Source organism: Penaeicola halotolerans, assembly GCF_016464625.1.
Classification (GTDB): Bacteria; Bacteroidota; Bacteroidia; order Cytophagales; family Cyclobacteriaceae; genus Penaeicola; species Penaeicola halotolerans.
Genome location: NZ_JAEAGO010000002.1, coordinates 115,343 through 230,685 on the forward strand (window position 1 = coordinate 115,343; position 115,343 = coordinate 230,685).

Below are 115,343 nucleotides of genomic sequence, written 5' to 3' on the forward strand. Positions count from 1 at the left end.
TCTACGCTAATAGTGCCATGAATGAATTGCTCATCTATGATGTGGTAAAAGACACTGCATATTATAAAACTTATACCAGCCAGCTAAGTCCAAATGCCAAAGAGGTAAACTTTAGTACTAAGATCACATCTCAAGAACAATTCTCTGATGAAATGAAAAAGAAAAATCAGCAGATCACTTTTCAAAAACCCATCTATAATCCAGCAGAAGAAGTGTACTACAGATTTGCCAAAACTACCACGCAGGTAAATGATGATTTAACAAAGGATACTTATTACCTCACAGTCTTTGATAGGGATCTCAACATGATAGGAGAAACAGCAGAACTGCCGGAAAACTTAAATCTCAGTACCTTATTCATCAAAGATGGCAAGCTACTCAGCTTTATCAATATTGACGATGAGATGGGATTTGTGGTGATGAATATCCAAGAAAAGTAAAAAATTAGCTCATAAAAAGCCTCAGAATTGATTTTCTGAGGCTTTTGCTTTTAAGGCTTGATCGGCAGTTTGATGATAAAGGTAGCGCCCTCACCCTCCGTAGAGTCGATGGACATATTACCTCCGATATCTTCTACTAAGTGCTTTACAAGTGTCAAACCAAAGCCATAGCCACTCTCCCCGCTTGTCCCTGCTGTAGATTTTCCTTGACCTGCCAAGATCTCCTCTATTTTATCTTTAGAGAGACCCACACCCGTATCAGTTACTTTGATCACAAGCACATTGAGTCTAAAGCTTAAGTCTACCAAGACTTTCCCCTTGCTCTCGGTGAACTTGATAGCATTGGAGATCAAGTTACCGATGATTTGAAGTAATTTATTTTTAGAAAAAGGCGTATGCTCTTCTGGCGTAGAGATCGCTACTTGGAAATCAATCTGCTTGGTCTTAGCCTGAGGAACAAAAAGTTGTAAGAGCTTTTCTTGCAAGGTCGCCAAGTTAAATTGATCAGACTTTGGCTCTCCTGAGTCTACTTTTGGTTTATCACTGCTCAGGATTTCATTGGCTAGCTCAAGGATCGAGCGACCGCTTTTTTGGATCAAACTGATGAACTGCAAGACCTCCTCCATTTTATTTTCATTGCCTTGCTCGCTGATCATCTCTGCCAGACCTACGATGCCTCCTAGCGGCCCGCGGATATCGTGAGCTACTTTCTTCTGCGTGAGATTGGCTTGGTTGACCTTATTTCTCAACTCTTGCATCGCATGGATCACCTTGATACGATTGACTACCTCATCAGCTATGATTTTAAGCATCTCCACCTTCTCAGGAGAAAGCTCCTCTCGCTCTTGCCTATCTAGAACACATAGTGCGCCTATCTGTAGATTGCCTACTTTTAGCGGTACGCCAAAGTAGTATCTATAACCATTTTCTTCCGTTACATAGCTTTTATCCTTAAACCGAATGTCCTGGGCAAGATTCCTTACCTCAAACTTCTCTGACTCTGTGATTGTATATTGACAGACTGATTCTTCCCTAGGCAGTTGGCCTACCAACTCACCTACTCCAGATACACTCCACTGAGTGAACGCATCTATCAGGTTGACTAAGGAGACCTCTACCCCCGCCACTTTAGCTGCTAGACGGTTGAGATCCTTGAAATTACTCTCAATATTGGTATAGTCAAGATCAAACTCAGAGAGTTTGATAATCCTATCAAATTCATTGGATGGAATGGGAGCTTGATGAGCCATTTTTGATTTTTTTGAGGTTATAAGCTATCGCTTGAGATCAAAATCTACCTGAGCATAAAGTCTGCCATTACTATGCAGCATGTAAGTCAAAACTTGATTTTCTTTATCTAAAGACAAAGTCCAAATCTGACCAGTAGATCTTGGTAATAATTCCTTAGTAAAACTATCGGCTGGGAAGACTTGTTTGTTCTCATCCTGTTCAGTTGAAGTCCCTCCATAATTGGTGATACGATCAGGGGTGCCATCCTCATGTCGGTGGTCATGCTTGAGCTGTATCCCATCAGCAGTCATAGTGAGTATCCATGTGCGCGATTTATTTTCTCCTACGACAAAGGGTATCTTTATTTCAGTTTCATCACATACTTCAAAGGTGATAGACATGTCCGTCACTCCAGGAAATGGATTACCATGAACCACTTTACCTGGAAAAGTCTCTCCACAATAGGCTTTGAGATTATCAAAAAAACGTACTTGCTCGACCTGCTGGGCCGTAGATACCCATCCAGTTAGCATGATCAAAAATGTCAATAAAAGCTGCTTCATCTTTTTTCTTTCAATATAAGTTTTTTAGGCAAGACCACATGTCAAGCTTTCGTTAATTATACCATTGAGTACACTTTATCACAGCAATTATTCGGATATTTACATTTTGAAACTAAAATTCCTGCGCCTAGTATTATAGAGAGCAGTTAGTCTACACTTTTTATGGCAAAGCATAAACTTAAAATCATCAGCATCGCACTTTTGATCCCTGTGTTCTTAATCAGCGGATTGATCGCACTAGTATACTTTAACCAAAAATCACTGGTTCAAAAGGCCCTTCTAACAATCAATGAGCAGTTTGTAGGCGTTTTGGAAATAGATGATAGCCACATCGCTCCTTTTGCTAACTTCCCCTACATCTCCATCGATCTAGAGGGGGTTCGCTTTTATGAAAACAAAGAAAAAAACACGAAGCCACTCTATGAAGCAAACGATCTGTATTTAGGCTTTGATGTCATCGACCTGCTAAAGGGTCAATATCATATCCGAAAAATCAGCATCGAAAATGGTCATCTAGATGTAATCAAAGACCAAGAAGGGCAAATCAACTTACTCTTAGCCAAAGGACTCAATGAAACAGATAGCACCACTGAGGAATCTGAAGAGTTTTACTTTGACTTAAAAGAGTTTCAACTTAAAGATTTTGAATTCATCTATAAAGACCTAGGTACAGGAAAAGATATAGTAGCCCATATCGAGGAAACTACCCTTGCATTAAGAGTGGCAGAAGATCACATCTTCATGGATATCATGAACAAGATGATTTTTGACATAGACCAAGACGGCCAACACACCTTTTTTGCGGATAAACACGTGGAGTTGAATCTACAACTAGATTACAATAAAGCAGAACAAAAATTATTTGTATCGCCAAGCAAACTCAAACTAGAAGAGGCCTTTTTCACCCTAGAGGGAACAGTAGATATCGATGACGACTTAGATACAGATCTCAAGATCTATGGAGAAAAGCCAGACTTTAGTGTCTTTGCGGCATTTGCACCTAATGAAGTGGGTCAAGCACTTAAAGACTACCAAAATGAAGGAGAAATCTTCTTTCAAGGCAGTATAAAAGGGAAAGCCGCCAATGGAAATACACCCGCCATCAATGTGGAATTTGGCTGTGAAGACGCCTATTTCCTTAATACTGATGTAAATAAAAAAGTAGACCAATTGCGCTTCGCGGGCTTCTATACCAATGGGGAAGAACGCAGCCTTCAGTCCTCACAACTCATCCTCCAAAACTTCTATGCCAAGCCAGAAGAGGGTATCTTCCAAGGTACGCTAATGGTCAGAAATTTTGAGGATCCTTACATCAAAGTCAACCTCAATGCAGACTTAGATTTGGAGTTCTTAGGAGAGTTTTTTGAAATAGAAGGCTTACAAAGACTCAAAGGACAAATCATCATCGATATGGACTTTGATGAACTTGTAGACTTAGAGATGCCTTCTCAAAACCTCGCGCAACTCAAGGAGGGCATAGACAGTGAGCTCACGATCAAAAACCTGAGCTTTTTAGTCCCCGGCTATCCACATGCTATCACCAATGCGAATGGTCATGCAGAAATGGAAAATGGTCGTATCCGATTAGATTCTCTAAACTTCAGCATAGCAGGTTCAGACTTCAAGTTCGATGGTATGTTGAGTGATTTTCCTGCCGTCTTTCATGGGTTTGAAAAGCCCGTAAGAGCTAGTCTGAATGCCAGATCCAAACAAATAGACCTCAGAGAGCTGACTTCTTATGACACCACATCTGCTACAGATGAAGTGATCACTGACTTTAATATCAAGCTGGCATTCGAGACTACAGCAGATCAATTGACCAACTACAAGTACCTACCAAAGGGGGAATTCTTCATAGAGGACTTCTATGCCAAGTTGAAAAATTATGCGCATACCTTCCATGACTTTCATGCGGATGTGATCATCACGGAGACCGACTTTAGATTGATAGACTTTACAGGCGAGATCGATCAGACAGACTTTCACTTTACTGGTTCTCTAGCCAATTATCCTAAGTGGTTCCAAGATGTCAAAAAGGGAGATACTAAGCTTGAGTTTGACCTTGTGTCTAACTACATCCATCCAGCTGATCTACTCTCTTATGATGGAGTACAATATGTGCCTGCAAGCTATGCAGATGAAGAGATTCGTGACCTAAAAATCCACGGTAGACTAGACTTGCACTATGACAGCCTCTTCAAATCAGCCGATCTTTATTTGGATAATCTGGACGCTAGACTCAAGATTCACCCACTAAAGCTAGAGCAGTTTAAGGGCAGATTTCACTATGAAGATGAGCATGTACAAGTAGAAAACTTCTCTGGTAAAATGGGTCGCAGTGATTTCAAAATCAATCTGGCTTATTATACAGGCGATGATCCTACTATCAAGAAACGTGATAATTTCTTCACCCTGACTTCCAATGCCTTAGACCTCGATGCGCTGATGAACTACAATGCTAGCCCTGCAGAGCCAGTCAACCATGAGGAAGCATTTAATTTATTTGATATTCCTTTTACTGACATGCGCTTCTCTGCGGATATCGGCAAAATGAACTACCATACTTTTTGGCTTGAAGACTTCAAAGGAAATGGTCGCATCACTGAGAATCACTATCTCTACCTCGATACGCTCTCACTGAGAGCCGCTGACGGTTCACTAGGAGTTAGTGGCTACTTCAATGGCTCAGACCCTAAAAATATCTACTTCAGCAGTACCATGAAGGCAGACAAACTGGATATAGACAAGCTCTTGATCAAGTTTGAAAACTTCGGCCAAGACTACCTGATCAATGAAAACCTCCATGGAAAAGTCAGTGGTACGATAGAGAGCAAGTTTCTAGTGCATCCAGACTTCACTCCGATCATAGAGAAAAGTGAAGCTAATATGAAACTGGCCGTATATAATGGTAGTCTTGTCAACTTCGCCCCGATACAGGCCATGTCTAGCTACTTCCAAGACAAAAATCTCAGCCTTGTCCGCTTTGATACTTTGAGCAATGAGTTTGATCTAAGAGATGGCATCTTGTACATTCCAAGTATGAATATCAACTCTAGTATCGGCTTCATAGAGCTTTCAGGTAAACAAGGCCTAGATCTCAACATGGACTATTTCGTACGAGTCCCGCTGGGCCTCGTCACACAAGTGGGCTTCAAATCGCTCTTTGGGGGTAAAAACAAAGAAGAAGTAGATCCAGATCAGGAGGATGCTATCGTGTATAGAGATACAGACAAACGTGTACGTTTCCTCAATATCAACATCTCTGGAAATCTCGATGACTACAAGATCTCACTGGGCAAAGACAAAAATCTCAGTAAAAAATAAATCCATCAGCCGATTTGGCTGATGGATATTTACGGCTTTTAAAAGTCGAATTTATAAGCATATATACTTGGTTCTTTGTCAAAGGAAACACCATAAATGGTTTTATTGGCTTCATCTACTGAAAGATGGATGATAGGTCTATCCAGCAGCATTCGACAAAGTGGATTTCCTTCATAATCAAAGACCAATATCTCAGAAGTGTAATCATTTTCCTCCCTAATCACTTTGTCTGTTAATCCCCAATAATTGGCAAAGATATAGTTATCTGTGGGATAACCATCATAATAGTAAACCATGTCACCGCCATTAGACGCTGCCATAGGGTATCCTAATACGTCAATGATGCTAAAGTCATTTGCTTGATTGAGAGGGCCCGAAACAGTGATGATTTCCTTAGTTTTGAGGTCAAAAATCTCTAAAATATCAGCACTTGCTGTTGTGCTTATTACTTTTTGCCTATTATCATTAAAGTTAAAGTGTCCTTGAAAAAAACTATTGAGCGTAAACTCTTCCCAATCTCCTTCGATCATTCCTGCAAACTTACCATGAGCTGATAATTGATTGCCTGCACTGTCGAATAAGACAAATTTACCCCCACCAAACTCCGACCATCCAGCCAAACGATCATTAGCTATCCAAACTAACTCAGTTCCTGCCACCAAATCTTTTCTCTGTCTAAAGTCCATCAACGCTTTGGGTGACTCTTGATAAGCAGAGAATTTATGGTATTTCTTAGTCTGGATATCCAATGCCCAAATATGATCTTTTTCAGGAGCCGGTTCTATTTTCCACACGTGGGTAAACTCCCCAGGACCTACGCCATCCACTCCAAGCCTATTGATATAAGTTAGGCTGTCATCTAACGCCACAACATGGATTTTAAAACCTCCATGATCATCTGCTATATAAAGTAGCCCATTTTGATAGTGCACCTTGCGGGGATTTTGAAGCTCAGGGATATCCAGCCGCTCACCCTTGAGAGTAATGGTCTGAGGGATATCGTCATAAGTAAAAAACTTAGCCCCTATTGGGTAGCGCTCTTCACAGCCAAACAAAGTGACCAAAAGCAAAGAGAAAAACAGTAAGAATTTTTTCATCTGGAAAATTAGAAATTTAACTAATTTTTAAGTTAATTAATTTCTTTTAAAACCTAATTATCACCAGCCATAAAAAATCAATTTTCTTCTTCTTTTAAAAACATAAAATTGACCTAACGAAAAGCGCACACCCATGAAAAAGCTCCTCTATCTATTTGTTCTAAGCCTGATATGCCTCGCATGTGACAGTTCCTCAGATCAAACAGCCTCCACCAAAACACTTCAGATCAGCATGGACACTGTAGTGGTCGATGCCAAAGAAGAGTTCCTCTACCTCAATGCAGTCCTCTCTAAATCCAGCGTATCTCCTGATAAGCGCTACCTCTACAACTTCAACGACAAGCTGAGCTATATAGAGAAGATTGACTTAGCATCACTCGAACTCATATCTACCCATCCTTTTGAAAAAGAAGGCCCCAATGGCATCGGTAGCTATGTTTTCAGATTCAAGCAGATCGCAGAGGAGCAGTTTTTAATCCAGTCCTTTGAAGAAAGTGGCCTATTCAGTCTAGATGGAACGCTCCTCAAAAAGCTAGAAACACGCGCGGATAAAATCTCAGGACATAGCTTCAGGGCTGACGAATCCATGACAGCTGCCATGCTAAACCCAGAGCAGACTAAGCTTTATACCATCTTTCAGTCTTTTTTAAATAAAAGCTTCAGCTTTGGCATCATTGATTTGGAAACTAACACTTTTGAAGCCATTGAGCTGCCGGCCTACCAAAAAGACTTTGAAGCTTATCATCTCTCATGGGTACAAGATGGCAAGACGATGGTCGTGATTCCACCTCAGTTTAAAATCACCACGCAAGCTGACAGAGCCATCATCAGTAGCAATGTGACCACAGATATCTACACAATCGACTTGAAAACAGATAGCGTCACTCACTACAGCTATGAAAATCCACTTAGCAAAAATGCAAAATCAACTACTACTCAAAACGTAGCTAATGACGAAGCAGGCTTCAGGCAATTGGTCAGCGACTATGATTCTCAGATCACTTTCGAGCCACCTGTTTGGGATGAAACCAGTCAGCAGTTTTATAGGTTTTCATACGCACAATATGAAGAAGAAATCGCTGGTGAGACTGTCACTAAAGCAGAAGTCTTTCTCACTATACTAGATAAGGACTTTCAAGTCGTCCACTCAATAGCACTCCCCAACTATGAAAAAGCTGTTCCTTTTCACTTTGTGAAGGATGGACAGATCTGGATCTTCGAAAATGTCAATGACGAGCTCGGTTTTATCAGACTGACCATCAAATAAAAAAATACCCCCACTAAACGTATGCTTAGCGGGGGTAAATCTATCAATCAATTATTCTTAATCGGATTATTTAGCAGCTGCAAATCTCTTAGCTACTTCATCCCAGTTAACTAGGTTCCAGAAAGCACCAATATAGTCAGGTCTTCTGTTTTGATAGTTGAGATAGTATGCGTGCTCCCATACATCAAGCCCTAGGATAGGCGTACCCTTAGTCTCAGCCACATCCATCAGTGGATTGTCTTGGTTAGCCGTAGAGCATACGTGCACTTCGCCATTGGCATCTACACATAACCATGCCCAGCCAGATCCAAATCTCGTAGCCGCAGCGGTATTGAAAGCTTCTTTGAATTGATCAAAAGAACCAAACTTCTTGTCGATAGCAGCCGCTAGATCTCCACTAGGCTTGCCTCCACCCTTTGGTGATAGGATAGTCCAAAAAAGTGAGTGGTTGTAGTGACCTCCACCGTTGTTTCTGATCGCTGGGTTAGATCCTGCTATTTTCATCAAGTCCTCAAGTGACTTACCTTCATGGGCAGTACCTTCGATCGCTTTGTTCAAATTCGTCACATAGGCATTGTGGTGTTTACCATGGTGGATTTCCATTGTCTTTGCATCGATGTGTGGTTCCAATGCATTGAGTTCGTAGGGTAATTTTGGAAGTTCAAAAGCCATATTATTATTGGTTTATTTTTAGTAAAACATTTATTTAAAAGTATCGGACGTGCCGATGAATATTCAATTTCTTTATCCCCTAAGTTTTTTGAAAAAACTATCTAAAAGTGCCTTACTCTCTACTGCCATCAATCCTGCCTGCACTTTAGCTTTGGGATGGAGAATGGACTTACTTAGCCTAGAAAAGCCTCTCTTCGGATCATCCGCCCCATAATATAACAACCCGATCTGAGACCAAAAAGTTGCACCAGCACACATGATGCATGGTTCAAGCGTCACATAAAGCCGACAATCAATGAGATATTTCGCCCCCAAATAGTTGGCGGCTGCTGTCAGTGCGAGCATCTCAGCATGTGCCGTGACATCCTGTAGTTTCTCCGTTTGATTGTAAGCCCTCGCGATGATGCGATTGCCTGATACTACTACTGCGCCTACGGGTATTTCTCCTTCTTCATACGCCTGCTGTGCCTGCTTGAGCGCTTCATTCATATAATACGCATCACTGTAGAGTTCCATCCAAGCAATTTAAACAATCTTCCCTCAAAGAGTTTCAATGTTGGAAAGATATTCTTCTGCCTGTCGGAGGATCTTTTGCTTCTCTTCTGGCTGCATTTTCTCCCAAGTCCTGTACATCATACCGATACGAGGATTTTTGGCAAGCTTGTCTTCATTCCTATCATAAAAGTGCCAATACAAACTATTGAAAGGGCAGGCATCCTTTCCATATTTCTTTTTCTTATCATACTTGCAGCCTGAGCAGTAGTTACTCATCTTATCGATATAGTTGGCACTTGAGACATAAGGCTTCGTACCTACAATCCCCCCATCTGCAAACTGACTCATCCCACGTGTATTGGTGATCTCCACCCACTCGATCGCATCGATGTAAATCCCCAAATACCAAGCATCCACCTCTGCTGGATCTATCCCTGCTAGCAAGAGGAAATTACCCGTGACCATCAAGCGCTGAATATGATGCGCATAGGCATGCTGGAGCGACTGATCGACAGCATGCTTGATACAGTTCATTTGAGTATCTCCTGTCCAAAAATATGCGGGAAGCTTTCGCTCATGACCGAAGAAGTTGAGCGTAGCATAGTCAGGCATCTTAGCCCAATACACTCCACGCATATACTCTCTCCAACCCAAAATCTGACGGATAAACCCCTCCACTTGAGGCAAAGTATTCAGTGCTGGATTTTCATAATAGGCCTTCTCTACAGCTTGAATGACTTCAAGCGGGTGGAGCATTTTGGTGTTTAGCGCAAAGCTCAATCGCGCATGATAGAGGAATGGATCATCGGTGTGCATCGCATCTTGATACAAACCAAACTTAGGAAGCAATACCTGCACAAAATGCTGCAAAACTTGCCTAGCTTGTTTACGATTGATGGGCCAGATGTAATGCTTACCTTCTACTGACCCTATGGTTTGTATACCTTGCTCTTCAAGCATTTTAGCAAGTTCAGTGAGATCATTGACGAAAAGAGGCTGTTCTTGAAGCAGATCTTCTTTAGGGATGCTATTCCTATTTTCTTTATCATAGTTCCACTTACCTCCTTCCGGTTCTTTATCATTCATCAGGATATCATACTCCTTGCGCATAGCTCTGTAAAAAGACTCCATCAGGTATGTTTTCTTCCCATTGAAAAAATCTGCCAAGAAGCTTCGATGGGTTAGAAAATGCTCTGTGTCAATAGCAGACACATTTGGAAGGATTTCTCCTATCGACTTCAGCTGCTGATCAAGTCTGTACTCATCAGGCAACTGGTATTCAAAGTGTATGAAATCTCCTTCCTCAAAAACAGCTTGGATATTTTCTTCAAGCCCTTGTTTGTTTTTCTTATCGTCTAACTTAATATAAATGACTTGATGACCTGCGGCTCTTAGCGCCTCTGCAAAAGCCCGCATGGCAGCAAAAAAACCTAACACCTTTTGAATATGGTGTTGCACATAGTCTGTCTCCTGACGCATCTCCATAAGCAGATAAGTGACATCAGAAGATTTTTCTTTGTACCAAGAGTGGCTAGCATTGAGCTGATCGCCAAGTATAAGTCTGAGTGTTTTCATTGGATAAAATATACAAGCAAAACCCTGCTGGTACTAAAAAGTTATCAGCCAAACATCAATAAAAAAGCATCACTAATTAGCGATGCCTTTTTGGTATAACAATCCCAAATTATCTTAAAACCTGAAGCATGGCAGTATAGTCCTACGAAGGTTTCTATCCTTTTGATTGCCATATAAAAACTGATATCTCAATGAAAACTCATGCGCACCACCACTAGATGGCCCAAGCTTAGAGATCACAAAATCATAGCTGTAGCCGATGTCTATACCATTGGCAAAAGAAAAACCAGAAACCAAAACAATAGACTCATAGTTTGGTAACTCATTTTTCACAGGAATACCTCTATACCAAACACCAAAGGCAATAGGCTCTAGATATACTTGACCTCCGATATCTACTTGAGAAAAGGGTCCTTGTGACTTATAATTTCCCGCTAAAAATAAACTGCGTTCTTGGAAGGAGTAATTGAGTGAACGCTTACGATAGCCGCCCTGCAAGTCAATACGACCCCCTACGTGTGCAGAGATTTTCATGGGCAACTTACTTTCTGTCCCCATCTCATAAAATGACTGATTTGGCTCTGTAATGTGATGTACACTGACCCCTGCCCACACACTTGATGTATAAGCCAATGCTCCTAATGAAAAATCCACGAACCTTCTCTGTGACTCCGCACCTAAAGACTCTTCTGTAAAGCTCTCTGCTACTCCACTATTGACATTTAGCTGATCGCCAAAGACTAATTTGCCAAAATCTGCATTGCGGCTAGTATAGCCCGCCTGACCTCCAAAACGAAAGTTGAGGCCGTCACTCAACTGTAGGTTATACGAGTAGAGTGCACTGACCTCAACCGACTTTAAGTTAGCGTTAGATTCTTGGTTAGTATTGATTAAAAGGCCAAAGCCACTATTGAGATCATAACTGTAGTGATCTACATAAGCGGAGTATGAATTAAAGGCTTGATTCAAACCTGGCCATTGCATCCTGTAGTTGACACCAACTCTTGTAAGCTCAGTCGAACCAGCAAATGCAGGATTGAGAAAAAGTGGAGCAGAGTAAAACTGAGAATACTGTGTATCCTGAGCTTTGACGGTAAGTACTCCAGCTAGTAGGGCGAAAGCGAGTACAAGTTTTTTCATAGGCCTTTTACAAGATGAGTAAGAAGACGCCCTCTTTATTGATGGTGCGTCCATCTACTGTTTTGAATTTGGCCTTATATACGTAGTTACCGTTTATTCCAGATTTACCTTTGACTGTTCCATCCCAACCTTTTGTCTCCAAATCATTAGAATAGAATAATAATTCACCCCATTTATTAAATACCCAAAACTCTAACTCACTGACTCCCTTTACTTTAGGAAGGAAATAATCATTGATCCCATCTCCGTTTGGCGTAAAGGCATTAGGTACTAAAAATGTGTAAATATCTCCCACTGTCAGCTCTACTTGCTTCAAAGAGCGACAGCCATATTGATCTAATATCTCTAAAGTCACGGTGTAAGTCCCTACTTGCTCATACACATGACTTGGGTTTTGCTCAGGATCACCATTACCATCTCCAAATGTCCAACTCCAGCTCACGATCTCTCCTTCAGACAGATCGATGAAGTTGATAAGGTCTTGAACAGAAATTTTATTTTCTGGTCCACCAATACCCTCTATCTCATAAGTGAAGTCTGCCATAGCCAAATCTGGGAACCTGATCTCTCCTGATACTGTCACTTGACAGCCATTACTATCCGTGACGATCACCGTGATAGGACCTTCAGGAAGATTGCTCAACTCACTGACTGGGCCTGTTCTGCCGATGCTCCAGTCGAAGTGATACTCACCTGTACCACCTGTGACTTCTACTCTAGCTGCTGCTGTGAAAGCTCTCGTATCACAATTAACATCTATAATCGGGATGAAGTCTGCTCTCAATTCTTCTGGCTCGGTGATGTTAAATGTCTTCTCTGCAATACAGCCGTTACCATCAGTAACAATCACTTTGTAAACACCCGCTCCTAGGTTTTCTCTAGACAATTCACTAGAGCCATCTTCCCACTGAATGCTGTATGGCTGTGTACCACCACTTAGTCTGATACTGATCGCGCCATTCTGCTCTCCAAAGCATCGCATTGATTCAGTAGCTTCACTATCGATCGTCAAAGCTTTAGCTGGCTCTGTGATCGTGTAAGAAGCACCAGTAGAACATCCTCTTGCATCGGTGATCACTACACTGTAAGTCCCTGGAGCTAGATTCGCTTGGTTTCTTACTGTTGAGCCGTTACTCCACGCGTAGCTATATGGTGCATTTCCTCCTTGTACATTGAGGGTGATGCGGCCATCATTAGCATCTTTACAAGTGATGTTTTCTTGTTGTGCAGTGAAAGTCAAAATCTCAGGCTCAGTGATATTAAATACACTGACCGCTTGACAGCCATTGGCATCCACTACTCGAACTCTGTAAAGTCCAGGAGCCAAATTGCTGATCACAGGTTGATCTAATCTGATATCGTCATTCCAAGTGATTTGGAATGGTGCTCTACCACCATTGATATTGATAGCGATCTGTCCATCATTAGCTCCAAAACAGCTCACTTGAGAAAGCTCAGCCAAGCTCAAAGACAAGTTGCCTGGAGGTAAAATCTCAACGGTCTCCGTAGCGATACAGCCATTGGCATCTGTTACAGTCACCGAATACGTTCCTGCACCCAAATTATTCAAGTTTTGTGTGGTAGCACCATTGCTCCATGCAAACCTATAAGGTGCTGCACCTCCATTGACTGTTAAATTGATATTACCTCTTTCAGCCCCATTACAAAGTCCTAGCTTACCATCTATCTCTAGCGTCATAGCAGGACTTGGCTCAGGGATATCATAAGTTTGTGTCACTTCACAGCCATTAGCATCCGTTACGGTTACTGTATATTCGCCCGCTGGTACAGCGCTGATATTTTGTGATGTGCTACCATTTGACCATCTGTAGCTATACGGAGCAGTACCACCTTGTACGGTCAGCATGACGCCCATATCAGGGATTTCATTACACTGTTGACTGATCACATCACCCGTAACTTGGAGTGCTGCGCTTGGCTCTATGACTTCATATGTTGCTCTGAAAGAACAGCCATTTTCATCAAAAATCACCACACTATAGCTACCTCCTCTTAAATTAGAAAGGGTTGGAGTAGTAGCACCATTGCTCCATAGTATATCATAAGCACCTGTTCCACCAGTGATATCAAGACTGATGCTGCCTCTACCATCACCAAAGCATAGCACATTGGTGATGTCTGCATTGACCAAAAGTTCATCTGGCTGCGTGATCGCATAGGTCTCAGAGAATGTACAGCCATTCGCATCAGTGATCTGTACAGTGTAATTACCCGCAGGCTTGTTGCTGATGCTACGAGTAGTCTCTCCTGAGCTCCACTGATAAGTATAGCCACCAGCACCACCATTTACAATCAGGTCTATCCTTCCAGTTGTATTGCCAAAGCAAGTGATATTTGTAATTAGCTCCTCTACCTCCAAGCCCGCAGCCGGTTGATTGATCGTATACTCTCTAGCAGTAGAGCAGCCATCCCTATCTGTCACGACTACACGGTAGTTTCCAGCAGCTACATTTTCTAAATTTTGAGCTGTACTGATGACAGTAGGGCTTCCTACTCTAGTCCAGCTGTAAGTATAGCCACCATTTGAACCAGAGACGGTCAATTCGATTTTTCCTGTCTCAGCACCAAAGCAAAGTACATCTGTAATTTGTCTATCGATAGTCAACTGGGTCGGTTGTGTGATCTCTACGATATCAGTATAAGTACAGCCATTGGTATCTGTTACAGTCACTTCATAAGTTCCCGGAGCCATTCCTGATCTGTTCTGATCTGTATTTCTATCTGACCATCTCACCGCATAAGGAGCTGTACCACCTCTGATGACGAGGTTAGCACTGCCATTATTGGCTCCAAAGCAAGTCACATTAGTTTGCTGAACATCAAATATCAATTCATCTGGCTGGGTGATCGTAACGGTCTTCACAGCAGAAATACAGTTATTCACATCCCTTACTACCAAGCTGTAAGTACCCGCTCTTAGGTTAGATACTGTCTCTCCAGACTGTCTGACGTCATCGATATAATACTTATATCCTCCTCTTCCTCCAGAGGCACTAAATGTCACACTACCATTATTACCACCATTGCAAGAGACATTGGTAGAGACAAAAGTGAAATCAACAGGTGTCGTACCTTCGATCACAAAGTCTCTACTAACAGTACAAGCATTGGCATCTGTCACTGTAAGCGTATAAGTCCCAGCAGTCGCATTTTCTAAATTAATATTAGTGGATACTTCTGCACCAGATTGATTGGTCCAGCTGTAGTTCAAAATACCTGTACCACCACTTACTTCTACATTGACACCTCCATCATTGGATTCGAAGCAAGTTTCATTTCTGATTTGCAATTGGTTGATCACCAACTGAGCAGGTTGAGCGATGGTGAAAGAGGTGTTGAAAGTACAGCCTTTGCTATCAGTAACCAATACACTGTAAGTACCTGGCGCATAATCTGTAAGTGACACATTATTTCCTACTACAGTTACTGGAGTACCATTTACTGAAACAGCATATCCACCGTTACCTCCACTGAGCGCAATATTGATATCTGCTAGGTCTCCAAAACAAGCTACAGAGCTAGGAGCAGACACCACTGCTGATAGGGCTGCAGCTGGGCCACCTATGGTAAAGGTAATATCAGCTGATCTACAAGAACCACTTAGCGTATAAGCCGTGTATGTTCCTGCAGCCAAGCCAGTCACTGTTCTGCTCACCTCTGAGCCTCCGATAAAGTATCTATAAGTCCCACTTGGACCACCCAAAGCTTCAAAAGTCACTGTACCATCCATACCTCCAAAGCAGGTCACTGGAGTAGTCGCAGCTGTAAGGGTTACCTCAGCAGGCTGCTCAATTTCAAATGTATTGGTGATAGGGCAGGAAGCATCATTGACAGTATATCTGTAGAATCCAGCTGATACCCCTGTCAAACTAGTCCCTGTCTGACCAAATGTTCCCCAAGTACCACTTGCTCCTGTAGTAGAATATTCCCAAGTGATGCCTCCAGCGTAAGGTCTATTCCCACCTGTGACATCTAATGTCACATTGGTAGTTCCTCCAAAGCAAGTGATCGGATTAAATCTCGCTTGTGCTTGTAGCGGAAGAGGTTGCGTCAAAGTTCTAGATGGTAAGCTAATCTCACAACCATTGGCATCTTCTACTGTGATGACATATGCTTGATTCGCGACCAAGCCTGTAAACTCTCCTAATTCATTCTCACCTAATTCAGAGACAGATCCGTTAAAGTTTACAGAATATGGCGCAGTTCCACCAGCTAATTGCAGTCTGATGACACCATCATTGGCTTCAAAGCAAGAAAGATTGTCCTGCTCATAAGTCACAATAGACAGTGGTGCAGCAGGCTGAGTAACGGTCACTGTGACTGTAGCAGACACACAACCTTTGACATTGTCTACCGCATACACCTCATAATCGCCCGCTCTTGCTTGGAACTGATTACCAAATATCTGACTGCCATTGACGAAATAAGTATAATTATTAGTCGCAGCTCCAAAACCTGTCAAGGTCACCAAAGTAGAGCCTCCAAAGCAAAGTATCGGGCTTGATGTGCCAGAAACTGTGATCTCCGTACCATCAGCAATGGTAATTTCTTCAGTAAGTACATTACAGCTATTTGCCTCAGTCACTGTGTAGCGATAAGTACCCGCTACTAATCCTTCCACTCTATCAGAAGTTTCACCTGAGATAACTTCCCAAGTGCCTCCATTATTTCTCTCCCAAGTATATACATAAGGCTGCGTTCCCCCTGTTACATTGAGATCTATGAAAGTTGTTCCTCCAGCACATTGGATCACACCTACTTGACGTGTGGCTGTGAATGCCGCTGGCTGGGTAATCGTAAAAGTCTGGCTAGTAGTACATACTCCATTGAGGTCAGCGACATCTATACGATAGTTGCCAGCAGAAAGTGCATCCCAAAATCTCTCATCCCCTTCTGTGATACCTGATAAGTTACGAGTAGCGTTAGTAGTCAGGTTAGTCAGTGTTGCAGTATAGTTCGCACGACCTCCGCTGATGCTAAATCTCACAGCACCTGTACTAGTACCGAAGCATAAAACTTGATCTACCTCCAAGCCTTCTATAGCTAGTGGACTCGCTGGCTGATCAATCGTAAATGTAAATGGCGTAGACTCACAACCCTCATTGTCTTGCAAGATCACTGAATAGTTGCCAGCTGATAATCCAGTAAAGACCGTTTGAGCACCATAGCTCGTGCCATTGACCCAAACGATATAGCTTCTTCCGCTATGTACGATTGGACTCTCTACCTCAAAGCCACCATCATTAGCACCAAAACATGAAACATCGTCTTTTGAAATCGTAAAGCTCGGCTCAGTAATATCTTCTATGATAAAAGTATTCGTTCTCGGCCCACAACCTGCATCTACTACTTCCCAAGTATATGTGCCTGGTAAAAGGCTTGAGAAATTGTAAGTACCATCTGGTTGATTGAGCAACTCCTCAGAGAAACCATTGTCCCCTGTCAAACGAATCGTCTTGCCAGGTGCACCTCCTGATACGCTGATTTCGAAGAAACCAAAGTCACCGTTACATACAGGCATAGTCACCTGAGGCGTGATGACCACCTCAGCTGGCTGTTCCACGACATAATCACCAGAAGTTACTGTACAGTTACTAGCGTAAGTGACTCTCATGTAATAAGTCCCCGCAAATAGGCTGTTCAATTCTGAGTCAGGAATTAGTATATCTGCTCCAGAACTATTTCTTCTAAACCATTGAATATTAGTAGAACCAGACACATTGTAGTCAATCACCCCATCATTTCCTCCAAAGCAAGAAACATCTTGCTCAACTGATGCACTGATGATCGGTGGATTAGGCTCCATGACAACTATAGTGTTGTTAGCCACACATCCCACACCATCAGTCACTCTGATATTATAAGTACCTGCAGGGATTCCTCCAGCAATAGTATTTGGCAAATCAGTCCATACTCCCGGAGTTGTCTCTATAGCAAAAGTATAAGGTCCTTGACCTCCTGTAGCGCTCAAGAAAATAATACCCGTCTCACCTGCGCAACTTGCATCTTGTGGTGAACCAAAAACTTGAAGTGGCTGCGCTGGACCCTCCACACGGTAATTGCGTGAAATGATACATGAGCCTCCAGTCGTATAATCCACTCTATAAAAACCTGGTTCTAAGCCACTGACCGTAGAAGTGGACACACCCGTCTGAGTAGAGATGACAGTATTATCAGAGAGTCTCGTCCAAGTAACTTGTCTAGAAGCAGCAATGCCCCCAGTCAGATTGATTTCTATTGAACCATTTCCTGTAAAACATTCATCATTAGTGATCTGAACCAAATCGATACCTAAAGCATCAGGCTCATCTACCACGATGTCTGCTAGAGTGACTGAACAGTTATTGGCATCAGTGATCGTCACACTGTAAGTCCCTGCACTTAGGTTGACTGCATCTTCTCTATTGAAGCCATAATCCCAGCTATATCTGTAAGGAGCAGTTCCACCTACTACGGAGATATCAATAAAGCCATCATTTCTACCAAAACAAGAAATATCTCTGACTTCAACGATCGTAGCGATTAACTCATCTGGAGCTGTAAGGGTGATGGTTTCCGTAGTGATACAGCCATTGGCATCAGTAACATTGACACGATAAGTACCACGAGTGATACCATTCAAAATTCTACTATTTGCTCCTACAGGAGTATATACACCAGGACTTGTCTCCTGCTCCCATGCATAGGTATAATTAGGAGTTCCACCAGCTGACTGCACTTCTATCCTACCATCAGCGCTATCAAAACACTTAGGGTCAATTTGTGAAATAACAGTAACATCTAACGGAGTAGCAGGTTGAGTGATCTCAATATTAGCCAGTGTCTCCTGACAATTGTTATCATCTCTCACAGTGACCGTATAAAGACCCGCTACAAGACCTGAAATGTCTTCTGTATTGGCAGTAAACCCGCCAGGACCAGTCCATGAAAAAGTATAAGCGTTACCTGAAGCAAGTGTTCCACCGATCACATTGATATTGATCGCTCCACTAGCATCTCCAAAGCAGAGTACATTTTGCTTATCTACCAAACCTATGACTAAATCCGGAGTGACCTCAATCACAAAATCTCTGGTAATAGCACAAGAAGAATTGTCCTCATCAATGACAAATAGTCTGTATGTTCCAGGGCCTACATTGAGAAGGTCTTCATCTCTTGAAAGGACCGTATTGATATCATTGAGATTATACCACTCATAGGCTAGATTACCTGAACCTCCCTCTGTGTCTACAGTGATAGATCCATCTGCAGCACCAAAACAAGTTTCTTTTGTGATCACTGGATTTTGAATCACTAGCTGATCTGGCTGGATGATATCAAACTCCAAGCTAGCTACTGTACAACCATTAGCATCTTCTACAGTGATGAAATTATCCTGTGAAGCGGCTAGATCAGAAATCGTAATGTTTGTTTGGAAAGTCTCTACTGCAGCACCCCCATTTAGGCTATAAGAATATGGAGCCGTCCCTCCTGTAATATTAAATCTTACTTGTCCATTATTTTCTCCAAAACAAGCCAAATTAGTCACCTCAGTGATAGAAGCCTGTAATACTTGTGGTTGAGAAATCGTAAAGTTTCTATTGATAAAACAACCGTTAGCATCTGTGACTACAAGTCTATAAGTGCCTGCTACTAAACCATTAATATCAGGATTTGTCGCTCCTGAGATATTAGTGAAAACACCCCCTACTACATTTTGCCATTGGTAAGAAAGGATGCCTGTCCCACCAGTAGCTACAAGCCCTGATATCGAGCCATTTGACTCTCCAAAGCATCTAATATTCTCTATAGACAATGCATCATCATCTATTGTAATCTGAGTAGGTTCAGTAACCGTAACAGTTTCTATTACTTTACAATTAGCACCGAAAGAGATTTCTACTTCATAATCACCAGCAGCCAGCCCATTAAAAGTAACATCTTTCCCATTTTGTGTCACGCCATTTACTCTGACAGAATAAGCAGTAGGCGTGGCATCTGCTATCTGAACTCTAATGGACCCATCAGCACCAGCAAAACAGTTAGGAGCAACAGGAGTGTAAGTAATTGCTGCTGGGTCTGGGACTGGAATACTTACTGTGAACGTTCTGGCACAACCTCTAGAGTCAGTAACTATTACTGTGTTATTTCCCCCTACTAGATTAGTAGCCGTTTGACCTGTTTGGCCATTACTCCACAGATAGGTATAAGGGGCTCCCCAGCCACCAGATGGATTAACTGTAGCAGAACCGTCATTGGCTCCAGCACAAGATAGCGCAGTAATATTGGTGAAATTAGCCTGTATTTGAGTAGGCTCATTGATCGTGTAAGAAAACTCCGCAGTACAACCCTCTCTGTCTGTTACTCTTACAGTATAAGTACCTGCAGAAAGGTTATTTACTTCACGTGTTGTTCTACCTAGACCTACCCAAAAGTAAGTGTAACCTCCCCAGCCACCAGTTGGATTGACTCTGATACGACCGTCATTTCCTCCTATACAAGTCACATCCCTGATTCTATCGAAGGTTGCAGTGATAGGTGCCACTGGTGCTGTAACAGTCACTTGGAAAGTAAGCTCACATTCAGAGCTATTATTACCTCCTTGGATAACAACTACTGTATAAGTACCAGCCTCAAATCCTGTATAAGTTCTATTGACTCTAGTCAAAGAAGACGGGCTGCCAAGGCCCATGGTGTCATTATTAACTTTAACTTCACCAGTACCATTGTTTGTGATAGTGATCCTAACGTTTTGTGGATTTCCACTTCCAAGATTATAGATTCTACCAACACTCACAGTGATCTCTCCATCCGAGCCATTGAAACAAACCACTGGGCTTACGATAGTTTGTACATCTATCCTTCTCTGATCCTGGATGGTGAAGTTAAGTGACTCTGGACAAGCAGTCGTTCTGAAATCATCTGTGATCTCTAATCTGTAATCACCTCTAGTTAATCCTGTATATCTGATTTGACCATTGATTACTGGTGTCCAATCTACAATCACATCTCCACTACCGATCTCTACTATTCTGAATTCTACCGGACCAGATGAGCTAGTGATATCATAAGCAATGCTACCATTGGCATCACAAGTCTCTGGAAAAGCTCCCAAGTTAGCTCCAGTCAAATAGACGATCTCTGGAATCTCAGGAATATCGATTTCAGCATACTCTCTACAGCCTAAGCCATTATTATCGATCACCTCCACGAGATACTTGCCAGCGGGCACACCACTGAAATCAATATTGTTAGTAGGGATAGACCAAGATTGGAAAACATTGGTACTGCCTTCTTGATAAATATTAATCAGGTAATTAGGCACACCACCAGTTACTTGACCGAAAACTCTTCCTCTTGTGATACCATCACATTCTGTTTGCTCTTCTGCGTCTATAGTTAAGTCAAAACTAGTGTTCTCCGAAAAATTGACAATTCTTGTCAATGAGGATGTAGGATTACCACTATCTGTAACTACAAGTGTGTAATCTCCTGAAAAAGCACGCTCTATAGTACTTACCTGACCTGCTGCTACATTTTCATCTACCTGAACGACTACACCATCATATGACCAAGTATATGTATAAGGAGCTACTCCACCTCTTACGTTTAGCTCTACAAAGCGAGCACAGTTATCAAAAGTTTGTCTATTGATTTCAAGCCCCTGAGCTTGTGCCTGATACAGGTTAGCAAAAAATAAGAAGAAGCTAAATAAAGAGAGTGCGTAGATTTTTTTCATATAGTCTCTGATTTTGAGTGAAAAATAGAGACCATAGTCAAACTTGAAGAATGCACAGCAAATCCCTCTAAACCAATCAATTGGAGTCGATATACTAAAGATTTACCCTGAACCCTTATCATACGTATCAAGTTTTTTGTATTATGTCGACAAGAAAATTATTCTTATTATTTCCCTTTTTGTAAAATATAATTTTTGTCTATTAGGCATTACACCAACCAAAACAAATATAATTCTTTATTTATCTAAATTCCAAATATTTAGATCCCGCGCCCTGTTCAAAACTTAGAGATCTTTTGGTCTATGAAGTCTTGATGATTGTCAACTTCAAAATCTACTTCACAAATCAACAAAAACTATCTACGAAGTAAAGTGACAACTAAGATCTACGTGAAAAAAATATTTTATTTTTTTTCACTTTTTACACAATAAGACCAAAAAAGGCTTTGCGATAACCAAAAACTGGAAAACTCATATCCCTCTTTTTCAGCTATTTAAATTGATCGAAAGAAAAAAAACGCAGCTAACATAGCTGCGCCTTTTCAGTATAACAATCCCAAATTTATTCTTAAAAACATCAATTCATTTAAAATCTAAAGCATGGAAGTATTGTCCTTCTTAAGTTTCTGTCTTTGGCACTGCCGTACATAAACTGATACCGCATCGAAAACTCATGTGCCCCACCTGTACTCATCCCTAGCTTAGAGACTACCATATCATAGCTATAACCGATATCTATTCCATTTGGCAAGGTAAAACCAGTCACCAGCACGATAGACTCATTATTTGGCAAAGCATTCTTCACTGGGATCCCTCTATACCATAGACCAAAAGCTACTGGCTCTAAATACACTTGCGCACCAATATCCAATTGATTATAAGGGCCTTGTGCCTTGAAATTTCCCGCAAAGAACAAACTGCGCTCTTGGAAGGAATAGTTAAGCGAACGCTTGCGATATCCTCCCTGCAAATCGATACGCCCTCCCACGTGTGCAGAGATCTTCATTGGCAATCTGCTCAAAGCCCCGTTTTCATAAAAGCTCTGATTTGGTTGAGTCAAATGATGTACACTCGCTCCTGCCCAGATCACATCAGTATAGGCCAAAGCTCCTACAGAAAAATTGACAAATCTGCGCTGAGACTCTGCACCCAACATCTCTTCGGTAAAAACCTCTGCTTGACCTGTATTGACATTAAGCTGATCACCAAAGACGAGCCCCTCAAAGTAGGCATTGCGACTGACATAGCCTGCCTGACCGCCAAATCGGAAGTTGACCCCATCGCTCAACTGCAAGTTGTAAGAATACAAGGCACTGATGTCAATGGTCTTAAGTCGAGCATTGGTCTCATTATTAGCATGGATCAGTAGTCCAAAACCGCTATTTAAGTCAAAGCTGTAGTGATCTGCATATACTGAATAAGAATTGAACGAATGCTGTAGGCCTGGCCACTGCATACGATAGTTCATCCCTACTCTAGTAAGTTCCGTAGAACCCGTAAAGGCAGGGTTGAGAAATAATGGCGCAGAATAAAACTGTGAATACTGAGTATCCTGTGCATGGGTGGCAGTGAATCCTGCCAAAAGCGCTAAAATGAGTAACAGTCTTTTCATACGCTATTTGATTAGTAAGAACGAGCCCTCTTTGATGACCTGCTGACCTTGCTTATTGGTCAACTTTGCTTTGAAAATATAACTTCCAGCGGCTGTTTGATTGCCCAGCGCTGCACCTGACCATCCCTTGTCATCCTTTCTATTAGTATGATAAAGCAAGTCTCCATTCTTATTGAATATCCTCAATTCATATTCTATCACGCCTTTCATCTTAGGAGAGAAATAGTCATTTAGACCATCTCCATTAGGAGTGAAGGCATTTGGCACCAAAAACACGAAAGTATCCCCTACAGTCACTGTCATCTGCTTGACATCAGAACAGCCATAAGCATCCTGAATGCTCAGCTTTACCTGATAGTCTCCCATCTCCTGATATTGATGATCTGGATCTTGCTGATTAGACACATGCCCATCACCAAAATCCCAAGCCCAAGAGATTACCTCTCCTTTGCTCTTACTCGTAAACTCTAGGATGTCCTCTACTGAGATCAATGTCTGTGGCGCAAAAGCACCTTTTACCTTGAAATCAAAATCAGCACTCGCAGGCTCTGGAAAATCTATCTGCTGTGACACCACCAACTCACAACCTTTTTGATCGATGACTTTTACAGTAAGTGCGCCCTCAGAAGTGAGTGTGTAGTTTGGTTGCGTACTACTTTCGGTATTATTCCATAGATAAGTATACTGACCACTACCTCCCGTGACAAGTACTGAAGCCTGCGCTACAAAGCGCTTTTGGGTACAGTCATAAGTCACATCTGAGATGAGTGTAGCCTCTAGTCGATTAGGACTAGCGATGCTAAAATCTTTAGTCACGATACATCCTCTGGCATCTTGGATAGTCACTTGATAGTCTCCAGGAAGAAGCCCTTGTCTCTGTGCGAGCACAGAACCATCACTCCAAGTGAGCTTGTATGGGGCTTGACCACCTGTAATCTCCAGTTTGATCTCACCATCTCTAGCGCCAGCACAAGAAACATCTGATAGCGATACAGCACTGACTGTAATAGGATGACTTGGCTCTTCCACTGTCACAGAAGCGCTGAAAGTACACTGACTAGCATCTGTGATAGTCACTTCATAAGTGCCCGCTATCAGATCAGTGCGTGTAGCAGCAGTATCTCCATCCGTCCATGAGTAGTGATATGGTGCTTGTCCACCCGATACTGCGAGTGTGATCACACCGTCATTAGAACCTATGCAAGAAACAGGCTTCACTTCCGCAGTGATGCTCACGGCTTCTGCTTTAGTAGCGATTGTTTCAAGCACCGTATAGACACAGTTATTTGCCTGATCTGCTACTTGGATCTCATAAGTCCCTGCAGCTAATTGGCTGATAGTAGTCTGCGTGATAGGTTGGCCATTAACCTTTAATGTATGCTGACCTGATCCTCCTAGCACCTGGATAGTCATGCTAGCATCTTGGCCATCGCCACAGCTACTGAGAGCAGTACTGCTGACAGTTAAAGAAATAGGTTGGTAGATTTCTTGAGTAGCCTCAAGCTTTGCTCCAGTCGCTACATCTGTGATCACTACCTTATAGATACCAGGTAGTAGGTGTGATATTTTTTGAGTGTTTCTTTGGAAAGAAGCATCCCCCTCTTTAGTCCAGCTATATAAATAAGAAGCAGAACCTCCGGATACTGTTGGACTGATATTTCCTCTTTCTAAAGGATCACATAGATAAAAATGTCCTGAGAAGTTAACATTAAGACTTCCCTTGCTAGACGGGTAAGCAATCACTGGCAAATCTGTGAGCATGGCTACAGCCAGATGAGGGAGTAATAAGAATAGTGCGTAGAAGTCTCTCATATGATATCGCCATTTAGGTGAGTAATATGAGACCCGAAAACTGTTACAGAGCAAGCCACCAAAACACCTTTAGCCAAAGAACTCGGGGAGTTTTGGCCAGCTGCGATTTGGGATATGTTATAGTTTGCTCTCATTTGTAACACTTTTTTTGCATTACATAGCTAAAAATTATTATTTTGTTTTTTAGCTTTTCTTTAAAATTATATTTGCTGTAATGCTATAATTCAGAAGACATGACAAATATAATTCTAAGTATTCCAAACTTCCAAGTGACATTTGTCACATAATAATCTCCAAATCTTAGCCTGAAATTGTACTTTTTGACGAAATCCAAAATTGCTGTGACGTAATCACAAAAAGTATTGATGAAGGTCTCAATCAACTATTTACTTAGTCGAAAAAAATTTTAACTTTTTTGATTATTTTTCTAAAAGCATACCTTTTGATATCCACTTTCTAGGAAAAGTCTTGATTTTCATGGATTTTAGGCCTTTGCAAAAGGGTATTTAAGCAATAAAAATTAGTAATAAATAGAACTATACTAAGACACTCACTAAAGAGTCCTGCGATTTAGTGCAAAACCACTCCACAAATAGACTGAAATGAAGAAACGCCTACTGCCAATCCTCCTCCTGATCGCTGCTACTTTTGCTTGTCAAAATCAAAGCGAAGAAAATAGGGAAAATAAGCAATATACCCTAAGTCCTGCTAAGCAAGTCAGCATCACGCTGGATGATGAGACAGTCTATACTTCCCCTATCGACTTCTATAGCAATGCTGCTAGAGAGACCTTTATATACATGGGCAACTTCATGAACAATACCATCTACAAGTATCAGTATCCAGAGATGACACTGGTCAAAAAGATTGCCTTTCAAACGGATGGACCTGATGCAGCATACATAGACTATATGAAGGGTTGGGGACTAGCGGGTGAAGACAGTGTGATCAATGTATTCAATAAATCAGTTAGCCTATTTGGCCCAAATGGCAAAACCATCACCAAAGGGGAGTTTGATGGCATAGACAAAGATGGCAATGCCAATATACCTATGATCTACCTTTATCATCAGCCTGTCGTCAAAGAAGGTAAAGCTTACCTTACCAAAGGCTGGTTTATCTCACCAACAAGTCAGCTGATCCACATCCTTGACCTCAAGACAGGACTATGGGAGTATGCCTTAGATTGGCCAGAAGAGATCAACCTCAAATGGGCCAAGTCAGGTGTAACCCACTGGAAAAACATCGCCATGACTTACAATCCGCAGACAGAGCAGTTCGTCTTAGGCTTCAATGTCAGCCATGATCTCTACCTGACCAAAGACTTCAAGTCATTCGAAAAAGTCCCGGCCAAAAGCGAATATATCTCGGACATCACCCCACCAGAAAAAGAAACTGATCCAAGCCAGATGTTTGCCTATTATAATAAGACCTCTTTTTACCATGGCGTATACTATGACACTTACAGAGATCTGTATTATAGAGTAGCCACTATCGCCAAACCCGAACTAATCAATCCAGAAGAAGCACGCAGAGTAGACCAAAAGTCCATCATCGTCCTAGACAAAGACTTCAATAAACTAACCGAAATGCTCCTACCGATGGAGGGTAAGAGCTACCAAACGATGAACATCGAGATAACCCCAGAAGGCCTTCTGATCCCCTATATAGAAGAAAACACCCCAGAAAACCTCTGGCAAGCCGATATCTTTGAGTTGAAGGAAGTGGAGTAGAAGTTTAAGAGTTGACTAAACATTTAAAAGACCAAAAATAATCGAAACATACCTAATCAAATAATATGAAGCAATCTCATTTTTCCAATCAATTCGTCTATTGGTTTGTTTTAACAGTCTTAGCCGGACTCTTGATGTGGAACACCTTAGCAACCATCATAACAGGTAATATGATAGGGTTGCTTCCAATCACAATTCAAGGTGTCCTTATTGCTCTAATTCTAACAAAAAATCAATATGCAAAAATTGGCATTAAGATTTGGGCTACAATATTTTTGATAATTGGCTCAGGCTTACAGCTTCTTGGCGAGTTCTTAAAGGGTCTGGTAGACGATTTTGTTAACATAAATTTGGTTGATTTCGTGACAAAAGGTTTAACAGTCATTCTTGGATTGTTGATCCTCTCCTATGTTAACAAAACTGTTGAAGTCATCGATATAGAAAATAAAACTAGCTAAGATGAACATCAGGAACGTCTTACTAATAGCAGCATTTATCATCTTGATCACCATAGATGTTGAGCTTGGCATTTCTATAGACATGTTCACCCTTATTTTTCTAATAGCTTTTATATTGTTCAAACTCATGGATTATCATAAAATAAGTGAGGCAAGAGCTGAAAGTGAATGCATCATTAGTATAAAAAGTCAACAATGGATCGGCATTATAGCCTTTTGGGTCATATTTTCATTTCAAATAATCTACAGGGTGGAAAATACTTATATCATGGCAGGCTGTATCATTCTAGTAATCTTCCTGATCACATTGAATATCATTACAGATAAAAAGGATGACTACCAAATCACCCAAACACAAATAATTCACCTACAAACCGATAAAAAAATTGACCTGAAAACCATTAGACGAATCACCCAGTCTGATGAAAAGGTGGCGATTCACACAGATAAATATGAAAATCACCTCACTTTCAAATTTTCAAAACTAGCCAATATGAATAAGGATCAACTGCTGCATAAGCTAAGTACAATTGAAATAGTAAAGTAGCCTGCATTGTCACCCTGACGAAGGAAGGGTCTTGTAGCAGAAATGTACCTAACCCACTACCACCAGCTGGCCGCATCATCTGTCAGACCAATCCAACAAGGCCTGAAGGGCCGCAATAAATTAGCATAGGGTGAAGCCCTATGCATATCAATTCCAACATAAACGCTAGCTCTGCAAGAGCGAAACAAAAAAGACCATCTTCAACATGAAAACCCTCCCACTAATCATATTCCTGCTCATGGCTCATTTGGGATTTGGTCAACTAAAATCTTTAGTCATCAACAGTGAAACCAAAGAAAAAATACCCTTTGTCAACATCTGGGTGGAAAACGAAAACATCGGAACAACCTCAAATCAACAAGGCATATTTGAACTAGCCATCAAAACACCACAAATCATCATTTTTTCTGCCATCGGATATGAAACGAAGAGAATCCCTTCCGACTCCATCACAGATGTAGTAGCACTCAGTCCATCAGCTATTCAGCTAGATGAGTTCCTCATCATAGCTCATAAAAAAGACCTCACGCGCTCTATTGGCGACTTCAAAAAATCAAGCATCAATCACTATTTTGTCTGCGGTTCCAGCCCATGGATCGCTGCCAGATATTTCCCATATGAGGAGAAATATAACCAAACGCGAAAACTAGAAGAAATCAAAATATTGACAAGAAGTAGTATTAATGACGCAAAATTCAATGTAAGATTATACAGCGTCAATGAAGCTGGTGAACCTGGTCAGTACATCCATGATCAGAACATCATCGGAACAGCAAGTAAAGGCAAGAAAGTGACCAAAATAGACCTCTCAAACCTTAACATTGAATTGCCTAAAGAAGGCCTTTTCATCGCCATAGAATGGCTAATCATAGATGACAACCGATATGAAAGCACGTACACAGATCAAAAATCAAAGAAGAAAATAAAAAGCGTTTCTTATGAGCCAGCTATAGGAACATTGCCTGTTGAAACAGCTGAAAACAGTTGGTTATATATCCAAGGCCGCTGGAAAAACGTCTCACAAATTACAGGCCTCTCATCAGACAGCTATAGAAATAAATATAACCTGCTGGCCATCGAATTAACATTGACGAATTGAAATATCAAAACTTGAAAAGACCTTTCAACATAATAGCCTTTTACATCCTAAGCGTACTTTGTCTGGCTTTATTCTTTTATATAGAAAAATCCCCTAGTTTAAATGAGTTTTTGAGAAAAATGGCTAGTGCCAGCTCACGAAACAGTTTTACCATATATATAGCTGTACACATTATTAAACTAGCAGCTATTATTTCAGGCATTTCTATTCCTCTGATACTAACTACCGCTTTAGTAAGAGAAAAATTTAGAAAAACTCCGCAATAACCCACTACCTTCACCTCATGAACTGGATCATCCTCATCATCGCAGGCTTATTTGAAGTAGCTTTTGCTTTCTGCCTAGGCAAAGCCAAAGAGACCACAGGCACAGAAATGTATCTTTGGTATGCAGGCTTTGCAGTCGCACTCACTGTTAGCATGACCCTCCTGATCAAAGCTACCCAGACACTGCCCATCGGAACTGCCTATGCCGTATGGACAGGTATAGGAGCTGTAGGCACTGTTCTCTTGGGAATACTCGTCTTTAGAGAACCCGCTACCTTTTGGAGGCTATTTTTCATCACCACTTTAATCGCTTCCATCATCGGACTCAAGGCCGTCTCTCACTAAACCCCATCAAAAAAGCCCTCATTTACAAGGGCCTTATATTTTATTTTTAAAGTGCGATTTCTAACTGATTGGCGAGTAGTTCTTCAAAGGTCTCTCTTTTTCTGATCAAGTGTGCCTTGCCTTTATAAACCAGTACTTCGGCAGGACGCAAGCGCGAATTATAGTTAGATGCCATGCTAAAGCCATAAGCCCCCGCATTTTTGATCACAATGATATCTCCTTCTGTGACCTCAGTGAGTTTACGATCAGCGCCCAGTGTATCCGTCTCACAGATATAACCCACGATAGAGTACACGCGCTCCGTTCCCGAAGGATTGCTGGCATTGTAGATCTCATGATAAGCATCATACAGCATCGGTCGGATGAGGTGATTCAAACCACTATCTACGCCTACGAAAGTACTCGCTGGAGTAGGCTTTACCACATTAGCTGTAGTTAGCAAATAGCCACACTCACTCACAAGAAACTTCCCTGGTTCAAACCAAAGCTCTAGCTTTTTACCATACTGCGCACAAAATGCTTTAAAAGCACTCGTCACCTTAGTCCCAACATCTTCTATGTCAGTAGTGATATCACCAGCGCGATAGCCCACCTTAAATCCTCCACCAAAGTCGAGGAAATTCAACTCCTTAAACTCCATAGCCGCTTCAAACAAGATCTCAGCTCCCTGCAAAAATACATCTGCATCCAAGATATCAGAACCTGTATGTACATGCAGACCTACTACATGCATATTATGCGCAGCAACTACTTTGAGCACATGCTTCAGCTGTAGGATAGAGATCCCAAACTTAGAATCTATGTGACCCACAGAGATCTTGCTATTCCCTCCCGCCATGATGTGCGGATTGATACGAATGCAGACAGGCACGCTATCTCCGTACACCGTACCAAATCGCTCTAGCATGGGAATATTATCCAGATTGATCATCACGCCTAGCTTCACAGCCTCTTGGATTTCCTCAAAAGACACACAGTTTGGTGTGTAGAGGATCTCCTCAGCCGTGAAACCTGCATGCAGTCCCAGCTTGACCTCTTCTAGAGACACAGCATCTAGCCCAGTTCCAAACTGCTTCATCAGTTTGAGGATATTGACATTAGAGAGTGCCTTGGTCGCATACTTGATCTTCAAATCTACTCCTGAAAAAGCCGACTGAAGTCTCTTGACCTGAGACTGGATTTTCTCTCCATCATATACATAGAGTGGGGAACCATACTCTGCTGCCAATTGGGTAAAAGGAATGCCTTGCAAGGCGTAAACACTGTTTTCCATGCTGATCTATCTTGAATAAGGCCTCAAAGATAAGGCTAAGTGCATAAAAAAAGGAAGGATGTACGAGACAATCCTTCCTTTATCAAAAAATATAAACCAAAACTTACTTGATCACGAGCTTTTTAGTGAGGCTCTTACTACCTCCCTGACTCAGCTGCATGAAATATACCCCTGATTCTAAGGCTGTCACATTGATCGGCTCGTTAAATCTTCCTGTGTTTGTTTGAAGGGTCTTCTCTAGCACGACTATCCCCATCATATTGTATATCTTGATGTCAAGTGGCTTATTTTCAGCCTCCACCTGTAGGGTAAAGTTACCATCATTTGGATTTGGAAAAGTATTGATGTCAGCCACCATCATCGGCTTACCAGCTTTGATACCTGCATTTTCTACCTCTTCTGCAAGTGCACTGGAGATCGAGACATTGGATCCCCAACGGGCAGCACGAAGTGTTCTTGCGTTACCATTGAATCCTTGTACACGCTCTCCGTCTCTAAAAATTTGCACACGAGGAGGTTCTTCAAATATACGCATCACATTTCCTTTGAGGGAATCTAGGTTGATTCCTGCCATGGTCCATTTAGCTCCTTGTAGGCTATCTAATCTCTCCATTTGAAACTCCATCACTTTAAATCTCTCCTGCATTTCAGCTTCTCTTTCTTTCATGATAGCTTGGATTTCTTCATCAGACATATTCCTAAAGTCTATAATATCCTGGCTACCTGGAGTGATGACTCTCACTATTCCATCATCATCTGACCAAATCAAGTTATTTTTTCTGCCAGGCATACTCACAACACCTCTTTTGGGAAGAGTACTGATGATTCCTAATTCTTTTAGCTCTGGATCATTTTCCATCTCCTCTCGAGAATTGTACTCCTTCTCTATGACGGTTTCCTCTCCATTAGCCCCTTTTTTCTTGTACTTAAAGTAAAACTTCTCGTCTTTTCCTTCTTTAGCCTCTTTTACTCTCACCTCCTTTGTGACTTCTTCCTTAACTTCCTTTTCTGCCTTTTCTTGCGCAGTCAAAGTACCGAGACTCAAGCAACACACTCCTAAAAATAGCGTTCCTCCCTTGAGGTAAGCCTTCATTTTGTTGACCGTTGGTTTCATAATTCGCTTATTGTTTTGTGGATGATACAAATGTATATTGAATATCGATAGGCCTAAGTTAAAGGGTAGTTAAACGATGTTAAAAGATGTTAATCACTTAATAGTGTGTGTTTTCCAAGCTAATTTTGTCACATGAGTAAGTTCAATATTCGATTGGTCACCTTCCTGATGAGCGTTGCGCTGCTGGGTTTGATCGGCTTCCAGTATTTCTGGGTAAGCAATGCGATCAAGATCAGTAAGCAGCAGTTTGCACAAGACGTGCAGCAGTCGCTCAATGCCGTAGTTGCCAAACTAGAAGCTAATGAAGCAGGAACTGTAGCCCTTCGTGCCTTGGCGATGGATTCGGCAGAGTTTCTACAGACGATAGAGCCACTTAAATTTCCCAAACTACAGACTAAGCGCCCGAGCGAAAAACTAAAAGTAGAGAGTCCGGGGACTTTTTTCTACTCAGAGTCACTCACTGCGAGCAGTCAGGTCCAATCAACCAATGGTAAAACGCTCTCTGGCAAAGTCAGCACTGGAGAAGTCAACTCTTTTGAAAAAGCCTTAGAAGGCAAAAGACTACAAAGTATAGATGAATTTGATCGCATGCTCCTAGAAGCCAATGAGCTCGCTCGAGTTCAAGGTCTTATGGAAGTACGTCAGCAGGTATTTGAAGTAGAAAGGGATAAAGATGGGACGGTATGGGTGTCTATCAACCTACCCAAAGTACTAGGACCAGCACAGCAGCGTGTGGCGGGAGTTACAGTGCCTCAAGAAAAAAGACCAGAGCAACGACCAACAAGCTACCGTGTCGTAGAGCAGTTTGGGCCTACTGAGCGAATCACCCTTATCGATCAGGAAAAGCTAGTCTCAGAAGCAGATGAAAAGCAAATACAAGATCAGATCACCAAGGCTAATCTGAAAATTGATAACCTCAACAATGCGATCAGAAACCTAGTCAGTGGAGAAAGTGACATCACCAAAAGACTTGATGCGCGGCAAGTCAAAAGCCTACTAGATGATGAACTGAAACAGCGAGGCATAGACCTCCCCTATCAATTTGTCATCCTATCTGAAGACAGTGTACGAGTGGCTGATGTATCAGATGATGAGACCATGCAGGCTGTCATTGCCAGTCCGCTCAAAGCCAAACTTTATCCCAATGACCTGATTAGCAGAAGCAATTTCCTCAGCATTGCCTTTCCATCTGAGGAGTGGTATGCCGTACAAAAAATCTGGCTTCCATTGATCTCCTCATTGATCTTTATCCTGATCATCATGGTTTGCTTTGCCTATGCGATCAAGACCATTCTCAGACAAAAGAAGCTCTCTGAGATGAAAAATGACTTTGTCAATAACATGACGCATGAGTTCAAAACACCAATCGCTACGGTATCTCTCGCAGTAGAAGCACTTCAAGACCCTGAACTCTCCACGCAGACAACCTTCAGAGATCGCTATATCAATATCATCCAAGAAGAAAATAAGCGCCTTGGCAGTCAGGTAGAAAAGGTGCTTCAAATAGCAGCACTGGATAAGCAGGATTTCAAACTCAAGATGGAGACGATCCATGTCAACGATGTCATTGAAAAAGCCATGCAGCATATCTGCTTACAAGTAGAAAAGCGCCATGGATCACTGACCAGTAGACTCGATGCTAAGCGAGATGAAATCACTGCAGATGAACTGCACCTGACAAATATTATTTATAACCTACTGGACAATGCCAACAAATACTCTCCTGAGACTCCTGAGATCAGCATTCAGACTGAGGAAATATCTACAGGTATATTCATCAAAATAAAAGACAAAGGAATCGGTATGAGTAAAGATGCACAGAAAAAGATATTTGAGAAGTTTTACAGAGTACCTACTGGTAACCTTCACGATGTCAAAGGATTTGGCCTAGGACTCACCTATGTCAAAACTATGGTAGAAGCACATGGCGGTACCATAGAAGTCAAAAGCGAGCCTGGCAAAGGCAGCATGTTCAAACTATTTTTTCCCTTTAAGAAATGACACAAAAGCCAAGATTACTAGTAGTAGAGGATGATAACAACCTCGGCCAGATCCTCAAAGAATACTTAGAGATGAAAGGCTTCCAGACCATGCTTTGCAGAGATGGTGAAGAGGGCGCACAAGCTTTTAAGGCGCATGAGTTTGACCTATGCTTGCTAGATGTCATGATGCCTAAAAAAGATGGCATCACGCTAGGGAAAGAAATCCGCAAGGCAGATGAAAACATCCCCTTCATCTTCTTGACTGCTAAAAACATGAAAGAAGACACCCTAGAGGGACTCAAGGCAGGGGCGGATGACTACATCACCAAGCCTTTTAGCATGGAAGAACTGCTCCTTCGTATCAATGCCGTACTCAAAAGAACACTTTCACACACGAAAGCAGATGAACAAAATGTCTTCCAGATAGGCAAGTTTACCTTTCAGTATGACCAACACCTACTCGAGAGTGAAAACAGAGCACTCAAACTCACCCTCAAAGAAGCCGAACTACTCCGCCAGCTTGCCTTACATGTCAACCAACCGATGAGCAGGACTTATGCCCTTAAGAAAATATGGGGAGATGATACTTACTTCAATGCCCGAAGCATGGATGTGTACATCACCAAATTGAGGAAGATTTTAAGAGAAGATGAGCGCGTACAGATCATCACACTACATGGAGAGGGATTTAGACTTGTGGTGACAGATTAATGGATCTTGCCCACCCTGAGTAAAATGGGAAACCTTACCGAATATGTTGGCGCTGTACCCCAAGCTTGAGCTAAAGATGGTGAGATCACATCCACAGGATTATATCCGTGAACTTGCTCGAAGTGCTTTACAGCTGACCAAGTCTTCAGATAGCCCACCAAATGCTCGAAAGTCCAAGACAATACAGACTCAAAAGCTGGAACTGCCAATTCTTTAAAGGGAAAGGGAATGCTTTGGTAATTTTCATCGATATATCTTCGCTCATAGTCCCAATAAGTACCGAGTGTATCCTTATAGAACTTCCCGATCAAAGTATCTAAGGCTGGGCTGATTTTTAAACCGCCATAGCCAACCACTACAAGCAGTGCTGAGGGTTTTGCGACTCTTTTTACCTCTTGATAAAAGAGCTCAAAATCAAACCAGTGAATGGCTTGTGCTACAGTCACCAAATCAAAAATACTGTCAGGGAAATTGGTTTGCTCTGCTGGCTGAAGAGAGTAGGTAATCTTAGAAGAGAGATGCGCATTGGCTAATTGATTGGCACTAATGTCAGTTGCTTCTACCCGATCAAAAAGTCTGGCTAGCTCCACGGCCAGTTGCCCGTTTCCAGTGCCACAGTCCCAAGCCAAGTTTCGATCGATAGGCAGTGTCTTTAGATAATCAAACAAAGCAGTGGGATAGCTCGGTCTCCACTTCGCATAGGCTGCTGACTGATTTGAAAAATTATCTTTCATCTGATCACCTCCACTTGACTACTTGCCCTGGCTTTTGACTTGAAATCCCCGCTGGCAGACTATTTAAAATCTCCGCATACAACAGATCTACTAGCTTACGCTTGAGAAAACTTCTATGAAGTACTAGACTCACCTCTCGTGTCGGTCGCTCTCCTGCAAAACTCCTCAGGCGAGCCTTGTCTCCATCATTGAGCTCAAGGGTAGCCAACTCAGGCAGTAGCGTGATGCCATCATGTTTATCAACTAGTCGCTTCAAGCCCTCCAAAGAGCCACTTTCATATTGGAAGTTGGGAAGTTGCGTCTGTTGTTTATCCTTATTGCATAGGTTCAAAACCTGCTCTCTAAAGCAATGCCCTTGCTGTAGTAGCCATACATCTCCTTTCTCTAAATCCTTGATATGAAGATCTGGCTTATTGAGGAGTGTATGCCCCTTTGACAGGTATGCATAAAACTCTTCATAAAAAATCGGCTTTTCTAAAATGCCTTGTTCGCTCAGTGGCGTCACAACCAATCCTATGTCTAGGTTATCATCCTTTAGGCGTTTCAGGATGTCCTCTGTGACTAGTTCTTCTATTTGTAAGTTGACATTAGGATACTTCTCTAAGAAGCGTTTGATAAACAGCGGCAATAAATAAGGTGCCAAGGTAGGAATGATTCCTAGCTTTAGTACACCAGAGATTTCTCCCTTTTCCTCTGCGATGATATTGGAGATCATCTTCGACTCTTTCACCACCTTTTTGGCTTGTTCGATCAGGCGCTCACCTATAGCTGTGGGGATCACAGGCTGTTTGCTCCGATCAAATATCACCACACCCAGCTCCTCTTCTAGCTTATGAATCTGCGCACTCAAGGTGGGCTGTGTGATAAAACAACTAGCCGCTGCCTTAGCAAAGTGCCGGTGCGTATCTACTGCAATGATGTATTCTAACTGTACGATCGTCATGCCAACAAGAAAATTTTAAACAAATATACGAAAAGAGTTTTCTTTATTTAGATTTGATATAAATAGTCATTAGTTTTGCACTCACTAACTAAACATCAATTAGCTATGTTCAAAAATATCATTAAAACAACTGCATTTGCTGCTACGCTGTTCATGATGGCTTGCGGTGGCAATTCTACTCAAGAGCAAGAGCAAGTGGTCAACCTATACTCACATAGACACTACGAAGCAGATCAGAAGCTTTTCGAAGAGTTTACAAAAGAAACTGGTATCAAAGTCAACGTGGTCAATGCTAGCGCGGATGAACTGATCCAAAAATTAGAGCTTGAAGGTGAAAACTCTCCTGCAGACGTACTCTTCACAGTAGATGCAGGTCGTCTACACAGAGCAGAAGTTAAAGGCCTACTTCAGCCGATCACTTCTGATGTGCTTAATGAAAATATCCCAGCGAACCTTAGGCATCCAGAGGGTCTATGGTTTGGACTGACTTATAGAGCGCGTGTTATCGCTTACTCTAAAGAGCGTGTCGATCCTGCTGACCTATCTACTTATGAGGACCTAGCCAATGAAAGATGGAAAGGTAAAGTACTCGTGAGATCTTCTGAAAACGTCTACAATCAATCTCTTTTAGCATCTATCATCGCAGCTGATGGTGCTGAGGCAGCTACTGCTTGGGCAGAAGGCATGGTAGCCAATATGGCTAGAGCACCAAAAGGTGGAGACAGAGACCAAGTTAAGGCTGTAGCAGGTGGAGAAGGTGACATCGCGATCACTAATACTTACTATGTAGGCATCATGCTCAATGACAGCAATGAAGAAGAAAGAAAAGCTGCTGAAGCAGTAGGCATCTTCTTCCCAAACCAAAATGACAGAGGTACGCACATCAACATCTCAGGCGTAGGTGTAGCTAAGTATGCTCCTAACAAGGAGAATGCAATCAAACTCATCGAGTTCCTTTCTCAAGAAAAAGCACAAAAAGTATTGGCAGAAGAAAACTATGAATACCCTGTCAACGCAAAAGTTTCTATTTCAGAAACAATTGCTGCTTGGGGAGACTTTAAAAAGGATAGCATCAACTTGGCCAAGCTAGGTGAACTTAACAGCGAGGCTGTAGTGACCTTTGACAAGGCTGGTTGGAAATAAGCTAAAACAACCCTTTGGAATTAGTAAAATCTAAATACTACTGGTGGAATAACTGGGCAGGCATGGCTATCATCATACTTTTGGTGATAGCCTTACCTGTTTTTACCATTGTGTGGAAACTATTTGATAGTCCTGGAGAAACTTGGACGCACTTAGTAGACACACTACTTTGGGACTACAGCAAAAACACCCTTTTACTACTTTTAGGCACCGCACTATTCAGTGCGATCATCGGTGTGACAGCCGCATGGTTTATCGCCAATTATGAATTCCCTCTTAGAAAATATTTTGAGTGGTTGCTCATACTACCATTAGCAGTTCCTGCCTACATCATGGCCTATACCTATGCAGGCATGCTCAGTTATACAGGGCCGATTCAGACTTTTTTTAGAAATCAACTGGGCTGGAATACCTCAGGGCCTTTTCTAGACATTATGAACATTCCTGGAGCGATGTTCATATTAGGCATCTCCTTATTCCCATACGTCTATGTGATGGCACGCTCATCATTCATGCAGCAGTCTCGCAACTTACAAGAGGCGAGTTATCTACTCGGCATGGGCTCTTTCAGGACTTTCTTCAAAGTAGCGCTCCCTATGGCCCGACCAGCGATCGCAGGAGGTCTTTCACTTATCGCTATGGAAGTACTTAATGACTATGGTACGGTCAAATACTTCGGGGTAAATACCTTTACTACTGGAATATTCAGGGCTTGGTTTTCTCTTGGTGATGCAGGAGCAGCTATATACTTATCTGCTATATTAACCGTGGTAGTTTTTGCTTTATTATGGTTGGAGACGAAACAGCGCGGTGAGGCAAGCTATACCCAAGGGTCTAATGCCCCTAAGCCTTTTGTAAGAAAGGCACTAATCGGTTGGAAAAAATGGACCGTACTCTCATTTCTCATTTCCTTATTTTTAGTAGCCTTTGGATTTCCAATAGCCCAGATATTGGCTTGGGTTTGGGCGACTTTCCATAAGGTCGTCACAGCTGATTTTATTCAGATCATACTGAGAAGTTTTAGCTTGGCAGTAGGCACAGGGCTTTTCATTGTTTGCTTTGCGATCATCATGCTTTATGCTGTACGACTCACTAAAGTCAAGTGGCTCCAAACAGTCAGCAAATTGGCAGTACTAGGCTATGCTATCCCCGGTGCCGTGATTGCTGTTGGGATATTTATTCCACTTTTACAGCTAGACAATGTCATCATTGATGTGTTTAAAAGTCTCTCCTTTGCCTCTCCTGGCCTGCTCTTTAGCGGCTCGGTTTTCACCTTGATCTTCGCATACATTGTACGTTTCTTAGCAGTAGGTTTTAATCCTATCGATGCTGGCTTTCAAAAAGTGGGAAGACATGTCAATGAAGCTTCAAGACTTCTTGGTTTTTCAGATACCAAAACGCTCTTTAAAATAGACCTTCCACTAATCAGAAATAGTATTTTCAGTGCATTACTACTTGTTTTTGTCGATGTGCTTAAGGAGCTTCCTTTGACCTTGATCCTCCGTCCTTTCAACTTTCAAACACTGGCCACTAAGGCATTTGACATGGCTACCAATGAGATGATCGCAGAGTCTGCCAATGCCTCACTCATCATTATCATGACGGGAATCATCCCAGTAATCTTACTAAATCGCATCATCCGAACTAGAAAAGCGTAAGCTTAGTTATCTTTGCAGCAATTCGTGCACAAATGGCCATACTAGTCTTAGATAAAATCTCCAAGAAATACAGCAACTCAAAGGATTTTGCGATCCGTGAAGTGAGCTTTGAAGTACCACAAGGTGAAATATTGGCCTTGGTGGGAGAAAGCGGCAGTGGTAAAACTACCCTCTTGAGACTTATCGCAGGACTAGAGCACCCTGATGAAGGACAAATCACCCTTGCTGGCTTGACAGTAGCTAAAGGATCTATGTCTATTCCCGCAAACAAACGTAAAGTGGGCATGGTATTCCAAGATTACGCCCTTTTCCCTCACTTGACTGTCTTAGAAAACGTGAAGTTTGGTTTGCAAAAGCTTAGCAGATCTGAAAAAGAAAAGGTCGCACAGGAAACTTTAGAGCTCGTAGGTCTGAAAGAAAATATCGATAAATATCCTCATGAGCTTTCGGGTGGTCAGCAACAAAGAGTGGCTTTGGCTAGAGCACTGGCACCTCGTCCAGACATTATCTTGTTAGATGAGCCATTTAGCAACTTAGACACCCTACTCAAGGATCAAGTACGTGAAGACATTCGTCAAATCATCAAACGATTTGGCATCACGGCAGTATTCGTGACGCATGACACCAAAGATGCTCTCTCTACGGCTGATCGCATTGCTATCCTTCACAAAGGAAGGTTGCAACAAGTCGATATTCCTCGCATCCTATATGAAATCCCCGCCAATGGTTATGTAGCCAACTTCTTTGGTAAGATGAATTTCATGCCCGGCAGACCGACAGACGATGGTTTTTATACGCCTTTTGGATTCTTACAGTGCGAACAAGCCAAAGGAAAAGACCATAAATACCACATTCGCTTTAGACCTGAGCACGCCTTTATCTTAGACAATAGCCCAGATCATCTACAAGGTCAGATAGAGAAAGTGGCTTATCTAGGTGATCATCAGTTGCTACGTGTGCGCTCTATGGATCCAGAGGAAAAACCTGCTTATGTATATGTCAAAACCATTCCAGGTAAGTTTTGGAAAGAAGGTACAGTGATTCAATTTGGACTGAGTAGCTTCCACATGGAGGAAGAACCCTAAGATATTTTAGATTCTGAGCGCCCTTAATTTCGGATAATGAAATATTTAACCTTTTTTGTGAGGATAAATTAAGAGAAGTGTAATTTTTTAGAAAATAAGCATTCCTCAGAAGAAGAAATTGAAAAATCTGAAATTCTATTTTTATATTTAGACACGCTTTGATATCAGCAAAGCTCCATTAACCACATCACCAACATTTAGTATCGTTTGCTTTTGCACACTAAAAAGTGTAACTTAGGTGACTTGGCTCGGATAAAAATCCCTTCTAAGCAGCTGATCAATTGCGTTTTAGTTTAAGTCCGAACAATAATAAAATTTTTAAAGATGTTTGAAATCGTACCTTCTATATGGATCATCAAGGGTAAAGTTATCAGGTTGGTCAAAGGAGACTTCACTACAGAGGAAGTCATCACACACAATCCACTTGAAATAGCGCAGCAGTTTGAAGATCATGGGATCAAAAGACTACACCTGGTGGACTTGGACGGTGCACGTAAGGGTAGTCCTGTCAACTATCATGTGTTAGAAACGATCGCTGGCTATACTAACCTAAAGATTGATTTTACAGGTGGTCTGAGTACTGATGGCGATATCAATAAGGCCTTTGAGTATGGAGCCAAATCCATCACAGTAGCTTCTCAAGCAGCTAAAAATCCTGATCTTTTCGTTTCATGGATCATGTCCTATGGCAGAGAAAAAATCAACTTAGGCGCTGATACCAATTCCAAAGACTACAAGATCAAAATTCGAGGATGGGAAAAGGCTACCAATTTGGATATCTTTGACCATATCGGATACTTCTATGAGCGGGGGCTGAAATATGTCAAGTCTTCTGATATCTCTAGAGATGGTGTCATGGAAGGGCCTAACTTTGAGATGTATGATGCTATCTTGAAGAAATTTCCTGACATCAAACTAGTCGCTAGTGGTGGTGTGAGAAATGTCGATGATATGAAGCGCTTATATGATATGGGACTACACGGTGTGATCTTTGGCAGAGCATTTTATGAAGGCAAGATCAGTCTCACAGACCTAGATCAATTAATCTTACAGACCAATAGTTAAAAATGAAGCCCGGCTGATGATCAGTCGGGCTTTTTTCATACATGAAAGGAAAGTCGATTAGATAGCATCCTCAATATGAATCTCAAACTCAACCTCAATATCAGTGCTTCCACCAGCTTGCTGATAGTTGACGTTATTCCAGTTTTGAGCAGCAGGACTTGCTTTGTCAAGTCTATGTCTTAGAATCACTTCTAACTCTAACTCACCTGTAGCAAAAGTAGAAAGCGTACCTACCAGACCTAGTGGTCTACCATCAGGATCTTGGTCACCATATTGATAATCAATTAAGGCATTGTTTGATGGCAGGAAAAAAAACTGGTGCTCATCTGCTTCATCGATGATCTCTTGGTTGACATTTACACCCTCTAAAAGAAGGTCAATCTCCATTCTGTATTGACTATTTGGTCTTAGCTCAGCGATTGGTCCGCTATGATCACCTGAAGCGATTTGGAAGCTATTTGATCCTCCTGTAGAAGCGTGATCATGTTCCAATTCACCGAAACTCACTACGATCACTTCGTCTGTCTCATTGCCATTCTCGTCTAAAAGTGTAAAAGTGATGTTAGCGGCATCAAACTCCTCATTTTCCAACTCTGGCACTGGATCATCCGCTTCACAAGCTGAGAATACTAATACCGCTGTTAGCGCCAATAAGCCGAGAAAGCTTCTTCTTACATTTTTCATTGTACTGTACATTTAGGTTAAAATTAAAATCTATAAGTTGCTCTTAGCGTGAGATTACGACCAATCTCATGCGCATAATATCTAAATCGATTCATGTAGTCCTTGTAGAGAACATCCGTAGCATTAGTGAGAGAAAGGTTTATGCCTAACTCATTTTTACCAAAGTTTATCGAGGTTCCCGCATGCATATTGATGAGGTAATAAGCACTTGGTGGAGCAGCAAAATCACTTTCAGGCTCATACCTTATTTGCTCCGCGACTAGTACATTTTCAATCTTTAGAAAATTCTTAGATAGCTTACCCATAGTCGGCAGATTGACTTTAAAGCCGTTTTCTATTCTATCTGTAGGTATCCAAGGTAAAAAGCTATCAGTGCTAATATCTCTCGCCCTGATCAAGCTTGCCTTGAGCTCCCACTCGAGTGCTTTAGAAATACGGTATCTACTCAAGAGATCAATCCCAAAAAAGAGCGCGTCAGTTTGCTTATACTCAAATACAGGAAAAGCCCCTCTCAAGAAAAACTGCTCTACCTCTCCGCTTGGCTCTAAGTAAATATAGCTCCCGATGTAGTTAGCATAGCCACTGAGCTCTACAGACCAGTTATCTGTCTGGTAATTTAGGGTGTTGATCCACTTGATGCTCTGCTCACTCTCCAGATCATCAGACCCTCTTTCTATCGCTCCGATACCATGATGTAGTCCATCGCTGTACAGTTCATTTACTGTAGGCGCTCTCCAAGCAGTTCCCAGGTTTGTTCTAAGAGAAAGTTTGTTGTTAGGATACCATATAGCTCCTACGGTACCAGTAAAATTATTGAACTGATGTGTGCCTCCATAAAGCTCTCCTTCACGATTAAATCCTAAGGCATCCAAATTCCTAAAGTCATAGCGCGCACCGATTTCCAACTCATATTTCGTTTTGATCAAACGCTGTATCGCATAAGCTCCCGCTCCTACGTTGTCATAATTCGGGATAAGAGGCGTAACTGCCGTACCAGGAATATTATTGTTGACTTGCAGAAGACCATTAATCCCTACCTGTGTAGAATAGCCAGCGTCTGTATTTTTTTCCCAAAAGAGATCCATTGTCTGTGTAGTCAGGACCATGTCTAAAGATGGAATGTTAGAATTATCCCCTCTTCTGATGTCATACTCTTGACGCTGGTTACGCTGTAAGCCATAGAGAAAGTTTAGCTTACCCCCATTGGCGAGATGCAGGTGTGCTTTTGCCTTGATCAGATCATGATAGACCTGCTGTCTGGGAGCACCGATATCATAACTAAATGAACCCTCAACAAATGGTCTTCCATTTTCTATTCGCTCATTGAAATCTCTCAAACTACCGATGTGTGAGCCCTCAAAAATCCCAAGCTCTGTATCAAAATGACTGTAATAAATCTCTAAACCTTTATTTTGATCCGTATAGCCAAAGGCTGTAGAGAAGTTTAGTTCATTGACTCCTGTATTATTGAGATAGTAATCTGGCGTTTTGATATTACCTGATCGCTTAGCGGTACCTTGCACACGCCATCCCCATCCTGGTAGTTTTTTGATACCACCATTGAGCATTCCTGAAACTACGCCCATTCGGCCATTAGTGGCTCCTACTGCATTGATCTCACCAGATATATTTCCTGTAGTGGGTAGCTTAGGAGGCTCTACGATCACGACTCCACCGATAGCATCTGGCCCAAACCTTACTGCTTCAGCACCTTTCACCACTGTCATCTCTTGAGCTACAAATGGATCTATCTCTGGCGCATGTTCAAAACCCCACTGTTGTCCTTCTTGTCTGATACCATTATTCAATATCAGTACTCTATTGCTATGCATACCATGGATCACAGGTTTTGAAATGGTCGCACCTGTTTGTAACATATTGACTCCAGCGATTCCTTGAAGTGCGGAAGCTAGTGTCCCTCCTTTCGTTCTGTCCAAGTCCTCCTGACGAAGTGTCTGAAGAGTAGTTGTTGACATGATGCGCTCTCGATGCCCATAGACCTCCACATCTTGCAGTTGCAACTCTTCCATCTGTAAAGTAATCGTCTCTGAGATAGAAGTTTTCAAAGCAAAGACTTTATTCACTTCTTTGAAACCCATAGAATGAATTTCTAATGTATAGCTTCCAGCACATAAGTTATTGATAGATACTTGCCCATTATCATCTGTGATAAAGCCCTTCTCTAGTTCATTAACCCAAATGGCAGCCTGTGGTACTGGCATATTAGATCCACTCTCCAACACGCGCACGCGGAGTCTCAAAGAGCAATCCTGAGCCGATACCATAGAGCTCAGCATGAGGAGCAAAAGCAACGATATGTAGTTTAATTTTTTCAAGTGGTGCAAAGATAAAAACAAATGCAACAATATTGCAAATATTATATGAGCGAAAAAAAAGCCTCATGAATGGATCATGAGGCTTATCTATGACGAAGACAGTTTACTCATCGCAAAATGCGCCTGATCTAAACTTATCTAATAAGTACATAATGAAACTAAAGGAAAGTGTAGAAGAGTTAGCTTGTTTCTCAGGCTCTTGGAGCTTAGCCTGATTTTCCTTTTTCTCTTCCTTTTTGATTGCATTGATTTGGTTTTGTACCGGATCTGCAGATCTAGCATTGATCTGTAGTCCTTCTCTCATGTGTAAAACTTGATCCTCAGACAGTGGGGTTACTTCTTTCTTTTTGATCACGCCACCCTCTTCTTGTTCGATGATTTGAGCAGAGCTTTCGAAAACCGTGAAAACAGTACCCACAAAGGCAAATACTATGGCTACAATAGTCTTAGGAGTAAAAAGCTTTTGTAAATTTGAACACATAACCCTTTTTATTTTGCTTATCTAAAACGTTCCCAGCGATTTAAAGTTTGTAAATATATTAAATAAATTAGATACTCCAAGAAATGATCGATATAACTGACTTTCAAAAGGTTGATTTTAGAGTAGGTACCATCTTAAGAGCGGAGGTTTTTGAAGAAGCCAAAAAACCCGCTTATAAACTTTGGATAGACTTAGGCGAGGAGCTAGGAATCAAAAAATCATCTGCTCAGATCACAGATTTGTATAAAATCCAAGAGCTTCCTGGTAAGCAAGTTTTGTGTATAACTAACTTTCCTCCCAAACAAATCGCTAACTTTATATCAGAGGTGCTAGTCACAGGAGTGAACAATAGCCAAGGACATGTGGCTTTGTTTACCACAGACAAGCCAGTGCCGAATGGCCATAAGTTATACTAATTTTTATATGCTAACTCTTGAGGATTTAAGAAAACAAGTGCCAAATGCCCAGCTTCTTGGTGAATCTGGGCTCGTACCGATTGCTTATTTGCTCACAGATACGCGTAAGCTATTAGGAGGCGAAGGAGCGCTCTTTATCGCCCTTGCTGGCCCTAGACATAACGGTCATGACTACATCGAAACTGCCTATGAGAAAGGTGTCAGGCAGTTTATCATCGCGCGTACTCCTAAAAAGATACATGCTGACGCGATTTATTTATTAGTCGACTCTCCTATCGCTGCGCTGCAAACTTTAGCCAAGATGCATCGTGCGCAGTTTGATCTGCCAGTCATCGCTATCACTGGCTCTAATGGCAAAACCATCGTCAAAGAGTGGCTATCTAAACTACTCAGTACTGAAAAAGTAGTAGCCAAAAATCCAAAGAGTTATAATTCTCAAATCGGTGTCCCGCTATCCATTTGGGAAATCAAGCCAAAGCATGAGATAGGAATCTTTGAAGCAGGAATCAGTCAAGTGGATGAAATGAGCAAGCTAGCAGACATCATTCAGCCGACTATTGGCATATTTACCAACCTCGGTTCTGCTCATGATGAAGGATTCCAGAGTCGTCTGCAGAAACTAGAGGAAAAGCTAAAGTTATTCATTCACTGCAAAAGCATAATTGCCTGTGCGGATCAGCCACTCGTCTATGAGGAATTAACTCAAAAATTTGATCAAAGTCAGCTAGTTCTTTGGTCTAGCAAAAAAGGGCATGCCTATCAGATAGATTATGAGAAAACAGGCAAGCGAACAATCATACATGTGCAAGCAGCAGATGAGTACTTTCAGTTTGCCTGCTCCTTCACTGACCATGCCTCCCTTGAAAATATCACTCATGCCATCGTCACAGCCTTACATGTAGGGATTAGTGCCAGTCATATCAGCCAAGAGCTACTTCAGCTAGCCCCACTCTCTATGAGGCTAAGTCTCAAAAGTGGCCAAAAAAATAATCTACTCATAGATGACACCTATAACAATGACTTGGCTGGACTTCAGATTGCGCTCAACTTTCTCAATCAACAGAGCGCACACAAATCCAAAACGCTAATCCTCTCTGACCTACTAGAAGCTGGCATGAATCCATCTGAGCTTTATCAGCAAGTGGCAGAAATGATCAAAGCATCTGGTGTTAGCAAATTATTTCTGGTTGGTCAACAAATCACCTCATATCAGCACTACTTCGATGAAATCCCAACTCAGACTTTTGAGCATACAGAAGGTATACTAGCTAGTGGCTCATTAGATACGCTTCAAAACGAAATTATCTTGGTAAAGGGAGCCAGAGTCTTTACGTTTGAAAAAATCATAGCCTACCTACAAGAAAAGGTGCATGGCACAAGCTTAGAGATTAATCTCAACCATTTGGTTCACAACCTAAATTTTTACAAAAGCAAACTAAAGCCCTCGACCAAAACGATGGTCATGGTCAAAGCCCATGCCTATGGAAGTGGAAGTGAACAAGTAGCTAATTTGCTTCAAAATCAAAGAGTAGACTATCTAGCAGTAGCTTATGCAGATGAAGGTATAGCACTTAGAAAAGCAGGAATCCATCTTCCCATCATGGTACTCAATGTAGACGAAGCGACCTTTGATCTACTGGTCAAATGGGAGCTAGAGCCTGTTATTTACAGTCTGAAAATTTTCAAATCACTCGCTGCTCACCTGAAAGATAGTCCTCTAGGCATACACCTAGATTTAGATACTGGCATGCATAGACTTGGCTTTGAGCCAGCACATATCGAGGAGCTGATAACCTTGATCCATGCTCATCAGCACCTGAATATCAAGTCTATTTATACACACTTAGCTGGTGCAGATGAAGCTAATCTCAATGACTACTCAAAAGAGCAGCTCGATCTCTTCGAATGGATGTCTAGACGTATCTTAGTTGAGCTGCCCTATAGGCCACTATTACACGCCCTCAATTCTGCAGGTATTTTGAGGTTTCCAGATAAGCAATATGATATGGTGCGACTAGGTATTGGACTCTATGGACTAGAAGTCAATGGTATGGCACAGCAGGAATTATTGAGCATCAGCACACTCAAAACCACCATCTCTCAGATAAAGTATCTCAAAAAAGGGCAGAGTGTAGGCTATAGTCGCAAAGGGATGCTTCATCGAGACAGCGTGATTGCCACTATCGCTATTGGTTATGCAGATGGCTTTGACAGAGGATTCAGCAATGGCAAAGCCCTCGTCTCCCTCAATGGACATCTAGTACCTACTGTAGGAAATGTCTGCATGGACATGACCATGATAGACATCACAGGTATTTCAGCTAAAGAAGGAGATGAGGTAATCATTTTTGGTCCTCAAAACTCTCTCAAAGCACTCGCTGATGCTATCGACACCATTCCTTATGAGATACTCACTGGGATCAGTGAGCGGGTCAAGAGAATTTATTTCGAGGAGTAGTGACACATTTTTCGCATCCCTAACGTCTTTTAAACAAATAACCTTCTGACTATGAAACAGCTGAGTATAATTTGTGGTATTTTTTTGCTAATGGCCTTTTCATGTGAAGAGCCAACTTCTTCAAGACCTTCATCAGGCATATATGAAGGTACATTTTATTACATCGCCTCAAATGGTCAGCAGTATAACAATGCAGTAGAAGTTCGCTTATCAGAGTACAGTACTTATTCTTCTAGTGCTGGATCAAATCGTGTCCCTGCTGGTGGTAATGGCCGATACCAATACCTCGAGGGCAATTATATCCTTTTTAGAGATGAAAATATCTGGACAGCTGACTTTGACTGGGGGTTGATTCTCAGTGGTGAATACAGGTATACTTTTGACGGAGAAAATCTAACCCTTGTAAAATCTGGACAAAGTGGTAATACAAACTACCGCTATGAGCTTAGAAAACGATGAATTAAAAAGCCTCATCAAATGCTAAGTACATCGCTGGCTGCGTACCAAAAGCAAGGTCTAATCTAAGGTTGAGTCCTGACTCATTGAGGCGATAACGAAACCCAAAACCTCCTGAGGCATGCCAAGTCGCTTGAGAGAGATTGGAAAAGTTCTCCGAGACACTTCCCAGACCACCAAAGATCTCAAGACCCAAAGCACGATAAAGATTTCTTCTATACGCTACTTGAGTCCCTAAAGCTACAGGATCTCTAAAGCGTCCCTCAAATATCCCTCTCAAATAATCCGCCCCTCCAAGTGCTGGCAGCAACTGAAAAGGAACCTGACCTTGAGTCTGTTCATATTTGATCTGCATGGCCATGTTGGAATTTTGTCCAGTAGGAAAATAATAACGCAGGTCTAACAAATAACGACTAAACGCAAAATCCCCCGAATAATAACTCCAAGAAAACTGATTGAAGAATCCCCTTCTAGGAGAAAAAAGCACCTCTCTATTATCATATCTGACTGAGAGACCTCCTCCATAGATAAGGTAACCCTCCGATCCAGAGATGACTTGGCTAGTCAACCAATCGTCTACAGACTCTTGCCTAACATCAAGCTTTGCTCCTAGATATACGGCAGGCAAAATCGCTCTTTCTAGCTCGCCCCAGCCCTGTATAATTCTACCTGTATAAGGCACCTCATCTCGCTCCCTAGTCTCACTACCAGTACCATAGAAGGAAAAAGGGAAATACTCATAAGAAAATCTTGATTTTAAGTGCCAGCGGTTCTGATCCCACCAAAAGTCTGGCTGCGCAGTGAGGGTCAATTGATTATTTAGGGTATAAAGTACGGTCAAAGGAACTGAGGAGGGACGACTGTAGGCAGCACTATCCAATTGAAATAAGGAGACTGCCCTCGCTCCAAAACCCAAAGAGGTCTCTGGTGAATAATAGACTACTGGGAGAATCGTCCAAGACCCAACAGTCAACCCATCGATCACTCTATCCGCTAAGTCAAACCCTCTGTCAACAAGTTTTATGGCGGGACTCTTCTGTTGAGCATGGCTTCCTGTCCATATTCCAACAGAAAATAGCAACAAAAATATGGTGTCCTTACTCTTCCACACGAGCTGATATCCCTATTTTGACTGCATCGGCTAAGACAAGTTTCTGCAAACTCTTGATCTCATAGCCCGTCAGTATGGCTTGATTTTCTATCTGAGCAAAATAGAGTTTAACCTCCGAAACAGAACTTAAAAATTGATTTTCGTCTACATTTTTAATGGCAATAGAGTCAGGTTGATCTCCTCCATTGTAATAGAGAATCATTTCCTGTACCCCTGGTTCGCTGTCTTTTCTATCATAACGAACTACGCTCATGTCTCCCTCTACAGCGTCAGTAGTCTCAAAAGCATCTAGCATGGAAGGCTTGTTGATATCATACTTTTCGAACAAAGCGAGCTCTTTTGCCCAAGCTGCGCTATCAGGACGAATGCTAGTTTGCTCCTCAAGGTCCTTGAAGCTTCCTTTTTTATTCAGCTGCCTCCCTTCAAGTAGTGCCGGTTGCGCTTTCAATACTCCTAGCAAATCGTAGTATTTGTTTATCCGCTCCTTAACCTCTTCTCCTCCTTGATTGACACAGGCACTCATCGAGATAGTCAATAGCGATAAGAGCAAATAGATATATTTTTTCATCCTGATTTTACTTAAGATATGAGTATGTCTCCTGTCATCTCAGCTGGCTTAGAGACTCCCATCAGCTGTAAAATAGTTGGTGCCAAATCTCCAAGCTTACCATCCTTCAAGGCAAACTTCTGCTTATCATCTACTAAGATAAAAGGCACTAAGTTGGTCGTATGAGCAGTATTGGGTGTACCATCCTCATTGATCATACAGTCCGAGTTGCCATGATCAGCAATGACTATCGTTGTGTAGCCATGCTTTTTAGCTTCTTCTATGACTTGACCTGCACATTGATCCACTGTCTCACAGGCTTTTACTGCCGCTTCGAAAACTCCTGTATGCCCAACCATGTCTGGATTGGCAAAGTTTAAGCAGACAAAATCAACTTCTCCCTTTCTGATCTCAGGAATTATTTTTTTGGTGATCTCAAAAGCACTCATTTCTGGGTGTAAGTCATAAGTAGCCACTTTTGGAGATGGACACATTAAGCGCTTCTCTCCTTCAAAAGCTTCCTCTCTACCTCCTGAGAAAAAGAAAGTCACATGAGGATATTTCTCTGTCTCAGCAATCCTGATTTGTTGCTTACCTGCTTTGCTGAGCACCTCTCCTAGTGTGTTTTGTAGATTATCCTTTTCAAAAATCACCTTGACATCTTTAAATGTCTCGTCATAACTAGTAAAAGTGATGTAATGTAATGGCAATTTTTTCATCCCAAAGTCAGGAAAGTCTTTTTGCGTCAGCACTTGGGTGATTTCACGACCTCTATCTGTACGGAAATTAAAGCAGATGACAACATCATCTGGCTTGATAGTAGCGAGTGGCTTTCCATCTTTACCGATCTTAATGATTGGCCTGATAAACTCATCTGTCACTTCATTGGCATAGGACTTCTGTATGCTGTCAAATACATTTTTAGAGCGCTCTCCCTCACCATTGACCATGGCCTCGTAGGCTAACTTAACACGCTCCCAGCGATTGTCTCTGTCCATCGCATAGTACCTGCCTATCACACTAGCGATCTGACCTGTAGTCTGCTGTAAGTGTTGGTCTAAGTCTTGCAAATACTTAAGGCCTCCTCTTGGGTCTGTATCTCGTCCGTCAGTGAAAGCATGGATAAAAACATCAGATAAATCATATGCCTTGGCGATATCGCAAAGTCCTTTGAGATGATTTATATGTGCGTGAACCCCTCCATCTGAGACAAGCCCCATGAAGTGTACTGCTTTTTGATTTGCTTTGGCGTAAGTAAATGCCTCTCTGATCACAGGATGATCAACTAGTTCTTTCTCCTCTATGGCTTTATTGATTTTGACGAGATCTTGATATACTACTCTTCCCGCACCGATATTCATATGACCTACTTCAGAGTTGCCCATTTGACCATCTGGTAAACCTACTGCTAAGCCCGAAGCAGATAGTCTAGCGTGTGGGTAATTTTCATACAATTGATCTATGTAGGGAGTCTTGGCTTTATCTACCGCTGAGACTGCTGGATTGGTTGCTATACCCCAGCCATCTAATATCATCAAAATTACTTTTTTATTCATAGCACAAATATACGGATTCGTCATCAGCTACTCTAATTGAGCTCAAATTTTGAGCTTAAGAGCTTTTGAATTATTTTGGCACTGTTTTAGAGGATTTTGTAACAGGGAAAAAAGGATATTTAGAAAATTTAATAATGAGTACGTTCACTAAAATAGTGCCCATAGTATTGGTTCTGTGTATAGGTCTAGCGCAGTCCTCTCATGCACAGTCTCAACGCCAACTTGATGATGTCAAACTTGCTATGAAAGCTGGTTCGTCTAAAGAGTTGGTTAAGTTTTTTAGTGACATGATCGAGATCAATATTTCTGGAAGTCAAGCAGACTACAGTAAAAACCAAGCCGAATTTGTCATTAGAGACTTTTTTAAAAAAAACACCCCTGTTGATTTTGAAGTAATCCACAAAGGCGAATCAAAGGATGGACTCCGCTATGCTATCGCTACCTACAAAAGCGACTCTGGCAATTTTCGCGTATTGATTAGAGGCAAACTAGTCGAGAATGAGTTTAAAATTTATAACTTAGATTTCACTAAGGAATAAAGCATAATCTCAACTCTGTGAAGGAATATCTCAAACCCGAATACATCGAAGCATTTATCAAATCTGCCCTCCAAGAAGACATCGGAGATGGTGATCATTCTACACTTGCTTCCGTACCTGCAGAAGCGATGAATAGAGCCCATTTGATCATCAAAGACGAAGGCATCATTGCTGGTCTAGCACTTGCTGAGCAGATATTTAAAACATTCGACCCTACGCTAGAAGTCCAGATCCTACTCCAAGATGGCGATAAAGTCAAAAAAGGAGACATTGGCATGACTGTGAAAGGAAAAGCGAGATCTATACTCACTACAGAGAGGCTCGTGCTAAACTGCCTCCAAAGAATGAGTGGCATCGCTACGCATACAAACCGTCTCGTACAACTCATCAAAGGCACCAAAACACAGCTTCTAGATACTCGCAAAACAACCCCTAATTTTAGGATAGCTGAGAAGTGGGCCGTCAGTATAGGTGGAGGGTCAAACCATCGATTTGCGCTGTATGACATGATCATGCTCAAAGACAATCACATAGACTATGCAGGGGGTATAGCCGCAGCGATGAGTGCTACCAAAAAATATCTAGCCAATACTGGCAAAAACCTGAAAATAGAAGTAGAAACGAGAACCTTAGAAGAAGTTCGAGAGGCTGTTCAGGTAGGTGGGATGGATTTCATCATGCTGGACAATATGTCTCCTGATACCATGCGTGAAGCCCTCAAAATCATCGATGGCAAATATCTAACAGAGGCTTCAGGCGGCATCACAGAAGCCACGCTTCAAGCAGTAGCAGCTTGTGGTGTGGACTACATTTCTGTTGGTGCTTTGACTCATCAAGTCAATAGCCTCGATATGAGCTTGAAAGCCTACTAACACCAAATCATCCTATTTATTATTGTCTAAAACATTACATCGTAATCGAGCGTTTAGTGCTTACAGTTTTTAAACTAAGCCTAAATGAATGTTTTAGTAGCAGATAGAGATGAGGCATGTGCTTTTGAGCTCAACTATGTTGGCCAACAGATCAACCCTGATTTTAGGGTAGTCAAAGTGGTCAGTAAAGTAGCTGAAGCTGTCCAGTTTCTAGACAGTAATCCAGAACTCGATCTGTTCATCTGCAATTTAGACTTAAAAGATGGTTCTGGATTCGAAGTATTTAAGGAGAGCAATACTATGGTGCCAGTTATTTTCACCAATAACGATCAAGTAAATGCCTTCCAAGCATTCAAATTTCCAAGCATAGACTATCTCGTCAAGCCTATTCAAAAACAAGACCTCGACCGCTCCCTCAAAAAGTACGAGCTACTGACCAAGAGGCCTCTTTCTACTAAAGATTCCGAACCGTGCTATAAAAAGCGTTTTTTAGTAAAACTAGGGGAGCAATATACCTTCAAAACTCCAGATGAAACCGCATATTTCTATGCAGATGGTGGGCTTGTCTATCTAGTCGAAATCACTTCTGGCAGGAAGTTCTTAGTAGATTACAAGTTAGAGGAATTAGAAAGCACACTACTAGATCCCAATTTATTTTTTAGAATCAATAGAAGCATCATCGTACAAATAGATGCCATACTAGTCGTGAAAAAATATGTGAATAGCCGACTCAGAATAATCTTAAAAACGGAGGCAGAAAAAGACCTCATCGTAGGGAGAGAGAAAGTAAACGCCTTCAAAGATTGGCTTAATGGCTGATATGCTCAGTTGATTTGTCTTTTGGATTTTGATAAAAATCTACCATACGATCTCTCAGTTTGAAAAAACGAACAAACCCCAGTACAAAAGTCCAGGCACTCGCCACAAAACAAACAATACCAATCCATTTGACATTTTCGAATCCTTCTATCTGTATCAGTGCTAATCCTCCCACAAGTAAGTAAAGTGCAGTCCTGATGTATGAAAGCAATGTACGCTCATTAGCCAGTCTGGTGCGCTCAAGGGCCAAATAGTCCCTCAAGATAATTTCATCCTTATTGGTAAAGTGAGGCCTGATATTGAAAATGCGCTTGATATTCATCATTCTAAAATGGGAAAAAAAGTGGAATTATCAAACTTGCTATCACCCAGATGATCAAATTCAAAGGAGTTCCAAACTTGACATAATCCATAAATTTATAGTTACCTGGAGCGTAAACCATTGTATTGGTTGGATAGCTCACAGGAGTCATAAATGTCAGTGAGCAGGCAAACATCACCGCTATCAGCAGCGGTTTTTCACTGATTTCCAGCGCCCTAGACAAGCTGATCACGATAGGTGTCATCAAAGCAGCTGCAGCTTTACTTGAGAGTACATTAGTAGACAAAAAGGTGACGAAAAATACTAAGCTCAGCGTCCATCTAGGATCATAAGACTCCAAGCTGTCTTTGAGAAACTGTGCAATCAAAGCTGCGCCACCTGTCTTTTCTAGTGCCGTCCCCATAGAAAGTACTCCTGCCACCATGAAGATTACCTTCCACTCTATCGCTTCATAGGCTTCCTGCGGTTTGAGAATACCAGTTAGCACAAGTAGAAGCGCTCCAACCATCCCAGACATGAGAATAGGGGCAAAATCCAAAGCCGCTGCCAATATTACCCCTAGCGCAATTAGTACAGCAGGAATGGCTTTTTTGTAGTTGACTTTTTGTGCCTCATAGCTCGTCAGTGGGATGATCCACTTATGCTGATTGAGTTCATCAATAGCCGATTTGGTTCCTAGTAGCAAGAGCATATCCCCTTCCTTCATTTTGACCTCCTCTAAGCTCTTTAGCTGAACGGTCTCTCGATGCCTAATCGCTAAGACACTTACTTGATAGTTTCTGCGAAAATTCAACGAGCGCAAAGTACGATTGGCAATGACAGAACCATAAGGAATCATCACTTCAAATATATGCCTGTCATCCGCCTCTTGACGCAAGCTTAGGTCTTGATCCCCTTTGATCTGATAGCCTTTATCTTTTCGCAACTGTGTCAAAACATCTGCAGATACTGATAGCTTCACATGGTCTCCTGACATCAGAATGGTGTCATCCATCACTTGATAGATCCTAGACTCCCCACGAATGATCATCAAGATATCGCCTGCATATATGGTCTTCAAACTAGAATCTTTAACGATTTTATCTCGATCTTCCCCCTCCTCTAGTAGTGTCACCTCCACCAAATAGCGCTCAGAACCTTTCTCTAGCTTACCATGATCACCCGATTTGCGTTTGGGCAGTAGCCAGCTACTCGTCAGCATGATATAAGTCAATCCTACACCTGCCAATATCATGGCAGGTAGTGAAAACTCAAACATCCCAAAAGGCTCCAAATCATACTCACTAGCATAGCTACTGACTAGGATATTGGTAGAAGTACCTATTAGGGTACACGCTCCTCCAAACAAGGCCGAAAATGATATAGGAATCAATAATCGAGAAGGACTGATCCCAGTATCTCTGCATACAGACAGTGCAATAGGGAGTAAAAGTGCTACAACCGCAGTGTCATTGATAAAAGCCGAAAAAATCGCAGCTATCAAACAAAACACCAATAAAGCCAATAGGTAATTGACCTTAGCCAGTTTTATAATTTTACCACTTAAGCCATCCAAAAGACCTGATTTGAACACCCCAGCACTTACGACAAACATACAGCCTAATGTGATCGTAGCAGGATGATTAAATCCAGAAAAACCCTCTGCTGGACTCAATACGCCTGCGATGATAAACAGCGCCATGATCAAAATACTAGTCGTATCAATCGAGAAGAAGTCCTTGACAAACAAAAAAATACCAATTGCAATGATGGCAACCGTAATGAGCAAATCCATATAAGCTTGTTTATAAGATGAAGGATTTCATCTATTCAATATAACACATTATCACAGATCTGGGTATGGGAAATGGCAATTAATCTTCCTGAAGTTGAAGTTTGATCAGGTCTTGATAAATACCTCCATGCTGCAGCAAAGAGGCATGTGTCCCTGATTCGGCTATTTGACCTTGCTTTAAAACAAAAATACGATCCACTTTTCTGATAGTAGCCAGTCGATGCGCAATGATGATCGTAGTCCTATCTTTCATCAACTCATCCAATGCAGCTTGAACCAATGACTCAGAAGCCGCATCCAAAGAAGATGTTGCCTCATCTAGAATCAAGATAGATGGGTTTTTCAAAATCGCCCGAGCAATGGCTATTCGCTGTCGCTGACCGCCTGATAATTTGACACCTCGCTCACCCACTATCGTCTCTAAACCATCTGGAAAAGAACTGATGAAGTCCCAAGCATTGGCTTTCTGAGCAGCTTGCATGATCGCTTCATCAGATGCACCAAGTTTACCATAGGCAATATTTTCCTTGATCGTTCCTCCAAATAGCACCACTTCCTGTGGTACTACTCCTATCTCTCTTCTCAACCCTTGCAAAGACAAATCATTGATGTTGACACCATCGATAGCGATAGCACCATCTGAAACAGTATAAAAACGCTGGAGCAACTGTATAATGGTGGATTTTCCCGCGCCACTATGACCAACTAAAGCTATCTTTTCTCCCTTTTTGATCTCAAAACTCAAGTCTCGCAAAACCTGCACATCGCTTCGTGTAGCATAGCTAAAGTTCACGTGTTGATAAGTGATCGACTGCTCAAACTGAATAGGATGCTTGGGCTCATCTGCTGTCGCTTCTACCGCCTCTTCCATGATTTCTTGCACTCGTTCTGAGGATCCGATAGCCTTTTGTAGCTGACCATAGAGATCTCCTAAACCAGCGATAGAACCTCCAATGAAAGTCGTATAAAGGACAAAAGATACAAGACTACCAATCGTCATCTCTCCTGACTCTACCAATAGTGCCCCATACCACATCACAGCTACTATCCCACCAAATAAGGCGAATATGATAAAAGAAATAAAAGCCGCTCTATAAGTTGCTGCCTTGAGAGCTATACGCACTACTTCTGCAAGGGACTTTTGGTAGCGTGCTATTTCAAAAAGCTCTGAAGTAAATGCTTTGACTACTTGGATTGATTGTAGCGTTTCCTCTACAATGACATTAGCCGCAGCTTGTTCGTCTTGTGTCTTTTTAGAAAGTTTTCGGATAAATCGCCCAAACACTAAAGCCAGTATGACCAAAACAGGAAATGTCGCCAACATAAAGAATGTCAGCTTGGGTGTGGTATAAAATAAAAAGGCTGTTCCCGCGAGCAAAGTGATGGTCTGCCTTGTAAACTCTGCCAAGGTCACCGAAAAAGTATCTTGCAATAATGAGATATCAGAAGTGATTCTACTCAGCAACTCCCCGATCCTACGACTATCATAGAAAGGTATAGGCAAGTTCATAAATTTCTCATAGAGTGCCAGTCTCAAATCCTTGATAGACCGCTCACTTACTTGAGCAAAAAACATCACTCTAGCAAAGGAAAAGACACTTTGTACAAATAGAACGGCTACAAGCAAGAGCACAATAGACTTGATATCATCTACTATCCACGTACCTTGGCCAGAAGCCACATCAATTAATTTTCCTGATAAAAAAGGGAAAGCTAGTAGAATCGTACTGCTAAATAATAAGCAGATAAGACCTCCAAAAAAATACCACTTATAGGGAAGGATGTACCTGAAAATCCCATAGAGTTTTCTCAGGTTTTCCTTATTGAGCTTACGCTTGTCCTCTGCGTCTAGGACTCCCTTGTTTCGCTTAGCCATCTCTCCTATTGATTACTTCTTTTGAAAAGGTTTCATGATCAAGGCAAAAAGCTTTTTCTCTTTCTCCCAAAAAAAGGAGAACTGTCCAAACAAAAAGCCATAGAACAAAAGGAAAGCTTGATAGGCAGGCAGCATGAATATCAAGTAAAGCAGTGTTTTGACCCAAGGAGCTGTAGCATCACCTATCCCAAGCCATGCAAATACAAAGGGTTTTAAAAACACAATGGTACTGCCCGTGATCGCAAATACCACCAGAATGATCAATACTTGCCAGAGACTCTCTAAGCCCCATTTCTTTTGTAGTCTATTCAGAAAATTTTCTTTTTGCACGCTTTACTTAATTTTATTGAGCCTTTTCACTCAATTGAGACTTCAAATTTATTCACAAAACCTTGTAATGACTAGTGAACCAAAACATAATTTGGAAATGTCTAATGCCTCATGTCAAGTATAACAACCTTCCTTGCTATTAATCCTTTAGTCTTGCACTATTTTTCTTAATTTTAAGGAAGATAAAGATGACAAAATCTCAACACCACATGGAAAATTTCAGCAAAGCCATCATAGGCCTAGATTTAACAGAAATGGATGACATCATCCTACAGTACACCAAAGACTGTGCTTCTATCCTTGGATTGGATAAGGTATATCTCACGCATATCGCCAAAAATCTAGAGCTTTCTGAAGACCTCGCAAAAAAATATCCAGACCTACTCGCTCCTGTGGATGAGCATATCGAACGTGAACTGACAGACAAAGCAAATAGATTCTTTGAAGGTACCTCTGTAGAAGTCTCTGTACATGTAGATGAGGGTGACCCTATGTCGGAGATATTGAGACTTGCTAAAATCAAAGGCATAGATCTCTTGATCATGGGTCACAAAGATAAACTCCCAGGTTCAGGCAATCTCTCCAATAAGTTAGCTGAAAAAGCTCCAGCAAGTGTTCTATTTGTGACAGAGCAACCTAATCCGAAGATTCAAACCATTGCGATCTCATTAGATTTTTCCTCCCATTCAAGCCTTGCTTTGCAACAGGCAATGGCTATTGGAAAAAGGGCGGGATCAAAAATCGCTGGAATCCATGTCTATGAGGTGCCTAGTGGCTATCACAAAACAGGTAAGAACTATCATGAATTTGCTGAAATCATGAAAATCAATGCAGAGGAAGATTTTGAGTCCTTTCTGAAGAAAAATAAGCTCCCTAAAAATGAATTCCCTTGCCACTATGTGCTCCAAAATGAGGAAAATCGTGCTAAACTGATCTTCAAAGAAGCTTCTAATCAAAAAGCAGATCTCATCGTCATTGGTTCTAAAGGGCGAACGGCTGCTGCATCCATCCTACTAGGTAGTACTGCAGAGAAACTGAGTAGAGTTGATCACTCTGTACCTTTGCTGATCGTCAAAAAGAAAAATGAAAACCTCAGCTTCATCGAGGCGTTATTGAGGATCTAATCAAAAAAGGCGGAGCATCTACTCCGCCTTTTTTCGTCTAGTCTTATTTAGTAAGCTTTCTCTCGGTCAAAAATGATAGAATAGACTGTCAAGAAGATGATTTTAATATCTAAAATAAATGACCAGTTTTGGATATAAAATCTGTCTAGTTTGACACGATTTCGCATATCCATCAATCTGACTATCTCTCCTCTATAACCCATCGCTTGTGCTAGACCCGTCACACCAGGCTTGACAAAGTGTCTAGACATGAACTTTTCTACTTTGTCTACATAGGCTTCATTGAGCATCACTGGATGTGGCCTAGGGCCTACCACTGACATATCCCCCATGAGTACATTAAAAAATTGAGGTAATTCGTCCAAGCTTGTTTTCCTTAAAAAAGCTCCGATTTTGGTGACGCGCTGGTCGTTTTTAGATGCCATCTTGACATCACTTTCAGCATTGACACGCATGGTGCGCAACTTCATACACTTGAAGGGCGCGTAGCCTCTTCCTGATCGATCTTGGTAAAAGAATACAGGGCCAGGTGAGCTCATTTTGATCAATATCGCTAAGATCGGCAGTAACCAACTCAGTAGAAAAACAATCACCAAAAGTGAGAATACAATGTCAAAAGAACGCTTGAGAAAATTATAAAACACATTATCTAGCGGTATGGCATTGACATCAATGATCGCGATGTCTCTAAAGCTTGAAAATGATAAACGCTGAGTCCCTTCTAACTTATAGTTAGGAAGAAGCTTCACTTTAATCAACTTAGACTCTGCATAGCTAAGCAGTCTCTGAAACTCATCCTTTGGCAAGGAGTCCGTCACATAAATAAAGTCTAAGGATAAGTCATGGGCATTTTGATAGAAATCCTCTAAGCTTCCTTCTGTATCTACGGAATCTCTATTTTTCTCAAAAAACCCTAAGAAACGAATCCCAAACTCAGGCCTTTTAATAAACATTTTAGACAGCTTTTCTCCGTTTGTCCCCTCTCCGATGATCACCGCATTTCGATAGTTGTGCCCCATCCTTCTATACTCTTTGAGAATGAAGTGCACCAATGCTCTATAAATAGGCAGCAAGATGAGCAAAAACAAAGTCCCCCATATGAAGACCATTCTGTCTATAGCAGTCACATCAAATGCCACCCATATAGTTGCTGCGGAAGCAAGAAAAGCTAGTATAGAGGTGATTGCCTTCTGACTCGTCTGTATATAGTAAGCTGTTCTTGGGATTTTATAGTCTCTCTTGATCCCAATGATCAGCGCCCAGAGTATTAAAGCCAAAATCAGCGCATAGCCATAAGTCACCGAGGGATTGAGTGCTTCAAATCTTAAAAAGTAAGCAATCAAAAAGCTCCCTGCCAGCATGCCAGCATCTCCTACAAAAAAGAGGTAAGGAAAGTATTTATAAAAGCGTTTTGACATCTTTATAAAAATAAAATTACTTAAATATATATAGGTTAATTAATATTTTCAAAGTCCTCTTCGTAAGTGTGATAACTGATATTTCACAAATACTTGAACTCCTTGTACAGCATACATTTCTCCAAAGTCAAACATCATATTCATGCCTAGATTCAAATTTTCTACAGCAAAAACATTTTTTTGCTCTAAAGCCACCAACGTGTAAAATTGCCATAAACCATTCTTATATGGATAGGCAAATGTCGGATCTTCCGCTACACCACCCCAGCTATATCGACCTTGGTACAGCCCCGTATAAGTGCCTTGATTCCTAGACGCAGTGAATAGTACTCGATGCGACAGGTCGGGAGTAATTTTTCCTTTAAATCCCATATGCATCGCCCAAACACGGTTGTTTGCGATGGCATTTTCCTGATTATAGAAATAAGGCAAATATTTCAATGCACGATCATAGGTGGTCATCATTGGATTACCAATAACCATGCCTTCATAAGTCCAACCACTCCTGTAGACAAAGTTGTTATTATAATAATCATCTCTGCCCCCGTTTCTATAGCCTCTATTGGACTGTCCGGGAACTGAGTCTGGCGTACCAGGACCACTTTGGTAGGTTGTATTGAGATACTCTATAAATATCTCTTGGATAAAGGCCTCAGGCTTATCTCGCTTCCAAGAAAGTCCTAATTGCAAATCCCCACTTCTAAAGGGTAAAATACCGCTCCTGTCTTCCCATGGCTTTTGATAATACAGTGCCAATTGGTCATTTCCTATAGCTTGCTCATACGACAAATTCCAAGTGCCTAGGTGATTTCCCAAAGCATTGACCACTTCTGCAAAGACAGGATCTGATCCATCTACAAAGTCTGCTACAGATTCTCTTCCCATTGTGACTCGGAGATAGTCTGTAAATGTTTGTGGTAAAGCTCTACCTGAGGGTAAAGTCCCACCCCATTGAGCAAAATGCTGCATGCCTCCACTAAACTTCGCTCTCCAACGTGGAACATGATAAGTGAGCAAAAGTGACTTTTCGTGCATATAAGGTCTCTCGACATAGCGATCATCATCAAACCAACGATGCGACCAAGAAGCATTGAATGTCAGTCTCCCTTGAGTAAATGGCACCGGCTTGTCCTTGACCACTAAACCTACCTGAGGCAGGGGTCGAGCATTTTGAGAAATACCAAAAGCACCCATACCAAGGTCTCCGGCACTAAATGGTTGATCTTCTATGATCCGTCCCGCTTGCAACTGCCAAGCTCTCCAATTCGCATAGAGATAGTGACTTGTAAATCTTTCAGAAGCAAATCTAAAACCCGCTCCTACCTTAAAGTCTTTACTGAGTGTTCTTTCATAAGATAGAAGTGCTCGGTAGTAAGCTTCATCACCATCTGACAATTCTCCCAACTGTTGATGAAATAAGTAGTGAGGAAGTAAGTCTCGATTAGTAGAAAAGATGCTGGAAGCTAACACCTCCACAGCTAAAGAGTCTTTCACTTGAGCAAATGCAGTGCTGATCGACATCCCGAGTATGACGAAAGACAACAAACTGTATAAGCTTAATTCTTTTTTAGATCTTGACCCCATAAACAAGAAAACTTGAAACTTAATAAGCGTTTCAAGTTTATAATTCAGCAATTTACTTAATTTCAATTACTAGATATCTTCTCCCTATAAATTATATCCTTCTCGATCTTAGGTTTAATCTGAGACTCTCTTAAGTGCTCATACTTTTCAAGAACTCTAGGAGCATTTTTTGTTAATCTTTTTACCCTCACCAAGACCATTTTATCTAAAACTACCCCTAAATAAGCAGCGCCAATCATGATTACTGGTAACATAATTAAATCTCCATATCTTCTTCCAAGAACAGCCGCCCCTATAAATATCAAGTTACTGATAATCAAAATGGAAGTTGTTTTTGGATGATTGAACCCCATACGCATCACAAAATGATGTACGTGACTCTTATCTGGCGACATCGGTGACTTTCCTCGTCTAATACGCTTGACAAATATCCTTGCCGTATCATAAAGTGGCAAGATTAAGACTGCAACTGCTGTGGCAATGGTACCATTAAATTTTAAAGCATGCCCCTCAGGTAGGTAATAGTTGGTGTCAATAAATAAAACAGCTAATGAGGCTAATAATATCCCAATGGAAAGCGCACCAGTATCTCCCATGAAAATTTTAGCTGGAGACCAATTAAATATTAGAAAGCCTCCAATAGCCCCTACAAATGCAGCACAAATTGCAGTGTATAATGTCATGCCATTCAGCCCAAACCATACACCAAAGAAAGATAATGCAATCATGCTGATAGATCCTGCTAGACCATCAATACCATCTATGAGATTAAATGCATTGGTAATCACTATAATCGTAAAAACCGACAATGGATAAGCAATAAAATCAGGAATCTCATAAATACCAAGTAAGCCATACATCGAAGTAAACCTAATATCTGCAAAGCCTACAATCAAGACAGCTGCAGCAAGCTGACCCATGAGTTTTTGCAAAGCAGATAAATTGACTAGGTCATCTCTCAGGCCGATAAAAAACATGATGGTAACAGCAGATAAAAGACTACGACTAGCATTCAGGTCTTTTAAACTAAACCACAGTAAAACAGTAAAAGCTACCCCAATGAAAATAGGAATCCCTCCCATAGATGGGGTGCTGGCTTTATGAATCTTTCTTCCTCCGGGCGTATCCGTGATGTTATTCTTCACAAATAAGTATACCACCAAAGGCGTCAAGATAAAACAAACCAAAAAAGACGTGAGGACTAGTACAATATTCTCCATGCAATCACATTTCAAAAGCAAAAATACAGGCTTAATTTATCATCACCAAATGTTTGTGCGTCTTTTTATATAAATTTATACTTTTTCAATATTATGAAATTGTAAACTAAACCTATCCAATGAATTTCGACACATAAGCATTTTTTTGCTATTCGTCCCCTTCTCAATGTGCTTCAAATAATACAGCGTATAATTAATTGATTAATAGCGGATTAAAGATGATTTTGCTATGTGGAAAAGCTGTGGTATACCGATGAATTACCTACGTCTTTGATAACATGATAGATTAAATCTCTTTAAAAAGCCTTTGACTACATGTTATGCTGACGAAGGAAGCATCTCCGAGTAGCACGTTTATGAAAGGATGAGCTTAGCTGGTAGGAGTACGTTTCAGTTGGTCGTCTCAAACCGAATAAAGTATCCTTCCAAGGTCCCATCATCTTACCAAAAGTGGCAAGCAGGGGTGAGCTACAAGCGAAGCCATTCAGAAAACTTTAGCAGTCAAACTGGATTGCTTCGGGTCAAGCCCTCGCAAAGACGTTGAAGCGGACTTGTATATTGAATAGAGATCATCAGTGGAGACGCGATAAATGGAGACGCAATGAATCGCGTCTCTACGGGTCAAGTCCTAGCATTTACCTCCCAAAAAGAGGATGACGTACATCGTCTGCATTGTCACCCTACCAAAAGAGGTAGGCAAGCCTGAGACGAAGACCTGTGTCTCCTGTGGGGAGGGAACAATTGAGAGACTTGCATAAGAGACGCCATAAATGGACGTCTCTACTAATGACGTTAAAAACGTCTATCCCGTCCGTCCTCGTTGCAAACGGAGGACGATGAATCTACCAACAAAATCCAGCATGTCAAAGAACGGAGCTCGGCCGTGAATGGGAGCAAATTGGGGAAGGGAATTCGAATTCACAAACGAATGTTCGTTTTGTGCGCATTATTCGTATTATTCGTTTTGTTCGCTTTATTCGTTCTGTTCGTATTATTCGTTTTATTCGCCTGATATAGGGGGAAGTAAAGGAAGAGTCGAGGATAAGTCGAGGAAGAGTCGAGGATAACTCTTTTTGAAAATGGCTCAAAATATTAAAATAGTAATATCATTGATAATAAATATACAATTTAAGAAAAAGTATGAGTGACACAAATTGTCAAGAGATTTGGGTGAATTTAAAGGGGATTTTGTAAGAAATGGGTAGGTTTTTATAGAGTGAGAAGTTATGAGTTATAGGTTATAAGTTAAAGCTGTGATTTGAAAGTGGTAGGTTACATGACCCTGTTTGTCTCCTAAATCGAGACATTTTTTTAAAGCTACGAATGCACGAATAAGAATAGCGATGAAGGTTTTTATTGTTTCATTCGATACATATTGCGGCCAGCTGGTGGTTGATGTACGATAACATTATAAGTCAGGGATGCTTCCTTTCGTCAGCATGACAAAACAGGTTTAATGTTCTCAAATAAATATCTGTAGACCCAGAATGGGTCATACCTGTCTCCTGTAGGGAGATGATTATAGCTGGTCGATAGTAGTTGGTTACCGACCCTGAAGGTGGTCGAATAATTAATTACAGCCACTAATGATATAACAGTTACACCCTTACAGGGCTAGCGTTTGTAACGAAGTCACCTATACATAGGGCTTCACCCTATGCTAGTCTGTAGCGGCCCTGCCTGCGGCAGGCAGGCTTTCAGGCCTTTATTGTTTCATCCGATGCATGCTGCGTCCAGCTGGAGGCGGCAGGACAGTAGCATTATTAGTCAAGGATGCTTCCTTTCGTCAGCATGACAAAACAAGCATTTGTGTTTCAAACGATAAGCGTCCTCTTTTTTTAGTGACGCAATTAATCATGTCTCTACCAAAGAAAAAAGCCTCGAAATATTTCGAGGCTTTCATTTGATGGTCATGTATGTATATTAATCTCTTAAATACCATTGCACGGTCTTAACAATCCCAGACTCGAAATCCTCATCTGCTTTCCAACCCAACTCACGCTCTATCTTGCTAGCATCTATGGCATAACGCCTGTCATGACCTGGCCTATCCTTCACAAAAGAAATCAATTCCTTGTAAGAACCCTTAGACCTAGGCTTCATCTCATCTAATAAACCGCATATCTTATCCACGATGTACAAATTATTACGCTCGTTACGCCCTCCTATGTTATAAGTTTCCCCAGCCTTTCCTGTATGATAAACCAAGTCTATACCCTTGCAGTGATCCAAGACATATAACCAATCTCTGACATTTTTACCATCACCATAGATCGGAATCGGCTGCTCGGCCAAAGCCTTACGAATAATCGTAGGAATCAACTTCTCTTGATGTTGTTTAGGACCATAATTATTGGAGCAGTTGGTCGTCACTACATCCATCCCATACGTGTGGTGATACGCTCGCACGATAAAATCCGAACCCGCTTTAGAAGCACTGTAAGGACTATTGGGTGCATAAGGTGTCTGTTCTGTAAATAGACCAGTTTCTCCTAAGCTTCCATACACCTCATCGGTCGAAATGTGGTGAAAACGGCAAGCTTCATAGCCCTTTTTATAAGCAAAAGGAGCCTCCATCCAATACTTCCGTGCCACATCTAACAACTGAAACGTCCCATTGACATTGGTTTGTATAAAAGCCTCCGGTCCACTGATAGAATTGTCCACATGGGACTCTGCCGCAAAGTGGATCACCCCGCGAATATCATACTGCTCAAAAAGCTGCTCTAAGAAAGCCCTCTCTCTGATATCACCTTGCAGGAATACATAACGTGGGTGCTTAGCTACCTCTGATAAATTAGCTACATCTCCTGCATAGGTCAAGAGGTCAAGATTAACCAACGTGTAGTCTGGATACTTTTCGAGAAAATAAGGGACAAAATTGGAACCTATAAAGCCCGCTCCACCAGTAATCAAAATATTTTTCATATCACCATGTCTTTTAAATAAGGTAAGTTGCGATCCTTTTCGGAAAGTATCAAATTTTCCATTGGCACACCCCAGTCAATCCCTATGCTAGGATCGTCAAAGCGAACGCCACCATCCGCAGCTCGGTGATAGTAATTATCACATTTATAAAAAAACTCTGCCGTATCACTTAGCACCAAAAAGCCATGGGCAAAGCCTCTTGGAATGAATAATTGATGTTTATTTTCAGCCGTCAATACTTCAGCATGGTATTGGCCAAAAGTAGGAGAATCCTTCCTTAGGTCCACCGCTACATCCAATACTGCCCCCTGCAAGACACTCACAAGCTTTGCTTGTGCATGTTCTCCAGATTGAAAATGAAGGCCTCTCAGGACTCCCTTTACAGATTTAGATTGATTGTCCTGTACAAAGAGGGGAGACAAACTTGTAGCCTCCTTGAACTTTTCAGCTTGATATGATTCAAAGAAATATCCACGGTCATCCTGAATGAGTTTAGGTATAAATACCCAGCAATCTTTTAATTTTGTTTGAACTACTTCCAAAACTATTTAATTAAATTTTTTAAATAAGCCCCATAACCACTCTTCATTACTGGTTCTGCCAACTTGAGTAATTGTGCCTGATCGATGAATCCCATGCGGTAGGCAATCTCTTCTATACAACCAATCTTGAGCCCTTGTCGCTCTTCAATCACCTGTACAAACTGACCTGCTTGCATCAAGGAAGCAAAAGTCCCTGTATCCAGCCAAGCCGTTCCACGATTTAACATCCCCACCTTGAGCTTTCCTGCTTTTAGGTATAAGTTATTGATATCTGTGATTTCTAACTCTCCCCTTGGACTTGGTTTGATCGTCTTGGCATATTCGACTACTTGATTGTCATAGAAATACAAGCCCGGCACAGCGTAGTTGGACTTGGGTGCTGCGGGCTTTTCCTCTATGGCTGTTGCCATCATGTTTTCATCAAAGCTCACTACCCCATAGCGCTCAGGATCCGTCACATGATAAGCAAAAACTACTCCACCATCTGGATCATTATTTTCTTGCAATAGTTTCGAAAATCCACTGCCATAGAAAATATTATCTCCTAGCACTAAGGCTACTTTGTCTTGGCCAATGAATTCCTCTCCTATCAAAAAAGCTTGTGCTAGTCCAGCGGGAGTCTCTTGCACCGCATACTCAAATCGGCAGCCTAGAGATTCCCCAGAACCAAGCAATCGCTCAAACATCGGCAAATCATGTGGGGTAGAAATGATCAAAATCTCTCGAATCCCCGCCATCATCAAGACAGAGAGCGGATAGTAGATCATGGGTTTGTCGTAAACAGGCAAAAGCTGCTTACTCACCGCCATGGTCAGAGGATGTAATCGAGTCCCTGAGCCTCCTGCTAAAATTATTCCTTTCATAAATTGCTAAATTATAAATTACTTGACCCCAACACCATAGTATTGGTAGCCCAAATCATTCCTCAAATAATAACGGTCATAAATATTCCTGCCATCAAAAACCACTTTTTGACGAAGCAGTTTGCCTACAACCTCCCAGTTAGGGAAGCGGAACTCATGCCACTCCGTCACCAGTAGGAGCGCATCCGCATCCAAACAGGCAACATAGGCATCTTGTGCATAAGTGACGCGATCACCTAATTGATGCTTCGCCTCATTCATAGCAATCGGATCATGTGCTGAGACAGTTGCACCAGCTGCCAATAGTGCCTCAATGATCACGACTGCTGGTGCTTCTCGCATGTCATCCGTATTTGGTTTGAAACTTAAACCCCATACAGCGAAGTGCTTGCCTTTCAAATCTTTGCCAAAATGCGAAAAGACCTTTTGAGCCATGGTCATTTTCTGCGCTTCATTCACTTCCTCTACGGCTTGAAGCACTTTCAAATCATAGTTATAGGCTTTAGCTGTGCGGATGATCGCTTTCACATCTTTGGGGAAACATGAACCTCCATAACCGACTCCAGGATAGATGAACTTATTGCCAATGCGGCTATCGGAACCTATCCCTCTGCGCACCATATTCACATCAGCTCCTACCAACTCACAGAGGTTGGCGATATCATTCATAAATGAGATCTTAGTTGCTAACATGGCATTGGCGGTATATTTAGTCATTTCCGCTGATGGGACATCCATGAAGATCACTCGATCACCATTGAGCTGAAAGGGCTTATAGAGTCTCTTCAAAATTTCCTCTGCTTTGGGGTCTTCCACCCCAATGACTACCCTGTCTGGCTTCATGAAGTCTTCTACCGCAGCACCTTCTTTCAAAAACTCTGGGTTGGAGGCTACGGCAAAAGGAATCGTCACCCCTCTTTTGGCTAACTCTTCTGCGATCACGGCTTGCACCTTAGCCCCTGTTGTGACAGGCACTGTACTCTTAGTCGCTACCACTAGATAGTGCGTCATGTGTCGGCCAATCTCTCTGGCCACTTCTAGCACATACTGCAAATCAGCACTGCCATCTTCTCCAGGAGGGGTTCCCACTGCAATGAAAACAACTTCTGTATCCGCTAAATGATCTTTGAGTGAAGTAGAAAAATGCAGCCTGCCTTTCTTAGTGTTTTTGATCACTAACTCCTCCAGACCTGGTTCATAGATGGGCATGATGCCTTGCTGCAAACCAGCGATCTTTTGGGCGTTTACATCGATGCAGGTCACATCTATCCCTACTTCCGCAAAGCAAGTCCCTGACACCAAACCTACATACCCTGTCCCAACTACAGTGATTTTCATTTTAGAAAATTTCTTTAAAAATCAAATGATACTATTATAGTCTAGCGTCCACTAAGTCTCTTTCAAGGAAAGCTTTGGTGTCAAAAATGACAGTGTTGGCTGCCTTCATGGCCTTAAAATCAATGGCTCTAAACTCCTCATGAGAAACAGCTACTACTACTGCATCATATTTTTGGGTGTCTAGTTTGGGTAAAAGCTCCAAACCATATTCATGCTTCACCTCTACGGCATCCGCCCAAGGGTCATAAATATCTACGGCTAGCCCAAACTGGGTCAACTCATGGTAGATATCTACCACTTTGGTATTACGTACATCAGGACAATTTTCTTTGAAAGTTACTCCCAAAATCAAAGCCCTAGAACCTTTGATGGTGTGTCCCTTACCGATCATCAGCTTGACTACTTTGCTAGCCACGAACATGCCCATGCTGTCATTGACCCTTCTCCCTGAAAGGATCACTTGTGGATGATAGCCTAAAGACTCTGCCTTGTGCGCTAGATAATAAGGATCTACCCCGATACAATGTCCTCCAACTAGTCCTGGCTTATATTTCAGGAAGTTCCACTTGGTTCCAGCTGCTTCGATCACATCATTGGTGTCAATTCCTACGCGATCAAAAATCAAAGCCAACTCATTCACAAAAGAAATATTCACATCTCGCTGCGCATTTTCGATGGCTTTAGACGCTTCTGCCACTTTCATGTTAGGCGCTTTGTGGGTACCTGCGGTGATGATACTTTTGTATAAATCATCTACAAAATCTGTAATGGCTGGTGTAGAGCCTGAAGTAACCTTTTTGATTTTGGTCAAAGTATTGACCTTATCACCTGGGTTGATACGTTCAGGGGAATAGCCACAGAAAAAGTCTTTGTTATAAGTCAAACCTGAAAAGCGTTCCAATACTGGTACACAATCCTCTTCTGTACAGCCTGGATAGACTGTAGATTCATAGATCACCACATCTCCTTGTTTGAGGATTTTCCCCAATGTTTCAGAAGCCTTCAATAAAGGCGTCAGGTCAGGCTTTTTGAAATGGTCTATGGGTGTAGGTACCGTCACGATGAAGACATTGTAGCTAGACAAGTCAGTGACTTTATTAGAGAAAACTAATCCTGAGCCTCCTGACTGTCCTTTTTTGATCAAGTCATTTAACAAAGTCAAATCAGCCTCTTGCGTCCTATCTTCTCCTTTTTGAAGTTCCTTGACACGGGATTCATTGATATCAAAACCTAATACAGGGTATTTCTTTCCAAATTCTAGCGCCAAAGGTAAGCCTACATATCCTAGACCTATGATGGCAATTTTTGCGTTTTCTAATTGCATCTTATTACTGATATATTTCTATTAATTTTTTTACAATTCGTTCTGAAGCTTTCCCGTCCCAAAGGGGGATTCCTTGATACTGTTTCCAATTATCTTTCTCTATCTGCTGCATAGCCACTTGAAGTTTTGATAAATCATTTCCTATCAATTCATTTGTCCCTAAAGTAATGGTCTCTGGTCTCTCTGTCGTATTTCTCAAAGTGACACAAGGTACGTTCATGACTGAGGCTTCTTCGGTAATGCCTCCAGAATCAGTAATAACCCCTTTTGCAGATTGCACTAGTCCATTAAACTCTAAATACGGTAGTGGCTCTATCAATAGTAGTTGATCATGTTTAAATTTTAACTCATCCAGTTGTTTTTTGGTACGTGGATGAACAGGAAAAATCACTGGCAAATGTGTGCTTTTCAATATACCTTCAAGCAAAGACAAAAGTTTCGCTCCATTATCTACATTACTCGGTCTATGAAGTGTCAAGACAAAATATTGTTGAGGCACCAACCTCATATGCGCTAATTTGGGTAGGTTAAAACGAGATCTGTTCGCCATCAAGGTATCAATCATGACATTACCTACTAAATGAATCTTATCTGAATCAATCCCACTTTTCAGTAAATGATCAGACGCTTCTTTGGTAGTCGTAAAAAAATGATCGGTAATGCTATCTGTCACGATTCGATTGATCTCCTCAGGCATACTACGATCTCCAGACCGGATGCCAGCCTCCACATGGATGACGTCTATGTTGAGCTTCTTTGCTGTAATCGCGCATGCCATCGTGGAAGTTACATCTCCCACTACTACCACAGTATCTGGTCTATGGTTGATCAACTCTTGCTCAAAAGCGACCATAATACCAGCCGTTTGTTCTGCTTGTGAACCACCGCCTATTTGTAGATTAATATGGGGCTTAGGTATATCAAGCTGGTCAAAAAAGTCTTGAGACATCTTTACATCGAAATGCTGTCCTGTATGGACCAAGCGATAAGTGATTGATGTTCCAGAAGAGACAGCATCTTGTATAGCATGCACTAATGCAGCAATTTTAATAAAATTAGGCCGAGTACCTGCTACCAAAGTAAAAGTCATTAAATCTGATTAAAAAGTTTGATGTATGAATGGCAAATATTTTCCCACTTGTAATGAGCGGCTGCCAACTCATTCATTTTCAATTTTAAAGAATTTCTTTGAATGGAGTCAATATTATTGAAAATTGAAGCTAACTCTTCCTTATTATTAAAATAAATAGCTTCATCAAAAGTAGTAGCTCTATTATAATTAACACCATAAGCAATTACAGGAGCTCCAATATGCATAGCCTCAACTAGTGATGGATTTGTTCCTCCAGCGCTATGGCCATGAAGGTAATAATAACAGTTGGATCTAAATTGGTTAAGAAGATCAACATTATAAATAGGGTTTAATAATTTAAGGCCTTTTACGTTTTGATACTTCAATTTGAAATCTTTACCATAAATACTAGAATTAAAATTACCAATGATAACATAGGGCCTTTGAATATTAGAGACTTCATACGCTTGAACCATCATGTCTAAGTTATTCTCAGGTTCAATACGACACACGGTAAAAAAATAATCCTCTTTGTCAATTCCGTATTTATCATCGACACTAAATTGATCTGTTCGGACAGCGTGATCAGCCCCATATGCGATTAATGAAGCCTTTTTATTGTAGTTTTTGGAAACATGTTCTTGTATAAAAAGATTGTCAGCAACTACTATATCTGAACATGCAACCGCTAATCTTTCAGAAAATTTTAAAAATTTTTGCGCTATGAAACCCCATTTATCTCTTTTCCACTCTAAACCATCAATATTGGTAATTATCTTACCTTTATAAAAAGGACGAATTATTGGAAGAATAATGGCTCCAGACACACCTAGAAGCAATAATATATCAAAAGACCTGACAGATATTAATATAGAATAAATATCATAAAAAACACTCGAAATACCGTTAGCCTTAAGATTAACATATTTAAGTTTAGCCCCTTTATAGTCATTTATATGATTTTTATAGGCAGTTGATTGGCAATAAACAGTAATATCAAAATCTGTGTTAACATGATCTAATAGGTTATCAACCAAGGTTTCAAAGCCTCCGTAATTAGAAGGAACGCCAACAGTACCTATAATTGCTATTTTTTTACTTTTCATTCAATCTTTTTTTGGTCTCTAACACCAAATTTTGACGTTCTTTTTCAGAATAAAGCAAAGTTGGATTAAGAAAATCTAAAAGAAGTTTTTTCCTTTTCTTATTTGATTTAATAAAACTAATTTTTTGTAAATCCTCAAGTGAATCAACAATTAGAAAATAACGAAGAGATGGCTGATTATAAGGATAAACAAAATGAGCATCACCTGACGGAACATCAGAATAAATAGCATTGTCCATTATGTTTGACGACCAGTAATTAAAAGCCCAACGTAATTTACCATCATAACCTTTAGCTAAAGCTAGATTAAGAAGAAAGGGAATATCATAATTTGGAGACGTCATTAACATATTAGCTCCAGATCCAAAACATGCTGTATAAAAAGTTGTACGCTTACCCTCTCTTTGTCTTTTCTCAAGAACATTATTAGGAATCATTATATTAGAAGGTACAGAGTAATCATAAATATAATCAGATAACCTTTCATCAAAAGCACCTGCATAACCAATTCTAAAACTCTTATTATATGAATGAATAAACTTACAGAGAGTAATTGAAGACTCTATATCCCTTTCATCAATATAAAAAATTACTTTATCAAGCCAATCATTCGATTCAAGATGCTTTTCAAAACTTAACAAAAAAGCACCCCAAAATTCTTGATAATCCTTACTATTTACAGAAGTATTGAAACCAATCACTTCATTTAAGTTTTCATCAAAGTAGAAGAAATAATTATTCCAAGGATAAAGATTATGTAACGATATATTTTCTCCTACACCCTTATCTATTGCACTTTGTACATATTTATCGAAATTTTTATAATCAAAGCTGTAAGTGTCTGACTTAGACTTTTTTACCTGTATCATCATGTGCGATAAATCTCTTATTTTTCTATTATAAGGATCCCAGAAGACTGAAGTTGTTACAACCCTTTGATTTATATTTTTTAGTTGGTCAAACATTGTGTCCAAATAGTCATAATGGAGTGTTGACCAGGGCTCCACAGCGTAATAGTCTGCAACCGATATAGGAAACTGCCAAAAATCTAAAGTAAAATCTAAAGAAGAAATATTGATTCGTTTTCTTTTAATAACATTTAAGGACAAAGATTTTGATTTAGATATCCCATTTTGAAAAACATCTAATTGCAAAGTATGCTTAATCTTCTTAGCATCTTTGTTGATTTTTATATTTAGAAGAATATAGTTGGTTATCGTATCAGGTAAAAACATATTGTTTTCTAGCCTCAAAGCTCTTTCAGGTACTTTTTTAACAGGAAAAACACCATTCTGCTTGTCAACACCACAAAATCCAGCTGAGAGATCAGCTAAAACATAGTTTAAATGATAGATATCAATAGAATAATTTATGTTACTATTAAAAGTAAAATGAATACTATCTCCAAGAGCCGAATTGAGCTTAATTATAATTGGTAAAAACTCACCTCGCCAAACATCAAAATTTAAATTTGAATCTTTTACTTTCTCATTTAGATAAGGATTTTGCAAGGTAAGATCAAGAGATTGAGCAGAAAGTACAGTTACAGAAAAAAAATAAAAAAGAAAAATAGTATAATATTTCATCAACAATTATTTATCTAAGGAACTAACTAATTGAATAATTTTAGAATTGAAAACATTTGAAGAAAATTCTGATGATTTATTCAAAGCATTTAAACTTAATTTTTTCCATAAAACAGGATCCGATTTAATATCATTAATTTTAAGTATTAATGAATCTAGATCATTAGAATCAATAAGATAGCCATTAAGACCATCATCAACAAGTTCTGTGATGCCACCCACAGTCGGAACAATAACTGGAACACCTAAAAACATTGCCTCGAGTATTGTAAGACCAAATGTTTCAATACACTCATCTTTGCGAGTTAAATTAACAACTAAGTCAGCTCTTTTGTAGAAAGGTAAAACATTATCTTGTTTTGAAAAAATTTTAATGTTTTTAGGAAGTTCTATATTAATGAAATACTTATTAACATCATCAATAGATTCACTTAATACCAGAGTGAAAAGGGCATCAGGAATTTTTTTTGAAAGGCTAATATATTCTTGAATACCTTTGTACGGTCTTAAAGAAGTAAGCATTAAAATATTAAATAGTTCAGCTTTAACCTTTTCTAGACTCACAGACTCCTTCTCAAATATTTGATCGACCTTATTGTGTATTACATTTATTTTAGAATTAATATTTTTATGATTTATTTCTAAAAATTTTGATACTAAAATAATCCTACTTGAAAATTTGTTTACTATATAAAATAAGAAATTATTTAAAATTTTAGGCTTGATTTCAAATTCATGAACATGAGTAATAACTTTAATACCCTTAAGTCTTGCAAATAAAATAGCTGAAAAAGGTAAAATAGTGTTTACATAAAATATCACATTTTTAGAATCCCTAATTGAAAAAATTAATTTTAAAAAAATATAAATTTGACTAAATATAAAATTGAAAAGAGTTATTAATTTAAGATTAGATCTAAAATAAAAATTTTTATGATAATTAACATTCTCTAACCCAGTAAGAAATCCTATAGAATTGTTTGTATATAGTTCAATAGAATACCCTTCATTAGAAAGACAGTCTATAACACTTCTTAATACCTTTGGACTCCCTGTAAAATTATTAAGTAAGTGAAACGCTATTATTTTCTTTGACATTAGAGTTAGTAGATAAATAAATAAAAAAAGACAACATCAAATAAAATGATGTTGAGAAAAATTCATGCGTAAATTGTTGTGCAATAAAAAATATATAACCGCACACAAAGGCATAAAATAGTCCGTTTTTTTTATAAACCTTATAAATAAGAAATGTAATCAAACAAATATAGATTAGAAACCCTAGTCCTCCATAGGTGAATATTAAAACTGATAGACCATTCTCAATATATCCCGTTTTGTAATAAGTGTGTATCGCTATACTTTGATCTACTATATTATTTCCATGTCCTAGAGTATATTGAAAAATATTTGCTCTTTCAAAAAAAGCTTCTCTAAACGCTTCTAATAATCTACCTCTTGATGAAAGTGTTGAGGTATTTAGAATAAGCTTATTAAAAAAATCAAAAAAAGTAATGTAAATAGCAAATAAACAGGATAGTAGAAAATAGAAAAAACGTTTCTCCTTAAAAAAATATATTATAAATAATACAACTAAATAATTCCTATTAAACGTGAAAACTATTGCTAATGAAATTAATAAATAAATTGTTTTTCCAAACCGATATTTTATTCCATTATCAAGCTTGTAATAATAAATCAAGAGGCATAAGACACATAGAGTAGTGAATGTTTGAACCGTAGAAGTAAATCCTTTGGGTGCATGAAGAAAAGGAACACCTTTATCATATAATGGGTGTACAAAGTTATTCATCTCAGATAAATAGCTTGAAAATACTAAAAAAATACCTAAAATAATATGAAGTAAAGTTCCCCAGAATATATAATTTAAATATAATGGATATTTAATAATGTTTATAGAAAATAAAACACCTATTACTGGAAAAAAAATTATAAAACTTGAGTTTGACAAATTAAATATAAAAGCGATCAAGAGATATAATAAAACCAGAAGAAATAAAATAAAATAATGAAAATTATAGCTATTATAAAATAAAATTAAAAAGACTAATCCAGCCATAATTAATTTATCTATCGGCAAAGGAAAAAGAGTATTTACACTAAGTAAAAAATACAAAGTACAAAAGAGCAGCTTTGTTACCAATGAAATAGTATGATTTAACAAATTAATTTTACTTATAATCATCCAAAAATGATTTGAATCTTAACAGTTGACCCTTTCTGGAATAGACACCAATTTTACTCATTGAATGTCTTCTTATTGATTCGATCTCTCCACTTTCATAAAGTCCTCTTATCTGCATTATTTTATTTAAACAAGAATCTGAATCTTGAGAAAAAAAGCCTAATCCAACATCATTAAGGATATAATGCATTATATCATTGTCACTAGGACATAAAAGAACTGGCTTTCTTAACCCAATGTATTCATATAGTTTGCTTGATGGAATTCCTTTAAGGTTTTGATAAGATATCCCAAGTAAAACATGTGCCTTTTGCAGATAATTTAACGCTTGATCTCTTGGCATTCTTTCTGTTATTTCTATGTATGGTTTGAGTTTTGGATTAATTATTTTGTTTAATCTATTAACCTCCTTTATGTCAAAGCCAGATCCTAAGAAGATCAGCCTAAATGGAAAGCCACTATCAATCGATTTTTCTAAAGTCTTAAGAATGATAGATATGTCTTGAGAGGGATATAATGTGCCACTGTAAACGACAGTGAAATCATCAAAAAGTTTTTGATCTGGTAATTTAAGAATAGACTCCTCGAAACCATTTGCGATAGTTAGTGTGGGCTTCTTCAAAAAATCACCAAGGCGCTTACTATATACATCAGAAACTGAAATAATAAGACTAGTAGTAGACACCCAGCTTTTTTCATAAAGTTTTTCTACCCTATGAATTATTTTTCTGAGCAATCCATCGGATTTGACTTTTTGTAACTCATTAGTCGTCCAATCATCACGATAATCCGCTATCCAATTCAACCCAAACTTTTTCTTAATACTGTAACCTATCTTAAACAAATAAAATGGCTCTCCAGAAATTATCATAAAATCATATTGATCTCTTTTAATGAGACCTTTAATGAAAGGTTCGAAATTTTTAAAAGATGTAAATCTTAGAGAAAAATAAACTAAAATAATATCTAGAAGCCTTACGAGGTAAAATAAAGGCCTAAATCTTGACTCCCCCCATTTCAAATAGGCACTATCTAAAATCCCTGGTCTAAAGGGCAAATAATACACATCAAAATCATCATGGTTTTCAAACCTAATCTCTCTACCTAAAGGAAGTTTTGTATCTGCATGAGTCTTTATATCCTCTTTCCATTCTCTAGTAACAATAGTTGGCCTATAGCCAAAATTAGCAAGATTCCTCCCCCAATATGTTATTCTTTGAGAAGGAGTTAAAGTACACGGTGTGAAATAGTATGAAACTAGAAGTATTTTTTTCAACTTAATTTAGCACAAGCCTTTAGTCTAAAACAGTTAATCTTTCAATGATTCTATTTAACACCTTTTCATTTGCTATATTAGAGTAATCCGAAGCTACTAAATGAGAATTTTCTTTCATTTTCTCAATATCTGAAATAGAAAGAGCATTTAAGCATTGAGCCATCTCTCTTTCATCGAAAGTATCCGTTACGATTCCTATTTTTTCTTTTTCAACGATCCGCTTCATCTCAGGCGTTGGACCAATAGCAATCGCTAATCTAGCTTGAATAAACTCAAAAAATTTGTTCGGCAAAGCATTCGCATAATTGAAATTCACTGGTTCTAAAATAAATAGACCAATATCAAACTGGTTAATAAATCCTGAAATAGCCTGAGTAGAAACAGGCTCTATAAATTGAATAGGCTTCCCTAAAGCCAATTTTCTTAATTCGCCCAAATAATTCTCGTCAGTATTCATCAACATTAGCTTAAGCTCAAAACGATCGTCAAGATAATCCATCAGTCGAATCATCTTTTCAATTTTCCTGCTTCTATTTGAAATACCATGATGGATCAATTGAATCTTATTTGTGACAGGACTCGGAACCAAATTCGATTCAAAATCTGGAGCATTTAAAACTATATCTCCTAATACCCCAACTTCATTTTGATAATCTCTAGCTATACCTTCACATACAGTGATGAATGCATCTGCTTTAGGAATGTATTCTTTACATAAATACGTTACGAAATTTTTATGAAAATACTGCCATTTAAAATCATCTGTAAATTCCTTTGCATATTGTTCATGTGCATCGAAAATTACTTTAGTCTTAGTATGGTGACTTTTTAAGGCTATAGCTATTGGCCAAGACTCTACGTCATTAGCCAAAATAAAAGTGAAAGCTGTAGGATAACTACTCAGGATACCATAACTGCTCTGCCATAACAACTCCTTCTCTCTTAACCGAATATTTCTAATCAGCAGAAGAATCAGTTTTAAGGCTCTAGAAAAAATCGACTTTTGCTTTTTGATTGGATAAAATTCCAGTTCACCATCATAACTCAAACCACTTAATACTACCGAATATCCATTCTTGTGAAAAAACGAAATTTGTCTGATCACGCGAGGATCAGTGTGCATGATAGACTGAGATAAGATAAGAACCTTTCTTCTCAACCCTTATAAAGTTTAGAAACCATCAAATGATTCCAGCTACCATCACCTTTGTTATTGGTCACAGTAGATTCAATAGGCATATTTTCAGCACCTTTCATTAAAATTCCTTCTTTACTCAATACTTCACGAGCACTTCTAATACTATCTTGAGTTTTAGAATTATCCATCCAGGACTTCTGTGGTGGTTCAAAACCTATTTTATCTTTTCTCCACGCAATTTCACTAGGTAACAAATCAGCAAAACTAGCACGCATGATATACTTGGTCCATCCTTCTTTTATTTTAAAATCAGATGGCAAACTAAATACAAATTCAACGAGCTCGTGGGATAGAAATGGCAAACGAACTTCTCTACTATGAGCCATAGAGTTTCTATCTGCATACCTTAATAAGGTAGGAAGTCCTACTTGAAAAGTTGAAAAATAAAGATGACTGTTTAAGCTTCCTAAATTGAAGTTGTAATCATTATATGTGTCAGACTTATATGAAGCATAAAAATCCTCAGACATCATTGAGGTGTTTTTCATCCTCATATTAATCAACCTTCTCCCTACTTTATTTGCTAATCTAGGGAAAGCTGAAGCTATTGTTTGCTTGATCCCTGGTTTGGATATTTTGGCATTGATAGTGTTTTCACTATGAAGCTGTTGATAAGCCAAAAATTCATGCTCAAATTTACTATCTGATTTTTTTCTTAACTCATTAAAAAATGTAGTAAAATAAGGATGGTAACCCGCTAGAATCTCATCCGCACCTTGACCATCTAGCAATACTGTTACTCCTTTTTGTTTGGCTAACTCATATACCTGATATTGTACAAGAATACTTGCTGAACCAAATGGTTCTTCTTGATGGAAAGAAATTTTATCAAGAACACTCTCCAAATCGTCTATCTCACTATATACCTCATGAGAATTTATGCGGGTTTTCTCTCGTACTTTTTGTATGAAGTACCCTTCATCTTTATGGAAATTCTTAAACCTTGCAGAGAATGTGTTCTGAATAGACTCTTTGTGATCTTTAAGTAAATGATCCATTGCACATACCACTAAAGAACTATCTATTCCTCCCGAAAGACTCGAGCCAACCAATACATCTGATCTCATTCTTCTTTTAACAGACTCTATGAAAAGATTTCTGAATTGCTCTTTGGCATCCTCCAATTTAAGATTAGTGTTCTGAAATCGCCAATCAATATCCCAATATCTTATAATTGAAAATTGACCGTTCTTCCATTTCAAATAATGAGCTGGAGGAAGTTTTCTTACAGATGAAAAAAAAGTTTGGCCTAGATCTGCATGGTTGTCCAATATGTCAAAATGCAAGTAGTTAAATACCATTTTGGGATCAGGGGTTTTATTAATCCCCGCAGCCCAGAACTCCTTCATCTCAGAAGCAAAATAAAACGCATTATCAAACTCTGTATAAAAGAAGGGTTTCTCCCCAAAACGATCTCTAGCACAAAAGACTTCTTGTTCAACATTGTCATAAATGGCAAATGCAAACATCCCGTCTAAATCCTGAAGACACTTTTCTTTTTTAAGATCATATAAGGCTAGCAAAACTTCAGAATCAGAATGGCTTCTAAAAGAATAACCCTTCTTTATTAAATCTGACTTAATTTCTAGATAGTTGTAGATTTCGCCATTGAAGGTTAAAGTGTAACGATCCAAATAATGCATGGGCTGCTTCCCTGACTCAGACAAATCTAAAATAGAAAGTCTTCTGTGACCAAAACCTATCTTACCATCTTCACTAACCCAGTGACCATATCCATCCGGACCTCTGTGAATGATGGCTTCAGTCATTCTAGCTAAATTTTCCTTAGAAACTTTATTTGGATTTATAGATAATATTCCTGCTATTCCGCACATAGAAATCATTTAAATAATTTATCAATTTCATTTAAAAACAATGACTGGTATTTATCATCACCTAAAAGTTTTGAAGCTAAATCAGCAGACTTTTTGTATTCATTTATTGCATTATGATTTATTGATCGAAGCTTATCTTCCATAGATTCCACATTAAAATCATTTGAAACAACGCCCAAATTATACTTTCTTACTAAACTCGCCATTTCAGGTGATGGACCGACAGCAATAGCTAACCTTGCTTGAATAAACTCAAAAAACTTATTCGGTAAAGCATGTAGATAATTAAAGTTAATTGGAGGCAGTAAAAATAACCCTATATCGTATTGACTAATAAAGGGGATTATCTCGTTAAACTTAACAGCAGGAATCAAACGAACATTCTTAGTCGCATTTGCTAATTTCATAAGCTTTTGAAAATAACCTTCATTTTCATAAACTAACATCATGTCTAACTCAAACCCGTCACCAAGTTTCTCAGTTAGTTCTATCATAAGCTCTAAATTTCTCTCAGGAATCGCTACTCCATGATGAATCATTCTAATTACTCCAGACATTTTAAAGTTGGGCTTAATCCTATCATTGAAAGGACTTACGTTTGGATAAACTAAAGATTTTACTCCAAATTGGTTAAAGCATTCTTTAGCGATTCCATTACATACATTTATCAATAGATCAACTTTACTAAGATATTTGCTATAAATATGTGTATAGATGACACCCCATGTTCTCTTCCATTTTTTATCTCCATCAAACTCATTCGGATGATACTCATGGGCATTAAAAACAATCTTAAATCTACGATCTTTTATAAAAAAATAAGGTAAAAAAGCCGCTGGATGAACAATGACAAGATCAGGTTGCGTGTCATTTAAGAGTTTACGAATTTTTATTTGAGTAGTAAGATACTTTCCTCTAAAAACCCTCCCAAGGGTAAATACTCTATATATTTTGCCTAATGTATATTCAAGCTGTGAAAGTTTAATTTGATCAGAATTAATATACCTTACTGATTCATCCGTAGGAGGGGTACTTCCAGTAACTATGATTTCATAGTCTCTTTTAAGGGCATTTATCTCTCTAACAACTCTTGGTGCATTATGCACAGGGTTAATTGTAAAAATAAGTATTTTCATGATTTGATGCTACCCCTCTTTTAATTTAACATTTTGCAATAATCTCTTTATCTCGTTTCTATTCATCCAAGCTATTATTGAAAAAGTAAAGCTTACTAATATGATCTTCCATAGAATCATCATCCAAAAACTAGTTTCAGGCAGAATAAAAGAAAGTGTAGAAACAGAGATAAATAATAAAATAATGATCCAATTCTTCAAGAAATTGTAAGGGATAAAATAGAGTTGTTGTGATTTCCAAAACATGTAAATAGGAATAATTAATTGAGCTATACAAATTGAAATAGCCGCACCTTCTTTACCAAAGACTGGAATAAATAAAAAATTTAACAATATTAGGACTACCGAAGAAATAATACTAATCAAACCAAGTGGAGCTGTTTTCTTTGCAATTGCTGCTCCAAGTGACGCAATACTTGAAATGCCTATTAAGAGATAGTTAAAAGTAAGTATGCTAGCTACAATAGCTGCATCATAGTAGTCAGGCGTTGTCAATACGACTAAAGCCTCATACGAAAAAACTGAAATAAGTGTACAAATAGCACCAATCACTAATACATATAAGAGCAAAGAGGCCGCATATACATCCTTACTGTTAGCTTGATTTAAAATAGAAAATGCAAAGGGAGACCAAGCTTGTTGAAATGCAGTGGTTGCTAAACCCGTAACAGCAGCTACACTAATGCCAATTTGGTATAAACCGACATCACTTTTCTCTAAATACTCATTAATAAAAAATACACCTGATAAATTTACTACCCAATAACCTATGCTAGCTGGAACAAAAGGTATTGCATATAATATCATCGGTTTAAACAACCTGTATTCAAACAAATTAGGCCACCCAAGCCAATCTCTTAAAAAATAAAAGACCAAAGGAAGTATCATAACTGCTCCTAATAATTGAGCATAATATACTCCTGCGACCCCCATTTTTAAAACAACAACGAATAGAACGTTAAGCAGAATCAATGATATACTTTGAAAAAGTGAAAGAAACACTGCCAATTTAGCTTTCCTTTCAAATCTCAGAACATTGATAGCAACGGATGGCCATACTAAAAGAGGAAAAGTTACAGCAAGCAACTTTACCAAGTATGTACCATTACTATACTCTTCAAGTAACAAACTAGCCCAAAACTCTGAACTAAAAAAAATGAAAATTGAAACTAAGAGCGAAAAGCCCAAATAAAACCACGTCCAAGTATTAATGATTTTTTTTCTCTCTGATGTTACTGTAGTGTCATAAAACCATCTAGCTGTTGAATTATCTAATGCAAAAACTAGAATAATTGAAATCAAAACATAGGAGTTTGATAGGATACCTATTACCCCATAATCGTCCGGTGAATAAACTCTAGTATAAATAGGCGTTAAAAATAGACCTATAAATCTTGTTAAAATTCCTGATATGCCATATATAAAACTATCAGAAATAAGGTTTTTTATACTATTCCCTATAGACATTAATATGTAAGCAACCCTTTATAATAAGTATTGACCGCATCTTCATTCAATTTTTCGAAAATAATGCTTCTATTAGCTTCTTTTTCAAATTCAAGAAGATGGGCTTCAAGACTTTGCTTTGATAACTCACTTACATCAAATACAGTAACACCCCAAGATTTCAATTGCTTAAAAATTGAGTTATTACCATTTAAAAAAACTTTTACACCTAAATAAACAAGTGCCATTATATTCCCAAAAGCTTGTTGAATTTCAGTATTAAATATGGCAAAGCCAACCTCTTGTAATTTGTTATAATAATCGTGCTTTGGAATAAATTCAGTCAATGGTTCAAATTGATCGCCAAAATATTGATAACCGGACTCTAATATTATTTTAATGTAATCAGGACTTCCATATGAGAGAGGTGAAAAAATTACATTTGAAACATTTAATTTTTTCAATTGCTTAAAAGTATCCAAGTGATTGTTTTCCATTGAACCTGCATGTCCAACCATCAACTTATTGCCTAAGCTAAAATGATTACTTTCTAATATGTCTTTGTCTACTAATTGATTTATAGCAAGAAAAGCAAACGGTATGTGATTATAATTGAAATTAAAAGTTTTTCTTGCTGCTAAAACATCTCCATCAAAGAAGCTAGCAATATATTTAATTCGTCTAAATGACTTCTTATAAACAAAAAACCCTCTCTTTTTTATTACTTTTTTAAGGAACTCCTTAAAGTAGTAGATAAAAGTTTGTTTTTTTATTGAGATGAGCTTTAGTGTTTCTTCTTGATATAAAGGCTCAGAGTAAAAAGGAGAATTGTACAAATCACCACTCCATAATACCCAAAAAACATTTTTTGGTGAGATTTTATTTTTTTCTAAGAAAAATGCGACAAGTTCATTATGATAATGAATTATAACTCTCTTAAAAGACTGCGCTTCGCTTTTAGTTAACCCAAGTAAATAATCTTGCTTTAAAACATTGGGGGTTGAATCATATTTTACCTCAGTTGAAAAATATACATACTCACTTATACCTGGCGCAACTTTTTCGCTTCTTTCTTTTATCCATACAGAATAAGGAGAGTCTGGTAAAAGGATTAGGTTTTCTTTCACAGTGTATGCCTTATAATATTGGTTATCCGGATTGCATCAGACTCTTTCAATTCATAATACATAGGTAGTCTTAGCAAACAATCTGAATAAATATCTGTGTTAATAAGCCTGCGTTCTCCATGCTTTCCTGAAAAATATTTACTACTATGCAAACTAATGTAGTGAAAAACAGCTAGTATTCCCTCATCTTTCAATGCTTTGATAATCTGTGATCTTTGATTTAAAGTATCACAAACTAAATAAAACATATGCGCATTATTGGTTGCAAAGTCAGGAACTTTTGGCAATCGAATTTTCAAATTTGAGGCATATTCCTTAAGACTTTGATCATATGTATTCCACAAGGCCAGCCTTTTCTGTTGTATTTTACTTATGTTTTCTAATTGTGCATAAAGGAAAGCTGAAGTGATCTCAGAAGGCAAAAATGATGAGCCAATATCAACCCATCCATATTTATCAACCTCTCCTCTAAAAAATGCAGCTCGGTCAGTCCCCTTCTCCCAAATTATCTCAGCTCTTTTAATAAATCGTTCATCATTTATCGCAAGCATACCTCCTTCTCCAGAAATAATATTTTTTGTTTCATGGAAAGAAAAACATGATAAGTGTCCTATAGTACCCAAGGCTCTCTTAACGCCATCTTTTCCAGTATAAAAGCTATCGATAGCCTGAGCAGCATCCTCTACAACAAACAAATTATATCTATCAGCAAGCTCCATTATGATATCCATATCACAAGCTACACCTGCATAATGAACGGGAACAATTGCCTTAGTTTTTTTGGTAATTAAAGACTCAATAGTGCTTTCATCAATTCCTGGGTGATCAGGCCTACTGTCTGCAAAAATAATCTTTGCTCCTCTTAAAGCGAAAGCATTTGCAGTTGACACAAAAGTATAGGAAGGTATAATGACTTCGTCTCCTGGCTCAATCCCCACGAGCAATGCGGCCATTTCTAACGCATCAGTACAAGAAGTTGTTAATAAGGTCTTTTTGAAACCATATTTAGATTCAAAAAAATCTTGACACTTTTTGGTGTACTTACCATTCCCAGAAATTTTGCCAAAATGAATAGCATCATTGATATAATCTATTTCATTTCCTGTAAGAAAGGGTTTATTGAAAGGAATTGTCATATAAATCTTGTTCTAAATCTTTTCAATGGAAGAATATTCATACCATCCTTATCATATGCCGATACAATTTTAATTAGACCGCTTCCGCATACTACGACTGGACAATCATTCTCCATCATTAAGACCTTGCCAGGCACTCTATTTTCTATTACCAAATCTTTTAGGACTTCCACCTCTTCAATTTTTATAGTTTGACCGTCTATACTAGATTTAGCACCATTGTAAGGATACCCTACTGCATCAACGAATCTTTTAATACTGTTAGAATCTAAATTCCAATTAATCTTGTAATCCAAATCATCAAGCCACAAACTATAGGTAGCTTTATCGTGATCTTGACTATAAAAATTTAGTTTCTTCCCTATTATTTTATCAACAATATCAATAATCAATTCTGCATAAAGAAAGGATATCTTTTCAATTGCTAGATTAATCTTAATGGGATAATCAATACATATTGATATTTGGTTAATAATTGGCCCTTCGTCAAATTTTTCAGAAGCTAAAAGTGCTGAGACACCAATTTCAGTCTCTCCATTTTTCAAACAATTTACCAGAGGTGCAAATCCACGGTATTTTGGAAGTAAACTGTCATGAAATACAATAACTTGAGAGTCAGATTTAATCAACCATCTCCATGATACCGCGATAATATATTCACTTTGGTGGTCTGGAACATTTTCCCTAAAAAAAAATTTAATCCCAGAGCTTTTACAAAGCTCTAATATTTCATTGGAGTAATCATTAACAACGTTTTTATCAATACCTATACAAACGTATTCAATATATTTACTGTATCCTTTTTGAACAATTTGATTTAAACTAGTAAGCCCTTTAAAGGTCATTAGATATAATACAACCATATTCTTTTTTTGAAAACATTAAAGTATTATATTAATTTTTTAATTTTCAAATGGATGTTTAACTAACTCTCCTTTGGCCAAAGGGTGATACTCTCCTTGAAGCCCTATGACTTCCATGTGTCTGATATCATGTACGATTTGGATAGAATTCATGGCTTCATCTAATCCAAAACCTTTACCGTCTAAGACATGCTGATAGCTATGTGTATGTAGTTCAGTGAAGCCATCACTAAACTCTATCTCGTCACCTTCCATCGTAAGAGAACGAAAAGTTCTGCCTCCTTTGGCCTTTACATGATCAGGCAAAGTATCCGCATTGATACTCAAAAACCACCTAACCCTAGCACGCTCTAGTTCAAAATATCCCGCTGCACGATCATGGGTATGTATGTGCACTACATTTTTCTTTACTGCACCAAATACCCAGGTCAGCATGTCATAAAAATGTACGCCTATATTTGTAGCGATACCTCCGGACTTGGATACATCTCCTTTCCAAGAAGTATAGTACCAATGTCCCCTAGACGTGATGTAGGCTAAATCTATATCATAAATCTTATCTTTCGGCCCATTTTGGATTTTCTCCTTCAAGGCAATGATCGATGGATGAAGGCGCAGCTGAAGGATATTATATACCTTCTTACCATACTCCTTCTCTACTGTTTTAAGGGCTTCTATATTCCATGGATTTAGGACTAAAGGTTTCTCACAAATCACATCAGCACCTACTCTTAAGCCAAATCTAATGTGAGAGTCATGCAGATAGTTGGGCGAGCAAATGCTTACATAGTCAATTTTTTTTGACGGAATACGCTTCAATTTGTCTACATGTCTGTCAAAACGCTCAAACTCTGTAAAGAAATCTGCTTCAGGGAAATGACTATCCATCACACCCACACTATCAAACTTATCATAGGCCGCAGTCAAGATATTTCCTGTATCCTTGATCGCCTTCATGTGCCTTGGTGCGATATAGCCTGCAGCACCTATAAGTGCGAAATTTTTCATAAACTAATTTTTCTTACTTGGTTATTTTCTTTGATATACTGTTCTCCACTTTCCTCACAGGTAGCCTTACCTGATTCATCAAAAACAAGCTTTGATCCATACTCACTCATCCAGCCTATTTGCTTAGCAGGATTTCCTACCATTAAAGCATAAGCGGGAACAGTTTTAGTAATCACCGCACCAGCACCAATGAAGGCATATGCTCCAATATCATGTCCACAGACGATCGTAGCATTGGCTCCAATGCTAGCCCCTCTACCCACATGCGTTTTCGCATATTCTGCTTTTCTATTGACAGCACTCCTAGGGTTGATCACATTAGTAAAAACCATCGATGGCCCTAAAAAAACATCATCTTCACATGTAACTCCAGTGTAAATAGAGACATTGTTCTGCACCTTGACATTATTTCCCAAAACAACTTCTGGTGAGACCACTACATTTTGACCGATATTACATTGTTTACCGATGCTACAATTAGGCATGATATGTGAAAAATGCCAAATCTTAGTGCCTTCTCCTATTTCGCAGCCATCATCTATAACAGCTGTTTCGTGCGCAAAATATGTCGGATTCATTGGAAGTAGTTTAAAATGGTTTCAATGATATAAGCTTGCTCTTCAGCTTTCATCTCTGTATGTATGGGGAGCGATATTACCTGCTGACACAAGCGCTCTGCTATTGGAAAATCACCCGCTTGGTAGCCATAAGCCAGATAAGCTTCTTGTTGGTGCAATGGAATTGGATAGTAGACCATACTCGGAATTCCTTTTTCTGCTAAGTACACCTTAAAAGCATCTCTATCGACATTTTCTAACCTTAAGGTATATTGATGAAAGACATGTGTAGAAGATCGACTCCTTACAGGTATTAGTAAATTGGAATGATCTTTGAAAGCAGCATCATATTTATCTGCGACTTCATTTCTAGAGGCACTGTAGCGAGATAAGTGCTTCAATTTTACATTCAAAATTGCTGCTTGAAGAGTATCCAGCCTTGAGTTAACCCCTATACTGGCATGATGATATTTGATACGTTGTCCATGATTGGCTATCATCTGAAGCTTTCCTGCCAATTGATCATCATTGGTGAAAATAGCTCCACCATCTCCATAGCATCCTAAGTTCTTTGAGGGGAAAAAAGAAGTCGTTCCTATATCTCCCATAGTTCCGGCTTGTGCCTTTTTGCCATCACTAAAAGTATATACAGCCCCAATAGCCTGAGCAGTGTCCTCGATCACTTTTAAATCATGCTTTTTTGCTGTTTTTAAAATAGCCTCCATATTACTGCATTGACCATATAGATGAACAGGCACAATGGCAACAGTCTTTGGGGAAATCAAGCTCTCAATTTGATCTACCTTCAGCTCAAAAGTGGTTTCCTCCACATCTATAAACTTAGGGATCAAACCTAGTAAAGCAATGACCTCAACGGTAGCTACATAAGTAAATGCTGGTACGATAACCTCATCCCCAGGCTTGAAGTCCAGAGCCATCATCGCGATTTGCAATGCATCTGTACCATTAGCACAAGGAATGACATGTTTAGCCCCTGTATACTGCGCCAATGATAGGGCGAAATTCTTCACTTCAGGCCCATTGATAAAAGAAGTATCATCTATCACACTTTGGATAGCAGCATTTACCTCTTCTTTGATCTCTTCGTACTGTGACTTGAGATCTACCATTTGAATGTTTAAATTACTCAACCTGCTTTAAGTTTAAAATCATTTCTTTGATGAAAATATATAAAATACTTAGAGTAAGACCTATAAATATCGCAATGATCATAGCTAATTTTCTGTTAGGAGAAGACTTTCCAGTTGGAATAGTTACAGGATCTATTATTGTAAAAACAGGTGTATCTTTACTTACCTGTAATTTTGCTTGTTGATACTGTTTAGCTAATTCTGAATAGACTGTAAATGCCAAAGTAAACTCCGCTTCTAAACGTTGTTCTTCATTTCTAGAGAAAGCAGTAGATAAATTTTGATTTTTATCTCTAAATATAGCAAGTCTTGACTGAGCTTTTCTATAGGCTGTTTCACTTTCTAAAAGCTGTGCCTCTGAATAAATCAAATCTTCCTTTGCATTCTTTATTTTATAGTCAATTAACTCTTTTTGAAGCAGTTGCTCTGCAAAGGCTGTCATTTCAGCAGCCATTAATGGGTCTGGCATTGAAAACTTCAAACTTACCGTTCCATCACTACTATTAGGATTCACTTCTACTTGATTTAAAAGTCTCCCTATTAATGATTGATCATCAGAGCTTATATTCAAAATTCGACTATCTCCCTTTTTTCCAGCAACAATGGAGTCTTTAGCCTCTCCTCTGAATGCTCCCATTACCACACTTGGCAAACCAATTGTATACTTTTTCACTAAGTCAAGTCTACTCGGCTCGTGATATTTACTATAATACTCTCTATAAGTTATTTTCACTTTCTCCTCTGGAAGGGTGACTGGGGCATTTAGTAACGCTAATCTGTAATTAAGACTTTTTACAATTTTAGGATATAACTGCGGAGGTATTTCTGAGGCACCTCCTCCTAAGCCTAAATTAATCCCCGCTAGACCTGCTAAGCCTCCAAGGTTACTCAATCCAGCCCCTCCTGATTGACTAGTTTGAGGTAAAAAAACAGTCTCTGCTGTAAATTGGTTTGGTATTAACAAAGTAAAAAATACTGTAAGAAATACAACTATAATTGTCGTTTTTAAAATAAATAGTCGTCTTTCCCATATTTTCAAAATCAACTCAAGCAAGTCGATTTCATCCTTAGAAACCTTTTTATTTCCAGTTTTCATCATTGAATCAATTGATTAAATATCAAGGCTAAAGTACCCAAACTACTTGCTATGCCTACCCAAGCTTGTACAGACATGGGTTCTCTCTCTGGTCTAGATGGCACAAATATCTCAGCACCAGGCTCTACTCTAGGAAAGTTATTGAAAAATAATATCTTACTTGTTCTTTTTACATCTCCATTAGCATAAACTACATAGGATTTACCTCTTCTGGCTTGCTCCGTAAAACCTCCTGCTCGCGATATATAATCTTTAAAGCTCCGTTTAGTATCAAACCTAGCAGTAGTTGGATACAGCACTTGTCCTCTCATGCGCACTGTTTGCAATTCCTTTGGAATAAAGAGTTCGTCTCCCTCTTGTAGGATCAAATCATACTTAGAGCCTGGATTGGAGATGATCTGGGCTAAGTCAATACCTATAAGTTCCTCTGTCTTAAATTCCACTTTTACTTGTTTGCCACTTTGCGCACTATCTTGTGCACTCAATTGCTCAAAGCGATCCTTCTTAAAGTCAGCATTTGCAGATTTTCCTAATTTCAAATCGTTTTCGCTAAGTACCTCCAGTCTTTTTTCAAGCTCCTCCTTCAACTTATCCTTTTCAAGCTCCACCAATTTGGCATCAAACCGCTCCATGACCTGCTTTTCCGCTTCAGTCAATCCTTCTCGTCTTCCAAGCGCATCAAGCATCTCGATGAGGAATTTTTCATATTCCTTTCGCTCGGTGGGCTTTTGATAAAACTCTGTTCTTCGGATCAAGGTAGCTCCAGGTACATAAGCAAAATCATTCAAGCCTCCTGCACGTTTCAAGAGATCTGAGATCCTCATGGCAGCATTGTCTAAGGCAAACTCTCCTGGATAATAAACCTCTCCCTCTACCTTCACTAGTTTTTGTACTTGATAGCCTGGACTTTTACGTATAAAGACTTGATCAAATGGCTCAAGTTTGACTGCTTGGTTAGCCTCACTGACGGTCAGGTCTCTGCTGATCTCCAAAGTGATGATATCTGCAATACGGCCACTGACATCATCTCTCACCCTTCTAGCAATTTCTATAAATGAACCTGAGGCTTCTTCTCTAAAGCCACCTGACTTGGCTATCAAGTCTCCCACAGTCATACCCTCTGCATAAGGATAAATGCCTGTTCTGTTGACCGCCCCGTTGATCTGAATGAAGTACTCTTGCTTCATGTCATAAATACTTGGGATGCTAAGTACGTCTTCATTTCTAAGCATGACATCAGGAGATGTTCCTTCCATGATGCCTTTGAGATCGATAGACTCTACCGCTAAGGTGAAGTCCGCATTGGTTCTATAGAGAGAAGCTCTATTCAAAAAAGCATCTCCTCTCAGGCCTTCTGCTTTTTCGATTAAGCGCTTTACACTCAATCCCTCTGTTAGTTCGAAAGGTCCTGGTCGATTAACGGCACCAGTGATTTGTACCCTATTTTCATAGCGCTCGATGAGCTCACCTACTTCATAAAAGTCTCCATCCATCGGTTGGAAAGCGGTATATTGCTCTTGGCTCACATCGGCCACTTTCAGCTGTGTGCCTGTCTTACGTTTGACGACCAAGCGCTCAGTATAAGCATCTGATCCAAAACCACCCGCAAAGCGTACTAGATCAGCCACTGTTTCACCTGACTTCATCTCGAAGATCCCTTCTCTTCTCATAGGTCCTTCGATTTCCACCTTGATCTCTGCAGGCTTCACGATCACGAAGTCATTATCTTCTAAGCGTACATTTTGATTGGTTTGACCATTAACTAAAAAGTCATAGATATCTACATCTGCTACCAGCTTATTAGCTCTATATACTTGTATGGTTCTAAATGTTCCTTTTACCGTTGGTCCACCAGCTGCATAGAGTGCATTAAATACTGAAGCAAAAGCAGGTAAAGTGTAGGTGCCTGGCTTGTGGAGTTCACCGACCATATTGACTGTGATGCTCCTGATATTGCCAAGACTCACTTGGATGTAGGAGCTAGGATTACTTCCTAAAAGTGTTTGGTTGATCCTCCCCAGATTAGTTTTCAAGCGATTGGTCACCGCAGCTATGTCCAAACCTCCTACGCGTACTACCCCCACTCTAGGGATTTGTACCGTTCCTTCAGGAGATACTGGCAAGTTGTAAGAAGACTCAGAGTCCCCATAAACCTCTACCAATAGCTCATCGCCTGGACCTACTACATAGCTCTTTGGCGTAGCGATGTTCATGCTTGGGTTAAAGCTTAAGTTCTTTTGATGAAAAAGTTTGAGACCAAAAGTCTTTTCCTCCTCCGCAGTCAGTTCTTTAAGGGTATCTCTTGTAGCTAATGATTCGAAAATATCATCTCCTTGGATAGCATTGAGTTGACGGCCTTGAGTAGTAGTCTGATTCATCGAGCCTTTTCCTCCTGATTCGCTGCCTGCTTGTGAGCGAACAGACATGAGTCGCTGTCTGAGTTTAGCGATTTCTGCAGCAGGCATCCCTCGCTGTGCAGCCAAGGCTTCTAGTTGTTGCTCCGACATCCCTGTGGCCTCTGCACGCTCATAGAGTTGTCTGACTTGCGCGTCTGTGAGCTGGTCTACTTTGATGTTTTGAATGTCTGAAAGGGATTGGGCAGATAGGCTTCCTACCAAAGTGATGGAAAGCACGATAAGCCCTAGGAAAATTTTACGCATCATGTCTGATTAATTGATGGTTTCGGAGTAATGACCTGCTGATTTCGTTGGAATTTAATGAATGCAGATCAAATTAAGCAAAATCTTGCTAGCTGCACACAGCTTCGCCACGTCAGTCCCATTGGCAAATGGGCTTAGCGGCTCGAAATCACTTAAAAATGCTATAATTTTTAGGCTAAAGCTAAAAATCAAGCACAAATATAGGGATTGACTTTGACTACTGCCATACCTACAAGGAAGTAATGTGTAAAATTTTTACTCACTTTTGTGCAAGACTTTCCAGCTTCATTTTTATTTATGTGAAACGAGTTTTTTAGGGGGGGTATGATAAGGTTTTTTGAAAAAGAACCTAAATGAATCTGCTACAAAAGAATGACTGTTGGAATACATCATTGAGGGGTCTTTGTCCGCGGCAATCCAATTGGGTGCTGTATGATTATTTATGCGGCCGCTTCCTCCCTTTGTGAGGCAGGCGGGGTCATGATCATTTGAAACACAAAAGTTCGTTTTGATCGGTACAAAAGTATGCATGTGGATAAAGTTAGCAAAATAACCAAATCCTCTAGCGCTCATGAATTATCCGACTCAACTTTTGAAATATATAATCAATGCTTTATTTTAAGGTTTTCATTAACGCAATCCTGTGAAGATATACATAGCAGATGATCATTCTTTAGTAGCACAAGGTATAGCAAGTCTGCTAAAAAAAGTGGAAAAGGTATCATCAGTACATACTTTTAAAAATGGCAAGCTACTCTATGATGCAGCACTTATTGATACCCCTGATGTAGTTTTTTTGGATATAGAAATGCCTGTCTGGGATGGCCGCACGACTCTTAGCGCTCTTAAAAGCAAGTTCCCTTTTTTGCCTTGCCTCATGCTATCTATGATGAATGATAAGTATCTTATCAAAGACTGCATTAGTAGGGGAGCTGTTGGCTACTTGAATAAAGACTGCAAACTAGAAGAGCTTACTGAGGCATTAGAAAGAGAAAACGAAGAGATTTTCTATTCGAAAGAAGTACTCAAGGTATTAAGTGGTGTCAATGAGCCAGTTAACGAAAATATTTCTCACGAACCCTTATCTGATAGAGAAAAAGAGGTCCTAAAACTACTATGTGAAGGGCTCTCTGCTCGCGAAATAGGAGAAAAACTCTACATCAGCACGAGAACAGTGGAAACTCATAAAATGAATACTATGCAAAAACTACATGTAAACTCAGTGGGTAAGCTCATAAGCTATGCCTTCAAAAATAATCTTGCTTGATGAAAAAGATTACTTATCTGATCTTTATTATCACACTAGTGATATTTTCACCAAGCTACAGTCAGACTGCTCCTGATGCCAACAGTATTCTTCAAATCATAGACAAAATACCAGATTACAAAACTAAAGTAGAAAAGCTATCTAAAGGCTTAGATAGCCTTTATCTTTCTTCTTTTGACTTGACTATATCATTATCAAAATATGGCCTCACCCTCTCTCAAAACCAAAGTGATTCACTTAATATAGCCAACTTCTTGAGATTAATTGGTTTATCATATGGCAAAAAGGGCAATATTGACAGTGCCTCTGTCTATTATTATAAAGCACTCGAAACACTCAATAATTATCCTTATTCTAATGTTACTGGTTTGCTATATGACGACATGGCTCGGATGTACAGAAAACTCAGGCAACCTCAAAGAGCACTAGAGTTTTATGAAAAAGCACTTGAACTCTATCAAAAAACAGAAAACCAAGAAGGGATCGCTCGGATATATAATGAAAGTGGTGTAGTATATCGAGATGAAGGTGATTATGAAGAAGCAAATGACAGATTTACCAAATCTCTTGAAATTCAAACAATAAGAAACGACTCTGTAGGAATGGGTTACTCATTAGAATTTTTAGGCTACAATCAGCTTCTACTCAAAAACTATAAACAATCTGAAGAATACCTCAAAAGAGCTCTTGAAATCAGAGAAGCAATTGGTGAAACCTTTGCTATCATGCTCAACTATACAGCACTAGGAGAATTTTATAAAGAAACAAAGCAGTATGAAGCTTCTAATTTGTTTTTTAATAAAAGTAACACACTAGCTCAAAGTATCCATTTCTTAGACATACAGCAGTACAACCACCAACAAATCATCTCTAATTATGAAGCATTAGGCGATTATCAAAATGCTTTGAGTAGTTATAAGCTTTATACCCTACTAAAAGATAGCTTATACAATATTCAAAAAATTAAGGATGTAGAAGATATCTCAGCAAAGTATGAAACTGCAAAGAAAGAGTCTCAAATAAAAACACAGCAGATTGAGTTAGAAAGTGCTAAGCATGAGAAGTTTTTATATATCTTAATCTTGTTAATTGCCATAGCACTCTTGGCTCTATTCATCTTTTTGATCATTTATAGACATCGTCACAAGCTCCAATGGCTATTAAAGACCCAAAATGAACAAGCTTTAATAAAGATCATTGAAGCTGAGGAAAATGAACGAGAAAGAATAGCCAAAGAGCTTCACGATGGAGTGGTTCAAGAGTTAGTTGTACTAAAGCAAAAATTATATCCGAATGAGGTCGGCTATACGGATGCTAAAGTACAATCACTGGAGGGAGATGTCTCTCAAATAATGGAAGACGTGAGAAATATAGCCTACCAAATGATGCCTGTCACTTTAAAATCGCTTGGGTTGGTAAAGGCTTTAGACACTTTACTAGACAAGACACTTTCTCAAAGTGATATAGAGTACGATTTTGATTGTGTTTCTGAGGAGTTGAAACTAGATGAGCGTACCGAAATAAATCTATACAGAGTCTGTCAAGAGCTAATCCACAATACCATTAAGCATAGTGGTGCTACTCGAATGAGCCTCTTACTTTTACCTCAAAAAAACCTCCTGACCATCAACTATGAAGATGATGGGAAAGGCTTTGATCCAGCAGCTGTCAATAAAGGAATTGGACTAAACAGTATATACAGTCGAGTGAAGCTTCTCAATGGCTCGATTACATTTGAGGAGACAGCTGGAAATGGTATCAATGTTTATATAAAAATCCCACTAACTCAAATTAAGTAAAATTACCTACTTCAAAACCGTAATTTTACTGATGCCTATTTCTTCTTACAAAGAGACCTTTGTTTGTATCAACAAAATCATCTCTCTCATGAAGGCAAAAATCATTCTCGCATCGTTATTATTAGCCGGTTTATCTTTTACTGTTCAAAGCCAATCTTTAGGTGACTTTAGCCCTAAATCAGAAAAGCTGAACGGTGCAGGCAAGTTCAAATCAAAGGATGTTTACATCGCAAATTTTTCAGTCAATTTTCAACTATATAACCTTAAAACAGCTTCTGCAGAAGGTAGCTTCTCCGGTCGCTATCTCACAGGTAATACCAAGGCATCGCTTGCTGTAGGACTAGATATCCCTGCGGCTACATTGCAACAAATCACAGACAACGCTTATCAAGAGTTTGTGGCTGATTTGAAGTCTAAGGGCTTTAATGTACTCAATGCATCAGATGTAGCTCATACGGAATATTATAAAGACTATCAGCAACTTGAAGACATGGAAATGAGCCTTCTAGAAGCTCCAGGTATGCTCACAGTATATCCGCAAAACACTACGTTTTTTGTAAAAGGCTTCACCAAGGATGGTCAAAGAAAACAAGGTGGTGTCTCTGCAGCATTGAACAGAGCCATGAATGATGATGGGAGAAATAGTATAGTGGATGAAATAAGTACCTATCCAAAACTGTCTGCCGAACTCAACGATGCTACCATCATCAATGCAGATATGTACATTCTATTTTTGGATGTCAAAAAGCCCTATCAAGGCAATGGCGCGAGAATAACTGCCAATACGGACTTGAGGATGGCTGCATACGAACATATCAAAAGTAGAGTAGAAAATAACTCAAAAGCCGCAAAGCTAGGCTTTGCCAGCAGTTCTTCTGAAAAGCAATACTTATGTGTATCTGCAATCGACTTTGTACAAGGGAGAAATAAAATTGGGGGATCTCCGCTTGGCACTTACACTGGTTTACTAAAAAATGAGCTACAAATAGATGGCGTAATAGCAGAGGAAGAAATAGAAGCCTATGCCAAATCAGATGTGGATTTTATTGGCGTAGAAACCGCCTTCGGAAAAATGTATAGAGCTGATGGGATCTCTGTAGAAAACACTGCGATTATTCGAACAGATCCATCAAAATATGAAATGGGTATCAAAAAAGCTTTAGGGACTTTTTTGGGATATCATGTGGGAGAGTTTACCAATAAACACTTCAAGTAAATGCAATGAATCTTTAGTACAAACAGTAAACCACTAACTTTAAAGATTGATTTCAAAAGTGAAAAGTAAAATCACTCACTTTTCAAAAAGCCCAATGAGGTTTTCATTAGGGCTTTTTTATTTCAAACCAATTCTACTACCTTTGATATACTAACTTATGCTTTTTGTCATTCATTGATATTTATCACGATTGTATAAGGTATCTAGTCAAAGGCTTGTTTGAGTGCATCAAGTTATGCTACTTTAGATAAAGGGATTTTTATTATGCAACTAGGATTACTGGCAGTCATCGTTTTGCTTTCTTTTGCTACCATCAATAGCACCAGACTTATGTTGAGCAAAAAGTCCTATCTGCAAAACAATCGCTTCTTGGGAGCCTCCATGTTTTTTTACAACCTCTTTTTATTAGTCTATTTCTTGTGGTTTGAAGCGGGATACATCATTGAGTATCCTCATTTGATGCGTACTGTGAGTCCCCTGATGTACTTAAGTGCGCCTCTTTTTTACATCTTTGTGCGCAATAGTCTCATAGACGAAAGGGGCTTTCACCGCTGGGACTGGATCCATTTTCTGCCTGCTCTCATACACTTAGTCGACTTGGTACCTTTTTATTTAGAAAGTACAGAAGTGAAGCTGCAAGCCGCTGAACTCATCGTGGCAGATCCACGCCTGCTCAATCAAATAGCCAATGGCCTCATCCCGATCAAGTACCATGTGATGATGCGAGTAGGACTCCAAGTGGCTTACTTTATCGCTAGTGCTGTATTGATCTACAGATTAAAGCCTTATCTGTTTGCCAAACTTGATTTTAAGTTTTTCAACCAATGGCTCTTTGTGGTTATGTTTTTCATGGGTTGGATCGTCTTTTCTTATCTAGGCTATACGAGCACTGAGTTTTTGGGCTTTCTGTGGGATAGGGATGTAGCTGATCTGATGAGTTTTTTCTCTTATGCTAATCTACTAGCGCTTTTGCTCTTCAATGCCTTTTTGACCTTCAGACCAGAAGTGGTAGAAAGTATCCCTAACCTAGTCTTGAATAAAGCTACTGATGCAGTAGCGATAGAAGAACGTTCTCAGAAAAAGACTAAAAGCACTAAGTCTGAGAAAAATTATAAACAAGCAGACATTGATGCGCTAAAATATGCCCTTTCCGATCAAGTAGTGATCAGTGATAAGCATTTGGAGCTTCATGATCTAGCTGAGCGAATAGGACTATCCATAAGACAGACAAGCGACCTGATCAAGGCGGTCTATGGCTGCGGCTTCAAGGAACTAATCATCAAAAAAAGAATTGCGCTCTCTGTAGAAAAGATCCAAGAAGGCTATCTGGATGACTTTACCATAGAAGCACTCGCCAATCAGTGTGGTTTTAATTCCCGCATCACATTTTTTACAGCGTTCAAATCACTGCATGGCATGAGTCCTAGCGCTTATTGGCAGGAGTTTCAAAACAGCGAGGCTTCTTGATACATAGACACCTCCTACTCACCAAACTAAGCTCTCTTTTCGAGAGTTTTTTCCTTTATTGAAATAGTACAAGGGATTTACTAAAATGGATAAAACTAACACGGTAATTTTTTATTCACTTACCCACCTAGTTATCCACATTTTTGACCAAAAAAATTATCAGCAGAGAAATGCATTTCATTTTATCAAAAAAGTGATTGATGCGCCAGTGTGTTTAGAAAACTGCTTTCTGAACATACATTTTTTGTGAGCAGCCCTATTTGTTGTGTCATTTGTGTCATCCAGCGCGTGTGTAGGCCGATCATTCAGCTAAGCGTCCCGCTGGTGGAAAAAGGGAAACTTAATCTAAACAATTCCAAAACCAAACGACATGGAACAAACTGTCAAAATTTCTACTGAGAAAAGGCAGGTAAAAGGATCCGCGATCATGGATCTGAAGAGAGTAGTTCTTACACTTTGCCTGACAATGTGTTTTATGGGACTTCAAGCCCAACAAAACATCGCAAGTACCCTACAAAAAGGTGCTTATGAAAATGAATGGGTGCTTAAACACCAGCTCTCAATGGTCGATATCTACACTAAATATGCCGACTGTACTACCCCTGGCCACAGTTTCTCTCCTGAGATTATCTTGGTAAAGGTTATCAACAAGACCTCCTCTAAGGTTTATGTCTATTGGAATTATGCGCTTGGATATGATAATCAAGTACTTGAATCAGGGGCCGATGAGAACTTGGTACAAGTCAGTTTAGATCCAAATCAGTCAGTAGAGGGTTCTTGCGGAAACTACTTGGAAAATAAACTTGGCGTTTTTGTGAGATTCAAAAATCAAGAGGAAATACTGACTCGATTAATTCTGGAAGGGATTCACGAATCTAAACTGAACTAATATGAAAAGACATTTACTTCAAATACTAATCATAGCATATTTACTCACTTTGGCTTTTATAGCAGCAAATGCACAGTCAGTAAATATCACGGCTTCCCCAGCATCGGGAGGTACTAGTTTAGGCCCCATATCATTTGATGGGAATCCCATAGTACAAGCGACAGCATATAACTTTAATGGAGGCCTACTTCCAACGGGTTGGAAGACTTCACCCTATACGGTTAGTAATAATATCTGCCCTACAAAGCCTACTCCAGACAACACGAGTTACTTTTGGGCAACAAACCTTTATAATCCCGCGAGCAAGCCCTCAGATTGGTCTGGAGCAAGGTTTGATGCAGGAGGAGAATATGCCAACAAACGATTTGTAGAAACTAGCCCTGTCAATGTCTCTACAGGGGGTAAGATTGAGTTTTACATCAGATACGGCAACGAAGGCGCACCATGTGAGCAGCCAGATGCATCCAATGAGGAGGTTTATTTGCAATATAGCACCAATGGAGGTTCTACATGGGTTACTATCTTTGAAGATTGGAATACCACAAGTGGGGGTAATTTTGCTTGGTACAACTGGTATTTCAACTCTATTGATATTCCTGTGGGTGCTCGTACGACAAGTACGATCTTTAGATGGTATCAACCAGCAAACTCAGGTAGTAGTTATGATAATTGGGGACTAGAAGATGTCAGTATTGGTGCCAATGCTGTGATTACTTCTCAGGCTTGGACCGTTGATGGATCGACTATCAATACAACAGCGTCTACGGTCAATTATACCTTCCCATCACCGGGTACTTACAATGTTGGGTATAGCTTTACCTCTCCCGCAGGAAATGCAAGTGGTACATTGTCTTATAAAATCAACACTACTCCGACCCTTGACCCAATTACAAATCAAACGGTCACTGTTGGAGGTGGTTCAAGACAGGTCAATCTTTCTGGAATTACTACAGGAGGTCTTGCAGGGCAAACACTCTCCGTGATCGCGACCAGTTCCAATACGGCTGTAGTTCCTAACCCTAGTGTATCTTATACTTCGCCAAATACTACTGGAACGATTACCTATACCCCACAGTCAGCGGGTACTAGTACTATCACTGTCACAGCTAGATATACGAATGACCAAACGGTTGCTTTTAGCAGAACCTTTACCATTACAGTGCTCTCTCTATCGGTTACCGCCCCTGCCAATACACAGTTCCCAGTCTTTACCAATAACATAGATCCAGGAGACTTTGTGATTTCAGGTTTTGGCCCATCTGATAATATCTTAGTGAGTATAGGTCTAGAGAATGTTACTTCTGGCACCAACTTCAGTCTCCCAACTAATACTGGTTTGACCAGAAGTTTTGGCTATGACTCATGGACAAATATCACTGAGATCTCATTTACAGGTACACAAGCTAATGCTAACGCTGCACTAGCGGCTATGGTAGCTAATACAGGAGCAGATGGCAATGTGAAAATCAATGTCTCTGCCTCGCTCAGTGATGTCAACTATGCGCGTAATCCAGAAAATGGACACTTCTACAGATATATTGCTAGTCCTGGCACTAATTACGCTTCAGCCAAAGCTGCGGCAGCCGCGATGACCTATCAAGGAGTATCGGGTTACCTAGTGACCATCACGTCTACCAATGAAAACAACTTTGTCAACGGAAACATCGTGGGTGCCCAAAACATCTGGATAGGTCTCACCGATGAAGCAGTAGAAGGCGTATGGAGATGGGATACTGGTCCTGAAGCTGGTACAATTTCATCCTATTATAATTGGTGTGGTAGTGAACCTAACAATGCGGGCGGTGGTGAAAACCATGTCGTGACTGCTTGGAATGGTGGCTCTTGCTGGAATGACCTCAACGGTACTAACTCAGGTAGTATCGGAGGGTATGTGGTAGAATTTGGTGATGGTACAGGAGCTGAAAATCAAATGTTCAACTTCTCCGCCTCATCTTCTAGTACGGTGTCTATTGTAAAGTATGCTCAGACGTATACTTTCCCTGTCATCCCTACAAAGTCATATACTGACCCAACATTTACACTGGGTGATGCACAGACTGATAGAAGCTTGACCATCACTTATACAGCAGCTGATCCTACTGTAGTCAGCATTACGGGTAATCAAGCTACGATCTTAAAGGTAGGTAGTACCGATATCACGGCTACACAAGCAGGAGATGTAAGCAATTTAGCTGCTCCAACGGTAGTCAGAACACTCACAGTGGTTGATCAAATTGCTCCAGTAGCAAATGGATTTACTCCAGCAGACGATGCTACTGAAACTGCTTTGAGGCCTACGCTCAGCATGACGTTTGACGAGGCGGTAACACTCGGCACTACAGGTACATTGACTTTATATGATGGCTCTACGGTACTCGCTAGCTTTGATTTGTCCGATCCTACAGACAGGGCCAAGGTCATCCTAGCTGGTGATGGATTAAGTTTGAGTATTGCACTTGAAACAGACTTGCCTTATGGCACAGCTGTATCTGTGGAAGTGTCTAGTGGATTTGTCAAAGATCAATATGACAATGACTTTGATGGTATCACCGCGACATCTAATACATGGAACTTCACGACTATGGTGGATGTAGTAGACCCTGTCATCACTGTACCTTCAGCTACCACACGTGTGACTGACACAGGCGCCTGCGACTATACAGTACAAGGAACCGAGTTTGATGTGATTGCTGCTACGGACAATAGTGGAGCGATCACTGCCTTGAGATACTCTATCCAACGCATGCTTCCAAACCCTAACTTGATCACTGAGAACTTCGATGGAGGAGCTTGGAATTCAGCCAATTTTGAAATAGGCACACCAAGTGGCTCAGTAGTCAATGGTGGCTACCAAAGTGCTCCTTTTGATGATAGAGGTACGCTTAGAACGGTAGCGGATTTTGTTCCGACACCTGCAAACCCACTGCATGTTAGCGCAACCTTGACTTTCGAAGGCTTTTCCATTGCCTTTATAGGCACAAGAAGTGATGGTTTAAAAAATCCATTTGCTTCGAATGAACCAACTAATGGTGCTTACTTTAGACTACACAACTTCAACGAAGGTCAAACGAACCTAGGAAGTACTTCTCTCGATGGCAAACCAGGCGATGCGCTATATGCTGATCCGGTGAGAATTCATATTATAGATAATGGTATCAACATTTCTGGTACGATTACTAATACAGTGACTAATGAGGTATTTAGCTTCAATGAAAACACCACCTTTAGCTCAGGTTCTTGGAGAATTGTATTCTCTGGTGCTAGTGTAATATGGGATGATATCAAGATCAGCCTTGGAGCACATGAGTACCTGCAAGAAGTTGCTAATGGAACTAATAGCTTAGCAGGTGAGTCTCTCGGTCAAGGAGAAAACACAATCATCTGGACAGCAGAAGATGCCGCAGGTAATGAGGCTTCAGACTCCTTAGTTGTCACGGTCAATGACAATCAAAACCCTGTTTTCGTAGCCCCATCAAACGTAATCGAGACTTCGCTTCAAAATGAAAAATCTAAAGCCATTGCGATCACAGATGTAGTGGTGACTGATAACTGTGCTGTAGAAACATTGACTTGGGCGATGACTGGAGCAACTACTGCAACGGGATCAGGCCAAATCGGTACTTACACATTTAACACTGGTTTGACTAATGTGACTTACACGGCCACAGATGGAGCTGGCAACCAAGCTACAAGTGATTTTACAGTTTCTCTAAAAGAAGCACAAACCATCACATTTGACGCTTTAGTTACTAAATCTTTACAAGATGCTGACTTTGATTTGACCGCAACAGCTTCTTCAGGGCTTGGAATACAATATGTGAGTTCAGACCCAAGTGTAGCCACTATTAGCGGTAGCACGGTAAGCATCGTAGGCTTAGGTACTACGACTATCACAGCTTCTCAAGCAGGAAATGCAGCCTACTTAGCTGCTAGTGATGCCGTACAAACACTCGAGGTGGTGAAAATCACGCAAACCATCGATTTCCCTGCACTAGCAGCGAAAACCTTTGGTGAGACGGCATTTATTCTAGGACCTGAGCAAACAGATAAAGGATTAACAGTGACATACACAGCTGCTGACCCTGCAGTGATCAGTATCGTAGGCAATGAGGCAACTATTCTAAATGCAGGCAATACTACCATTACTGCTACACAAGCTGGTGACGCAACTCACTTTGCAGCCACAGCTGTTGATCGAGAACTAGTAGTCAATAAAGCTAGCCTAACAATCACTGCAGATGATAAGACCAAAGTGTATGGTGAAGCAAATCCTACTTTGACTTTCTCCTACACTGGTCTAGTGAATGGTGATACCGAAGTGACTACACTTCCAAGCATTAGTACTACAGCTACAGCAAGCTCAGCGGTCGGTACATATACCATCACTTTAGCGGATGCAGCAGATGCCAATTATGACATCACGCTTGTCGCAGGTGAGCTAGAGGTAACAAAAGCTAGTTTGACAATCACTGCAGATGATAAGACCAAAGTGTATGGTCAAGCAAATCCTACTTTGACTTTCTCCTACACTGGTCTAGTGAATGGTGATACCGAAGTGACTACACTTCCAAGCATTAGCACTACAGCTACAGCAAGCTCAGCAGTTGGTACATATGCTATCACTTTAGCAGATGCAGCAGATGCCAATTATGATATCACACTTGTAGCTGGTGAGCTAGAGGTAACAAAAGCTAGTCTGACAATCACTGCAGATGATAAGACCAAAGTGTATGGTCAAGCAAATCCTACTTTGACTTTCTCCTACACTGGTCTAGTGAATGGTGATACCGAAGTGACTACACTTCCAAGCATTAGCACTACAGCTACAGCAAGCTCAGCAGTTGGTACATATGCTATCACTTTAGCAGATGCAGCAGATGCCAACTATGATATCACACTTGTAGCTGGTGAGCTAGAAGTAACAAAAGCTAGTCTGACAATCACTGCAGATGATAAGACCAAAGTGTATGGTGAAGCAAATCCTGCTTTGACTTTCTCCTACACGGGTCTAGTGAATGGTGATACCGAAGTGACTACACTTCCAAGCATTAGTACTACAGCTACAGCAAGCTCAGCTGTCGGTACATATGCCATCACTTTAGCAGATGCCGCAGATGTCAATTATGACATTACACTCGTAGCTGGTGAGCTAGAGGTAACAAAAGCTAGTTTGACAATCACTGCAGATGATAAGACCAAAGTGTATGGTGAAGCAAATCCTACTTTGACTTTCTCCTACACTGGTCTAGTGAATGGTGATACCGAAGTGACGACACTTCCAAGCATCAGCACTACAGCTACAGCAAGCTCAGCAGTTGGTACATACGCCATCACTTTAGCAGATGCCGCAGATGCCAACTATGATATCACACTTGTAGCTGGTGAGCTAGAGGTAACAAAAGCTAGTTTGACAATCACTGCAGATGATAAGACCAAAGTGTATGGTGAAGCAAATCCTACTTTGACTTTCTCCTACACTGGTCTAGTGAATGGTGATACCGAAGTGACTACACTTCCAAGCATCAGCACTACAGCTACAGCAAGCTCAGCAGTTGGTAGCTATGCCATCACTTTAGCAGATGCAGCAGATGCCAATTATGACATCAGCTATACAAGTGGTACGCTTACGATCATCCAAGCAGTACCGAACTTGACTTGGAATGATATCACTGCAACTTATGGAGTAGCAGATTTCAGGCTGACACCTCCAAATTCTGCTAGTCCTGGAGCATTCACCTACACGATCGCTGACCAGCAAGTGGCTGTATTGACCGGAGATATGCTGAGTCTAAGAGCAATGGGTGTGACGACTATCACTGCTACGCAAGCTGAGACAGCGAATTTCGAAGCTGCAAGTGTGACCATCACTCTTACAGTGATCAATGCGACACCTACTGAGATCAGCATCAGCCGCAATACTTTCATGGCCAATCAAGATCCTAGTACAGCAGTGGCTACATTCAGCACATCAGATATCGATGATACCCAGCATAGCTACTACTTAGTCATAGGCGATGGCGCTGCTGATAACGAACACTTTAGCATCATTGGTAACGGATTGTATCTCAATGTAGACTTATTGCAAGCAATGGCAGGCAGACCTTCAGTACGCATCCGTGTAAGATCTGTAGATCCAGCAGGTAACTTCATCGAGCAAGCCTTTACGCTTATTAGAGAAGAACCAGCTGTTGAGGAGATTTTTGTGCCAAATACGATCACACCAAATGGTGACGGCATGAACGATGAGTGGATGATCCCTGAATTGATCCACCTAGAAAATGTCAACATCAAGGTCTTTGATAGAGATGGTAGAATGTACTTTGAGACTACTGATCCAAGCAAAGGTTGGGATGCTACCTATAAAGGCAGGGCAGTCAACAAAGGTGTCTACTACTACATCGTAGAGGTGATCATAGACGGTCGCAAGAAAGTATTGAAAGGTAACATCTTGATATTGTAAGGGGCTTTTACCAAAAACGACAACAATTATGAACTATCGAAACATATCTATAAAAGGGGTGCTCTTAGCAGCATCCCTATCCTTGGGCCTCCTCAGCGCAGAAGCTCAGACGCTCAAGCAAACAGGGAATTTCAGCTTGTTCCAGCAGTACTTCAACCCTGGACTCACAGGCTATGAAGGCAGTATGGGTAAACTATTCTACCGCAATCAATGGGGTGGATTTGAAGGGGCACCAGAGACGATTTTTGCTAGTATAGAACTAGACATGGCAGATCTCGGAAGATGGAAATCTCAAGGAACAGTAGTGACTGAAGAAGAGATCAATTATGTCGCTCCAGGCGCGAAGAATGCCTTCGGTTTATTGGTCTTCCATGATACTGATGGACCTTTTACTGAAACACAGATTCATCTAAGCTATGGAAGTAGAGTTCAGCTCACTGCCAAAACTCAACTAAGATTAGGCGCAGCACTGACTTTCAACCAACACCGAATGGATGGCAGCAAGATGCGATACATGCATGATCAAGACCAGATCATAGACAGTTGGTTTGGACGCTTTGCTGCACAAAATCGAATGGATTTCAATGCGGGCTTAATGCTTACTAGTGATGACTACTACTTTGGATATGCCTTGCAGGATTTAGCCAAAGGTCGCATCAATGGTGGGGATGATTTCATGAATGAAGGATTTGCCATGCAGCATGTAATCCAAGGTGGCTACAGAAGAGCTTTGACAGACCAGTTTGGAATGGTCTTTAATGGTATCTATCGCTATGATGATCGCTTAGGTAAAAACGCTGAGGGACAGATCAAAGGTGTTTTCATGAATACTGCATGGTTAGGTGCTGGTTACAGATGGGATTTGGCTTACACGATGACAGTAGGCTTTAGAGTTGGACAGATGCGATTAGGCTATAGCTACGAAATCCCTAGTGGAGATGCTAGGCAGATCAGCAGTAGTACCAATGAGTTTGTTGCAACGATGAATCTCAATAAGGTAAGATACCCTAAATACTTGAAAAAAGTATTGATGTGGTAAATGAACATTTTAAGCCTAAAAAGATGAAAAAGATAAATCCCAAATTGGATAAAATAAGCAAGGCATTGGGTCTAATTACTCTCTTGAGCATCAATATACATACTGCTCAAGCGCAATATCAAGCACTCAAGATCAGCGAAAGCCAGAGCAAATCAGAAATGGCTAGTCCAGAACTATTGAAGGATAAATACTTATTCTACGCGCACAAGCAGTCAAGCAATCCTTATCAATACATCGCTGTCAAAAGGCTAGATGAAAAGCAAATTGATTTGCCTATCACAGCACTCAATGATGGTTTCATCAATGAAGTCATCGGGGTATCTCCTGATAGGCAAATCCTCTACACCTATCACAAAATGGGTAAGCAAGCACATGAAATGAGAGCCTATAAGCTAGACGAGACAGATCAAAACTTGATTTTGAAAGAAACAAGGCAAATGCCAGCGCTCAACAATCGATCTGAAAATGCTGAATACTACCTCATGCCAGATGGTCTGACCATGCTGATCTCAGCAGAATATAGACCTACAGTAGGTAGGGATGATATTTATGAGATACGCTATGATGTTGCGAAAAACACTTGGTCTAAGATAGAAAACCTTGGTAAGGTGATCAACTCTAAAAATAGAGAGTTTGGCATGTATATGCGTGCTGATACACTCTTCTACTCTAGTGATCGTAGTGGTGAAGTGAAGATATACTACAGTGTGAAATCTGCTAATGGCTGGTCGACTAGTGCACTTTATTCACTTCCTGTGGAAATCACTCAAGGTGAGCCTGTGACTTATTACCGAAATTTTGGTGAAGTTGCTGTAGTCACCAAACCCTCTGCTGTACAGGCAGAAGCTGCTGTGATAGCTTATGAGCCTGCTAGCGAAATAGCTGCTAAAGCGGCAGCAAAAGCAGATAGTATCGCTAAAGCTGAAGCGGCTGAGCGCGCCAGACTCACTGCACTAGAGGCCAAAAGGATCGCTGAAGAAAAAGCTAGATTGGATGCCATAGCAGCAGAAAAAGCCAAAGTGCCAGTTGCTGAAAAAGTCTATACCGTTTATTACAATCGAGATGAGTATTTCAAATCACATCCTGATATTGATCGTATCTTGGAATTACTTGCTGATAAAGAGAATTTTAGTATAGAACTCATCGGCTATGCAGATGCCTATGGAGATCCAGCTGTAAACGAGCGTGTGAGTCAAGTAAGGGCAGAACACATCGCTAACTTGATCAAAGTCTCAGGCTACAAAGATGCTAGTATACAGATCAAAAAAGCAGATCCAACTACAGCAACTGATTCGGAAAGCAGAAAGGTGGAAGTATATATTTTACAAAAGAAACAGTAACAAAGGGGAATATTTAGGTTCGGTGTTTAAGTACAAAAGGCTCCAAATTGGAGCCTTTTGCTTTATCAATTACACTTGGCACATTTGCCTTGTACTAGTAAGTTCGCTTCTTCTAGGACATAGCCTGCAGGTAGCTTGATATCTGGTATGGAGACTGACTCGATACAGTTGGTCTCTCCACAGACGCTGCACTTGAAGTGCACATGTTCATGGTGATGATGTCCATGCTCACAAGTTTCTTTACATAAGGCATACTTAGCAGCACCACTATCATCGAGCACTTTGTGGATGATACCTGCATCCAAATAGGTCTTGAGTGTGCGGTAAATCGTCACTCGGTCAAAGGTCTCCTGAAACAATAATTCCAAATCTCCATGAGAAAGAGCCGAACCTTTGTCCAAAAAGGCTCCTAAAACTTCTTCTCTACAAGCGGTGATTCTTAACTGATTGTCTTTTAATATGCTGACTGCTTCACTCATGATGCTATTCAATCTTTGTCGTGGCTAAAATAACACTTTTTGAAAGATGAAAGTTGCTCCATGTACATTTCTTCAAAAATCACTTATTAAAAAAACATCAACGCAATCCTTATAAAGAGTCCTTAACCAGACCACAGTTAAGCTCTTTTATCCTACAGCTTATCCTCTTAAAAGTACAATTCAACCATCCTCATCTGACAATTTAGTCTAGATTTTGGTTTAATTTTCAGTATTAATAAAACCAAACCAATTTTATTTATGAAAAAATCTAATCGTTTATTCCCAATATCTGGAAGATTTGTGGGAATGTTGATGCTAGCCTCAACGATAGCATTCACCGCTTGTAATAATGATGATGACGATGAAATTCTACCACCTACTGGAGAAGAGACCATCGCTGAAATTGCCGCAGGAAACAATGATTTTTCTGTACTTACGCAAGCTTTGGATGAAGCTGGCTTAGTTACCACGCTAAATGGCAGTGGTCCCTTTACTGTTTTTGCTCCTAATGATCCAGCTTTTAACGCATTTTTAGAAGCCAATGACTTGACTGCAGCTGCTTTATTGGCCAATCCTGATTTATCAGATATTTTGCTTTATCATGTTTTGACTAGTCAAGTTCCTGCTGCTGATTTAGAAAATGGTTTAGCAGTAGAAACTGCCCAAGGAGATGAAATCTATTTTAGCTTAGGAGCTGATAATAACTATTATATCAATGGTGTGGCTCAAATCACCGATACTGATATCAGTGCTTCCAATGGCTTAATCCATGCGCTTGATTATGTATTGACACCTCCAGCTGAGAGTTTGGCTACAATAGCTACTGGTAATGATGACTTTTCAGAATTGGTAGCAGCAGCTACAATTGTTTCTGAAGAAACAGATACAGATGTGCTTGGACTTTTGACAGGAGCAGATCCATACACTGTATTTGCCCCGACCAATGCTGCCTTTGAAGCATTGTACACTGCGCTTGGTGTCAGTGGAGTAGATGAGATCCCAGTCACTACATTAGAGGCGGTTTTGACTTACCACGTACTGCCAGGAAGAGTATTTTCTACTGACTTAAGAGATGGTGATGTAGCCACAGCCAATGGTGCCACTATCGCTATCGATGCTGCAAATGCTACGATCAATGAAGAGACAAATATTGTCATCGCTAATGTGCTTGCTAGAAATGGTGTCGTACATGCGATTGATCAAGTATTGCTTCCTCCTATGGATGATGCCGCTGTGGTAAGCTTGACTGTTGGCAACTCTGGCGCATCTGCCTACTTCGTATCTGAAATAACTGGAGGCGAGGATGTGACTCCTCTTAATGAGGATAACAGTACTTGGACATTGACCGTAGGGACAAGATATGCACTGACTATCACAAATTCAGGTCCGCATCCATTTGCCCTAAGAGATGCAGAAAACACCATCTTATTGGGTCAAGGAAACGAGGCTGGGACATTTGCTGAAGATGAGGCAGTAAACTTTGAGACATCGGGAAGCGCATTCACTTTCACTTTGACAGAGGAATTGGCCGCTGAGCTAGACAATTATGTCTGCGTAGTCCACCCAGCCATGACGGGTTCAATAGTTACGAATTAATAATTGGTTTACATTTTTCTGAGGGCGGGTATTTTATCCGCCCTTTTTTGTTTTTGTGATGGCTGAAAACCTCTATTAATCTATCTAGATAATTGCAAACGATTGCATGATGTTATGCAACTATGTGTCATTTGTCAATAACAATTCAATAATCGCTTGTAACACTTCAACTATGTTTTCATACACTTCGCTAGATTTTGTTTAAACATTTTGCCCAAAGGCTGTTTATAAGTCATGTTTTTAATGATACCAAACCAATTATTATTATGAAAAAAGTGAGTAATTTATTTCAACAGTCAGCTAAGTTTTTGGGGATGCTAATGATAGCAGCTTCATTCACATTTGTAGCTTGTAATGATGATGACGATGTAACTCCTGTAGATGAAACAATCATCGGAGTAGCTTCATCAAACCCTAACTTTTCTACGCTAGTTGCAGCTATTCAACAAGCAGGTTTAGTAGAAACGCTTCAGGGTGCAGGTCCTTTCACAGTTTTTGCTCCAACTAATGCCGCGTTTGAGGCTTATCTAGAAGCAAACGGTTTGACTGCTGCTGAGCTTTTAGCAGCTGATAACTTAGGTGATATCTTAACATATCACGTGCTTTCTGGAAATGTAGGTTCTTCTGCACTAACAAATGGTGGAGAAGCTACTACAGTAGAAGGTTCTACTATCTACTTCAGCTTAGGAGCTGACAACAGATTTAGCATCAACGGTGTAGCTCCTATTTCAGCTACTGATATTGCTGCATCAAACGGTACTATCCACGTAATCGATTACGTGATCACTCCTGCTACTCAAAATATCGTTGAGATAGCTGCAGGAAACGATGCTTTCACTGAACTAGTAGCGGCTGTTACAAGAGTAACGAATGAAACAGAGACTGATGTGATTTCTTTACTATCTGGAGAAGGTGCATTCACAGTATTTGCTCCAACAAATGCAGCCTTCGAAGCGCTTTATACCGCTCTTGGAGTAAATGGAATTGATGATATCGACATCGAAACTTTAGCAACAGTATTGACATATCACGTAGTAGATGCCAGAGCCTTCTCTACAGATTTGAGAGACGGTTCTGAAATCACACCACTACAAGGAGAGCCAATTGCAGTTGATCTAGGTGCTTTGACAGTAGGTAATGCAAGCTTAAATGCTGATTTACTTAATATTTTAGCAACTAACGGTGTGGTACACGTAGTAAACGATGTAATGCTTCCACCATCAGTGATTGCAGCTTTGAGCGGAGAATAATTTAATAGAGGATTAGTACGCTAAAAGAGCTGTATCGACATTCGGTACAGCTCTTTTCTATTTTTATACCTTTCATGAGATTTTTAACTAATTTGAGTGCTTAAATGAGTACTCATGGGTAGCTGGAAAGACACCAAACAACTAATTAAGAAAATGCGGCCTCTTAAGGCTTGGCAACTTCTCAAGTTGTATACTACCTATTACCTGAGTAAAACTGGACTTAAATTAGTACATGCTGGCCTCCCAGTGAGCATGTCCATAGAGCCTACCACTTCTTGTAACCTTCGCTGTCCAGAATGCCCCAGCGGTTTAAGATCCTTCTCTCGTCCTACGGGATTACTTGATCAGACATTTTTCAGACAGGTCATTGATCAAACGAAGGATCATTTGCTCTATCTCAATCTGTATTTCCAAGGAGAGCCTTATTTACATCCTCAGTTTTTGGATTTGGTCAGTTATGCTACATCTAATGGCATCTATACCAATACCTCCACTAATGCCCACTTTCTCAATGAAGAAAAAGCCCTCGAAACTGTCAAAAGTGGCTTAGACCGACTGATCATTTCTATCGATGGGACGAGCCAAGACACTTATGCGTCCTATAGAGTAGGTGGTAGATTAGATAAGGTTATTGCTGGCGCCAAAGCTATGGTCAAGGCAAAAAAAGAACTAAAATCCCATACACCACATATCGTTTTTCAGTTTCTAGTAGTTGGACCAAATGAACATCAGATCGAAGAAGTCAAAGCTTTGGCAAAAGAGATAGGTGTAGATGAAGTAACTTTCAAGACTGCTCAGATCTATGACTATGAACATGGTTCGCCTTTGATACCCAAGCAGGAACGGTATGCACGATACAGACAAACGAGCAATGGCAAGTGGCAGCTTAAATATAAATTAGAAGATGCCTGCTGGCGCATGTGGCAGGGTACGGTCATCACTTGGGATGGCAAAGTAGTCCCTTGTTGCTTTGACAAAGACGCTAGCCATCAACTAGGAGATTTACAGACAGAGACATTAGCCTCTATTTGGCAGAGCAATCGATATGAAGACTTCCGTAAGGCAGTATTTACAGATCGGGCATCGATAGACATCTGTCGTAACTGTAGTGAAGGCAGTCGCATCCTCTTAGAGGCATAAGTAAAACATTTTGATTAGGTCAACTCACTTTGAATATTTAGATTTGTGCGATTAATTTCAATTAATAAAGAAAGGATAAGTTTTTTCTTTGAGGAGATATTTCAATCTCTGATTCGAGGATAAAAGCTTTTCTATCTAATGACACATAATAAACTCTTCGAGCTTCACTTTATGGCTCGTTATAAATAATTGAAAATGCAAAAAGTAGCTTGTTCTATTTGTTTTTATGCCCTCTTGATAGGCTTGATGTTTTTTGATGTACAGGTCGTCTCTGCTCAGTCTATCCCAGATCTATCTAATATCAGCGCAATGAGCGATGAAGAACTTTCTAGTCTCCTGAGACAAGCAGAGTCTATGGGTTACTCAGATGCTGATATCTTTCAGATGGCGCAAAGTCAAGGCATGTCTATCGGAGATATCTCTAAGCTTGGACAGCGTGTCAATCAACTCCGAAGCGCGCGCCTAGCTCAAACGAGTATGGAACCCAAAATGAAAGGCCGAGCGCAAAGTAATCCCGAATGGATCGACCGAGCTGTCGCTGCTGATGAACGCCCACTAGAAGAGCGTATTTTCGGCTACTCCCTATTTAATAACTCTAGTAAGCAACTTAGCTTTGAGCCAAATCTAAACCTCCCTACTCCTAAAAATTATCAATTGGGTGCTGGAGATCAAGTATTTATAGATGTTTATGGCGCCAATGAGCAGTATTATGATGCTACTATCGATAAAGAGGGAATAATCCTCCTGCCAAATATTGGCCCTGTGAGACTTAGCGGTCTAAGTATCCAACAAGCTACTGAACGTATCAAAGCTAAACTGATCTCGGCCTACCCAGGACTAGGTGGTAGCCAACCAGACACCTACATGCAAGTCTCCCTTGGCAATGTCCGAACAGTGAAAGTAAATATAGTAGGACAAGTCAAAGCCCCTGGCACCTTTACTCTAAGTGCTTTTGCTACAGTGTTCAATGCCCTCTATGTCGCTGGTGGAGTGACTACAAATGGTACCCTGAGAGATATCAAAGTCTATAGAAATAACCAACTGATCAGCACGGTAGATGTCTACGACTTTTTGATCAAAGGACAGACTGCCATGAATATCAGCCTAGAAGATCAAGATGTGATCATCGTAAGCCCGTTCATAGAGCGTGTAGAAATACTTGGTGAGGTCAAGACTCCTGGTATTTTTGAAATCAAACAAGGAGAAAGTTTTAGTGACCTATTGAGCTATGCGGGGGGATTTACAGATGATGCCTATCGCGCTCGCGTCAATGTCTCTCGCAATACTGCCACAGATAAAGTCGTAGCAGATGTCTTCAAGGAGCAGTTCGAAATCTTTAACCCTAAAGGTGGCGATGTCTATCAAGTAGGTAAGATTCTCCCTCGCTATCAAAACAGGGTGCAAATCAAGGGTGCTGTGTACAGATCTGGCAACTATGCGCTCGAAGAAGGTCTTACAGTCAAACAATTGATCGAAAGAGCTGAAGGCTTGAGAGGAGATGCTTTTAAAGGTAGAGCATTGCTTATCAGGTCTCAAGAGGATTTAAGCACGCGCACACAGGCTATCGATCTGGAGGCTATCATGAGTGGAGCTCAGGAGGACATCGTGCTACAGCGAGAAGATGTACTTTTGATATCATCTATTTATGATACACGTGAAGAATATGTTCTGACCATCTCTGGAGAGGTCAATGAAGGGGGTGTGTACCCATATTCTCAAGAAATGACAGTAGAAGATCTGATCATCTTAGCCAAAGGATTCAAGGAAGGAGCGACAGGAGCCAAAGTGGAAATTACCCGCAGAGCAAGCAATCCTGACTCACAAGATATATCAGACATCATCACTTTTGATATAGATAAAAACCTCAATCTCAGTAGTGCTGACAAGGACTTTGTCTTGATGCCTTTTGACCACGTGACCATCCGAAAAAACCCTAACTTCAGAGTAGAGCGATTTGTACAAGTCACTGGAGAGGTACTGTACCCCGGCCAATATGCCATCACCAATATAGGCGACCGCATCTCAGATGTTTTAGCCAGATCAGGCGGTCTCAATGAGTTTGCTTATGCTGAAGGAGCTACTTTGATTAGAAAAACGGAATTTTTCCAAGCAGCTACAGAAGAAGCTCGTAAGCGCGAAAACCTCCTCAAAGCAGGCGAAAGACTCGGGATGTTACAAGATAGAACAGAGTCAGAAGAAGCCTACCTCAATAGAATCATTAATAAAGTAGAGCAATTAGATAAAGAAGATAGTCTAGGAAGTGTTGCCACCTATGCTAAGCAAGAGGGCTTAAACAATGTATCTAACAGACTGTCTCTTGGTGGCATACAGAAGAAAGAAAGTGAAGCGATCGCTATAGACTTAGAGGAGATTTTAGATAATCCAGGCTCTAAGTATGATCTCATATTAGAAGAAGGGGATATCCTCAGCATCCCTAAACTACAACAAACAGTGAGGATGCGTGGCAGAGTGCTCTATCCTACTACGATCAGATTTGAAGGAGGGCGTGGCATGAAGCACTATATCAATGCTGCGGGGGGATTTGATACGAGGGCTCAAAAACGCAGAACTTATGTGATCTATGCCAATGGTCGAGTGGCTAGAACCAAGGGCTTTTTAGGATTGAGATTTTACCCTAGTGTCTCTCCTGGGGCAGAAGTCATTGTGCCGACTAAGCCAATCATGCTTATCAAGCCAACAGAAATCGTAGGTTTGACTACAGGCTTGGCTACGCTCGCGCTTTTGATCAGTCAAATAAACTTTTAAGGTCATGTCAGAGCATATCATAGAAGATAAGATTTCTTTTAGCGAACTAGTCCAGCGATTTAGCGCATGGGTACTATTCCTTTGGTCTAAAAGGAAAGCTTTTTTGATCATTGGTCTAGCAGGAGGACTAGCTGGTTT

Annotated in this window: 85 protein-coding genes (2 of these 85 running past the window's edge); 34 read left to right on the top strand and 51 right to left on the bottom strand. The window is 40.1% G+C overall.

The genetic code is table 11. The features are described 5' to 3' along the window. On the top strand, positions 1–440 hold the 3' portion of the coding sequence (locus I5349_RS04800; protein ID WP_226389605.1) for a DUF4221 family protein. It extends 727 nt beyond the left edge of the window; only the last 440 of its 1,167 coding nucleotides appear in the window; the start codon falls outside the window, past its left edge; the stop codon is at positions 438–440. A 50-nt stretch (positions 441–490) separates the two neighbouring features. Here I5349_RS04800 and I5349_RS04805 read toward each other — a convergent pair whose 3' ends face one another. Together I5349_RS04805 and I5349_RS04810 are read right to left on the bottom strand one after the other, a co-directional pair. Then, positions 491–1,690: a GAF domain-containing sensor histidine kinase gene (locus tag I5349_RS04805; RefSeq protein WP_226389606.1), complete on the bottom strand. Its 1,200-nt coding sequence runs from the start codon at positions 1,688–1,690 to the stop codon at positions 491–493. 24 nt (positions 1,691–1,714) lie between these two features. Then, the gene (locus I5349_RS04810) at positions 1,715–2,233 is read right to left on the bottom strand and encodes a hypothetical protein (protein ID WP_226389607.1); all 519 of its coding nucleotides are present in this window, start codon (positions 2,231–2,233) and stop codon (positions 1,715–1,717) included. A 162-nt stretch (positions 2,234–2,395) separates the two neighbouring features. Between I5349_RS04810 and I5349_RS04815 the strand changes: the two genes are divergently transcribed. Further along, positions 2,396–5,557, top strand: a complete 3,162-nt coding sequence (locus I5349_RS04815; RefSeq protein ID WP_226389608.1) for an AsmA family protein — start codon at positions 2,396–2,398, stop codon at positions 5,555–5,557. 38 nt (positions 5,558–5,595) lie between these two features. Here the strand turns inward: I5349_RS04815 and I5349_RS04820 are convergent, their stop codons facing one another. Next, positions 5,596–6,654: a BF3164 family lipoprotein gene (locus I5349_RS04820; RefSeq protein WP_226389609.1), complete on the bottom strand. Its 1,059-nt coding sequence runs from the start codon at positions 6,652–6,654 to the stop codon at positions 5,596–5,598. Positions 6,655–6,787: 133 nt separating this feature from the next. Between I5349_RS04820 and I5349_RS04825 the strand changes: the two genes are divergently transcribed. Next, positions 6,788–7,921, top strand: a complete 1,134-nt coding sequence (locus I5349_RS04825; protein WP_226389610.1) for a DUF4221 family protein — start codon at positions 6,788–6,790, stop codon at positions 7,919–7,921. A gap of 66 nt (positions 7,922–7,987) precedes the next feature. Here the strand turns inward: I5349_RS04825 and I5349_RS04830 are convergent, their stop codons facing one another. From I5349_RS04830 to I5349_RS04860, 7 genes are all read right to left on the bottom strand, one after another. Next, positions 7,988–8,593, bottom strand: a complete 606-nt coding sequence (locus tag I5349_RS04830; protein WP_226389611.1) for a superoxide dismutase — start codon at positions 8,591–8,593, stop codon at positions 7,988–7,990. Positions 8,594–8,665: 72 nt separating this feature from the next. Continuing rightward, on the bottom strand, positions 8,666–9,109 hold the full coding sequence (locus I5349_RS04835) for a nucleoside deaminase (protein WP_226389612.1): 444 nt from the start codon (positions 9,107–9,109) through the stop codon (positions 8,666–8,668). A 24-nt stretch (positions 9,110–9,133) separates the two neighbouring features. Continuing rightward, a complete protein-coding gene (locus I5349_RS04840) occupies positions 9,134–10,663 on the bottom strand; it encodes a cryptochrome/photolyase family protein (RefSeq protein ID WP_226389613.1) in 1,530 nt (509 codons plus the stop codon). Between the two features lie 114 nt (positions 10,664–10,777). Beyond that, a complete protein-coding gene (locus tag I5349_RS04845) occupies positions 10,778–11,803 on the bottom strand; it encodes a PorP/SprF family type IX secretion system membrane protein (RefSeq protein ID WP_226389614.1) in 1,026 nt (341 codons plus the stop codon). Positions 11,804–11,810: 7 nt separating this feature from the next. Beyond that, complete coding sequence (locus I5349_RS04850) at positions 11,811–21,542, bottom strand: PKD domain-containing protein (protein WP_226389615.1); 9,732 nt, start codon at positions 21,540–21,542, stop codon at positions 11,811–11,813. Between the two features lie 586 nt (positions 21,543–22,128). Continuing rightward, the gene (locus I5349_RS04855; protein ID WP_226389616.1) at positions 22,129–23,154 is read right to left on the bottom strand and encodes a PorP/SprF family type IX secretion system membrane protein; all 1,026 of its coding nucleotides are present in this window, start codon (positions 23,152–23,154) and stop codon (positions 22,129–22,131) included. A 3-nt stretch (positions 23,155–23,157) separates the two neighbouring features. Further along, positions 23,158–24,966: a PKD domain-containing protein gene (locus tag I5349_RS04860; protein ID WP_226389617.1), complete on the bottom strand. Its 1,809-nt coding sequence runs from the start codon at positions 24,964–24,966 to the stop codon at positions 23,158–23,160. Positions 24,967–25,568: 602 nt separating this feature from the next. Here I5349_RS04860 and I5349_RS04865 point away from each other — a divergent pair. The 5 genes from I5349_RS04865 (at position 25,569) to I5349_RS04885 (ending at position 29,413) form a co-directional block, all read left to right on the top strand. Beyond that, positions 25,569–26,699: a DUF4221 family protein gene (locus tag I5349_RS04865; RefSeq protein ID WP_226389618.1), complete on the top strand. Its 1,131-nt coding sequence runs from the start codon at positions 25,569–25,571 to the stop codon at positions 26,697–26,699. Positions 26,700–26,764: 65 nt separating this feature from the next. Further along, positions 26,765–27,157 carry a hypothetical protein gene (locus I5349_RS04870; RefSeq protein WP_226389619.1) on the top strand — a complete coding sequence of 131 codons (393 nt, stop codon included), beginning with the start codon at positions 26,765–26,767 and terminating at the stop codon, positions 27,155–27,157. Position 27,158: 1 nt separating this feature from the next. Further along, positions 27,159–27,704 (top strand): hypothetical protein, encoded by a 546-nt coding sequence (locus I5349_RS04875; RefSeq protein ID WP_226389620.1) that lies wholly within the window; start codon positions 27,159–27,161, stop codon positions 27,702–27,704. A 205-nt stretch (positions 27,705–27,909) separates the two neighbouring features. After that, on the top strand, positions 27,910–28,803 hold the full coding sequence (locus tag I5349_RS04880) for a carboxypeptidase-like regulatory domain-containing protein (RefSeq protein ID WP_226389621.1): 894 nt from the start codon (positions 27,910–27,912) through the stop codon (positions 28,801–28,803). A 283-nt stretch (positions 28,804–29,086) separates the two neighbouring features. Next, positions 29,087–29,413, top strand: a complete 327-nt coding sequence (locus I5349_RS04885) for a DMT family transporter (protein WP_226389622.1) — start codon at positions 29,087–29,089, stop codon at positions 29,411–29,413. 46 nt (positions 29,414–29,459) lie between these two features. Here the strand turns inward: I5349_RS04885 and lysA are convergent, their stop codons facing one another. Together lysA and I5349_RS04895 are read right to left on the bottom strand one after the other, a co-directional pair. Then, positions 29,460–30,686 (bottom strand): diaminopimelate decarboxylase, encoded by a 1,227-nt coding sequence (gene lysA / locus I5349_RS04890; RefSeq protein ID WP_226389623.1) that lies wholly within the window; start codon positions 30,684–30,686, stop codon positions 29,460–29,462. A 103-nt stretch (positions 30,687–30,789) separates the two neighbouring features. Beyond that, positions 30,790–31,800: a T9SS type A sorting domain-containing protein gene (locus I5349_RS04895; RefSeq protein WP_226389624.1), complete on the bottom strand. Its 1,011-nt coding sequence runs from the start codon at positions 31,798–31,800 to the stop codon at positions 30,790–30,792. A gap of 132 nt (positions 31,801–31,932) precedes the next feature. Here I5349_RS04895 and I5349_RS04900 point away from each other — a divergent pair, with 132 nt between their 5' ends. Together I5349_RS04900 and I5349_RS04905 are read left to right on the top strand one after the other, a co-directional pair. After that, positions 31,933–33,801 carry a sensor histidine kinase gene (locus I5349_RS04900; protein ID WP_226389625.1) on the top strand — a complete coding sequence of 623 codons (1,869 nt, stop codon included), beginning with the start codon at positions 31,933–31,935 and terminating at the stop codon, positions 33,799–33,801. Then, positions 33,798–34,493 carry a response regulator transcription factor gene (locus tag I5349_RS04905; RefSeq protein WP_226389626.1) on the top strand — a complete coding sequence of 232 codons (696 nt, stop codon included), beginning with the start codon at positions 33,798–33,800 and terminating at the stop codon, positions 34,491–34,493. The genes I5349_RS04900 and I5349_RS04905 overlap by 4 nt, the downstream gene beginning before the upstream one ends. Here the strand turns inward: I5349_RS04905 and I5349_RS04910 are convergent. Both I5349_RS04910 and I5349_RS04915 read right to left on the bottom strand, forming a co-directional pair. Then, positions 34,490–35,227, bottom strand: coding sequence for a class I SAM-dependent methyltransferase (locus tag I5349_RS04910; protein WP_226389627.1), 738 nt, complete (start codon positions 35,225–35,227; stop codon positions 34,490–34,492). The two genes, I5349_RS04905 and I5349_RS04910, sit on opposite strands and share 4 nt — an antisense overlap. Positions 35,228–35,231: 4 nt before the next feature. Next, entirely contained in the window at positions 35,232–36,170 is a 939-nt protein-coding gene (locus I5349_RS04915) for a hydrogen peroxide-inducible genes activator (RefSeq protein ID WP_226389628.1), read from the bottom strand. Positions 36,171–36,275: 105 nt separating this feature from the next. On the opposite strand from I5349_RS04915, the gene I5349_RS04920 reads away from it, so the two are divergent. From I5349_RS04920 to I5349_RS04935, 4 genes are all read left to right on the top strand, one after another. Further along, the gene (locus tag I5349_RS04920) at positions 36,276–37,313 is read left to right on the top strand and encodes a Fe(3+) ABC transporter substrate-binding protein (protein ID WP_226389629.1); all 1,038 of its coding nucleotides are present in this window, start codon (positions 36,276–36,278) and stop codon (positions 37,311–37,313) included. Positions 37,314–37,327: 14 nt separating this feature from the next. Further along, positions 37,328–38,971: an ABC transporter permease gene (locus I5349_RS04925; RefSeq protein WP_226389630.1), complete on the top strand. Its 1,644-nt coding sequence runs from the start codon at positions 37,328–37,330 to the stop codon at positions 38,969–38,971. A 32-nt stretch (positions 38,972–39,003) separates the two neighbouring features. After that, positions 39,004–40,056 carry an ABC transporter ATP-binding protein gene (locus I5349_RS04930; RefSeq protein WP_226389631.1) on the top strand — a complete coding sequence of 351 codons (1,053 nt, stop codon included), beginning with the start codon at positions 39,004–39,006 and terminating at the stop codon, positions 40,054–40,056. A gap of 324 nt (positions 40,057–40,380) precedes the next feature. Continuing rightward, the gene (locus tag I5349_RS04935) at positions 40,381–41,121 is read left to right on the top strand and encodes a 1-(5-phosphoribosyl)-5-[(5-phosphoribosylamino)methylideneamino]imidazole-4-carboxamide isomerase (RefSeq protein WP_226389632.1); all 741 of its coding nucleotides are present in this window, start codon (positions 40,381–40,383) and stop codon (positions 41,119–41,121) included. Positions 41,122–41,178: 57 nt separating this feature from the next. Here I5349_RS04935 and I5349_RS04940 read toward each other — a convergent pair whose 3' ends face one another. From I5349_RS04940 to I5349_RS04950, 3 genes are all read right to left on the bottom strand, one after another. Then, on the bottom strand, positions 41,179–41,805 hold the full coding sequence (locus tag I5349_RS04940; RefSeq protein WP_226389633.1) for a hypothetical protein: 627 nt from the start codon (positions 41,803–41,805) through the stop codon (positions 41,179–41,181). 23 nt (positions 41,806–41,828) lie between these two features. After that, positions 41,829–44,141, bottom strand: a complete 2,313-nt coding sequence (locus tag I5349_RS04945; RefSeq protein WP_226389634.1) for a TonB-dependent receptor — start codon at positions 44,139–44,141, stop codon at positions 41,829–41,831. A 103-nt stretch (positions 44,142–44,244) separates the two neighbouring features. Then, positions 44,245–44,622, bottom strand: a complete 378-nt coding sequence (locus tag I5349_RS04950; RefSeq protein ID WP_226389635.1) for a Rel homology DNA-binding domain-containing protein — start codon at positions 44,620–44,622, stop codon at positions 44,245–44,247. An 83-nt stretch (positions 44,623–44,705) separates the two neighbouring features. Here I5349_RS04950 and I5349_RS04955 point away from each other — a divergent pair, with 83 nt between their 5' ends. From I5349_RS04955 to I5349_RS04965, 3 genes are read left to right on the top strand one after another with little or no spacing between them, the layout of a single operon-like run. After that, positions 44,706–45,038 carry a tRNA-binding protein gene (locus I5349_RS04955; protein WP_226389636.1) on the top strand — a complete coding sequence of 111 codons (333 nt, stop codon included), beginning with the start codon at positions 44,706–44,708 and terminating at the stop codon, positions 45,036–45,038. Between the two features lie 7 nt (positions 45,039–45,045). Continuing rightward, positions 45,046–47,496 (top strand): bifunctional UDP-N-acetylmuramoyl-tripeptide:D-alanyl-D-alanine ligase/alanine racemase, encoded by a 2,451-nt coding sequence (locus I5349_RS04960; RefSeq protein WP_226389637.1) that lies wholly within the window; start codon positions 45,046–45,048, stop codon positions 47,494–47,496. A 51-nt stretch (positions 47,497–47,547) separates the two neighbouring features. Continuing rightward, positions 47,548–47,955, top strand: coding sequence for a hypothetical protein (locus tag I5349_RS04965; protein ID WP_226389638.1), 408 nt, complete (start codon positions 47,548–47,550; stop codon positions 47,953–47,955). A gap of 1 nt (position 47,956) precedes the next feature. Here the strand turns inward: I5349_RS04965 and I5349_RS04970 are convergent, their stop codons facing one another. From I5349_RS04970 to gpmI, 3 genes are read right to left on the bottom strand one after another with little or no spacing between them, the layout of a single operon-like run. Then, entirely contained in the window at positions 47,957–49,063 is a 1,107-nt protein-coding gene (locus tag I5349_RS04970; RefSeq protein WP_226389639.1) for a BamA/TamA family outer membrane protein, read from the bottom strand. Then, positions 49,050–49,631 carry a hypothetical protein gene (locus I5349_RS04975; protein ID WP_226389640.1) on the bottom strand — a complete coding sequence of 194 codons (582 nt, stop codon included), beginning with the start codon at positions 49,629–49,631 and terminating at the stop codon, positions 49,050–49,052. The genes I5349_RS04970 and I5349_RS04975 overlap by 14 nt, the downstream gene beginning before the upstream one ends. Positions 49,632–49,642: 11 nt before the next feature. Continuing rightward, on the bottom strand, positions 49,643–51,166 hold the full coding sequence (gpmI, locus tag I5349_RS04980) for a 2,3-bisphosphoglycerate-independent phosphoglycerate mutase (protein WP_226389641.1): 1,524 nt from the start codon (positions 51,164–51,166) through the stop codon (positions 49,643–49,645). A gap of 134 nt (positions 51,167–51,300) precedes the next feature. Between gpmI and I5349_RS04985 the strand changes: the two genes are divergently transcribed. The 3 genes from I5349_RS04985 (at position 51,301) to I5349_RS04995 (ending at position 53,396) form a co-directional block, all read left to right on the top strand. Beyond that, on the top strand, positions 51,301–51,705 hold the full coding sequence (locus I5349_RS04985; protein ID WP_226389642.1) for a DUF4783 domain-containing protein: 405 nt from the start codon (positions 51,301–51,303) through the stop codon (positions 51,703–51,705). A gap of 17 nt (positions 51,706–51,722) precedes the next feature. After that, positions 51,723–52,577 (top strand): carboxylating nicotinate-nucleotide diphosphorylase, encoded by an 855-nt coding sequence (gene nadC / locus I5349_RS04990; RefSeq protein ID WP_226389643.1) that lies wholly within the window; start codon positions 51,723–51,725, stop codon positions 52,575–52,577. An 84-nt stretch (positions 52,578–52,661) separates the two neighbouring features. After that, complete coding sequence (locus tag I5349_RS04995; protein ID WP_226389644.1) at positions 52,662–53,396, top strand: LytR/AlgR family response regulator transcription factor; 735 nt, start codon at positions 52,662–52,664, stop codon at positions 53,394–53,396. Here I5349_RS04995 and I5349_RS05000 read toward each other — a convergent pair. The 4 genes from I5349_RS05000 to I5349_RS05015 form a co-directional block, all read right to left on the bottom strand. Then, positions 53,386–53,721 carry a DUF202 domain-containing protein gene (locus I5349_RS05000; RefSeq protein WP_226389645.1) on the bottom strand — a complete coding sequence of 112 codons (336 nt, stop codon included), beginning with the start codon at positions 53,719–53,721 and terminating at the stop codon, positions 53,386–53,388. The genes I5349_RS04995 and I5349_RS05000 overlap by 11 nt on opposite strands. A 1-nt stretch (position 53,722) precedes the next feature. After that, on the bottom strand, positions 53,723–55,492 hold the full coding sequence (locus I5349_RS05005; protein ID WP_226389646.1) for an SLC13 family permease: 1,770 nt from the start codon (positions 55,490–55,492) through the stop codon (positions 53,723–53,725). 79 nt (positions 55,493–55,571) lie between these two features. Beyond that, positions 55,572–57,368, bottom strand: a complete 1,797-nt coding sequence (locus I5349_RS05010; protein WP_226389647.1) for an ABC transporter ATP-binding protein — start codon at positions 57,366–57,368, stop codon at positions 55,572–55,574. A gap of 12 nt (positions 57,369–57,380) precedes the next feature. Beyond that, positions 57,381–57,698: a DUF6787 family protein gene (locus I5349_RS05015; protein WP_226389648.1), complete on the bottom strand. Its 318-nt coding sequence runs from the start codon at positions 57,696–57,698 to the stop codon at positions 57,381–57,383. Between the two features lie 209 nt (positions 57,699–57,907). On the opposite strand from I5349_RS05015, the gene I5349_RS05020 reads away from it, so the two are divergent. Then, positions 57,908–58,822 carry a universal stress protein gene (locus I5349_RS05020; RefSeq protein WP_226389649.1) on the top strand — a complete coding sequence of 305 codons (915 nt, stop codon included), beginning with the start codon at positions 57,908–57,910 and terminating at the stop codon, positions 58,820–58,822. A 47-nt stretch (positions 58,823–58,869) separates the two neighbouring features. On the opposite strand, the gene I5349_RS05025 is transcribed toward I5349_RS05020, so the two are convergent. From I5349_RS05025 to I5349_RS05150, 26 genes are all read right to left on the bottom strand, one after another. Next, complete coding sequence (locus tag I5349_RS05025) at positions 58,870–60,240, bottom strand: undecaprenyl-phosphate glucose phosphotransferase (protein WP_226389650.1); 1,371 nt, start codon at positions 60,238–60,240, stop codon at positions 58,870–58,872. Between the two features lie 48 nt (positions 60,241–60,288). Then, positions 60,289–61,782 (bottom strand): capsule assembly Wzi family protein, encoded by a 1,494-nt coding sequence (locus I5349_RS05030; protein ID WP_226389651.1) that lies wholly within the window; start codon positions 61,780–61,782, stop codon positions 60,289–60,291. A gap of 104 nt (positions 61,783–61,886) precedes the next feature. After that, the gene (locus I5349_RS05035) at positions 61,887–62,969 is read right to left on the bottom strand and encodes an MraY family glycosyltransferase (protein WP_226389652.1); all 1,083 of its coding nucleotides are present in this window, start codon (positions 62,967–62,969) and stop codon (positions 61,887–61,889) included. Positions 62,970–64,967: 1,998 nt separating this feature from the next. Beyond that, positions 64,968–65,972: a dTDP-glucose 4,6-dehydratase gene (gene rfbB, locus I5349_RS05040; RefSeq protein WP_226389653.1), complete on the bottom strand. Its 1,005-nt coding sequence runs from the start codon at positions 65,970–65,972 to the stop codon at positions 64,968–64,970. After that, on the bottom strand, positions 65,969–66,514 hold the full coding sequence (rfbC, locus tag I5349_RS05045) for a dTDP-4-dehydrorhamnose 3,5-epimerase (RefSeq protein WP_226389654.1): 546 nt from the start codon (positions 66,512–66,514) through the stop codon (positions 65,969–65,971). Before rfbC ends, rfbB begins: the two co-directional genes overlap by 4 nt. Before the next feature lie 2 nt (positions 66,515–66,516). Further along, positions 66,517–67,377: a glucose-1-phosphate thymidylyltransferase RfbA gene (gene rfbA / locus I5349_RS05050; protein ID WP_226389655.1), complete on the bottom strand. Its 861-nt coding sequence runs from the start codon at positions 67,375–67,377 to the stop codon at positions 66,517–66,519. 18 nt (positions 67,378–67,395) lie between these two features. Further along, complete coding sequence (locus tag I5349_RS05055) at positions 67,396–68,715, bottom strand: UDP-glucose dehydrogenase family protein (RefSeq protein WP_226389656.1); 1,320 nt, start codon at positions 68,713–68,715, stop codon at positions 67,396–67,398. Between the two features lie 34 nt (positions 68,716–68,749). Next, complete coding sequence (locus I5349_RS05060; RefSeq protein WP_226389657.1) at positions 68,750–70,039, bottom strand: nucleotide sugar dehydrogenase; 1,290 nt, start codon at positions 70,037–70,039, stop codon at positions 68,750–68,752. Between the two features lie 4 nt (positions 70,040–70,043). After that, entirely contained in the window at positions 70,044–71,129 is a 1,086-nt protein-coding gene (gene wecB / locus I5349_RS05065) for a non-hydrolyzing UDP-N-acetylglucosamine 2-epimerase (RefSeq protein ID WP_226389658.1), read from the bottom strand. After that, positions 71,129–72,217: a DUF1972 domain-containing protein gene (locus I5349_RS05070; RefSeq protein WP_226389659.1), complete on the bottom strand. Its 1,089-nt coding sequence runs from the start codon at positions 72,215–72,217 to the stop codon at positions 71,129–71,131. Before I5349_RS05070 ends, wecB begins: the two co-directional genes overlap by 1 nt. Continuing rightward, positions 72,207–73,802: a glycoside hydrolase domain-containing protein gene (locus tag I5349_RS05075; RefSeq protein ID WP_226389660.1), complete on the bottom strand. Its 1,596-nt coding sequence runs from the start codon at positions 73,800–73,802 to the stop codon at positions 72,207–72,209. The genes I5349_RS05070 and I5349_RS05075 overlap by 11 nt, the downstream gene beginning before the upstream one ends. Positions 73,803–73,808: 6 nt before the next feature. Then, positions 73,809–74,900 carry a glycosyltransferase family 4 protein gene (locus I5349_RS05080; RefSeq protein ID WP_226389661.1) on the bottom strand — a complete coding sequence of 364 codons (1,092 nt, stop codon included), beginning with the start codon at positions 74,898–74,900 and terminating at the stop codon, positions 73,809–73,811. After that, on the bottom strand, positions 74,866–75,882 hold the full coding sequence (locus I5349_RS05085) for a hypothetical protein (RefSeq protein WP_226389662.1): 1,017 nt from the start codon (positions 75,880–75,882) through the stop codon (positions 74,866–74,868). The genes I5349_RS05080 and I5349_RS05085 overlap by 35 nt, the downstream gene beginning before the upstream one ends. 112 nt (positions 75,883–75,994) lie before the next feature. Then, positions 75,995–77,284 (bottom strand): glycosyltransferase family protein, encoded by a 1,290-nt coding sequence (locus tag I5349_RS05090; protein ID WP_226389663.1) that lies wholly within the window; start codon positions 77,282–77,284, stop codon positions 75,995–75,997. 19 nt (positions 77,285–77,303) lie between these two features. Further along, on the bottom strand, positions 77,304–78,443 hold the full coding sequence (locus I5349_RS05095) for a glycosyltransferase family protein (protein ID WP_226389664.1): 1,140 nt from the start codon (positions 78,441–78,443) through the stop codon (positions 77,304–77,306). Further along, complete coding sequence (asnB, locus tag I5349_RS05100; protein ID WP_226389665.1) at positions 78,440–80,317, bottom strand: asparagine synthase (glutamine-hydrolyzing); 1,878 nt, start codon at positions 80,315–80,317, stop codon at positions 78,440–78,442. The genes I5349_RS05095 and asnB overlap by 4 nt, the downstream gene beginning before the upstream one ends. 5 nt (positions 80,318–80,322) lie before the next feature. Further along, positions 80,323–81,453 carry a glycosyltransferase family protein gene (locus I5349_RS05105; protein ID WP_226389666.1) on the bottom strand — a complete coding sequence of 377 codons (1,131 nt, stop codon included), beginning with the start codon at positions 81,451–81,453 and terminating at the stop codon, positions 80,323–80,325. Positions 81,454–81,462: 9 nt separating this feature from the next. Then, positions 81,463–82,920 carry a lipopolysaccharide biosynthesis protein gene (locus I5349_RS05110; RefSeq protein ID WP_226389667.1) on the bottom strand — a complete coding sequence of 486 codons (1,458 nt, stop codon included), beginning with the start codon at positions 82,918–82,920 and terminating at the stop codon, positions 81,463–81,465. After that, positions 82,920–84,026 (bottom strand): TDP-N-acetylfucosamine:lipid II N-acetylfucosaminyltransferase family protein, encoded by a 1,107-nt coding sequence (locus I5349_RS14270; RefSeq protein WP_226389668.1) that lies wholly within the window; start codon positions 84,024–84,026, stop codon positions 82,920–82,922. The genes I5349_RS05110 and I5349_RS14270 overlap by 1 nt, the downstream gene beginning before the upstream one ends. Then, positions 84,023–85,162, bottom strand: coding sequence for a dTDP-4-amino-4,6-dideoxygalactose transaminase (rffA, locus tag I5349_RS05120; protein ID WP_226389669.1), 1,140 nt, complete (start codon positions 85,160–85,162; stop codon positions 84,023–84,025). Before rffA ends, I5349_RS14270 begins: the two co-directional genes overlap by 4 nt. Beyond that, the gene (locus tag I5349_RS05125; RefSeq protein ID WP_226389670.1) at positions 85,159–86,025 is read right to left on the bottom strand and encodes a methionyl-tRNA formyltransferase; all 867 of its coding nucleotides are present in this window, start codon (positions 86,023–86,025) and stop codon (positions 85,159–85,161) included. Before I5349_RS05125 ends, rffA begins: the two co-directional genes overlap by 4 nt. Before the next feature lie 39 nt (positions 86,026–86,064). Then, positions 86,065–87,033, bottom strand: a complete 969-nt coding sequence (locus tag I5349_RS05130; RefSeq protein ID WP_226389671.1) for a Gfo/Idh/MocA family protein — start codon at positions 87,031–87,033, stop codon at positions 86,065–86,067. After that, positions 87,030–87,611, bottom strand: a complete 582-nt coding sequence (locus I5349_RS05135; RefSeq protein WP_226389672.1) for an acyltransferase — start codon at positions 87,609–87,611, stop codon at positions 87,030–87,032. Before I5349_RS05135 ends, I5349_RS05130 begins: the two co-directional genes overlap by 4 nt. Then, complete coding sequence (locus tag I5349_RS05140; protein WP_226390145.1) at positions 87,608–88,720, bottom strand: DegT/DnrJ/EryC1/StrS family aminotransferase; 1,113 nt, start codon at positions 88,718–88,720, stop codon at positions 87,608–87,610. The genes I5349_RS05135 and I5349_RS05140 overlap by 4 nt, the downstream gene beginning before the upstream one ends. Positions 88,721–88,733: 13 nt before the next feature. Then, entirely contained in the window at positions 88,734–89,840 is a 1,107-nt protein-coding gene (locus tag I5349_RS05145) for a Wzz/FepE/Etk N-terminal domain-containing protein (RefSeq protein ID WP_226389673.1), read from the bottom strand. Next, positions 89,837–92,500, bottom strand: a complete 2,664-nt coding sequence (locus I5349_RS05150; protein WP_317194228.1) for an SLBB domain-containing protein — start codon at positions 92,498–92,500, stop codon at positions 89,837–89,839. The genes I5349_RS05145 and I5349_RS05150 overlap by 4 nt, the downstream gene beginning before the upstream one ends. Positions 92,501–93,140: 640 nt before the next feature. Between I5349_RS05150 and I5349_RS05155 the strand changes: the two genes are divergently transcribed. From I5349_RS05155 to I5349_RS05190, 8 genes are all read left to right on the top strand, one after another. After that, positions 93,141–93,764, top strand: coding sequence for a response regulator (locus I5349_RS05155; protein WP_226389674.1), 624 nt, complete (start codon positions 93,141–93,143; stop codon positions 93,762–93,764). Beyond that, on the top strand, positions 93,764–95,563 hold the full coding sequence (locus I5349_RS05160; protein ID WP_226389675.1) for a tetratricopeptide repeat-containing sensor histidine kinase: 1,800 nt from the start codon (positions 93,764–93,766) through the stop codon (positions 95,561–95,563). Before I5349_RS05155 ends, I5349_RS05160 begins: the two co-directional genes overlap by 1 nt. Positions 95,564–95,651: 88 nt before the next feature. Beyond that, entirely contained in the window at positions 95,652–96,779 is a 1,128-nt protein-coding gene (locus I5349_RS05165; protein ID WP_226389676.1) for a hypothetical protein, read from the top strand. Positions 96,780–97,043: 264 nt separating this feature from the next. Continuing rightward, a complete protein-coding gene (locus I5349_RS05170) occupies positions 97,044–98,246 on the top strand; it encodes a helix-turn-helix domain-containing protein (RefSeq protein ID WP_226389677.1) in 1,203 nt (400 codons plus the stop codon). Between the two features lie 370 nt (positions 98,247–98,616). Further along, positions 98,617–99,135, top strand: coding sequence for a hypothetical protein (locus tag I5349_RS05175; protein WP_226389678.1), 519 nt, complete (start codon positions 98,617–98,619; stop codon positions 99,133–99,135). 1 nt (position 99,136) lies between these two features. Further along, positions 99,137–105,595, top strand: a complete 6,459-nt coding sequence (locus I5349_RS05180) for an MBG domain-containing protein (RefSeq protein ID WP_226389679.1) — start codon at positions 99,137–99,139, stop codon at positions 105,593–105,595. Between the two features lie 28 nt (positions 105,596–105,623). After that, positions 105,624–106,634, top strand: a complete 1,011-nt coding sequence (locus I5349_RS05185; protein WP_226389680.1) for a PorP/SprF family type IX secretion system membrane protein — start codon at positions 105,624–105,626, stop codon at positions 106,632–106,634. A 23-nt stretch (positions 106,635–106,657) separates the two neighbouring features. Then, the gene (locus I5349_RS05190; protein WP_226389681.1) at positions 106,658–107,974 is read left to right on the top strand and encodes an OmpA family protein; all 1,317 of its coding nucleotides are present in this window, start codon (positions 106,658–106,660) and stop codon (positions 107,972–107,974) included. 65 nt (positions 107,975–108,039) lie between these two features. Here the strand turns inward: I5349_RS05190 and I5349_RS05195 are convergent, their stop codons facing one another. Further along, a complete protein-coding gene (locus I5349_RS05195) occupies positions 108,040–108,453 on the bottom strand; it encodes a Fur family transcriptional regulator (protein WP_226389682.1) in 414 nt (137 codons plus the stop codon). Between the two features lie 258 nt (positions 108,454–108,711). On the opposite strand from I5349_RS05195, the gene I5349_RS05200 reads away from it, so the two are divergent. The 5 genes from I5349_RS05200 to I5349_RS05220 form a co-directional block, all read left to right on the top strand. Further along, complete coding sequence (locus I5349_RS05200) at positions 108,712–110,049, top strand: fasciclin domain-containing protein (RefSeq protein WP_226389683.1); 1,338 nt, start codon at positions 108,712–108,714, stop codon at positions 110,047–110,049. A gap of 266 nt (positions 110,050–110,315) precedes the next feature. Beyond that, on the top strand, positions 110,316–111,299 hold the full coding sequence (locus tag I5349_RS05205; RefSeq protein ID WP_226389684.1) for a fasciclin domain-containing protein: 984 nt from the start codon (positions 110,316–110,318) through the stop codon (positions 111,297–111,299). A gap of 114 nt (positions 111,300–111,413) precedes the next feature. Continuing rightward, positions 111,414–112,439, top strand: a complete 1,026-nt coding sequence (locus I5349_RS05210; RefSeq protein ID WP_226389685.1) for a radical SAM/SPASM domain-containing protein — start codon at positions 111,414–111,416, stop codon at positions 112,437–112,439. 195 nt (positions 112,440–112,634) lie between these two features. After that, positions 112,635–115,205, top strand: a complete 2,571-nt coding sequence (locus I5349_RS05215; RefSeq protein ID WP_226389686.1) for an SLBB domain-containing protein — start codon at positions 112,635–112,637, stop codon at positions 115,203–115,205. A 4-nt stretch (positions 115,206–115,209) separates the two neighbouring features. After that, positions 115,210–115,343, top strand: the 5' portion of a protein-coding gene (locus I5349_RS05220; protein ID WP_226389687.1) for a GumC domain-containing protein. Its footprint extends 946 nt past the window's final position; only the first 134 of its 1,080 coding nucleotides appear in the window; its start codon is at positions 115,210–115,212; its stop codon lies beyond the right edge, outside the window.

Excerpts from the sequence above, each read along its gene's own strand:
- I5349_RS04805 (WP_226389606.1), bottom strand. The coding sequence starts at position 1,690 with ATGGCTCATCAAGCTCCCATTCCATCCAATGAATTTGATAGGATTATC.
- I5349_RS04810 (WP_226389607.1), bottom strand. The coding sequence starts at position 2,233 with ATGAAGCAGCTTTTATTGACATTTTTGATCATGCTAACTGGATGGGTA.
- I5349_RS04815 (WP_226389608.1), top strand. The coding sequence starts at position 2,396 with ATGGCAAAGCATAAACTTAAAATCATCAGCATCGCACTTTTGATCCCT.
- I5349_RS04820 (WP_226389609.1), bottom strand. The coding sequence starts at position 6,654 with ATGAAAAAATTCTTACTGTTTTTCTCTTTGCTTTTGGTCACTTTGTTT.
- I5349_RS04825 (WP_226389610.1), top strand. The coding sequence starts at position 6,788 with ATGAAAAAGCTCCTCTATCTATTTGTTCTAAGCCTGATATGCCTCGCA.
- I5349_RS04830 (WP_226389611.1), bottom strand. The coding sequence starts at position 8,593 with ATGGCTTTTGAACTTCCAAAATTACCCTACGAACTCAATGCATTGGAA.
- I5349_RS04835 (WP_226389612.1), bottom strand. The coding sequence starts at position 9,109 with ATGGAACTCTACAGTGATGCGTATTATATGAATGAAGCGCTCAAGCAG.
- I5349_RS04840 (WP_226389613.1), bottom strand. The coding sequence starts at position 10,663 with ATGAAAACACTCAGACTTATACTTGGCGATCAGCTCAATGCTAGCCAC.
- I5349_RS04845 (WP_226389614.1), bottom strand. The coding sequence starts at position 11,803 with ATGAAAAAACTTGTACTCGCTTTCGCCCTACTAGCTGGAGTACTTACC.
- I5349_RS04850 (WP_226389615.1), bottom strand. The coding sequence starts at position 21,542 with ATGAAAAAAATCTACGCACTCTCTTTATTTAGCTTCTTCTTATTTTTT.
- I5349_RS04855 (WP_226389616.1), bottom strand. The coding sequence starts at position 23,154 with ATGAAAAGACTGTTACTCATTTTAGCGCTTTTGGCAGGATTCACTGCC.
- I5349_RS04860 (WP_226389617.1), bottom strand. The coding sequence starts at position 24,966 with ATGAGAGACTTCTACGCACTATTCTTATTACTCCCTCATCTGGCTGTA.
- I5349_RS04865 (WP_226389618.1), top strand. The coding sequence starts at position 25,569 with ATGAAGAAACGCCTACTGCCAATCCTCCTCCTGATCGCTGCTACTTTT.
- I5349_RS04870 (WP_226389619.1), top strand. The coding sequence starts at position 26,765 with ATGAAGCAATCTCATTTTTCCAATCAATTCGTCTATTGGTTTGTTTTA.
- I5349_RS04875 (WP_226389620.1), top strand. The coding sequence starts at position 27,159 with ATGAACATCAGGAACGTCTTACTAATAGCAGCATTTATCATCTTGATC.
- I5349_RS04880 (WP_226389621.1), top strand. The coding sequence starts at position 27,910 with ATGAAAACCCTCCCACTAATCATATTCCTGCTCATGGCTCATTTGGGA.
- I5349_RS04885 (WP_226389622.1), top strand. The coding sequence starts at position 29,087 with ATGAACTGGATCATCCTCATCATCGCAGGCTTATTTGAAGTAGCTTTT.
- lysA (WP_226389623.1), bottom strand. The coding sequence starts at position 30,686 with ATGGAAAACAGTGTTTACGCCTTGCAAGGCATTCCTTTTACCCAATTG.
- I5349_RS04895 (WP_226389624.1), bottom strand. The coding sequence starts at position 31,800 with ATGAAACCAACGGTCAACAAAATGAAGGCTTACCTCAAGGGAGGAACG.
- I5349_RS04900 (WP_226389625.1), top strand. The coding sequence starts at position 31,933 with ATGAGTAAGTTCAATATTCGATTGGTCACCTTCCTGATGAGCGTTGCG.
- I5349_RS04905 (WP_226389626.1), top strand. The coding sequence starts at position 33,798 with ATGACACAAAAGCCAAGATTACTAGTAGTAGAGGATGATAACAACCTC.
- I5349_RS04910 (WP_226389627.1), bottom strand. The coding sequence starts at position 35,227 with ATGAAAGATAATTTTTCAAATCAGTCAGCAGCCTATGCGAAGTGGAGA.
- I5349_RS04915 (WP_226389628.1), bottom strand. The coding sequence starts at position 36,170 with ATGACGATCGTACAGTTAGAATACATCATTGCAGTAGATACGCACCGG.
- I5349_RS04920 (WP_226389629.1), top strand. The coding sequence starts at position 36,276 with ATGTTCAAAAATATCATTAAAACAACTGCATTTGCTGCTACGCTGTTC.
- I5349_RS04930 (WP_226389631.1), top strand. The coding sequence starts at position 39,004 with ATGGCCATACTAGTCTTAGATAAAATCTCCAAGAAATACAGCAACTCA.
- I5349_RS04935 (WP_226389632.1), top strand. The coding sequence starts at position 40,381 with ATGTTTGAAATCGTACCTTCTATATGGATCATCAAGGGTAAAGTTATC.
- I5349_RS04940 (WP_226389633.1), bottom strand. The coding sequence starts at position 41,805 with ATGAAAAATGTAAGAAGAAGCTTTCTCGGCTTATTGGCGCTAACAGCG.
- I5349_RS04950 (WP_226389635.1), bottom strand. The coding sequence starts at position 44,622 with ATGTGTTCAAATTTACAAAAGCTTTTTACTCCTAAGACTATTGTAGCC.
- I5349_RS04955 (WP_226389636.1), top strand. The coding sequence starts at position 44,706 with ATGATCGATATAACTGACTTTCAAAAGGTTGATTTTAGAGTAGGTACC.
- I5349_RS04960 (WP_226389637.1), top strand. The coding sequence starts at position 45,046 with ATGCTAACTCTTGAGGATTTAAGAAAACAAGTGCCAAATGCCCAGCTT.
- I5349_RS04965 (WP_226389638.1), top strand. The coding sequence starts at position 47,548 with ATGAAACAGCTGAGTATAATTTGTGGTATTTTTTTGCTAATGGCCTTT.
- I5349_RS04975 (WP_226389640.1), bottom strand. The coding sequence starts at position 49,631 with ATGAAAAAATATATCTATTTGCTCTTATCGCTATTGACTATCTCGATG.
- gpmI (WP_226389641.1), bottom strand. The coding sequence starts at position 51,166 with ATGAATAAAAAAGTAATTTTGATGATATTAGATGGCTGGGGTATAGCA.
- I5349_RS04985 (WP_226389642.1), top strand. The coding sequence starts at position 51,301 with ATGAGTACGTTCACTAAAATAGTGCCCATAGTATTGGTTCTGTGTATA.
- I5349_RS04995 (WP_226389644.1), top strand. The coding sequence starts at position 52,662 with ATGAATGTTTTAGTAGCAGATAGAGATGAGGCATGTGCTTTTGAGCTC.
- I5349_RS05000 (WP_226389645.1), bottom strand. The coding sequence starts at position 53,721 with ATGATGAATATCAAGCGCATTTTCAATATCAGGCCTCACTTTACCAAT.
- I5349_RS05005 (WP_226389646.1), bottom strand. The coding sequence starts at position 55,492 with ATGGATTTGCTCATTACGGTTGCCATCATTGCAATTGGTATTTTTTTG.
- I5349_RS05010 (WP_226389647.1), bottom strand. The coding sequence starts at position 57,368 with ATGGCTAAGCGAAACAAGGGAGTCCTAGACGCAGAGGACAAGCGTAAG.
- I5349_RS05020 (WP_226389649.1), top strand. The coding sequence starts at position 57,908 with ATGGAAAATTTCAGCAAAGCCATCATAGGCCTAGATTTAACAGAAATG.
- I5349_RS05025 (WP_226389650.1), bottom strand. The coding sequence starts at position 60,240 with ATGTCAAAACGCTTTTATAAATACTTTCCTTACCTCTTTTTTGTAGGA.
- rfbB (WP_226389653.1), bottom strand. The coding sequence starts at position 65,972 with ATGAAAAATATTTTGATTACTGGTGGAGCGGGCTTTATAGGTTCCAAT.
- rfbA (WP_226389655.1), bottom strand. The coding sequence starts at position 67,377 with ATGAAAGGAATAATTTTAGCAGGAGGCTCAGGGACTCGATTACATCCT.
- I5349_RS05055 (WP_226389656.1), bottom strand. The coding sequence starts at position 68,715 with ATGAAAATCACTGTAGTTGGGACAGGGTATGTAGGTTTGGTGTCAGGG.
- I5349_RS05060 (WP_226389657.1), bottom strand. The coding sequence starts at position 70,039 with ATGCAATTAGAAAACGCAAAAATTGCCATCATAGGTCTAGGATATGTA.
- wecB (WP_226389658.1), bottom strand. The coding sequence starts at position 71,129 with ATGACTTTTACTTTGGTAGCAGGTACTCGGCCTAATTTTATTAAAATT.
- I5349_RS05070 (WP_226389659.1), bottom strand. The coding sequence starts at position 72,217 with ATGAAAAGTAAAAAAATAGCAATTATAGGTACTGTTGGCGTTCCTTCT.
- I5349_RS05075 (WP_226389660.1), bottom strand. The coding sequence starts at position 73,802 with ATGAAATATTATACTATTTTTCTTTTTTATTTTTTTTCTGTAACTGTA.
- I5349_RS05080 (WP_226389661.1), bottom strand. The coding sequence starts at position 74,900 with ATGTCAAAGAAAATAATAGCGTTTCACTTACTTAATAATTTTACAGGG.
- I5349_RS05085 (WP_226389662.1), bottom strand. The coding sequence starts at position 75,882 with ATGGCTGGATTAGTCTTTTTAATTTTATTTTATAATAGCTATAATTTT.
- asnB (WP_226389665.1), bottom strand. The coding sequence starts at position 80,317 with ATGTGCGGAATAGCAGGAATATTATCTATAAATCCAAATAAAGTTTCT.
- I5349_RS05105 (WP_226389666.1), bottom strand. The coding sequence starts at position 81,453 with ATGAAAATACTTATTTTTACAATTAACCCTGTGCATAATGCACCAAGA.
- I5349_RS05110 (WP_226389667.1), bottom strand. The coding sequence starts at position 82,920 with ATGTCTATAGGGAATAGTATAAAAAACCTTATTTCTGATAGTTTTATA.
- rffA (WP_226389669.1), bottom strand. The coding sequence starts at position 85,162 with ATGACAATTCCTTTCAATAAACCCTTTCTTACAGGAAATGAAATAGAT.
- I5349_RS05125 (WP_226389670.1), bottom strand. The coding sequence starts at position 86,025 with ATGGTTGTATTATATCTAATGACCTTTAAAGGGCTTACTAGTTTAAAT.
- I5349_RS05130 (WP_226389671.1), bottom strand. The coding sequence starts at position 87,033 with ATGAAAAATTTCGCACTTATAGGTGCTGCAGGCTATATCGCACCAAGG.
- I5349_RS05135 (WP_226389672.1), bottom strand. The coding sequence starts at position 87,611 with ATGAATCCGACATATTTTGCGCACGAAACAGCTGTTATAGATGATGGC.
- I5349_RS05140 (WP_226390145.1), bottom strand. The coding sequence starts at position 88,720 with ATGGTAGATCTCAAGTCACAGTACGAAGAGATCAAAGAAGAGGTAAAT.
- I5349_RS05145 (WP_226389673.1), bottom strand. The coding sequence starts at position 89,840 with ATGATGAAAACTGGAAATAAAAAGGTTTCTAAGGATGAAATCGACTTG.
- I5349_RS05150 (WP_317194228.1), bottom strand. The coding sequence starts at position 92,500 with ATGATGCGTAAAATTTTCCTAGGGCTTATCGTGCTTTCCATCACTTTG.
- I5349_RS05160 (WP_226389675.1), top strand. The coding sequence starts at position 93,764 with ATGAAAAAGATTACTTATCTGATCTTTATTATCACACTAGTGATATTT.
- I5349_RS05165 (WP_226389676.1), top strand. The coding sequence starts at position 95,652 with ATGAAGGCAAAAATCATTCTCGCATCGTTATTATTAGCCGGTTTATCT.
- I5349_RS05170 (WP_226389677.1), top strand. The coding sequence starts at position 97,044 with ATGCAACTAGGATTACTGGCAGTCATCGTTTTGCTTTCTTTTGCTACC.
- I5349_RS05175 (WP_226389678.1), top strand. The coding sequence starts at position 98,617 with ATGGAACAAACTGTCAAAATTTCTACTGAGAAAAGGCAGGTAAAAGGA.
- I5349_RS05180 (WP_226389679.1), top strand. The coding sequence starts at position 99,137 with ATGAAAAGACATTTACTTCAAATACTAATCATAGCATATTTACTCACT.
- I5349_RS05185 (WP_226389680.1), top strand. The coding sequence starts at position 105,624 with ATGAACTATCGAAACATATCTATAAAAGGGGTGCTCTTAGCAGCATCC.
- I5349_RS05190 (WP_226389681.1), top strand. The coding sequence starts at position 106,658 with ATGAAAAAGATAAATCCCAAATTGGATAAAATAAGCAAGGCATTGGGT.
- I5349_RS05195 (WP_226389682.1), bottom strand. The coding sequence starts at position 108,453 with ATGAGTGAAGCAGTCAGCATATTAAAAGACAATCAGTTAAGAATCACC.
- I5349_RS05200 (WP_226389683.1), top strand. The coding sequence starts at position 108,712 with ATGAAAAAATCTAATCGTTTATTCCCAATATCTGGAAGATTTGTGGGA.
- I5349_RS05205 (WP_226389684.1), top strand. The coding sequence starts at position 110,316 with ATGAAAAAAGTGAGTAATTTATTTCAACAGTCAGCTAAGTTTTTGGGG.
- I5349_RS05210 (WP_226389685.1), top strand. The coding sequence starts at position 111,414 with ATGGGTAGCTGGAAAGACACCAAACAACTAATTAAGAAAATGCGGCCT.
- I5349_RS05215 (WP_226389686.1), top strand. The coding sequence starts at position 112,635 with ATGCAAAAAGTAGCTTGTTCTATTTGTTTTTATGCCCTCTTGATAGGC.